106 protein-coding genes, 4 tRNA genes and 3 pseudogenes (2 of these 113 only partly in view) are annotated in these 114,324 nt (G+C 57.5%); 30 read left to right on the forward strand and 83 right to left on the reverse strand.

The features are described 5' to 3' along the window. The 7 genes from urtB to ettA form a co-directional block, all read left to right on the forward strand. Positions 1-1,243, forward strand: the 3' portion of a protein-coding gene (gene urtB, locus AB3U87_RS06270; protein WP_394148707.1) for an urea ABC transporter permease subunit UrtB. 320 nt of this gene lie to the left of the window's left edge; the window shows 1,243 of its 1,563 coding nt (coding positions 321-1,563); the start codon falls outside the window, past its left edge; its stop codon occupies positions 1,241-1,243. Continuing rightward, a complete protein-coding gene (gene urtC / locus AB3U87_RS06275; protein ID WP_253455415.1) occupies positions 1,243-2,319 on the forward strand; it encodes an urea ABC transporter permease subunit UrtC in 1,077 nt (358 codons plus the stop codon). The genes urtB and urtC overlap by 1 nt, the downstream gene beginning before the upstream one ends. Beyond that, positions 2,312-3,103 (forward strand): urea ABC transporter ATP-binding protein UrtD, encoded by a 792-nt coding sequence (gene urtD, locus AB3U87_RS06280; protein ID WP_301730190.1) that lies wholly within the window; start codon positions 2,312-2,314, stop codon positions 3,101-3,103. The genes urtC and urtD overlap by 8 nt, the downstream gene beginning before the upstream one ends. A gap of 1 nt (position 3,104) precedes the next feature. Continuing rightward, the gene (urtE, locus tag AB3U87_RS06285; RefSeq protein ID WP_394148791.1) at positions 3,105-3,803 is read left to right on the forward strand and encodes an urea ABC transporter ATP-binding subunit UrtE; all 699 of its coding nucleotides are present in this window, start codon (positions 3,105-3,107) and stop codon (positions 3,801-3,803) included. Between the two features lie 453 nt (positions 3,804-4,256). Beyond that, positions 4,257-8,195, forward strand: a complete 3,939-nt coding sequence (locus AB3U87_RS06290; RefSeq protein WP_394148708.1) for a non-ribosomal peptide synthetase — start codon at positions 4,257-4,259, stop codon at positions 8,193-8,195. 154 nt (positions 8,196-8,349) lie between these two features. Further along, positions 8,350-9,114: a DNA-binding transcriptional repressor DeoR gene (deoR, locus tag AB3U87_RS06295; protein WP_301252421.1), complete on the forward strand. Its 765-nt coding sequence runs from the start codon at positions 8,350-8,352 to the stop codon at positions 9,112-9,114. Between the two features lie 107 nt (positions 9,115-9,221). Then, on the forward strand, positions 9,222-10,889 hold the full coding sequence (gene ettA, locus AB3U87_RS06300) for an energy-dependent translational throttle protein EttA (RefSeq protein ID WP_125290490.1): 1,668 nt from the start codon (positions 9,222-9,224) through the stop codon (positions 10,887-10,889). 176 nt (positions 10,890-11,065) lie between these two features. Here ettA and AB3U87_RS06305 read toward each other — a convergent pair whose 3' ends face one another. After that, positions 11,066-11,962, reverse strand: a complete 897-nt coding sequence (locus AB3U87_RS06305; RefSeq protein ID WP_253461126.1) for a LysR family transcriptional regulator — start codon at positions 11,960-11,962, stop codon at positions 11,066-11,068. 97 nt (positions 11,963-12,059) lie between these two features. Between AB3U87_RS06305 and AB3U87_RS06310 the strand changes: the two genes are divergently transcribed. From AB3U87_RS06310 to AB3U87_RS06325, 4 genes are all read left to right on the forward strand, one after another. After that, a complete protein-coding gene (locus AB3U87_RS06310) occupies positions 12,060-13,061 on the forward strand; it encodes a zinc-binding alcohol dehydrogenase family protein (protein WP_253455423.1) in 1,002 nt (333 codons plus the stop codon). Between the two features lie 224 nt (positions 13,062-13,285). Continuing rightward, a complete protein-coding gene (locus tag AB3U87_RS06315; protein ID WP_253461128.1) occupies positions 13,286-13,444 on the forward strand; it encodes a type I toxin-antitoxin system Hok/Gef family toxin in 159 nt (52 codons plus the stop codon). A gap of 310 nt (positions 13,445-13,754) precedes the next feature. After that, a complete protein-coding gene (locus AB3U87_RS06320) occupies positions 13,755-14,906 on the forward strand; it encodes a mandelate racemase/muconate lactonizing enzyme family protein (protein ID WP_394148709.1) in 1,152 nt (383 codons plus the stop codon). After that, the gene (locus AB3U87_RS06325) at positions 14,899-16,176 is read left to right on the forward strand and encodes an MFS transporter (protein WP_253455427.1); all 1,278 of its coding nucleotides are present in this window, start codon (positions 14,899-14,901) and stop codon (positions 16,174-16,176) included. The genes AB3U87_RS06320 and AB3U87_RS06325 overlap by 8 nt, the downstream gene beginning before the upstream one ends. Before the next feature lie 43 nt (positions 16,177-16,219). Here AB3U87_RS06325 and nadR read toward each other — a convergent pair whose 3' ends face one another. The 3 genes from nadR to serB all read right to left on the reverse strand — a co-directional run bounded on the left by nadR (position 16,220) and on the right by serB (position 19,906). Beyond that, entirely contained in the window at positions 16,220-17,461 is a 1,242-nt protein-coding gene (gene nadR / locus AB3U87_RS06330) for a multifunctional transcriptional regulator/nicotinamide-nucleotide adenylyltransferase/ribosylnicotinamide kinase NadR (RefSeq protein ID WP_125290485.1), read from the reverse strand. Between the two features lie 75 nt (positions 17,462-17,536). Further along, positions 17,537-18,919 carry a DNA repair protein RadA gene (gene radA / locus AB3U87_RS06335; protein WP_369895258.1) on the reverse strand — a complete coding sequence of 461 codons (1,383 nt, stop codon included), beginning with the start codon at positions 18,917-18,919 and terminating at the stop codon, positions 17,537-17,539. A gap of 9 nt (positions 18,920-18,928) precedes the next feature. Further along, on the reverse strand, positions 18,929-19,906 hold the full coding sequence (gene serB, locus AB3U87_RS06340) for a phosphoserine phosphatase (protein WP_125290483.1): 978 nt from the start codon (positions 19,904-19,906) through the stop codon (positions 18,929-18,931). 108 nt (positions 19,907-20,014) lie between these two features. Here serB and AB3U87_RS06345 point away from each other — a divergent pair, with 108 nt between their 5' ends. Next, positions 20,015-20,668 (forward strand): YtjB family periplasmic protein, encoded by a 654-nt coding sequence (locus tag AB3U87_RS06345; protein WP_253455437.1) that lies wholly within the window; start codon positions 20,015-20,017, stop codon positions 20,666-20,668. 31 nt (positions 20,669-20,699) lie between these two features. Here AB3U87_RS06345 and AB3U87_RS06350 read toward each other — a convergent pair whose 3' ends face one another. The 11 genes from AB3U87_RS06350 to AB3U87_RS06400 form a co-directional block, all read right to left on the reverse strand. Then, positions 20,700-20,888, reverse strand: a complete 189-nt coding sequence (locus AB3U87_RS06350; protein ID WP_253455439.1) for a hypothetical protein — start codon at positions 20,886-20,888, stop codon at positions 20,700-20,702. A 212-nt stretch (positions 20,889-21,100) separates the two neighbouring features. After that, on the reverse strand, positions 21,101-21,820 hold the full coding sequence (gene deoD / locus AB3U87_RS06355) for a purine-nucleoside phosphorylase (protein WP_125290481.1): 720 nt from the start codon (positions 21,818-21,820) through the stop codon (positions 21,101-21,103). A 55-nt stretch (positions 21,821-21,875) separates the two neighbouring features. Then, positions 21,876-23,099, reverse strand: a complete 1,224-nt coding sequence (gene deoB / locus AB3U87_RS06360) for a phosphopentomutase (protein ID WP_301252413.1) — start codon at positions 23,097-23,099, stop codon at positions 21,876-21,878. A gap of 61 nt (positions 23,100-23,160) precedes the next feature. Further along, positions 23,161-24,483 (reverse strand): thymidine phosphorylase, encoded by a 1,323-nt coding sequence (deoA, locus tag AB3U87_RS06365; RefSeq protein WP_253455443.1) that lies wholly within the window; start codon positions 24,481-24,483, stop codon positions 23,161-23,163. Positions 24,484-24,586: 103 nt separating this feature from the next. Further along, positions 24,587-25,366 (reverse strand): deoxyribose-phosphate aldolase, encoded by a 780-nt coding sequence (deoC, locus tag AB3U87_RS06370; protein WP_394148710.1) that lies wholly within the window; start codon positions 25,364-25,366, stop codon positions 24,587-24,589. 327 nt (positions 25,367-25,693) lie between these two features. Beyond that, complete coding sequence (locus AB3U87_RS06375) at positions 25,694-26,464, reverse strand: TatD family hydrolase (protein WP_369895248.1); 771 nt, start codon at positions 26,462-26,464, stop codon at positions 25,694-25,696. Beyond that, the gene (locus AB3U87_RS06380) at positions 26,461-27,492 is read right to left on the reverse strand and encodes a patatin-like phospholipase family protein (protein WP_253455449.1); all 1,032 of its coding nucleotides are present in this window, start codon (positions 27,490-27,492) and stop codon (positions 26,461-26,463) included. Before AB3U87_RS06380 ends, AB3U87_RS06375 begins: the two co-directional genes overlap by 4 nt. A gap of 340 nt (positions 27,493-27,832) precedes the next feature. Continuing rightward, positions 27,833-27,994 carry a DUF1328 domain-containing protein gene (locus AB3U87_RS06385; protein WP_071995405.1) on the reverse strand — a complete coding sequence of 54 codons (162 nt, stop codon included), beginning with the start codon at positions 27,992-27,994 and terminating at the stop codon, positions 27,833-27,835. A 105-nt stretch (positions 27,995-28,099) separates the two neighbouring features. Next, positions 28,100-28,714: a molecular chaperone OsmY gene (osmY, locus tag AB3U87_RS06390; protein WP_125290474.1), complete on the reverse strand. Its 615-nt coding sequence runs from the start codon at positions 28,712-28,714 to the stop codon at positions 28,100-28,102. A 291-nt stretch (positions 28,715-29,005) separates the two neighbouring features. Next, positions 29,006-30,595 (reverse strand): peptide chain release factor 3, encoded by a 1,590-nt coding sequence (gene prfC, locus AB3U87_RS06395; protein ID WP_253455451.1) that lies wholly within the window; start codon positions 30,593-30,595, stop codon positions 29,006-29,008. Between the two features lie 280 nt (positions 30,596-30,875). Next, the gene (locus tag AB3U87_RS06400; RefSeq protein ID WP_253455454.1) at positions 30,876-31,559 is read right to left on the reverse strand and encodes a DNA-3-methyladenine glycosylase I; all 684 of its coding nucleotides are present in this window, start codon (positions 31,557-31,559) and stop codon (positions 30,876-30,878) included. A gap of 199 nt (positions 31,560-31,758) precedes the next feature. On the opposite strand from AB3U87_RS06400, the gene yghU reads away from it, so the two are divergent. After that, a complete protein-coding gene (gene yghU, locus AB3U87_RS06405) occupies positions 31,759-32,625 on the forward strand; it encodes a glutathione-dependent disulfide-bond oxidoreductase (protein ID WP_394148711.1) in 867 nt (288 codons plus the stop codon). Between the two features lie 438 nt (positions 32,626-33,063). Here yghU and AB3U87_RS06410 read toward each other — a convergent pair whose 3' ends face one another. The 24 genes and pseudogenes from AB3U87_RS06410 to AB3U87_RS06525 all read right to left on the reverse strand — a co-directional run bounded on the left by AB3U87_RS06410 (position 33,064) and on the right by AB3U87_RS06525 (position 63,336). Beyond that, complete coding sequence (locus AB3U87_RS06410) at positions 33,064-33,351, reverse strand: HigA family addiction module antitoxin (protein ID WP_253455458.1); 288 nt, start codon at positions 33,349-33,351, stop codon at positions 33,064-33,066. Positions 33,352-33,725: 374 nt separating this feature from the next. Further along, positions 33,726-33,911: pseudogene (locus AB3U87_RS06415) on the reverse strand (RHS repeat-associated core domain-containing protein); the annotation flags it as partial. Positions 33,912-34,216: 305 nt separating this feature from the next. Beyond that, complete coding sequence (locus AB3U87_RS06420) at positions 34,217-34,762, reverse strand: hypothetical protein (RefSeq protein WP_253455462.1); 546 nt, start codon at positions 34,760-34,762, stop codon at positions 34,217-34,219. A 4-nt stretch (positions 34,763-34,766) separates the two neighbouring features. Then, positions 34,767-39,392 carry an RHS repeat-associated core domain-containing protein gene (locus tag AB3U87_RS06425; protein WP_394148712.1) on the reverse strand — a complete coding sequence of 1,542 codons (4,626 nt, stop codon included), beginning with the start codon at positions 39,390-39,392 and terminating at the stop codon, positions 34,767-34,769. A gap of 3 nt (positions 39,393-39,395) precedes the next feature. Continuing rightward, entirely contained in the window at positions 39,396-39,818 is a 423-nt protein-coding gene (locus AB3U87_RS06430) for a DcrB-related protein (RefSeq protein ID WP_301253541.1), read from the reverse strand. Continuing rightward, positions 39,815-41,737, reverse strand: coding sequence for a type VI secretion system Vgr family protein (locus AB3U87_RS06435; protein ID WP_369895238.1), 1,923 nt, complete (start codon positions 41,735-41,737; stop codon positions 39,815-39,817). The genes AB3U87_RS06430 and AB3U87_RS06435 overlap by 4 nt, the downstream gene beginning before the upstream one ends. A gap of 121 nt (positions 41,738-41,858) precedes the next feature. After that, the gene (locus tag AB3U87_RS06440) at positions 41,859-42,926 is read right to left on the reverse strand and encodes a hypothetical protein (RefSeq protein ID WP_370734751.1); all 1,068 of its coding nucleotides are present in this window, start codon (positions 42,924-42,926) and stop codon (positions 41,859-41,861) included. Positions 42,927-42,939: 13 nt separating this feature from the next. After that, on the reverse strand, positions 42,940-43,377 hold the full coding sequence (locus tag AB3U87_RS06445) for a hypothetical protein (RefSeq protein WP_301253562.1): 438 nt from the start codon (positions 43,375-43,377) through the stop codon (positions 42,940-42,942). A 22-nt stretch (positions 43,378-43,399) separates the two neighbouring features. Beyond that, entirely contained in the window at positions 43,400-44,452 is a 1,053-nt protein-coding gene (locus AB3U87_RS06450) for a PAAR domain-containing protein (protein WP_370734752.1), read from the reverse strand. 19 nt (positions 44,453-44,471) lie between these two features. Continuing rightward, positions 44,472-46,406, reverse strand: coding sequence for a type VI secretion system Vgr family protein (locus AB3U87_RS06455; RefSeq protein ID WP_370734753.1), 1,935 nt, complete (start codon positions 46,404-46,406; stop codon positions 44,472-44,474). Between the two features lie 79 nt (positions 46,407-46,485). Next, positions 46,486-47,922, reverse strand: coding sequence for a serine/threonine protein kinase (locus AB3U87_RS06460; RefSeq protein ID WP_394148713.1), 1,437 nt, complete (start codon positions 47,920-47,922; stop codon positions 46,486-46,488). Positions 47,923-47,947: 25 nt separating this feature from the next. Then, positions 47,948-50,557, reverse strand: a complete 2,610-nt coding sequence (tssH, locus tag AB3U87_RS06465; RefSeq protein ID WP_394148714.1) for a type VI secretion system ATPase TssH — start codon at positions 50,555-50,557, stop codon at positions 47,948-47,950. A gap of 137 nt (positions 50,558-50,694) precedes the next feature. Continuing rightward, the gene (tssG, locus tag AB3U87_RS06470; protein WP_301253415.1) at positions 50,695-51,744 is read right to left on the reverse strand and encodes a type VI secretion system baseplate subunit TssG; all 1,050 of its coding nucleotides are present in this window, start codon (positions 51,742-51,744) and stop codon (positions 50,695-50,697) included. Next, positions 51,741-53,618: a type VI secretion system baseplate subunit TssF gene (gene tssF, locus AB3U87_RS06475; protein WP_394148715.1), complete on the reverse strand. Its 1,878-nt coding sequence runs from the start codon at positions 53,616-53,618 to the stop codon at positions 51,741-51,743. Before tssF ends, tssG begins: the two co-directional genes overlap by 4 nt. A gap of 2 nt (positions 53,619-53,620) precedes the next feature. Beyond that, complete coding sequence (gene tssE, locus AB3U87_RS06480) at positions 53,621-54,172, reverse strand: type VI secretion system baseplate subunit TssE (protein WP_125290453.1); 552 nt, start codon at positions 54,170-54,172, stop codon at positions 53,621-53,623. After that, positions 54,165-54,974, reverse strand: coding sequence for a type VI secretion system accessory protein TagJ (locus AB3U87_RS06485; RefSeq protein ID WP_253455488.1), 810 nt, complete (start codon positions 54,972-54,974; stop codon positions 54,165-54,167). The genes tssE and AB3U87_RS06485 overlap by 8 nt, the downstream gene beginning before the upstream one ends. A 21-nt stretch (positions 54,975-54,995) precedes the next feature. Then, entirely contained in the window at positions 54,996-56,012 is a 1,017-nt protein-coding gene (locus AB3U87_RS06490; protein WP_253455490.1) for a hypothetical protein, read from the reverse strand. A gap of 18 nt (positions 56,013-56,030) precedes the next feature. Beyond that, positions 56,031-56,822: a PP2C family protein-serine/threonine phosphatase gene (locus AB3U87_RS06495; RefSeq protein ID WP_253455491.1), complete on the reverse strand. Its 792-nt coding sequence runs from the start codon at positions 56,820-56,822 to the stop codon at positions 56,031-56,033. Then, positions 56,822-58,855, reverse strand: coding sequence for a type VI secretion system-associated FHA domain protein TagH (gene tagH, locus AB3U87_RS06500; protein WP_394148716.1), 2,034 nt, complete (start codon positions 58,853-58,855; stop codon positions 56,822-56,824). The genes AB3U87_RS06495 and tagH overlap by 1 nt, the downstream gene beginning before the upstream one ends. Before the next feature lie 124 nt (positions 58,856-58,979). Next, positions 58,980-59,831 carry a hypothetical protein gene (locus AB3U87_RS06505; RefSeq protein WP_394148717.1) on the reverse strand — a complete coding sequence of 284 codons (852 nt, stop codon included), beginning with the start codon at positions 59,829-59,831 and terminating at the stop codon, positions 58,980-58,982. A gap of 225 nt (positions 59,832-60,056) precedes the next feature. Next, entirely contained in the window at positions 60,057-60,401 is a 345-nt protein-coding gene (locus AB3U87_RS06510) for a hypothetical protein (protein WP_301253421.1), read from the reverse strand. Between the two features lie 1,061 nt (positions 60,402-61,462). Then, positions 61,463-61,864: a lysozyme inhibitor LprI family protein gene (locus AB3U87_RS06515; RefSeq protein WP_394148718.1), complete on the reverse strand. Its 402-nt coding sequence runs from the start codon at positions 61,862-61,864 to the stop codon at positions 61,463-61,465. A 12-nt stretch (positions 61,865-61,876) separates the two neighbouring features. Further along, complete coding sequence (locus AB3U87_RS06520) at positions 61,877-62,746, reverse strand: peptidoglycan-binding protein (RefSeq protein ID WP_394148719.1); 870 nt, start codon at positions 62,744-62,746, stop codon at positions 61,877-61,879. A 107-nt stretch (positions 62,747-62,853) separates the two neighbouring features. Further along, on the reverse strand, positions 62,854-63,336 hold the full coding sequence (locus tag AB3U87_RS06525) for an Hcp family type VI secretion system effector (protein ID WP_253455505.1): 483 nt from the start codon (positions 63,334-63,336) through the stop codon (positions 62,854-62,856). A gap of 257 nt (positions 63,337-63,593) precedes the next feature. Between AB3U87_RS06525 and AB3U87_RS06530 the strand changes: the two genes are divergently transcribed. Further along, a complete protein-coding gene (locus AB3U87_RS06530) occupies positions 63,594-63,806 on the forward strand; it encodes a hypothetical protein (protein WP_394148720.1) in 213 nt (70 codons plus the stop codon). An 84-nt stretch (positions 63,807-63,890) separates the two neighbouring features. On the opposite strand, the gene tssC is transcribed toward AB3U87_RS06530, so the two are convergent. The 12 genes from tssC to AB3U87_RS06590 all read right to left on the reverse strand — a co-directional run bounded on the left by tssC (position 63,891) and on the right by AB3U87_RS06590 (position 77,299). Then, positions 63,891-65,387 carry a type VI secretion system contractile sheath large subunit gene (gene tssC / locus AB3U87_RS06535; RefSeq protein WP_253455508.1) on the reverse strand — a complete coding sequence of 499 codons (1,497 nt, stop codon included), beginning with the start codon at positions 65,385-65,387 and terminating at the stop codon, positions 63,891-63,893. After that, entirely contained in the window at positions 65,387-65,923 is a 537-nt protein-coding gene (tssB, locus tag AB3U87_RS06540) for a type VI secretion system contractile sheath small subunit (RefSeq protein ID WP_253455511.1), read from the reverse strand. Before tssB ends, tssC begins: the two co-directional genes overlap by 1 nt. A 26-nt stretch (positions 65,924-65,949) precedes the next feature. Then, on the reverse strand, positions 65,950-66,957 hold the full coding sequence (gene tssA / locus AB3U87_RS06545; RefSeq protein ID WP_301253426.1) for a type VI secretion system protein TssA: 1,008 nt from the start codon (positions 66,955-66,957) through the stop codon (positions 65,950-65,952). Between the two features lie 9 nt (positions 66,958-66,966). Next, entirely contained in the window at positions 66,967-67,653 is a 687-nt protein-coding gene (tagF, locus tag AB3U87_RS06550) for a type VI secretion system-associated protein TagF (protein WP_394148721.1), read from the reverse strand. A 14-nt stretch (positions 67,654-67,667) separates the two neighbouring features. Then, positions 67,668-71,264 carry a type VI secretion system membrane subunit TssM gene (tssM, locus tag AB3U87_RS06555; RefSeq protein WP_394148722.1) on the reverse strand — a complete coding sequence of 1,199 codons (3,597 nt, stop codon included), beginning with the start codon at positions 71,262-71,264 and terminating at the stop codon, positions 67,668-67,670. 3 nt (positions 71,265-71,267) lie between these two features. Next, complete coding sequence (locus tag AB3U87_RS06560) at positions 71,268-72,500, reverse strand: DotU family type VI secretion system protein (RefSeq protein WP_253455519.1); 1,233 nt, start codon at positions 72,498-72,500, stop codon at positions 71,268-71,270. A 17-nt stretch (positions 72,501-72,517) separates the two neighbouring features. Next, positions 72,518-73,858, reverse strand: coding sequence for a type VI secretion system baseplate subunit TssK (gene tssK / locus AB3U87_RS06565; protein WP_253455521.1), 1,341 nt, complete (start codon positions 73,856-73,858; stop codon positions 72,518-72,520). 24 nt (positions 73,859-73,882) lie between these two features. Next, positions 73,883-74,374, reverse strand: a complete 492-nt coding sequence (gene tssJ / locus AB3U87_RS06570; protein WP_394148723.1) for a type VI secretion system lipoprotein TssJ — start codon at positions 74,372-74,374, stop codon at positions 73,883-73,885. A gap of 32 nt (positions 74,375-74,406) precedes the next feature. Next, on the reverse strand, positions 74,407-74,904 hold the full coding sequence (locus AB3U87_RS06575) for an SH3 domain-containing protein (RefSeq protein WP_253455525.1): 498 nt from the start codon (positions 74,902-74,904) through the stop codon (positions 74,407-74,409). An 882-nt stretch (positions 74,905-75,786) separates the two neighbouring features. Then, on the reverse strand, positions 75,787-76,467 hold the full coding sequence (gene yjjG, locus AB3U87_RS06580) for a pyrimidine 5'-nucleotidase (RefSeq protein ID WP_253455527.1): 681 nt from the start codon (positions 76,465-76,467) through the stop codon (positions 75,787-75,789). A 9-nt stretch (positions 76,468-76,476) separates the two neighbouring features. Further along, positions 76,477-76,917, reverse strand: coding sequence for a ribosomal protein S18-alanine N-acetyltransferase (gene rimI, locus AB3U87_RS06585; protein ID WP_394148724.1), 441 nt, complete (start codon positions 76,915-76,917; stop codon positions 76,477-76,479). After that, positions 76,880-77,299: a DNA polymerase III subunit psi gene (locus AB3U87_RS06590; RefSeq protein ID WP_394148725.1), complete on the reverse strand. Its 420-nt coding sequence runs from the start codon at positions 77,297-77,299 to the stop codon at positions 76,880-76,882. The genes rimI and AB3U87_RS06590 overlap by 38 nt, the downstream gene beginning before the upstream one ends. Before the next feature lie 106 nt (positions 77,300-77,405). Between AB3U87_RS06590 and rsmC the strand changes: the two genes are divergently transcribed. From rsmC to AB3U87_RS06610, 4 genes are all read left to right on the forward strand, one after another. After that, positions 77,406-78,440: a 16S rRNA (guanine(1207)-N(2))-methyltransferase RsmC gene (gene rsmC / locus AB3U87_RS06595; RefSeq protein ID WP_253455532.1), complete on the forward strand. Its 1,035-nt coding sequence runs from the start codon at positions 77,406-77,408 to the stop codon at positions 78,438-78,440. A gap of 326 nt (positions 78,441-78,766) precedes the next feature. After that, positions 78,767-78,853, forward strand: a tRNA-Leu gene (locus AB3U87_RS06600). Positions 78,854-78,886: 33 nt separating this feature from the next. After that, positions 78,887-78,973, forward strand: a tRNA-Leu gene (locus AB3U87_RS06605). Positions 78,974-79,006: 33 nt separating this feature from the next. Then, positions 79,007-79,093: transfer RNA gene (locus AB3U87_RS06610), tRNA-Leu, on the forward strand. Between the two features lie 401 nt (positions 79,094-79,494). Here the strand turns inward: AB3U87_RS06610 and AB3U87_RS06615 are convergent. Continuing rightward, a complete protein-coding gene (locus AB3U87_RS06615) occupies positions 79,495-79,785 on the reverse strand; it encodes a DUF1435 domain-containing protein (protein ID WP_253461132.1) in 291 nt (96 codons plus the stop codon). A 240-nt stretch (positions 79,786-80,025) separates the two neighbouring features. Between AB3U87_RS06615 and AB3U87_RS06620 the strand changes: the two genes are divergently transcribed. The 3 genes from AB3U87_RS06620 (at position 80,026) to AB3U87_RS06630 (ending at position 82,905) form a co-directional block, all read left to right on the forward strand. Then, complete coding sequence (locus AB3U87_RS06620; RefSeq protein ID WP_301253066.1) at positions 80,026-81,111, forward strand: GGDEF domain-containing protein; 1,086 nt, start codon at positions 80,026-80,028, stop codon at positions 81,109-81,111. 431 nt (positions 81,112-81,542) lie between these two features. Continuing rightward, entirely contained in the window at positions 81,543-82,337 is a 795-nt protein-coding gene (gene fhuF / locus AB3U87_RS06625) for a siderophore-iron reductase FhuF (protein ID WP_301253067.1), read from the forward strand. 100 nt (positions 82,338-82,437) lie between these two features. Further along, positions 82,438-82,905, forward strand: a complete 468-nt coding sequence (locus tag AB3U87_RS06630; RefSeq protein WP_253455539.1) for a YbaK/EbsC family protein — start codon at positions 82,438-82,440, stop codon at positions 82,903-82,905. A gap of 7 nt (positions 82,906-82,912) precedes the next feature. Here AB3U87_RS06630 and AB3U87_RS06635 read toward each other — a convergent pair whose 3' ends face one another. Next, positions 82,913-84,121: an MFS transporter gene (locus AB3U87_RS06635; RefSeq protein ID WP_253455542.1), complete on the reverse strand. Its 1,209-nt coding sequence runs from the start codon at positions 84,119-84,121 to the stop codon at positions 82,913-82,915. A 207-nt stretch (positions 84,122-84,328) separates the two neighbouring features. Between AB3U87_RS06635 and AB3U87_RS06640 the strand changes: the two genes are divergently transcribed. From AB3U87_RS06640 to AB3U87_RS06655, 4 genes are all read left to right on the forward strand, one after another. Then, positions 84,329-84,805, forward strand: a complete 477-nt coding sequence (locus AB3U87_RS06640) for a DUF2946 domain-containing protein (RefSeq protein WP_253455544.1) — start codon at positions 84,329-84,331, stop codon at positions 84,803-84,805. A 74-nt stretch (positions 84,806-84,879) separates the two neighbouring features. Continuing rightward, entirely contained in the window at positions 84,880-86,292 is a 1,413-nt protein-coding gene (locus AB3U87_RS06645; RefSeq protein ID WP_394148726.1) for a PepSY-associated TM helix domain-containing protein, read from the forward strand. A gap of 89 nt (positions 86,293-86,381) precedes the next feature. Next, complete coding sequence (locus AB3U87_RS06650) at positions 86,382-86,690, forward strand: type II toxin-antitoxin system RelE/ParE family toxin (RefSeq protein ID WP_253455550.1); 309 nt, start codon at positions 86,382-86,384, stop codon at positions 86,688-86,690. Positions 86,691-86,714: 24 nt separating this feature from the next. Further along, positions 86,715-87,041, forward strand: a complete 327-nt coding sequence (locus AB3U87_RS06655; protein ID WP_253455553.1) for a HigA family addiction module antitoxin — start codon at positions 86,715-86,717, stop codon at positions 87,039-87,041. Between the two features lie 6 nt (positions 87,042-87,047). On the opposite strand, the gene AB3U87_RS06660 is transcribed toward AB3U87_RS06655, so the two are convergent. The 3 genes from AB3U87_RS06660 to AB3U87_RS06670 are packed head-to-tail and all read right to left on the reverse strand — an operon-like array spanning position 87,048 to position 90,481. Beyond that, on the reverse strand, positions 87,048-88,025 hold the full coding sequence (locus AB3U87_RS06660) for a nucleoside hydrolase (RefSeq protein WP_301730226.1): 978 nt from the start codon (positions 88,023-88,025) through the stop codon (positions 87,048-87,050). After that, the gene (locus AB3U87_RS06665; RefSeq protein ID WP_253455559.1) at positions 88,025-89,056 is read right to left on the reverse strand and encodes a LacI family DNA-binding transcriptional regulator; all 1,032 of its coding nucleotides are present in this window, start codon (positions 89,054-89,056) and stop codon (positions 88,025-88,027) included. The genes AB3U87_RS06660 and AB3U87_RS06665 overlap by 1 nt, the downstream gene beginning before the upstream one ends. 48 nt (positions 89,057-89,104) lie before the next feature. Further along, complete coding sequence (locus AB3U87_RS06670) at positions 89,105-90,481, reverse strand: MFS transporter (protein WP_253455562.1); 1,377 nt, start codon at positions 90,479-90,481, stop codon at positions 89,105-89,107. 561 nt (positions 90,482-91,042) lie between these two features. Here AB3U87_RS06670 and AB3U87_RS06675 point away from each other — a divergent pair. Both AB3U87_RS06675 and AB3U87_RS06680 read left to right on the forward strand, forming a co-directional pair. After that, a complete protein-coding gene (locus AB3U87_RS06675) occupies positions 91,043-91,609 on the forward strand; it encodes a histidine phosphatase family protein (RefSeq protein ID WP_253455565.1) in 567 nt (188 codons plus the stop codon). Between the two features lie 118 nt (positions 91,610-91,727). Continuing rightward, positions 91,728-92,462 (forward strand): SDR family oxidoreductase, encoded by a 735-nt coding sequence (locus AB3U87_RS06680; protein ID WP_394148727.1) that lies wholly within the window; start codon positions 91,728-91,730, stop codon positions 92,460-92,462. Here AB3U87_RS06680 and AB3U87_RS06685 read toward each other — a convergent pair. Beyond that, complete coding sequence (locus AB3U87_RS06685; protein WP_253461134.1) at positions 92,456-93,355, reverse strand: AraC family transcriptional regulator; 900 nt, start codon at positions 93,353-93,355, stop codon at positions 92,456-92,458. The genes AB3U87_RS06680 and AB3U87_RS06685 overlap by 7 nt on opposite strands. 414 nt (positions 93,356-93,769) lie before the next feature. Between AB3U87_RS06685 and AB3U87_RS06690 the strand changes: the two genes are divergently transcribed. Next, positions 93,770-93,845, forward strand: a tRNA-Ile gene (locus AB3U87_RS06690). A 142-nt stretch (positions 93,846-93,987) separates the two neighbouring features. Here the strand turns inward: AB3U87_RS06690 and AB3U87_RS06695 are convergent. The 15 genes and pseudogenes from AB3U87_RS06695 to AB3U87_RS06765 all read right to left on the reverse strand — a co-directional run bounded on the left by AB3U87_RS06695 (position 93,988) and on the right by AB3U87_RS06765 (position 106,241). After that, positions 93,988-94,206, reverse strand: coding sequence for an ogr/Delta-like zinc finger family protein (locus AB3U87_RS06695; protein WP_124234400.1), 219 nt, complete (start codon positions 94,204-94,206; stop codon positions 93,988-93,990). Positions 94,207-94,272: 66 nt separating this feature from the next. Then, positions 94,273-95,442 carry a phage late control D family protein gene (locus tag AB3U87_RS06700; RefSeq protein ID WP_394148728.1) on the reverse strand — a complete coding sequence of 390 codons (1,170 nt, stop codon included), beginning with the start codon at positions 95,440-95,442 and terminating at the stop codon, positions 94,273-94,275. After that, positions 95,439-95,954, reverse strand: coding sequence for a phage tail protein (locus AB3U87_RS06705; protein ID WP_394148729.1), 516 nt, complete (start codon positions 95,952-95,954; stop codon positions 95,439-95,441). Before AB3U87_RS06705 ends, AB3U87_RS06700 begins: the two co-directional genes overlap by 4 nt. Position 95,955: 1 nt before the next feature. After that, positions 95,956-98,415, reverse strand: coding sequence for a phage tail tape measure protein (locus AB3U87_RS06710; protein WP_394148730.1), 2,460 nt, complete (start codon positions 98,413-98,415; stop codon positions 95,956-95,958). Then, positions 98,408-98,530, reverse strand: a complete 123-nt coding sequence (locus AB3U87_RS06715) for a GpE family phage tail protein (protein WP_301730236.1) — start codon at positions 98,528-98,530, stop codon at positions 98,408-98,410. Before AB3U87_RS06715 ends, AB3U87_RS06710 begins: the two co-directional genes overlap by 8 nt. Before the next feature lie 32 nt (positions 98,531-98,562). Then, complete coding sequence (locus tag AB3U87_RS06720) at positions 98,563-98,841, reverse strand: phage tail assembly protein (protein WP_394148731.1); 279 nt, start codon at positions 98,839-98,841, stop codon at positions 98,563-98,565. A gap of 55 nt (positions 98,842-98,896) precedes the next feature. After that, positions 98,897-99,406 (reverse strand): phage major tail tube protein, encoded by a 510-nt coding sequence (locus tag AB3U87_RS06725; protein WP_301730238.1) that lies wholly within the window; start codon positions 99,404-99,406, stop codon positions 98,897-98,899. 12 nt (positions 99,407-99,418) lie between these two features. Next, positions 99,419-100,588 (reverse strand): phage tail sheath protein, encoded by a 1,170-nt coding sequence (locus AB3U87_RS06730; RefSeq protein ID WP_394148732.1) that lies wholly within the window; start codon positions 100,586-100,588, stop codon positions 99,419-99,421. Between the two features lie 162 nt (positions 100,589-100,750). Further along, the gene (locus AB3U87_RS06735) at positions 100,751-101,911 is read right to left on the reverse strand and encodes a hypothetical protein (RefSeq protein WP_394148733.1); all 1,161 of its coding nucleotides are present in this window, start codon (positions 101,909-101,911) and stop codon (positions 100,751-100,753) included. Positions 101,912-102,093: 182 nt separating this feature from the next. Next, entirely contained in the window at positions 102,094-102,681 is a 588-nt protein-coding gene (locus tag AB3U87_RS06740) for a tail fiber assembly protein (RefSeq protein WP_394148734.1), read from the reverse strand. Continuing rightward, complete coding sequence (locus AB3U87_RS06745; RefSeq protein ID WP_394148735.1) at positions 102,681-103,796, reverse strand: phage tail-collar fiber domain-containing protein; 1,116 nt, start codon at positions 103,794-103,796, stop codon at positions 102,681-102,683. Before AB3U87_RS06745 ends, AB3U87_RS06740 begins: the two co-directional genes overlap by 1 nt. Continuing rightward, positions 103,793-104,401 (reverse strand): annotated as a pseudogene (locus AB3U87_RS06750) (phage tail protein I). Before AB3U87_RS06750 ends, AB3U87_RS06745 begins: the two are co-directional and overlap by 4 nt. Beyond that, the gene (locus AB3U87_RS06755; RefSeq protein ID WP_394148736.1) at positions 104,394-105,302 is read right to left on the reverse strand and encodes a baseplate J/gp47 family protein; all 909 of its coding nucleotides are present in this window, start codon (positions 105,300-105,302) and stop codon (positions 104,394-104,396) included. Before AB3U87_RS06755 ends, AB3U87_RS06750 begins: the two are co-directional and overlap by 8 nt. Position 105,303: 1 nt before the next feature. Continuing rightward, positions 105,304-105,651, reverse strand: a complete 348-nt coding sequence (locus tag AB3U87_RS06760) for a GPW/gp25 family protein (RefSeq protein ID WP_394148737.1) — start codon at positions 105,649-105,651, stop codon at positions 105,304-105,306. Beyond that, the gene (locus AB3U87_RS06765; RefSeq protein ID WP_394148738.1) at positions 105,651-106,241 is read right to left on the reverse strand and encodes a phage baseplate assembly protein V; all 591 of its coding nucleotides are present in this window, start codon (positions 106,239-106,241) and stop codon (positions 105,651-105,653) included. Before AB3U87_RS06765 ends, AB3U87_RS06760 begins: the two co-directional genes overlap by 1 nt. Positions 106,242-106,331: 90 nt before the next feature. On the opposite strand from AB3U87_RS06765, the gene AB3U87_RS06770 reads away from it, so the two are divergent. Then, the gene (locus tag AB3U87_RS06770; RefSeq protein ID WP_394148739.1) at positions 106,332-107,396 is read left to right on the forward strand and encodes a hypothetical protein; all 1,065 of its coding nucleotides are present in this window, start codon (positions 106,332-106,334) and stop codon (positions 107,394-107,396) included. A 5-nt stretch (positions 107,397-107,401) separates the two neighbouring features. Here AB3U87_RS06770 and AB3U87_RS06775 read toward each other — a convergent pair whose 3' ends face one another. The 11 genes and pseudogenes from AB3U87_RS06775 to AB3U87_RS06825 form a co-directional block, all read right to left on the reverse strand. Beyond that, entirely contained in the window at positions 107,402-107,845 is a 444-nt protein-coding gene (locus AB3U87_RS06775) for a phage virion morphogenesis protein (protein WP_394148792.1), read from the reverse strand. Further along, complete coding sequence (locus AB3U87_RS06780; RefSeq protein ID WP_394148740.1) at positions 107,842-108,309, reverse strand: phage tail protein; 468 nt, start codon at positions 108,307-108,309, stop codon at positions 107,842-107,844. Before AB3U87_RS06780 ends, AB3U87_RS06775 begins: the two co-directional genes overlap by 4 nt. Then, complete coding sequence (lysC, locus tag AB3U87_RS06785) at positions 108,242-108,562, reverse strand: Rz1-like lysis system protein LysC (protein WP_394148741.1); 321 nt, start codon at positions 108,560-108,562, stop codon at positions 108,242-108,244. Before lysC ends, AB3U87_RS06780 begins: the two co-directional genes overlap by 68 nt. Continuing rightward, a pseudogene (locus AB3U87_RS06790) lies at positions 108,483-108,833 on the reverse strand (Rz-like lysis system protein LysB); the annotation flags it as partial. The pseudogene AB3U87_RS06790 and the gene lysC, both read right to left, overlap by 80 nt. Next, complete coding sequence (locus AB3U87_RS06795) at positions 108,830-109,336, reverse strand: lysozyme (protein ID WP_394148742.1); 507 nt, start codon at positions 109,334-109,336, stop codon at positions 108,830-108,832. The gene AB3U87_RS06795 and the pseudogene AB3U87_RS06790, both read right to left, overlap by 4 nt. Then, positions 109,323-109,544 carry an HP1 family phage holin gene (locus AB3U87_RS06800; RefSeq protein WP_394148743.1) on the reverse strand — a complete coding sequence of 74 codons (222 nt, stop codon included), beginning with the start codon at positions 109,542-109,544 and terminating at the stop codon, positions 109,323-109,325. Before AB3U87_RS06800 ends, AB3U87_RS06795 begins: the two co-directional genes overlap by 14 nt. Positions 109,545-109,549: 5 nt before the next feature. Beyond that, a complete protein-coding gene (locus tag AB3U87_RS06805) occupies positions 109,550-109,753 on the reverse strand; it encodes a tail protein X (RefSeq protein WP_301730257.1) in 204 nt (67 codons plus the stop codon). Further along, positions 109,750-110,214 carry a head completion/stabilization protein gene (locus AB3U87_RS06810; RefSeq protein ID WP_394148744.1) on the reverse strand — a complete coding sequence of 155 codons (465 nt, stop codon included), beginning with the start codon at positions 110,212-110,214 and terminating at the stop codon, positions 109,750-109,752. Before AB3U87_RS06810 ends, AB3U87_RS06805 begins: the two co-directional genes overlap by 4 nt. Before the next feature lie 87 nt (positions 110,215-110,301). After that, positions 110,302-110,970: a phage terminase small subunit gene (locus tag AB3U87_RS06815; protein ID WP_394148745.1), complete on the reverse strand. Its 669-nt coding sequence runs from the start codon at positions 110,968-110,970 to the stop codon at positions 110,302-110,304. Positions 110,971-110,973: 3 nt separating this feature from the next. Then, positions 110,974-112,068, reverse strand: a complete 1,095-nt coding sequence (locus AB3U87_RS06820; RefSeq protein WP_394148746.1) for a phage major capsid protein, P2 family — start codon at positions 112,066-112,068, stop codon at positions 110,974-110,976. Between the two features lie 31 nt (positions 112,069-112,099). Further along, a complete protein-coding gene (locus tag AB3U87_RS06825) occupies positions 112,100-112,945 on the reverse strand; it encodes a GPO family capsid scaffolding protein (RefSeq protein ID WP_394148747.1) in 846 nt (281 codons plus the stop codon). 144 nt (positions 112,946-113,089) lie between these two features. On the opposite strand from AB3U87_RS06825, the gene AB3U87_RS06830 reads away from it, so the two are divergent. Beyond that, on the forward strand, positions 113,090-114,324 hold the 5' portion of the coding sequence (locus AB3U87_RS06830) for a terminase ATPase subunit family protein (RefSeq protein ID WP_394148748.1). It continues 523 nt past the right edge of the window; only the first 1,235 of its 1,758 coding nucleotides appear in the window; the start codon lies at positions 113,090-113,092; the stop codon falls past the right edge of the window.

Consider the following 114,324-nt stretch of genomic DNA (forward strand, 5'->3'; position numbering starts at 1 on the left):
GCTGGCCGCCCATCAGCTGGTCAGCGACAGCGCCGCCACGCGCCTGGCCGCCGCGCGCGAGCTGCAAAACGAAGCGCAGGCCGATCAGCTGCCGCTGCTGACCAGACGCCTGGCCGCAGAACAGGACGACGACGTACGCGCCGTGCTGGCTCAGGTCGTGGCCGGATTACAGCTTGCCGACGCCGATCCTCAGATACGCCTGAAGGCCGTAAAGCTGCTGGGCGAAACCAGCGATCCGCAAACCCAGGCCGCGCTGACGCGCCTGGCGCAAAACGAGCCGGATGCGCAGGTGCGCGCCGCCGCTGCCGACAGCCTGAAGCAGATCCAACAACGTCTGCGGCTGGGCGAGCTGCTCGGCCAGGCATTCTCCGGCCTGTCGCTGGGATCGGTGCTGCTGCTGGCGGCGCTGGGCCTGGCGATCACCTATGGCCTGCTGGGCGTTATCAATATGGCCCACGGCGAAATGCTGATGCTGGGCGCCTACGCCACCTGGCTGGTGCAGACGCTGTTTCAGCGCTACGCCCCGGAGTGGCTCGCTTTCTATCCGCTGCTGGCGCTGCCAGTGGCCTTTTTCGTCACCGCCGCCATCGGCATGGTGCTGGAGCGCACCATCGTGCGCCATCTTTACGGTCGTCCGCTGGAGACGCTGCTGGCGACCTGGGGCATCAGCCTGATGCTGATCCAGCTGGTGCGCGTGCTGTTCGGCACGCAAAACCTGGAGGTCGCTAACCCGCCGTGGCTGTCCGGCGGCTGGCAGGCTTTACCGGGGCTGGTGCTGCCTTACAACCGTATCGCGGTGATTTTGTTTGTGATCTTTGTGCTGATCCTGACCTGGCTGCTGCTGAACAAAACCCGTCTTGGGCTGAACGTGCGGGCGGTGACGCAGAACCGCGCCATGGCCGACTGCTGCGGCGTACCGACCGGACGCGTGGATATGCTGGCGTTCGGGCTGGGTTCCGGCATTGCGGGGCTGGGCGGCGTGGCGCTGTCGCAGCTGGGCAACGTCGGGCCGGAGCTGGGCCAGAGCTACATTATCGACTCTTTCCTGGTGGTGGTGACCGGCGGCGTCGGCCAGCTGGCGGGCACGGTGCTGGCCGCGTTCGGTTTAGGCATCCTCAACAAAATCCTGGAGCCGCAAATCGGCGCGGTGCTGGGGAAAATCCTGCTGCTGGCGCTGATCGTGCTGTTTATCCAGAAGCGGCCGCAGGGCCTGTTCGCCATCAAAGGAAGGGTGACTGACTGATGACGCAACCTATTACGCTGACTCTGACGCGAAAAGCGCCGCGCCTGAGCGTCGTCGCCGGTCTGCTGGTGACGGCGGCGCTGCTGATCCTGCCTTTTCTCGCGCTGCTGCCGGCGGACAATCCGCTGGCGATCTCTACCTGGACGCTGACGCTGATCGGCAAAATTCTTTGCTATGCGATCGTCGCCGTGGCGCTGGATCTGGTCTGGGGCTATGCCGGACTGCTGTCGCTCGGCCACGGGCTGTTTTTCGCGCTCGGCGGCTATGCAATGGGCATGTACCTGATGCGCCAGGCCTCGGGCGACAGCCTGCCCGCCTTTATGACCTTTCTCTCCTGGCAGAAAATGCCGTGGTTCTGGGCAGGTACGCAGCACTTTGCCTGGGCGCTCTGCCTGATCGTGCTGGTGCCGGGCCTGCTGGCGCTGATCTTCGGCTGGTTTACCTTTCGCTCGAAAATCAAAGGCGTCTACTTTTCGATTATGACCCAGGCGCTGACCTGGGCCGGGATGCTGCTGTTTTTCCGCAACGAAACCGGCTTTGGCGGCAACAACGGCTTTACCGGCTTCACTACCCTGCTCGGCTTTCCGGTCACGGCGACCGGTACCCGCATCGCCCTGTTTATCGTTACGGTGCTGCTGCTGCTGGCCACGCTCGCTATCGGCTTTGCGCTGGCGCGCAGCAAATTTGGCCGCGTGCTGACGGCGGTGCGCGATGCGGAAAACCGCCTGATATTTTGCGGCTACCATCCGCAGGGCTTTAAGCTGTTTGTCTGGACGCTTTCCGCCGTGCTGTGCGGGCTGGCAGGCGCGCTCTACGTGCCGCAGGTCGGCATTATCAATCCGGGTGAAATGTCGCCGACCAACTCTATCGAGGCGGCTATCTGGGTGGCGCTCGGCGGCCGGGGCACGCTGATCGGCCCGCTGCTCGGCGCGGGCATCGTCAACGGCGCTAAGAGCTGGTTTACCGTCGCCTTTCCCGAATACTGGCTCTTTTTTCTGGGGCTGATGTTTATCCTGGTCACGCTGTTTCTGCCGCACGGCGTGATTGGCCTGCTTCGCCGGAGGAAGCATGACTGAACCGCTTTTTACCCAGCCGCACCCTGCGGATCGCTATCGCGGACAAACCGACCCGGTCTTACAGCTGGAAAATATTACGGTGGCTTTCGACGGCTTTAAGGCGCTGACCGACCTGTCGCTACAGATTGGCGTGGGCGAGCTGCGCTGCATTATTGGCCCGAACGGCGCCGGAAAAACCACCCTGATGGACGTGATCACCGGCAAAACGCGCCCTACCAGCGGGCGAGTATTTTACGATCAGACCACCGACCTGACGATGCTGTCGCCGGTAGAGATTGCGCGGCAGGGCATTGGCCGTAAATTCCAGAAGCCCACGGTGTTTGCGGCGCTTTCCGTATTTGAAAATCTGGAAATCGCGCTTAAAGGCGACAAATCGGTGTGGGCCTGCCTGCGCGGCAAACTCAACGGCGAGCAGCAGGATCGTATTGACGATGTCCTGAAGCTGCTGCGGCTGGGCGCGGAGCGCGGGCGTCCGGCGGGCCTGCTCTCGCATGGGCAAAAGCAGTTTCTGGAGATTGGCATGCTGCTGGTGCAGGATCCGCATCTGCTGCTGCTGGACGAGCCCGCGGCGGGCATGACCGATGCGGAAACGGAGTACACCGCCGGGCTGTTTAAGGATCTGGCTGGCCGCCATTCGCTGATGGTGGTGGAGCACGATATGGGCTTTGTGGAAGCAATAGCCGACCGCGTAACGGTGCTGCATCAGGGTCAGGTGCTGGCGGAAGGCTCGCTGCGCGAGGTGCAGGCGAATGAGCAGGTTATCGACGTTTATCTGGGGCGCTGAGATGCTGAAAGTCACCGATCTGAATCAATATTATGGCGGCAGCCATATTTTACGCGGCCTCTCTTTTGAGGTCCGTCCGGGCGAAATCACCTGCCTGCTGGGGCGCAACGGCGTGGGGAAAACCACGCTGCTGAAGTGCCTGATGGGCCTGCTGCCAGCTAAGTCAGGCGTCATCAGCTGGCAAGAACAGCGCATCAACGGCCGCAGGCCGCATCAGCGCGTGCAGGCCGGGATGGCCTATGTGCCGCAGGGACGGGAGATTTTCCCGCGCCTGACGGTGGAAGAGAACCTGCTGATGGGGCTGTCGCGCTTTTCCGGCTCGCGGGCAAAACAGGTGCCGGAAGAGATTTATCAGCTTTTCCCGGTGCTGCGGGAAATGCGGCTGCGGCGCGGCGGCGATCTTTCCGGCGGGCAGCAGCAGCAGCTGGCCATTGGCCGCGCGCTGGCCGCCAGTCCGCAGCTGCTGATCCTGGACGAGCCGACGGAAGGCATCCAGCCTTCGGTTATTAAGGAGATTGGCGCAGTGATCCGCCAGCTGGCGCAGCGCGGCGATATGGCTATCCTGCTGGTGGAGCAGTTTTACGATTTTGCCGCCGAGCTTGCCGACAGCTATCTGGTGATGTCGCGCGGCAAAATTGTGCGGCGCGGCCGGGGTGAAACCATGGAAGCGGACGGCGTACGCGGGCTGGTGGCTATTTAATGGCGACGCCTGCGCTGAAAAAGGCCGCAGGCGTTGTTTATTTCCCGACAGGACTTAATATTTATCGATTAATATATTGCCATCTCAATTATATTTCTCGGAGCTTTCGCACAATTAACTTTAAACATTATTCGCAGCGATAAATATACACCCATCCCTAAAATACATTGCCATCCCAATAACCACATGCCTGTTCAATCCTGTAAAACCTTTTTTAAATAGCGCTGTACCACCGTCTCTAAAAAAGACCAATATCTCTATTTTTCCTTATTTAACTGTTTATCAAACAATAATTATTTTTATCCCATAAAAAATTAACGTCATATTAATTAAGGTTAATTTACTCATAACGTTTCCTCCAATTTTTCATATCTTCTTTTCGTAAACTTTATATACTTAACCACCTTGTTACTGATTTATTTTTTCCAATTATCCCTCATCGGAGGTATTTGCGTGGCTACTTTTCCTTTGACTACCGTACAGCAAGCCGTCTGGCTCGATCAGCTTCTTACCCCAGAAGCACCCTGCTATAACGTGGGCGCGCTGTGGCACATCGATACAACATTTACCGCAGATCTATTGCATGACGCTATCAGGAAAGTTATGGCGCAGCATGAGGCGTTAAATATCATTCTTGAAGAAGATGAACACGGCATTAATCAGACGACCGTCCATAAAAAAGAACCCGTCCTTGAATACCACGATGTCAGTCAGGCGTCTCTGTCGTTAAATGAAGCCAAAGCATTTATTCGCCGCCAGTTTATTAAACCTTTTAAATTACATGGCGAACTGCTCTGGCGCAGCATGACGGTTAAAGTTAATGATGTCACTACGCTCTGGCTGTTCAGCACGCATCATATCATTGCCGACGGCACCTCAGTTTCGCTGTTAAGTAAAATGATTATGGCCAGTTATAAATCATTACAGGCGCAGGCGCCCTGTGCGCCCGTTCTCTCTGCGGGCTATAGCGATTTTATTATCCGCGACCAGCAATATCTCTGCTCCGAGCGCTATCAGCACGATCGGGCATATTGGATTAACCATTTTGCCGAAGCGCCCGCTTCATTGCTGGAGCGCCGTCAGGGCTTTCAGGAAAATAAAGCCTGGCCCAGCGCGCACGCGGTGCGGCGTATTACGGCGGCACGCTATCAACAGCTGAAAAACTTTGCAGAGCAGCACGGCGGCTCTGCTATGCATTTTTTTAGCGCGCTCCTCGCCTGCTGGTTCGCTCGTCAGTGGCAGACCGATTCGCTTACCCTGGGCATGCCGGTGCATAACCGCAGCGGCGCACGCTATAAGCAAACGCCCGGCATGTTTTCATCGATGATCCCGGCCAGGCTGGCTATCGACGTTAGCCAGCCTTTTGCCCCCTTGATTAAACAGGTCGCTGACGAACTGCGCCGAAGCTACCGTCACCAGCGTTTTCCCATCGCCGAGCTGAATCGCCATCTGCGTCTTAGCCAGCAGGGCCGCCGCCAGCTGTTTGACCTGAGCTTTTCGCTGGAAACGTTTCCGACCGACATCGAGCTGAACGGCCTGCCGCTCAAGGTCGAGGCGATGCGCCATCACCATGAACAAATGCCGCTGGCCGTGTATTTACGGCACTACCATCCCGGCGACGACCCGCTGCTTGAGTGCAACGTCAATCTGGCCTGGTTTAGTGAAGAAGAAGCGCAGCGTATCGCCGATCGCCTGCTGCAAATGATGACGGCAATCCTGGACGGCCCTCAGGATCTGCCCGTGGCGCAGCTGCCTTTGCTGCTGCCCGACGAGCAGAAAAATATTTTTCATCGCTGGAACGCTACGGAGCAAGCCTGGTCTTTTCCCGAAGGTATCCACCGCTATTTTGAACAGCAGGCCGCCGACCGTCCCGACGCCATCGCGCTCTGTGGCTACAGCCAGCAAACCAGCTATCAATCGCTCAACCGCCAGGCTAATCAGCTGGCCTGGCATTTACGCAGGCAGGGCGTTAAGGCGGACGACCGCGTGGCGCTTTGCGTTGAGCGCAGTCGCGAGATGGTGGTAGCGCTGCTGGCGATACTGAAAGCCGGCGGTGCCTATGTGCCGCTTGACCCCGATTACCCGCAGGAGCGCCTGGAACATATGCTTGAAGACTGCGGCGCCGTCGCGCTGCTGGTTGACGATGCCGGGGAGAAAGCCCTGCGGGGGTTGGGCTCGGTTCCCCGCCTGCATCTGCTGAACGATAAAATGCACTGGCGGGAAGCGCCAACCGGCAACCTTTCCGCTGCCTGCGACCATCCACAGCGCTCGCTGGCCTATGTTATTTATACTTCAGGCTCGACCGGTAAGCCGAAAGGCGTAATGAATGAACACCTGGCCGTTATGAACAGGCTGAAATGGATGCAGCAGGCTTATCAGCTTCGGCCGGAAGAGACTGTGTTACAAAAAACACCGTTCAGTTTTGACGTCTCGGTCTGGGAGTTTTTCTGGCCGCTGATGACAGGCGCGCGGCTGGCGCTGGCGAAGCCTGGCGGTCATCGCGAGCCGGATTACCTCAGCGAGGTTATTCATCAGTACCAGGTTACCACGCTGCATTTTGTTCCTTCCATGCTGCAACTTTTTTTACGCCACGGCGACATGGCCCAGTGCGGCAGCCTTAAACGCATCGTTTGCAGCGGTGAGGCGTTGCCGCTGGCTACCGTGCAACGCTGCCACCAGCAGCTGCCCCAGGCGGCTTTGCACAATCTTTACGGCCCGACGGAAGCCGCCGTGGATGTTTCTGCCTGGCACTGCTCGCCTGCGGATCCGCGTCCGCTAATCCCTATCGGCAAACCCATTGCCAATACTCGCCTCTATATTCTTGACGCGCAGCTGCAACCCGTTCCGCCTGGCGTCAGCGGCGAGCTGCATATTGGCGGCATTCAGGTCGCAAGAGGCTATCTCAACCGTCCTGAACTGAGCAGGGAACGGTTTATCGCCGATCCTTTCAGCGCCTGCGGTGAAGGCCGGCTCTACAAAACCGGCGACCTGGCCCGCTGGCTGGACGACGGCAGCATCGACTATCTGGGGCGCAATGATTTTCAGGTAAAAATTCACGGTTTGCGTATCGAACTGGGCGAAATTGAGCAGCAGCTTGGCCACTGCGCTGGCGTAGAAGGTGCGCTGGTGCAGGCCTGCGATGACGATCGGGGCGATAAGCGGCTGGTCGCCTGGGTAGTGGCTAAACCGGAAGCCCGGCTTGAGCAGCGGCTTCGCGAACAGCTGAAGGAAACGCTGCCCGATTATATGATCCCGTTCGCTATTGTGCGGCTGGATGCCTTCCCGCTCTCGCCCAACGGCAAGCTGGATCGTAAAACGCTGCCGCAGCCCGTTTTACAGGCACGGGAAGAGAAAACCTTTCTGCCGCCGATCGATAACGAGGAGCGTCTGCTGGCCGCGTGCTGGAGCGATCTTCTGGGCGTTTCCCGGATCGGCCGCGACGATGATTTTTTCGAGCTTGGCGGTCATTCAATTCATGCCATCCAGCTGATGATGAAGTTGAAAAACCAGGGGATCGCAATAGAGATGAAGACGCTGCTCTCGCACGCTACGCTGCGTCAACAGGCCAACGCTATTCGCAGCGGTTACCATGCCGAAACCCCGGCCGCCTCGCCGCCGCCGCTGCAAAAACTGCTTCAGCATATGAACAGGTCGCAGACAGAGTTTCGTCTGCTTCAGCCTTTGAATGTTCATACGGCCAGCCGAGAAATGTGGATGGTGCATCCCGCCATTGTCGGCTGCGAGATCTATCAGGATCTGGCGCTAAGCCTGGAAGGCAAAATGAACGTCATCGGGATTAATAACTATAACCTTTTTAATCAGCCTGCCGTGTCTGCCCTGCCCGCGCTGGCTGCTTACTATTTGCAGCATATGCTACAGCGCGGCCTGCCGCAGGATCGGCCGGTTTATCTGCTCGGCTGGTCGTTGGGCGGCATTATTGCGCTGGAAATCGCCGCGCAGCTGGAACGCGCCGGTTATCGGCATATCCACGTTTTTGTGCTGGACAGCCTTTACCAGACGGCCGTTCAGCAGCGCGTTACCCCAGGCATGCTGGGATCGCTGCTGGCGGCTATTGGCTTAGAAGGCGAAGCGGCCCGGCGCGTTATTCGCATTGAAGACACGGAGTTAAAGCTAAACGATCAGCCGCTGAGTTCAGCGCTTCGCCATACCAGGGTGACGCTGTTCAAGGCCACAAAATTTGTGAACCTGATTAATATCGATCGAAACGATGGGCGCGAAATACTGGCGATGACCGATAATGGATTAGGTCAAATTTGTCAGCATCTTAAAATCGTGCCGCTGGCAGCGGATCATCACTCTATTATCTCTTGCCATCAGGACATTATCGCGGCGCTAACCGACAACCACGCGACGAAAAGCTCTACCGCATAACCGCTGCTTTCAGAGCCGTAAACACTGGCGTTTGCGGCGCTTTACCGATGCGGGTAAGATAATCCCTCTGCCTGCATCTTTCCCTGCAACTTATTAAAATCAGAGCGATTTATACGGAAAAGCAGCGCCCGTCCCCGAACAGGAACAACCGTTTATGGAAAGCCGTAGCAGCGAGCGAGTAAAAAAACTGGCCCACGCGCTGAAGCGTACCGACAAGATCCATCTGAAAGAAGCGGCGCTGCTGCTGGGCGTTTCCGAAATGACCATTCGACGCGATCTTGGCGAGCAGCCCTCTTCCGTGGTGCTGCTTGGCGGCTATATCGTCAGCGATCCTAAAGCTACCCAGCGCCACTACTTCGTTTCCGATCAGCAGGCGCACAACGTGGAAAAGAAGCGGCGGCTGGGCCAGCTGGCGGCCACGCTAATTCAGCCCGGCGAAACGGTGTTTTTTGACTGCGGCACCACCATGCCGTGGATTATCGACGCCATTGATAACGAGCTGGAGTTTATCGCCATCTGCTGCGCGGTAAACACCTTCCTGGCGCTGAAAGAAAAACCCCGCTGTAAGGTGATCCTCAACGGCGGCGAGTTTCACGCCGACAACGCCATTTTCACGCCGCTGGGCCAGGGCTCGGTTATCGATAATCTTTGTCCCGGCAAAGCCTTTATCTCTGCGGCGGGCATTGATGCGCATCAGGGCGTGACCTGCTTCAACCTCAACGAACTGCCGATGAAGCATCAGGCCCTACAGCGCGCCAGCCAGAATATCCTGGTGGCGGACAGCAGCAAATTCGGCAAGGTGCTGCCCGCGCGCATCGGCGAGCTCTCGCTGTTCGATACCCTAATCAGCGATAAAGCGGCGCCGGAAGCGCTGGCCCGGCGGCTGGAACAGGCGGGCGTGACGCAGTACTCAGGATAATCTGCCGCCTGCGTCTGTGATTGCCGGGTGAAACCAGCTAAACTTCGCTATCTGAGTGGGCAGCGACTGCCCCGATTATTACACAGACACCAAGAGGCTCATCCTACGTGGCTCAATTCGTCTATAGCATGCATCGCGTCGGCAAAGTGGTTCCGCCGAAGCGTCATATCCTGAAAAATATTTCCCTGAGCTTTTTCCCCGGCGCAAAAATCGGCGTGCTGGGCTTAAACGGCGCGGGTAAATCTACGCTGCTGCGCATTATGGCCGGCATTGATAAAGATATCGAAGGGGAAGCTCGCCCGCAGCCCGGCATCAAGATCGGCTATCTGCCGCAGGAGCCGCAGCTCAACCTGGAGCATACCGTTCGTGAATCGGTAGAAGAGGCGCTGGCCGACGTCGTGGGCGCGCTGAAGCGTCTGGACGAAGTTTACGCGCTGTACGCGGAAGAAGACGCGGACTTCGATAAGCTGGCCGCCGAGCAGGGTCGTCTGGAAGAGATTATCCAGGCGCACGACGGCCACAATCTGAATACCCAGCTGGAACGCGCCGCCGACGCGCTGCGCCTGCCGGACTGGGATGCGAAAGTCGCTAATCTTTCCGGTGGTGAGCGTCGCCGCGTCGCGCTGTGCCGTCTGCTGCTGGAAAAGCCGGACATGCTGCTGCTGGACGAACCGACCAACCACCTGGATGCCGAATCCGTGGCCTGGCTGGAGCGCTTCCTGCATGACTTCGAAGGCACCGTGGTGGCGATTACCCACGACCGTTACTTCCTGGACAACGTCGCGGGCTGGATCCTGGAGCTGGACCGTGGCGAAGGTATTCCGTGGGAAGGCAACTACTCCTCCTGGCTGGAGCAGAAAGATGCCCGCCTGGCGCAGGAAGCCTCCAGCGAAGCGGCCCGCCGTAAATCGATCGAGAAAGAGCTGGAGTGGGTGCGTGCCGGTACCAAAGGCCGTCAGTCGAAAGGCAAAGCGCGTCTGGCCCGCTTTGAAGAGCTGAACAGCACCGACTACCAGAAGCGTAACGAAACCAACGAACTCTTTATTCCACCTGGCGCGCGCCTGGGCGATAAAGTGCTGGAAGTCAGCAACCTGCGCAAATCCTATGGCGACCGCCTGCTGATTGACGACCTGTCGTTCTCCGTGCCGAAAGGCGCTATTGTCGGCATCATCGGCCCGAACGGCGCGGGTAAATCAACGCTGTTCCGCATGATGTCCGGTCAGGAACAGCCGGATTCCGGCAGCATCGTGCTGGGCGATACCGTCAAGCTGGCCTCGGTCGATCAGTTCCGCGACAGCATGGATAACTCGAAAACCGTCTGGGAAGAAGTATCCGGCGGCCAGGACATCATGCGCATCGGCAATACCGAAATGCCAAGCCGCGCCTATGTCGGCCGCTTTAACTTTAAGGGCGTCGATCAGGGCAAACGCGTAGGCGAACTGTCCGGCGGCGAGCGCGGTCGTCTGCACCTGGCCAAGCTGTTGCAGGTCGGCGGCAATATGCTGCTGCTCGATGAGCCAACCAACGACCTGGACATCGAAACCCTGCGCGCGCTGGAAAACGCCCTGCTGGAGTTCCCTGGCTGCGCAATGGTTATCTCGCATGACCGCTGGTTCCTGGACCGTATTGCCACTCACATCCTGGACTATCAGGATGAAGGCAAGATCGAGTTCTTTGAGGGTAACTTTACCGAATACGAAGAGTACAAGAAGCGTACGCTGGGTGCGGAAGCACTGGAGCCGAAACGCATCAAGTACAAGCGTATGGCGAAGTAATCTCGCTACGCCGTGCCCGGCTGTCTGCCGGCACGGCGTGTCACCTTTTTCTGCCGTTGAAATCCCCGTAGTTCGCCTGAACGCACCACGCTCTGACGATAAAATTCCCGTAGTTCGCCTGAGCGCGCCAGGTCCTGACGATAAAATCCCCGCAGTTCGCCTGAGCACACCGAGCCCTAACGATAAAACTCCCGGAAAATCTCCGACTCCAGCGCGAAATCGACAAAGCGCACCAGCGCGGGCGAGTTCAGCTTACGGCTGGGATAAACCAGCCACAGCTCGCTGCCCAACGCTTTCCAGTCCTGGAGCACCTCTACCAGCTTTCCTTCAGCCAGCATGTCTTTAGCCAGCATTTCCGGCAGCAGCGTAATACCCGCATCGGCCAGGGCGCATTCTCGCGCGTACAGCAGATTATTGGCGGTATGCACCGGCGGCAGCTGCCAGCGATAATACTCATCCTCTTTTCTTAACGGCCACTCGTTCCATACCTGATGGGCAATGCAGCGGTGATCCGCCAGCTGCTGAGGATGGGTAAGCGCTTCGTAGCGCGCCAGATAGGCAGGTGAAGCGACCAGTAAGCGCCTGGTGTAGCCAACCCGCCTGCCGATAAGCGAAGAATCCTGCGGCTGGCCGGTACGTAGCGCAATGTCATAGCCTTCCTGCACGATATCGTGCATCCGATCCGATACCGACACCTCCAGCATGACATCCGGCCAGGCCTGCTGAAAAGCGGCGTTAAACCGCGCCAGCAGCGTGGCTCCGATGCCGGCCGGCGACGTGATACGTAAGCGTCCGCTTGGATTGTCCCGCAGGCGATCGATGGTCATGCTGGCCCTTTCGCTGGCCTGTAGCATCTCGCGGCAGTGCACCAGATAACGCTCGCCGGCAAAAGTCAGATTAAGCTGGCGGGTCGTACGGTTAATCAGGCGCAATCCCAGCGCCTGTTCAAGTTGACTGATACGTTGGCTGACGCTGGATTTCGGCAACCCTGCGCGCTTTGCTGCCCCGGTAAAACTGCCGCACTCGGCTACCATTGCAAAGAGAGCCATATCCTGCAGCTGTTTAAACATTATTGTTCACCTGAAACGAACGCTGAGTTAGTGATTGTGCGACTTATCATTAGTCTGCTTAGCTTCTACACTCAATAGCATAAATCAAAGGAGAGGTGTTATGACAATCAGAGCTATTGCCGTTAATCCAGAAAAACCGGATCAATTTATTGAAATACAAACAGATAAGCGTGGCCCTGAGGGTTACGACCTGCTGGTCGAAGTGAAAGCCGCCTCGGTGAATCCGGTGGATACCAAAGTCCATAAGGGCGCGCAGAAAAACGGCCTTAAGGAGCCGCGCATTCTGGGCTGGGACGCCAGCGGCGTGGTGCTGGAAGTCGGCAGCAAGGTCAGCAATTTTAAAGTCGGCGACGAAGTCTATTATGCGGGCGATCTCACCCGTCCGGGCAGCAACGCCACGCAGCAGCTGATCGATTCCCGCATCGTCGGCCACAAGCCCACCTCGCTGAACTGGGCCGAAGCCGCCGCGATCCCGCTGACCGCCCTGACCGCCTGGGAAGGTCTCTTTGACCGCCTGCTGATTGATAAGGCTGAAGAAGGCAAAACGCTGCTGATTGTTGGCGGCGCAGGCGGCGTAGGCTCGCTGGCTATTCCTTTCGCTAAGCTGCACAGCAAGGTCACCATCATCGCCACCGCTTCTCGTCCTGACTCGGCGCAGTGGTGTAAAGATCGCGGCGCGGATCTGGTTATCGATTATAAAGATATGCCTGCGGAACTGGAAAAACATGGCCTGAAGCAGGTCGACTATATTTTCTGCCTGAACGATACCGACGGCCACTGGGAGACGCTGGCACAGCTGATCGCGCCGCAGGGGCAAATCTGTACCATCGTGGAAAACGAAAAGCCGCTCAATATGGATCAGCTCAAGCTGAAAAGCGCCGCGCTGCACTGGGAGTTTATGTATACCCGCAGCATGTATAACACGCCGGATATCGCTCGCCAGGGTGAAATTCTGGACGCCACGGCGAAACTGCTGGACGACGGAAAAGTCACCACGTCGCTGAGCAAAACGCTGCAGGGACTGAGCGTGGAAACGCTGACGGAAGCGCACCGTCTGGTGCTGGAAGGCCATATGCGCGGTAAAGTGGTGATGGTTTATTAATCGAACTCCCGAGACGGCTCGCAATCCTTCGAGGGTAGAAACGATATAATGGCGTCGGCGCTTGAGGCTTTTTGCCTCATGTCGTTGGCAGCGATGCTGATGGAGAGTGTGGCAGAAAGAAGAAAGCCCCGAAGGTCATTTTTCAATTAACCAACGAGGCGTTCTGCATGACCAACAGCATCAGAATAGCCTCTTGCCCGCCGCAAGGCAAGGAGAAGGCAGCCATGAAAATACCGCATAACACGCTTATCCTGTGCATATTAATAGTGTGTCTCACGCTGTTACTATTCACCGGTCTGGTAAGGAAATCGCTCTGCGAGATCCGCTACAGGGACGGTAACAGGGAGGTGGCGGCGCTCATGGCTTACGAATCCGGCAAGTAGCTGCCTGAAGGCAGGGGAAACCCTGCCTTTTTGGAGATGATGAAAGCTGGCGTGCCGCAAGCGCCTTTTACAGGGCCGTCGGGTAACGCTGACGGCCCTTTCCGATCTTTTTATCCGCCGCTTCTGTGAGCTGTCCCGCAGCCGCTTAGCCAGATGCCAAAATTTCCCTCGCCTTGCCCCGCCATCCTTGTGCGGCTGTACGATGCCGCCGCCTGGACGCTTTTTTATACTGAAACGGCAACAGGCAGCCGGCGCTCATAAATCTGATTACAAGCCGCTGTCTCCCTCACTACCCGATGAGGTTTATGGCATGAAAATCAGTCACATTGAGGCTATCCGCCTCGCTATTCCTTTTGAAAGCGATCGCAGTACGCCAGAGGAGCAGACAACGGCCTGGAACGCCGCTTCGCCTGCGTTAAAGAAAATGGAAACGCTGCTGGTGCGCATTACCACGGACGATGGCCGCCAGGGCTGGGGTGAAGGCTTCGGCCATTTATGCAATCCGGTGACGCTTCAGGCGCTGGAATCGCTGGTCATCCCGCTTTTTCTGGGAAAAACGGCGCCCGAAAGCCGCGAGGCGCTGACGGCGCTGGTTAGCGAGGCGGAGCAGGCGCTGCACGCTTTTGGCCGCAGCGGGCCGGTACGCTATGCGCTGTCGGCTATCGATATCGCGCTATGGGATCTGCTGGGTCAGCACCTTGGCCAGCCTTTATGGCAGCTGCTGGGCGCGACGCGCAGCGAGATCGGCCTCTACGCCAGCCTGGTCAGCTACAACAACCAGCCGGAAGAGGTCGCTCGTCAGGTACGGCGCGCCTGGCAGGCGGGCTTTCACACGATGAAGCTGCATGAAACCGATTACGCCGCCATTGCCGCCGCCAGAGCCGCGCTGCCGCAGGAAGCGACCCTGATGGTGGACGTAAACTGCCCGTGGACGGTAGCGGAAGCCACCGCCCGCGCTCGCCAGCTGGCAGAATTAAAGCTGGGCTGGCTGGAAGAGCCGATCTGGCCGCCGGATGATATTGCAGGCCTGGCGGCGGTACGTCGCGCGGGCACGCCGATAGCCGCCGGGGAAAATGTTTGCGGTGACTGGGGATTCGAGCCGTTTTACTCTGCGGCGGCGGTGGACGTGCTGCAGCCCAGCGTGGCAAAAGTAGGCGGCATCACGGCCATGCTGCGCGTGATGGCCCAGGCGGCCGGGCACGGCATTAAAGTGGTGCCGCACTGTTTCTACTACGGCGCAGGTTTGCTGGCGACGGCGCACCTGGTGGCCGCCTTGCCGCAGGATATCCTGCTGGAAGTGCCCTGGATCCGCTTCACGCCGCAGCTCTATCCACAGCTCGATTTTTCCCCGACGCTTACCCTCTCCACTACGCCAGGCCTGGGTTTCTCGCCCGATCTGGCCGTGCTGAAAGCTCATACCGTCAGCCATATCACCTTAAGCGCGGAGGCCAGTCATGTTTAAAAACTATCGCAGCGTTGTGGCGCTGCTGCTGTTTTTCGCGGGCGTGCTCAACTATCTGGATCGCGCTGCGCTGTCGGTGATGGCGCCGCTGGTGAAAAAGGATTTGCAGATTGACGACGCGCAGATGGGCATCCTGTTCAGCTGCTTTTTTATCGGCTACTGCCTGTTCTGCTTTTTGGGCGGCTGGGGCGCCGATCGCTACGGCCCGCGCAAGGTATTTGGCTGGGCGGCGGCCGTCTGGTCGCTGTTCTGCGGCGCGACGGCGCTGGCGGGCAGCTTTACGCACCTGCTGATCGTCCGCGTGCTGTTTGGCATCGGCGAAGGGCCAATGGGCACCACCACCAATAAATCGATCTCCAACTGGTTCCCGCGCAAGGAAGTCGGCCGCGCCGTCGGCTTCACCAATGCCGGTCAGCCGCTGGGCGCCGCTATCGCCGCGCCCGTGGTAGGATTAGTCGGGCTGCACTTCGGCTGGCGCGTTTCTTTTATCGTGATTGCCGCGCTGGGCTTTGTCTGGCTGGCTTTCTGGCTGTGGCTGTTTCGCGACAGGCCGGAACACCATCCGCGCGTCAGCGAGCCGGAAAGACAGATGATCGCCGCTCAGCGCCCCGCCACTCGCGTTACCCCGACGGGCCAGGCTAAGACGCCGCTCTGGCACTACGTGCTGTCGCTGCCGGTACTGGGCGTCGCGGCAGCCTTCTTTTGCTTTAACTACATCCAGTTTTTCTTTCTGTCATGGCTGCCCAGCTACCTGACCGACTTTCAGCATCTGGATATTAAAAGCATGAGCCTGATCGGCATTCTGCCGTGGCTGGGCGCGACCATCGGCTTTATCGGCGGCGGCATGATTTCCGATGCGCTGTTCCGCCGTACCGGCAATTTTTTGCTGTCGCGCAAGCTGGTGATCTTCTCTGGGCTGGCGGTGGCCGCCGTCTGCGTGATGCTGACGGCCTGGGCCAGCAGCGTCACGCTGGCGGTTTCGCTGATTACGCTGGCCAGCGTGTTCGCCTATATGACGCCGCAGGCGTGCTGGTCGCTGCTGCAGGATATCGTGCCCGCCGAGCGCATCGGCACCGCCGGCGGATTTGTGCATCTGCTGGCGAACCTGGCGGGTATCCTGTCGCCGGGCATCACCGGGTTTCTGATCCAGTATGGCGGCGGCTATTCGTCGGCCTTTTTACTGGCCAGCGTACTGGCGCTGACCGGAATGGCGCTGCTGGGTATCTTTGTGCGTGAGCGCAGCGTCAACGCGCTGCGGGCGCTGGCTTAACGAACAAAAAGGGAGCGTGCTTCGCTCCCTTTATTTTATTCGCTCAGCCGCCGGTTGAACGCGCGCCCAGCATCTCCTGTACCAGCTCCACGCAGCGCAGAAAGCGCTCGTCGTAGCTATCCTGCTCGACGTGCACAAAATCGATATTGTTCGCCTCCAGCATGGAAACCAGCAGCGCCTGGAACTCTTTGCGATCCACCGAGCTGCCGAGGCTACGCAGCCCGTCCGCTACCCAGGGGACGTTGTTCTCGACCAGGATCACCAAATCAAAGCGGTACTCATCAATCAGCGCCTGCACAAAAGGATGCTCGCGCCCCTCATACTTCTTACAGAAGGCCTGGGTCGTCACAAAGTCGGTATCGATAAAGGCGACCTTGTTCGCATATTTCACCGCAAAATCGATGTACTGTGCCTGGCCCAGCGCGATCTTATCGTAGTCAGAATATTGCAGCGCCATCTCGTCGCCGCCCAGGTGCGAGAACACGTAGTCGCGGCCAAATTCCCAGGCGCTGGTAGTGTTAAAAATATTTGCCAGCTTGTTAACCAGCGTCGATTTACCGCTCGACTCGCCGCCCAGGATAGCCACCGTGCGCACAAAGAACGGTTTTACTTCCGTCGGAATATATTCCCAGTAGCGGAAAGGATCCTGGCGGATCTGCGCGCCGCTGATGTTCATAAAGGATCGTTTAGGATCGATCAGCACCGCCTCAATGCCCAAATGCTGCTGATACTGCGGCGCATCCGGCTCTTCGCTGGTATAAACCCGATTGGGGACAATACCGTGGTTTTCCATAAAGTCATTGATGCCCCGGCTCCAGACGTCCCAGCCGTGCGGATAAGGCTCCATGCCCTCTTCGTTAAACGAATGGATACGGATATTTTTCTGGTACTTAAAAGTTTGCAGCAGCCAGCGCAGGCGATCGCTGACGGTCGGCTGCTGCGACATGGCGCTGGCCTCGAACAGCTCGCGGTCGCGCGACTCGTCGTAGCCCATAATGATATGCAGCTCGTCAACCTGACTACAGGCGCGCTGGATCAGATAGATGTGGCCGGTATGCAGCGGATAGAATTTGCCGAACACCACGCCGATGGTTTTTTCACGGCGCGGAAACTCCAGGCCAAGATAGCGGTGCAGCGCCTCCAGCTTTTGCGCGCTGGGGCTTTTGATCTTGGCGTTGAGCAGCTGGCTGAGGTAGCCCTTGGTCATGCCGCTGGCTTCCGCCACCTGCTGCAACGTACAGCCCTGCTGGCGAATAGCCGTTTTCAGATAATCAAATGACGACACCGGGTGCCTCCTGCATAACGGGCGTACGTTCCGCCGCTTTGAAATGCGGAGCGCGCAACACGCTCCGCTTTTAAGTTAAAGCTCGTCGAGGATCGCCAGCGCGTCGGCCAGCTTTTTCACGCCGTACACCTTCATGTTCTCCGGCGTTTTCTTCGGCACGTTGGCAATGGGCACAATGGCGCGACGGAAGCCGTGCTTGGCCGCTTCGGAAATACGCTCCTGGCCGCTCGGCACCGGACGGATTTCTCCGGCCAGCCCGACCTCGCCAAACACCACCAGATCCTGCGGCAAAGGGCGATCGCGCAGGCTGGAGACCATCGACAGCATTAACGCTAAGTCGGCGCTGGTTTCCGTGACCTTCACGCCGCCGACCACGTTGACGAAAACGTCCTGATCGGCCATTTGCAGACCGCCGTGACGATGCAGCACCGCCAGCAGGATCGCCAGACGGTTCTGCTCCAGGCCGACCGCCACGCGTCGTGGATTCCCCAGCATCGAGTGATCCACCAGCGCCTGGATCTCAACCAGCAGCGGCCGCGTGCCTTCCCACAGCACCATTACCGAACTGCCGGAGGTGACCTCGTCGCCGCGGCTGAGGAAGATGGCGGAAGGATTGCTGACTTCCCGCAGCCCCTGTTCGGTCATGGCGAACACGCCCAGCTCGTTCACCGCGCCGAAGCGGTTTTTATGGCTGCGCAGGGTGCGAAAACGCGAATCCGCATCGCCATCCAGCAGCACCGAGCAGTCGATGCAGTGTTCCAGAACCTTTGGCCCCGCCAGCGAGCCGTCTTTCGTAACGTGGCCGACCATCACGATCGCCACGCCGCGTGTTTTCGCAAAGCGGGTCAGGTAGGCGGCGGTTTCCCTGACCTGCGCCACGCTGCCGGGCGAGGACTGGATATCCGCCATATGCATCACCTGAATGGAGTCGATCACCATCAGCTTCGGCTCTTCCTGCTCGGCGATCTGGCAGATCTGCTCAATGCTGGTTTCCGAAAGCATATTCAGATTGGCGGTCGGCAAACCCAGCCGGTGCGCGCGCATCGCCACCTGCTGCAGCGACTCCTCGCCGGTGACGTAGAGCGTTTTCATGTTCTCGGAAAGCTTGCAGAGCGTTTGCAGCAGCAGCGTACTTTTCCCCGCGCCGGGGCTGCCGCCGATCAGGATGGCGCTGCCCGGCACCACGCCGCCGCCCAGCACGCGGTCGAACTCCTTAAAGCCGGTGCTGAAGCGCGGCAGCGCCTCCAGGCTGATGTCCGACAGTTTTTGCACGCGGCTTGGGCCGGCGCTGCCCGCATAGCCGGTCAGACGTTCGTTACGCGCCACCGTTGGCGACGCCGCCAGGCGCACCTCGGTGATGGTGTTCCAGGCCTGGCAGGCGCTGCATTGCCCCTGCCAGCGTGGATAATCTGCGCCGCATTCATTACAAACAAAGGCGCGCTTTACCGCTTTGGCCAAATCTACCCCTTAGCGTTCTTCATGGATCAGGCTGCCGGTCAGGATGCAGAGCACGCCTAACAGGTCAGCATGACGGATGGTAACTTCTGTTTTTTCGTTAACTTTCGGCTTGGCGTGATAGGCAATGCCCAGCGCGGACGCCTGGATCATCAGCAGATCGTTGGCGCCGTCGCCAATTGCCACGGTTTGTTCCGGCGCGATCTCAAAGCGCTTCGCCAGCTTTCGCAGCGTCTCGGCTTTGTATTTCGCATCGACGATATCGCCCAGCACTTCGCCGGTCAGCTTGCCGTCGCGGATTTCCAGCTGGTTCGCCACAATCGCGGAAAGGCGCAGCTTATCGCGCAGGTATTCCGCAAAATAGGTAAAGCCGCCGGAAGCGATCGCCACCTGCCAGCCCAGCGCCTGGAGCTTGTGCACCAGCGAACTGAGACCCGGCATCAGCGGCATTTCCGCCCTGACCTGTGCCAGAATATTGGCGTCGGCGCCTTTAAGTGTAGCCACGCGCTGGCGCAGGCTGGCGGTAAAATCGAGTTCGCCGCGCATCGCGCGTTCGGTCACTTCCGCCACCAGCTCGCCGCTGCCCGCCAGTTTGGCGATCTCGTCGATACATTCAATCTGGATAGCGGTGGAATCCATATCCATTACCAGCAGACCCGGCGTTTTCAGGTGCGGAATACGGCCCAGCGGCGCCACGTCCAGCCCGGCTTCGTGCGCCAGTTTGGCCGCGCGCGGCGTCAGCGAGCCCGCCAGCCGGATAACCTGATAGTCCTCCACCGCCCAGGCGCTGACGATAACCATCGCCGCCCCCAGCCTGTGCTGTAGCGCCGTCAGGCGATCTTTATTCAGGCCGCGCCCATACAGAAGCCAGCCGGTGCGGCCAGCGCGATAATCCAGCGGCATCACTTCATCGCCGCTGAGGGAAAGAGGTAAACCCGGCCAGAGAGAGACATCCGAAGGCAGGTCGCACCAGGTCAGACTATTTGGCATTACAGCTCCTGTAGGGGACAGTTTAATCACGCAAGAGGCTACCCTGTCTCGCCCGCTTCTGGCAACATAAATGCGGTTCCGTTTCCGGACAATAGGTGAAGGGCAAAAATGGCAAAAGCCAAACTAACATTTCGGCTGCACCGCACGGTAATCGTCCTGATCTGCCTGGCGCTGCTGGTCGTGCTGATGCAGGGCGCATCATGGTTCAGCATGGGCCATCAGATGGCCCGCTCGGAGCAGGTGGAGGAGCTGGCGCGCACGCTGACTCGCCAGGTCGCCTTTAGCCTGTCGCCGCTGATGGAAAACAGCGATGACAACCATCAGAAGATTATCGATGTTCTCGCACAGCTGACCAAAGAGAGCCGCATTCTGGACGCATCAGTCTATGACGACAGCGGCACGCTGCTGGCGCGCAGCGGCGAAACCATTAACGTGCGCGACCGGCTGGCGCTGGACGGACAACGGGCCGGCAGCTACTTCAACCATCAGCTGGTGGAGCCGCTGGCCAGCGCTGACGGGCCGCGCGGTTTTCTGCGCGTCACGCTGGATACCCACGTGCTGGTGACGGATTCGCGGCAGGTCGATAACACCACCAATATCCTGCGCCTGATGATGCTGCTGGCGCTGGCTATCGGCATTATCCTTACCCGTACGCTGCTGCGGGATCGCCGCACGCGCTGGCAGCAGTCGCCCTTTCTGCTTACCGCTAACCGTCCGGTAAAAGAAGATAACGGCGACGACGCGCCTGCGGATAAAAGCTAGCGGTCGCTTTTTTCCGGGCGGCCTTCACCTCTTACGCCATTCGCTCAATCTGCGGCGGCAGCGCGTTCAGCGTCTGCTGCATAGCCGCCGCAATCCGGCAAAACTCATTACTCCATTCAGCGCCTGCGGCAATCATCTGCCAGTAGCGCTGCGCCATTGCTAATGCCCGAAACCACACCTCGCGCGGCACGGCGGGATCGAGGGCAATCTGCGGCGGCATCAAGCGGGCCGTGCAGCAAAAGTGACGTTATTGCAGACATAATGACCCACCATGAATAGATTCATGAATAGATACTTATCACTTAATTGTCTGAGGATAAAGGACAATAGCAAAAAACGAGCGGGAAAGATGAATAGATACTTTTACGGGAAAACCGGTCGATTCTCCGACCGGTTTTAGCCAACGGCCGCTGAGGGCAGCGGCCACTTAAATCAGGCTTTGTCGCCCAGCAGAACGGATTCCAGCGCGATCTCAACCATGTCGTTAAACGTGGTCTGACGCTCGGCCGCCGAGGTCTGCTCATGGGTGCGGATATGGTCGGAAACGGTACAGATAGCCAGCGCTTTCGCGCCGAACTCCGCCGCCACGCCATAGATGCCCGCTGCTTCCATTTCCACGCCCAGGATGCCGTACTTTTCCATCACGTCGAACATCTGCGGATCCGGCGTATAGAACAGATCGGCGGAGAAGATGTTGCCGACGCGTGCTTCCACGCCCAGGTTTTTCGCCGCGTCTACCGCGTCGCGCACCATATCGAAATCGGCGATGGCCGCGAAATCGTGATCCTTGAAGCGCATGCGGTTCACTTTGGAATCGGTGCTGGCACCCATACCGATCACGATATCGCGCAGCTTCACGTCTTCACGAACCGCGCCGCAGGAGCCTACGCGAATAATCTTCTTCACGCCGAATTCGGTGATCAGCTCTTTGGCGTAGATTGAGCAGGAAGGAATGCCCATGCCGTGGCCCATCACGGAGATTTTGCGGCCCTTGTAAGTGCCGGTATAGCCCAGCATCCCACGCACGTTATTGACTTCCACGGCATCCTGCAAAAAGGTTTCCGCAATGTGCTTTGCGCGCAGCGGATCGCCCGGCATCAGCACCACGTCAGCGAAATCACCCATTTCTGCGTTAATATGAGGGGTAGCCATCTTTTATCCTTATTTACTTTTTGCCGGCTTGCACCGGCGTGTTACGTTGCGCTGATTACAGCATGCTTTTGCCATATTCCATTGCGGACAGGCCAAAATACGTTGCGACAGTCTGACCGATATCCGCAAAAGTGTCACGGTATCCCAGCGAGCCTGGCTTAACGTTCGGGCCGTAAATCAAAATTGGGATGTGCTCGCGGGTATGTTCCGTGCCCTGCCAGGTTGGATCGCAGCCGTGGTCGGCGGTGAGGATCAAAATATCGCCCTCTTGTACCAGCGCCATCAGCTCCGGCAGACGACGGTCAAACAGCTCCAGGCCGCCCGCGTAGCCAGCCACGTCGCGACGGTGGCCCCAGGTGGAGTCGAAATCCACAAAGTTGGTAAAGACGATGCTGTTGTCCGGCGCCGTTTTCATCTCCTGCACGGTCGCGTCAAACAGCGCGTCCAGCCCGGTCGCCTTCACTTTTTTGGTGATGCCGACGTGCGCATAGATATCGGCGATTTTGCCCACGGAGACCACTTCGCCGCCTTTTTCCTCCACCAGCTTTTTCAGGATGGTGGGCGAAGGCGGTTCAACGGCCAGATCGTGACGGTTGCCGGTACGTTCGAAATGCCCCGCTTTGTCGCCCACAAACGGACGTGCGATCACGCGGCCAATGTTATAGCCGCCTTCGGTCAGCGCTTCGCGGGCGATTTCACAGAGATCGTACAGGCGCTGTAAGCCAAAGGTTTCTTCATGACAGGCGATCTGGAACACCGAGTCGGCAGAGGTATAGAAAATCGGCTTGCCGGTTTTCATATGCTCTTCGCCCAGCTGGTCAAGGATCACCGTGCCGGAAGAGTGGCAGTTGCCCAGATAGCCAGGCAGGCCCGCTTTTTCTACCAGCTCGTCCAGCAGCGCCTGCGGGAAGCTGTTCTCTTTTTCCGTGAAGTAGCCCCAGTCAAACAGCACCGGCACGCCGGCGATTTCCCAGTGGCCGGAAGGCGTATCTTTGCCCGACGACAGCTCGCTGGCATAGGCGTAGGCGCCGATAATTTCAGCGTCTTTATCCAGCCCCAATGGGAACTTACCGGTAGAGGCCTCCGCCGCTTTGCCTAAGCCCAGCGCGGTAAGATTGGGCAGATGCAGCGGCCCTTTGCGGCCGATATTCGCTTCGCCTTTAAAGCAGGCTTCGGCAATATGCCCCAGCGTATCGGAACCTTCATCGCCAAACTTATGAGCGTCTTTGCTTGACCCAATGCCGAAAGAGTCGAGCACCATAATAAATGCACGTTTCATCGTGGTCTCCTGCGTTGTTAACGCGATGAGCTAAATTTTATCGATCGGAACAGTATGCCGTTTATTGCGTCACTCTGCGATAAATAACTGGCGTCGGCTGCGGTGATTTTTCTGCCAGGGTTATCGCCTGTTTCACTGCGGCGGCGGCCTCCTGCCAGCTCGCTTCGCTGGCAGCGTGGATCACCGCCAGCGGCCGCTGGCCGTCCACGCTGTCGCCCAGCTGCGCCATCTCGCTCAGCCCTACGCTGTAGTCGATACTGTCGCTGGCGCGACGACGACCGCCGCCCATCGCCACTACGGCCAGCCCCAGCGCACGGGTATCCATTGCGCTGACGATGCCGGGCCGGTCGGCGTACACCGCTTTGCTGAGCATCGGCGCGGGCAGGTAGCTGTCCAGCCTGTCGATAAAGTCGGTTGGGCCTTTTTGCGCGGCCACCATGCGCGCAAACACTTCCGCCGCGCGGCCGTTATCCAGCACCGCCTGAAGCTTACGCATGGCTTCATCGCGATCGGCCGCCAGCCCGCCTGACAGCAGCATTTCGGCGCTGAGCGCCATCGTCACTTCCAGCAGGCGCGGATTGCGGTATTCGCCGGTCAGGAAGCGCACCGCCTCGCGCACTTCCAGCGCGTTGCCCGCGCTGGAGGCCAGTACCTGATTCATATCGGTCAGCAGCGCGGTAGTTTTGCAGCCTGCACCGTTGGCCACGCCGACAATCGCCTGTGCCAGGCTTTCAGACTGCTCAAAAGTCGGCATAAAAGCGCCTGAACCGACTTTAACGTCCATCACCAGCGCATCCAGCCCTTCGGCGAGCTTTTTCGCCAGGATCGAGGCGGTGATCAGCGGAATGGAATCAACGGTCGCCGTGATATCGCGCGTGGCGTAGAAGCGCTTGTCGGCCGGCGCCAGCGAGTTGGTCTGGCCGATAATCGCCACGCCAACCTCTTTGATAATATTACGGAAGGTGTGATCTTCCGGGAAGATATCGAAGCCGGGGATCGCCTCCAGCTTATCCAGCGTGCCGCCGGTGTGACCAAGGCCGCGCCCGGAGATCATCGGCACATAGCCGCCGCAGGCCGCCACCATCGGGCCAAGCATCAGCGAGGTGACATCGCCCACGCCGCCGGTTGAGTGCTTATCCACTACCGGCCCGTTCAGCCCCAGGCTCTGCCAGTTCAGCACCGAGCCGGAATCGCGCATTGCCATCGTCAGCGCCACGCGCTCCGGCAGCGTCATATCATGGAACCAGATGGTCATCGCCAGCGCGGCAATTTGTCCTTCCGATACCGCATTATCGCGTACACCGTTAATAAAGAAGCGAATTTCTTCCTCGCTCAGCGCCTGACCATCTCTTTTTTTACGAATAATTTCCTGTGGCAGAAACACGTTACCCCCTGGTGAGGTTTGATGGCCCGGCCGTCGCGTCCGGGCTGGGTTGACGGGCGCCCGCTTATTTCGGCAGGCGGGCTGACCCGTTTATGAAGGTGGATTAGTAAGCGGAATCGCTTTTTACGCCAGCATGACCGGCCGCGTTCAGCAGGCTGGCCAGCAGGCTGGAGGCGCCAAAGCGGAAATGCCGCGCGTCGGCCCACTCTTCGCCCAGGATATCGTCCGCCAGCTTCAGATAGATAGCCGCGTCTTCAGCGGTTTTCACGCCGCCCGCCGGCTTAAAGCCAACCTGGTGCTTTACGCCTTTTTCGGCGATAACCCGCAGCATGATTTCCGCCACTTCCGGCGTGGCGTTAACCGCGACTTTGCCGGTAGAGGTTTTAATAAAGTCTGCACCGGCATCGATAGCGATTTCAGACGCTTTACGGATCAGCTCTTCTGTTTTCAGCTCGCCGGTTTCGATAATGACCTTCAGCAGCACGCCCGCGTCGGTGCAGGCTTCTTTGCAGGCGTAAACCATGTCGTAGCCGGCCTCTTCGTTACCGGCAATCAGCGCGCGGTAAGGGAAAACTACGTCCACTTCATCAGCGCCGTAGGCGATAGCGGCATGCGTTTCCGCCAGTGCGATTTCGATGTCGTCGTTGCCGTGCGGGAAGTTAGTCACGGTAGCGATACGAATATCCGGCGTGCCCTGCTCGCGCAGCGTTTTACGCGCAATCGGAATAAAACGGGGATAGATGCAGATGGCCGCCGTCTCGCCAACAGGCGTTTTGGCCTGATGACACAGCGCAACCACTTTGGCGTCCGTATCGTCGTCGTTCAGGGTGGTCAGATCCATCAGCTTCAGCGCGCGAACGGCGGCGGTGGTTAAATCAGTCATGGTTTTCTCCGAAAAGGCGGTTGGCGTGGGCGCAGCACAGGGACAATGTTAGGATAGTAACATTCGTTCCGGGCTTCGTCTGTGATAGCTTTCACATTGAGGCCGCTGCTGTAAGGATAATTATAGCGCACCCCAGCACGGGATAACACCATCATCCTGAAGCCCGGCACGTGAGCCGCTCCACGAGATATCATAAAATGTTATGATAGTAACATTACAGCAGCCGAAAACGGTGAGGGATGCAGTACCGGCTATTTCTTTATAGTATCGTTCAGGTATGCCAGCCCGCAGGCGCAGCGGCTTTATTCTCTGTAGAAGCAGGCAGCTTCAGATCCGAAACAGTCGGCGGGTATTTTCGCGAAGGGTGTCGGCAATCTCCTGCGGCGATTCATCGCGGATCTCGCACAGGCTCTGCCAGACGTGCTTGATTCTTTCGGGACGGTTTGGCTGGCCCTGAAAACCCTGCACCGGCATATCGGGCGAATCGGTTTCTAACAGCAGCGAGGTCAGCGGCAAACGTGCAATAGCGTTGCGGGTTTTGCTGGCCCGCTCGTAGGTGATAGTGCCGCCGACGCCAATGGCAAAGCCTTCGCGGATAAAGGCTAACGCCTGCTGCTCGCTACCGGCAAAGCCGTGCACCACGCCGCGCGCGGGCAAATCGAGCTTGCGCAGCTGCATCGCCAGCTTGTCGTGCGTGCGCCTTGAATGCAGGATCACCGGCAAATCATAGCGTCTTGCCAGCCGCAGCTGCGCCTCCAGCACCGCCTGCTGCTTGTCGAACTGCGGGTTTTCAATATAAAGATCCAGCCCGATCTCGCCGATCGCTATCAGCTTCGACGAACCCTGCCGTAGATGGTCTTCCAGCTGTTGCAGATGCGCTTCCTGATGGCCGGCAATCGCCATCGGATGCGTACCCAGCGCCGCGTATAAAGGCGCATACTTTTCCGCCAACGCCAGCACCCCGGCAAAACGATCCGCCGAAACGCCCACCGCAATGATCTTTTCCACCCCGGCTTCCGCCGCCAGCCGCAGGCTTTCCGCCTCGTTGCCGCAGAAGGGCGGAAAATCAAAGTGACAGTGCGTATCGACAAAAGTCATGCCAGCGATCCTTCAGGAAAATCATCATCATTGCTCGCCGGTGGTACGATCGCCGGTTCATTGGCGGGCGGCACGTCCGGCACCACTGGCGCAGTAGCCTGTGCTTCACCCTGCAACCACTGCCCTATTGTAGCCAAAAAATAACGGCCGCAGCGACGGCCCAGGTGATAGTCCTGATTGAGCGAGGCGATGCGGCTGCCCAGCGCCATGCTTGCCAGCGCGCGCGGCGGGAAGATTTCAATGATATTCAGATCGCCAGGCGGCTCGTTAATGAACTGCTGGGTCTGGCGGTAGCTCTCTTCATGCAGGTGCATGATATTAACCAGCGGCTGTAGCGCGCCTTTGTCCAGCCAGCGCTCGACGCGCTTCAGCCACTGCGGCGTATAGGTCATCTGCGACGGCACGGTTCGGATGACGACTATGGTGTCGGCACCGCGCCGCGCCGCTTCGCGTACCGGCACCGCATCGCTGATTCCGCCGTCCAGGTAGCTGATGCCTTCCAGATCGACGCCGGGTCGATACATGCCGGGAATGGCGCTGGAGGCTTTGATGATGTTCAGCCAGTTCGCTGCGGTGGGGGCAAAGTAGCCGGGCGAATAGTCGTCGCTGCGGCAGGCGCACATGTAAAACTCGCGCCCCCGGGAAAACGCCTCTTCGCCCGCCGTCATCGCCAGCGGAAACTCTTTGGCGGTAATATCCACCAGCCAGTCCAGATCGATCAGATGGCCGCCGCGCACAAAGCGCAGCGGATCGAAGAAAAGTTTGCTGGTGGTATAGCGCGTGATCACCCGCCGGGCATAGCCAGGCTGACCGCAGATAAATGCAGAGAGGTTCTGCGCGCCTGCGGAAGTACCAATCATCAGGTCAAAAGGATTAAAACCAACCCGCTGAAACTCGTCCAGTACGCCTGCGGTAAAAATCCCGCGCTGTCCGCCGCCTTCACAGACCAGAGCGAGCTTGCCCGGATGAAAAGGTGCCAGCGCCAACGGCGTAATATTGCCGAGCGTAATCGGAATGCGTCTGCCCACCTTTCTCCCTCCCTCTGATAGCTAATGCGGTGAGGATACGCTCACGTAGTGGCGGCGGTTTGGCGCTTATTGCTATGAGTGTTAATGCGGGGAGTGAAAAGCGTGACGAAGTGTAGCGAGAAATGAACGCGGGGCAAAAAGGTAATGAAATGCAGCGTGAAATGAACGCAGGTAAAAAGTGACGAAATGCAGCGTGACATGAACGTGGAAAAAAATGCAGCGTGACATGAACGTGGGAAAAAAATGCAGCGAGAAGTAAACGGGGAAAAGAGAGGAAGTGCAGACGGGCGAGACGTTTCTTCCCACGGCAGCGCTGACGCTGCCGTGGAGAGCGTTAAAGCTATAACTTCTTGCGGCCGGTAAACAGGCTGATCAGGAAGATAATGATACCGACAACGAAGACAATTTTCGCTGCCCATGCTGCCGTACCTGCCAGACCACCGAAACCTAATGCAGCGGCGATCAGTGCGATAACCAGAAAGATAATACCCCAACGAAACATAAGCTTCTCCTTACCCTATATTAAAATCGAACATCATCTGTTATTGATTTCTGCCTGACGACGGCGCCGTCACGGGCTGGCCGTAATAGCCAGCCCGCGCCGGTATTACGATTTCACCGCCAGATCGTTTTTCACGCTCTTGACGCCTTCAATCGCTTTGGCAATGCCTTCAGCACGATCTGACTGTGCCTGGGTTTTTACCGAACCGGAAAGCTGAACCACACCGTTGGTGGTTTCAACTTTCACGTTGCGGGACGGTACGATGTCATCCGCTAACAGTTTAGCTTTAATTTCGCTGGTTGTTGCTGCATCACCGGCATAGCCGCTGACGCTGCTTTTTGCGCTGTCTTTAACGTGTAGTTTATCGCTGACGGATTTTACGCCCTCAATTTTTTTCGCTTCGGAAACGGCCAGTTCAGCCTGATCCTGAGAAGCGACAAAACCACTCAGCGTCACGACGCCTTCATGAGTTTTGACTGAGATATCCGTACTTTTAATAGCGTCGTTATCAACCAGGGCAGCTTTCACCTTGGCGGTCACGCCGCTGTCATCCATGTATCCACCGACTTTTTTCATAGAGCTATCGATTTTAGAACCCGCGCTGTCGGTCGTGGACTGTACTTTTGGCGTAGTGGTGTCTTCTGCCATCGCAGCGCCACTAACCAGTGCAGAACCTACCAGAGCAGCCATCAGAGTTTTAGCAATCTTAGTCTTGTTCATCGATCTCTTCCTTCTTAGGTTGATGCACCCACAACTGTGAGCTTTCAGTCACAAACGGCGTGACTGCAGTAGTCAGGCTTTGTAGCAACCGCGCCACATATTTTGCGTCCTGTTGAAATAAATATAGACGCTGATCTGAATTCTGCTGCCCTTTGTGGTTGATATGGCGGATAAATGGGCAAAAGCGGATTTTTTTAAGATGAGTCTGTAAGGTGGGATCTGAACAACAGCGGGCAAAAAAAAGCGGCGCCGAAGCGCCGCCTGTCAGGGTAACCGTATGTAGGCTGCCTGTTAGTGTTCGCGCGTTTTGCGGAACACCACGTCAGGATAGCGTTCCTGGGTAATATTCAGGTTGACCATGGTCGGCGCGATATAAGTCAGGTTATCGCCGCCGTCCAGCGCCAGGTTTACCTCGTTTTTACGCTGGAACTCGTCGAACTTCTTCGCATCGCTGCATTCCACCCAGCGGGCGGTAGAGACGTTGACCGACTCATAGATCGCTTCGACGTTGTATTCGCTTTTCAGTCGCGCCACCACCACGTCAAACTGCAGCACGCCGACCGCGCCTACAATCAGATCGTTATTGTGCACGGGACGGAACACCTGTACCGCGCCCTCTTCCGACAGCTGCACCAGCCCTTTCAGCAGCTGCTTTTGCTTGAGCGGGTCGCGCAGGCGAATACGACGGAACAGTTCCGGCGCGAAGTTCGGAATACCGGTGAACTTCATGTTCTCGCCCTGGGTAAAGGTATCGCCGATCTGAATGGTGCCGTGGTTATGCAGGCCGATGATATCGCCCGGATACGCCTCTTCAACATGCGAGCGATCGCCCGCCATAAAGGTGAGCGCGTCGGCAATCACCACGTCTTTGCCCAGACGAACCTGACGCAGCTTCATGCCCTTTTCATACTTGCCGGAAACCACGCGCAGGAAGGCCACGCGGTCACGGTGTTTCGGATCCATATTCGCCTGGATCTTAAACACGAAGCCGGTGAATTTCTCGTCTGCGGCGGTAACGGTACGGGTATCGGTGGCGCGCGGCATAGGCGACGGCGCCCACTCCACCAGGCCATCCAGCATATGATCCACGCCGAAGTTGCCCAGCGCGGTACCAAAGAACACCGGCGTCAGCTGGCCGTTCAGGAACGCTTCTTTCTCAAACTCGTGCGACGCGCCCTGGACCAGCTCCAGCTCTTCGCGCAGCTGTGCCGCCAGCTCTTCGCCAATGGCGGCGTCCAGCTCCGGGTTATCCAGCCCTTTCACCACACGGACTTCCTGAATGGTGTGGCCTTTACCGGACTGATAAAGATAGGTTTCGTTTTTATAGAGGTGATAAACGCCCTTGAACAGCTTGCCGCAGCCGATTGGCCAGGTGATCGGCGCGCAGGCAATCTTCAGCTCGCTTTCCACCTCGTCCAGCACTTCCATCGGATCGCGGATATCACGGTCCAGCTTGTTCATAAAGGTCAGGATCGGCGTATCGCGCAGGCGGGTGACTTCCATCAGCTTGCGGGTACGATCCTCAACGCCTTTAGCGGCATCGATAACCATCAGGCAGCAGTCGACCGCCGTCAGCGTGCGGTAGGTATCTTCCGAGAAGTCTTCGTGTCCCGGCGTATCCAGCAGGTTGACCAGGCTGTCGCGATAGGGAAACTGCATCACGGAGGTGGTGATCGAAATACCACGCTGCTTTTCCATCTCCATCCAGTCGGATTTCGCGTGCTGGCTGGAGCCGCGTCCCTTTACCGTACCGGCGGTCTGGATCGCCTGTCCGAACAGCAGCACCTTTTCGGTGATGGTGGTTTTACCGGCATCCGGGTGCGAGATAATGGCAAAAGTGCGGCGACGAGCCACCTCTTGCATAAAAGGTGCATTTGACATGAAAAAACTCTGTTTGGTGCTGTGCCGCCGCTGCGCGGTTTGCGCAGGAAGACACAGGCGATTAATCATCAATGGCCGGCATTTTCGCCGATTCGGACGCTATACACAATCCACAACGGCGAATGCCTGGCGTAAATGGAAGAAAGGCCGCAAAGCGCGGCGTAAAAGTGCGCCCGTCAGCGGAAGCCAGCGGCGCTAAAGGACGAAGTCTCTTTTTACGTCTAGCGGCGATGGCGGCTTACCAGACAATTTTCTCACTCTCCTGATCGGTCCGTACCTTTTATTCTTTTTCAGAGTACGATGTTAACTCGTGCTGGTTAGCACAAGGCAAGCAGGCCTTTTCCCTTGCCGCCTCTACCGCCCTACGGCATTCACAACCTGTCAGATGGTCGTTCACCAGGCCCAGCGCCTGCATTAGCGAATAGGCGGTTACCGGCCCGACCCATGTCCAGCCGCGCTTTTTTAACGCTTTTGACATCTTTGTCGCTTCCGGCGACGTTTTGGTTTGCTGCCAGTACGCCAGATCGATAATTTCCGGTCGGGCATCAGGCCCGGGCGCAAACTGCCAGAACCACTCCGCCAACGATCCCGCCTCGTTAAGCAGCTCAATAGCCCGCTGCGCGTTGTTAATAGTGGAAAGAATTTTCGCCCGATTGCGCACAATGCTTTTATCCGCCATCAGCCGGGCGACGTCGTCTTTCGTGAACGTCGCCACCTGATGAAAATCGAAGTCGGCAAAGGCCCGACGAAAATTTTCCCGTTTGTTATAGATGAGCTGCCACGACATCCCCGAGTGAAAGCCTTCAAGGCAGACTTTTTCAAAAAGACGACGATCGTCCACAACCGGCCTGCCCCATTCATTATCGTGATAGTCCGGCATTGACGGTTGCCAGTAACAGCACACGCGACCATCCTCGGACAGCGTCAGCCCCGCCTGTTTTAATGCGGCTTTGTCGTGCTTCATTCTCTCTCCTTACGGAAGTATCTGAATTACCGTAGCGATCGCTCTTTCCAGATAAACGTCTGCGCGGTAGCGGTGCTATATCTGACATCAGCTGTAACAACCGCTTTTGGTGCAGTGCGGCAATCGACGCTATTTTTAGACCATTAACAGCGAGAAGTCAGTCCCGCTACGCCATCCAACCGTGAAAAGGGAAAATTTTATGAGCAGCAACGATTATCAGCCGGCTAAAGTCTGGTCGGAGAACAAAAATGCAGGCGGCACCTGGGGCAGCATTAACCGCCCGACCGCCGGTTCGCGCCACGAAGCTATTCTGCCAATCGGCAAACACCCTTTGCAGCTCTATTCTATGGGTACGCCTAACGGCCAGAAGGTTACTATCCTGCTGGAAGAGCTGCTGGCGCTGAACGTTAACGATGCCGAATACGATGCGCATCTGATCCGCATTGGCGACAGCGATCAGTTCTCTTCCGGCTTTGTAGAAGTGAACCCGAACTCTAAAATCCCGGCGCTGCTGAATGTCTCTACCACGCCACCGACCCGCGTGTTTGAATCCGGCGCCATCCTGCTTTATCTGGCAGAGAAATATGGCCACTTTTTACCAAAAGATCCGGCAGGCCGTACCGAAACGCTGAACTGGCTGTTCTGGCTACAGGGCTCTGCACCTTACCTGGGCGGTGGCTTTGGTCATTTTTATAACTACGCGCCGGTAAAAATCGAATACGCCATCGACCGCTTTACCATGGAAGCCAAACGTCAGCTCGATCTGCTGGATCGCCAGCTGGCGGAGAACCGCTATATTGCGGGTGAAAATTACACCATCGCTGATATCGCCATCTGGCCATGGTATGGCGCGCTGGTTCGGGGCGATCTGTACAACGCAGCCGAGTTCCTGGATGTAGGATCGTATAAGAACCTGCAACGCTGGGCCGATGAAATTGCACAGCGCCCTGCCGTTCAGCGTGGCCGCATCGTCAACCGCACCTGGGGCGAGCCAGCCGAACAGCTGCACGAGCGCCACGATGCCTCTGATTTTGAATTGCGTACCGAAGACAAGCTGGCGAAGTAACAGGCCAGGCCCGTAGCGCGCAGATTATTACAGCGCTACGGGTCGCTTTGCAGCCAATGACCAGTCAGCGCGTTATTTTAATATGCAAGCATCTTTTCGTGGCTATAATTTAGCAGTTGGCAACCTGAAAAATATTTTTACTAATTTATCTTATCAGGAACGCTACGCTATAAGGTATACGGCGCAAATACACTTAAATATTAACCTGCTACAAATAATAAAAAAATACAAGAAATAATAAGGATAAACCATCTATAACGGAGCAGTCACTTAGCAATCAGCCCTGTAATTACCCCTTAACCACCCTTTAATTACCCTTCAATTACCCTTTAATTACCCTTTAATTACCCTTTAATTACACCTTTAATTACCCTTTAATTACCCTTTAATTACCCCTTAAATCCCCCGGCTTTATTCAATTATTAAAATTCGGCAATCCTAATGACACTGCACGGGTTTTATCAGGGGCTTAATATAGGGCCGGCGCTGCTGAGACGCTATCAGCAAATCATATCCAGCCTGCATCGCTAACCACATAACGGGGCTGGTTCCCAACGCGACCTCCAGCCTCAGCGCCATATCGGCGTTAATACCTGACCGCCCGCTTAGCAGGCTGGAAAGCGTCTCGCAGGTGATATCCAGCGCGGCGGCGGCTTCAGAAACCGTTATCTCGCCCAGATATTCCCGCAGGATAATCCCCGGATGAACGGCTGTGATTACTTTCATATTGTTCCCTCAATGCTTGCTATTCCTGAGGGCTATATTACTGCCGCTGAATTAAATAAAAATAGTTGATGCTCTTTCTTGCGAGACGGCTCGCAAATTAAATAAGCAGGCGCCGATAGATAGTGGCTGCGCCTGAACAGTAGAAGCGGGAGGTTGCTCGGGTCAGGCGGCAGGCGCTGTTGGCTCAGATGAGCTAATTCGCAAACCCATAATTGTTGGCAGCCGCCATTGTGCGTTGTATCGTAAATATATTTTTCTGCACACTTATAATGACATCTTTAATATGAACAAATGTCTGTTTATAATGCTTATGCATTAGTACAAGCTGAATGTCATGAGTTATACCGTCACCTTCACGAACACTACAGCCTTCCCCCCAACGGATCTACAAATGTTATAGGATCCGTTACATAGGCATAAGTATTAATCCCGCCAGCCAAACCTATTGGGTCGGGCTGGGTAAATCGTCCGCTGACCGGGTCATAATATCGGAAAAGACTGTAGTACAGCCCGCTTTCACGATCCAGGTACTGTCCCTGGAATCTGAGGTTCTGCTGTACCGCCTGGAAGCCGGTCAAGAGCGGCGCTGGAGAACATTATGGGTAATCGGCTGGCAGAGGAGGAATTTGCGCCAGATCGGAGGCAGTCTGAAAGTAGTGGGAGACCGTTTGATGTCGATCCTCCAACAGCCACGAGTTCTTGGTTAATAACACTCAAGTCATTAATTTTATCGACATTGATATAGAAAACCCTATGGCCATGCCTTAGTTCAGCTATTGAGCAGTTAATATAATATTCATTGTCTTTTGCGCTTTAGCGATATGCCACAATTAAAAATATGGCATATCTGAATTTTCCTTAATAATCACTTTATGTCAATTGGATTAAATATAACAAAAATATTTTTATCTTTATTTAAGTTACAAGGTAAACATCCGTGCCTTAAGATTTTGTAAATTTCCTCCAACATAGATCCTTCCTGCTCTCCATAAATATATCGCTGAGTAGCCACCATATTCAACATATAAATAGCCTCATCACTTACATCATTCAAAAAATTATCATAGGTTTCATTTCCAGCAAGCCCATTTTTTTTTCTGAGCAAATATGCTTTCCTTTTTCTTATATTTTCTTTGATTGTATCTTTTTTCAATAACTTTGATGCTTCTAATATATCTTTCTGTGCTGGTTTGTAATTTTTATCAAGAACAATATCCGATATTAAATCAGAAAAAAAGTCGCCCCAGTAGACATAAGGATCAGGCAACTCTTGCTCAAAGAGCATTTTCTTAGCCTCTTCAGGATCACTAATTAAATCAAATTGACTCAGCGGCTCTCTCGTTCCTGCTAAAAATTTTGCATCATTGATAAATAAAATTGGTTCCATATAAAAATCTTTCTGATTCATCATATTATCACCCTAATATATCTGTCCACAAACTATATACTCGCTGCCTGCCAATCTGCGTTATATCTCGGCCAAAGATGTCAGCATTATACATATCCTTGGATCTTATTGGAACACCACTCATCATTCCGCGGCTGGCTTTGTTCTGGATTATGGTGACTTGCCTGGATACCTCATCAACTGATTGATTTAAATCAACCCTATCCAATGCATCCCTAACTGCATCAGTATAACCATGATGGTTACCTTGATGTCTTGACATTGCACTTGTTACATCATCAGCCTTCCGCAAGAATATTCCATTGGATGCACTATCAATATAATAATTAATTTTTTGGAGTGCCTGATGGTTGGCTAATTCCTTTGGTATAATATGATGTGCCTGATATCCTTTCCATTTTCTTGAACGCGATAGCCCCATAGATTCCATCATATTTTTGCCTAGGGTAGTGGAGCATCCGTTTAAACCCAGCGGATCAACCCAAACCAGCGGATCGCCCACATACCCATAAGTATTAATCCCACCCGCCAGCCCTATCGGGTCAACCTGGGTAAACCGCCCACCCACCGGATCGTAATAGCGGAATAAATTGTAATGAAGGCCCGTCTCCCTGTCCAGGTACTGCCCCTGAAACCGGAGGTTCTGCTGTACCGCCTGGAAGCCGGTGACGCTTTCGCGCTCCGTTTCGCCCCAGGTGGAGAAACGGCCGCGCCATACCACCTCGCCGTGTTCGTCGGTCATCCGTTCCGGCAGGCCGTTCAGTTCGGTGTGATACCAGAAAATGTCCGACTGTTCGCCGATGCTGTCTACGCGCGCCAGCGGTTCCCAGCTGTTTTCGCCGTAGATGTACTGCGTGTTGCGCGCAGGCTGAAGGCTGCTGCTTTCGCCCACCATCCGCATGCCGCTCCACAGAAACGAAATAACTTCCTTTTCCCTTCCGTGGCGATGCAGAATTTTTTGCGTACGGCGACCCAGCGCGTCGTAGCGATATTCCGCACGGCTGAACTCCCTGTGCCCGTCGAAACGTACTTCGCTGACGCGGTGCTCGTCGTCATAGCTGAAGTGCTGCTCCACGGCATCGGCAGACGATTTCCGCCACGTCATGCGACCAAAGCCGTCGTAGCGCCAGCGCGCACCCTTCAGCCTGAGCAGCAGGTTGCGCCAGACGGTTTCGCCCGGGCTGTCGGTCTGGTTTCCGGCAGCGTCCCAGCTGAAATGCTCTTCCTTATAGGTGCGGACTTCACGCGTGACCTGCCCCGTTGCATCATAGCCAAAGCGCTGCTGCTGGTTTGCCCACTCGTTCTGCCGCGTTGCGCTGTCCGACACCAGCTGCTGCATCACCTGATCCAGACGATCCCAGCGATAGCGGCGCTCCAGCACCACGCCTGAACGATCGATAAAGCCGCTGCGGCGCATCACGATCCGCCCGACAGGATCGTAGCGCGTCTCCTGATGCAGCGCGCCCTGGGTGCGATCGATCTCACGATGCAGCTTATCGCGCTGATAGCCCGCGATTTCGCTCTGCTTACCGTGCATTTTCAGGTTCATCTGCAGCAGATGACCGGTGCCGTAGCGCAGGCAGTTCAGCTCGCGCCCGTCCGGCAGCGTGCTGCCGGTCAGGTTGCCCAGCGCGTCATACTGATGCGTGAACAGCCCGCCGCTGTTCTCTTCGCTGAGCAGGTTGCCCAGCGCGTCGCTGGTTAAGGTCAGTACTTCGGCTTCTGCCTCACGGCCTTCAGCTCGTGCCTTCTCCCATTCCGTCAGCGCTATCTTTCTGACTTCCACGCAGTCCGGGCCGTAGTGATATTCGGTACGGTGCTGCTGCGTAGTTTTCACCGTCAGGCGACTGACTTCATCATATTCAAACTGCGTGCGGTGAGGCGGCAGGTTTTCGCCTTCAACAGACAACGGATGCTGTACGACTTCCGTAACCTGGCCCAGCTCGTCATAACCATAGCTTTTGCGACGCCCCGCGTAGTCAATCTGCGCCAGCAGGCGCTGGCTGTTGTCATACTCGAACTGCCAGCGATCGCCGTTTGGATTGATTAACGCCGTCATCCGTCCAAAGCGATCGTACTGATAGCGGGTAATATGCCCTGCTGGATCGGTCTGGCTGACGATCTGCCCGCGCACGTTACGGGCCACGTGCCGCTCTGAAAAGCTGTCGACGTTCTCGCCAACCAGCATGCCGGCGCGATCGTATTCATATTCCGTTTCACGTCCGTCAGGACGCGTCAGGCACTGCAGACGACCCGCAGCGCTCCAGCGATAACGCGTAGTGTTGCCTTCCGCGTCCGTGCTGCTCAGCAACCTTCCCGCATCATCATACAGACGATAACTTTGGTTGCCGGAGCAGTCCTCGTCGCGCCGGAGCTGCCCGCGCTCGTTCCACCAGAAGCGATGCATGTTGTCCAGCGCGTCGGTGCGCGTGATTAAATCGCCCTGCTCGTTCCAGGTAAAACGGCTGGTACCGCCGAGCGGATCGGTTACGGCTACAACATCTCCGGCGTCGTTGTACTCGTATTGCCACACGGCACCGTCGGGCTGCACCTCTTTTAACGGAAACGCATAGGATGGATGCCAGAGGGTCGTAGTGGTCTGACCCAGCGGATCGCGCACCATCGACAGATTGGCGCGTTCATCGTAGTCATAGGTCCAGACCCGATCGCCCGGCGCAAGGGTAGCCATTAGCAGGTCGCCCTGCTCCGCCCAGCGGTATCGCCAGTGCGCGCCATAGCTGTCGATATAGTCGGTAATACGACAAAGCTCGTCCCAGCGATGCTGCGTGGTGCCGCCAGAAAAACAGGTCACGTTTGCGCTGCGATCTTCTTCGTCTGCATCGATCAGCCAGCGCTCCAGGCAATGCTGATGTTCGTCCAGCACCTGATACTCATATACGCGCCAGTAACGTGGATCGCGGGCTGGCTGCCACTGGTAGGCCACGGTCAGGCCGGTGGCGTAACTGTGCGAGGCCATCAGATCGCTGGCGCGATCCCAGCTGAAGCGGCGGGTTTCAACCCCATCAGCATCCTGCACCGCAATCAGCTGTCCCTGCGGGTTATAGCGATAATTCACCAGAGGACATAATTCCCCGGCGACCACCTGATGCAGCGCCGTCAGTCGGCCATATTGCGGTTCATAGCTCAGCCGCACGTCCAGCGCTTCGTTATCGCCAGCAATGGCGGTCAGCTGTCCGGCTTCGTTCCAGCTAAAATGCTGGCAGTTTTCATGACGGTCATAAATGCGGCCGATTCGCCATTCACCCTCACGCTGCGGATCCGGCTCGTAAAGATGAAACTCGCCTTGGGCGGTCTGCATGACGATAACGCCCTGCAGCGAGCAGAACAGCGTAAAGCCCTCTTCATCAAAACGCACCACGTCGCCTGGCGCAATCTCGCCCAGTCCCAGCTCCTGACCCGTTATGTCGCGCCAGGCAAACTGGAAAGTCCCGTCCGGATGACGAAAGCGGAGCAGACGCGTTTCAAACGGCAGCATCCAGCCCGTGCCCAGCAGACCGGTCGTCAGGTTGCGGCTGTGATAGATGCGTTGCCAGTAAAGCGGGATACGATCCTCCAGCACAAAATCCAGATCGTCCTGACCGGCAAGGATCTTGGCCCCGGTAGCATAGTTAACCGGGTGAAAACTCTGCATCGCCACGGAGGAGATGGCGCCTGCGGCAACCGTTCCTCCGGCTTCAGAAACGATCGTACAGGTGATTTGCCGCAGCGCGCGCCGGGCGGCGATGCGGGTAAAAAGCTGTTCCAGCAGTTTTGCCCCTTCTTTACCGATACCGCCGCTCAGCAGGCCGCCGATAAAATAGGCCAGCATGTTTTTGCCGCTGCGAATATCGCGCACCACCACGCTGTCCCCGCCGATACGCACGCGCGGGTTATCGCTGACCTGAACAGTAGCTTCACAGGTGCTGCGATGCCCGTTGCGCACTGCAGGATGGCCGTTGATCATCACCTTTTTCGAGCCTTCCGCCAGAAAATTGGCATTCTCGGCCAGATGCCCTTTGGTACAGGCGACGGTATCTTTATTGGCTGGCGTGGCATAAGGACTGGCACTGGCAACGGTCGGCTGAATCAAATCATCCCAAAGATTGCTAAACCAGTTGCCTACCGATTCAGCGTTAAGATGGCTGACCTTATCCAGCGCGGCGCTCACGGCATCGCCCGGATGACGGATAGTGGAAGCGATCCCGCCCGCCACAGCCATGGCAATATCTTTCAGCCCCGGCGCTTCTTCGCTGCCGACAGACGGCGAAGCCAGCCAGGCACGGCTTACGGTTCCTGCCGCGCGTGCAGCCGGTTTGCCCATGATCTTAACGTTATCAGAACCGCTGGTTATAACCGCATCCGGCGGCCCGCGCATGCCCAGCGTATCCAGCAGGCCGTCAACGGCGTCGCTGGCTTTGTTGCCCAATTTTTCAGGATAGCCGGATGCCATCGCACCCAGCATGGCTGCCGCGCCAACCGCGACGCCGGCTACCGGGTTGACGGCAAACAGCAGGCCAGCGCCGGCTAAAATGCCGGTATAGATAGCTCCTTCAACTAATCCGCTGACAAGATCCGCCAGTGCGGAGCTGTGCACTAAAGGATCGTCTAAACGGGCTGCGATCGAATCGGACATCACTCAAGCCTCCGATCCTGCGGCAGGAATAAATCCTTTTTTAATATCTTGCCAGACGGCCAGGGAAGCCGCATCGAAAGATCCTGCCCGGCTGAAGGTCAACGTCATCAGATGCGTAGCGGTTCTGGCGACCAGCAGCTTTTGCACGACCGCCACACCCTGGTTTTCAAAACGCATCGCCACTTCCTGCGCAGGCAGGCCGCCGAAAAGCGCCTCCTGCACTTTTTCAGCCGCGAATTTTTTCATATCGCGTTTCACTTTTTCCAACTGCTGTTGCAGATAGCGCGCTTCTTCGCCTTCCTGCACATCCCACGCTCGGGTCACGACCAGCGTGGCGCGTGCTTTGGGCAGTTTCAGTAAGGTGATGCTTTGTTCCTGGACCGCTTCAGGTAACGTCAGCGTGCCTTCGGATAAAATGTAATTCATGAATTGCTTCCTTTTTTATCGAAGGCCTGAAGAACCTCATAGCCGATAGTCATCGGTGTTGGATCGGGCGTGATGCCCGGCGTTGGCGTGCTGATATTCAGATCCAGCGTGCCGCCGGTATTGATTTGTCCGTTGCCGGTGGCGTTGATTTGGAACTGAATGCATTGCAACGAAATGGTGCCGTTGGGATCGAGCGTCAGCACGCTCTCCCCCGAAACAAAGCTGATGCCTTGTCCGGCGGCAATTTGCAAGCCATCCTGCGCCCAAAGCTCGTAATCTCCTCCCACCAGTTCATTACGTGATTTCTGTGTTTTCTGCACGTAAGCGCCGCTTACCGTGCTGGTAAAATCTTTATTAACGGATACCGTCTGATTACCGCCTACCGTGTGGGTTTCATCGTTTTTGATATTGGTATCCATATTCTTCTGCGCCTGGATCCACACCTGTTCCTCGCCCGCCTTGTCTTCAAAGCGCAGCGCGTTGGCGTTGTCCGGCGTGCCGTCCTTCGAGCGGCTTAAAAAGCCCATCTGCGTTGCCGCGCCGGGCAGCGCCCACGGCGGCATGCTCGCCTCGTTGTACACGCGGCCCGTCACGATCGGCCTGTCCGGATCGCCGTTGATAAAGTCGATCACCACCTCGTCGTTGACGCGCGGGATCTGCACGCCGCCGAATCCCTGGCCCGCCCAGGCGCTCGACACGCGCACCCAGCACGAGCTGGTGTCGTCCCCCTTCGCCAGACGGTCCCAGTGGAACTTCACCTTGATGCGCCCGTACTTATCCGTCCAGATGGATTCGCCCTTCGGCCCCACCACCTTCGCCGTCTGCGGCCCGTGCGTGCGCGGCCACGGCGTTTCCGGCGCCGCACGGAACGTCACCGCCGACGGGATAACCCCGATGGCGATATTGTGCTTCGTGCCGCCCTCGCCCCCGCTGGCGTAGCGGTTCTCCTCGAAGTCGTAGTACGCGCTTACCGTCAGGTACTCGCCGTTGTCGCTGAAGAACGGCGCGTTCAGCAGCGTGAAGGTGTTCCCCGGCGCCAGCCCCAGCGCCGTGCCCACCGCGCTTATCTGCTGGTGCTCCACCTGCCACACCTCCTGGCGGATTTTCGCGTAGTGCTCCCCGTGGTCGTGGTCCACGAAGTGCCCCGGCCAGTCGTACACGTCTATCTGCCCCGGCGCCGGCGACGCCGGGTTCTGCCGCGCCTGCAGCATCCACGCGTTCGGCTTGCGGAAGTCGTAGTCGTCTATGCTGTAGATGCCCGGCGTCACGCTGTCCTCCATCTCCCACACGCTGATGCCCTCGGCGGAGGTGCTGCCGCCCGACGGCGTCGCGTGGTACGGAATAACCCCGTAGCCCGGAAAAGGCTGGTGCTGCCGCGCGCTGTCCGCCAGCACCAGCGTGTGCCTGTCCGCCTCGTGGCGGAAGAAGTAGTAAATCCCCTCCAGCTCCATCAGCCGGCTGATAAAGTCAAAGCTGCTCTCCTGGTACTGCACGCAGTACTCCCACACCCGGTAGCTGCCCGTCAGCCGGTCCTCCACCGTCACGCCGTACTCGTCCAGCAGCGTTTTGATTATCTGCACCACCGTCTGCCCCTGGAAGATGCGCAGGTTGCGGTCGCGCTTCATCGGCCACAGGTCCGGCTCCATGCTCAGGCGGTACACCGCGTAGCGCGTGCCGTTCAGCTCCTGGCTGTAGACCCCGGCGCGGGTGATTTTGCCGTTCAGGTAGCGCGTGCCCATGCCCTGCGTGGGGATGCACACGGTAACCGGCTGGCCCAGCAGCGTTTTGCGGTCGAGGCGCGCGTCGGGGCTCAGCAGCTCCACGGTGAACTCAAAGGCGTCGGCGAGCTTCTCCCGGCCGCTGAGCTTCCAGAACAGCAGGCCCTCAACCGGCAGGATGACGGTGATACGATCAAACATAGTAATTTCCCGGACTGGCAGGCCCGGCGGGACGCCGGGCGGATAAGATTTAGTAGGGTCAGACGGAGTGTGTTTTTAAGAGCAGGGTTATCGTATTGGTGTCTAAAAGACAGACATCAACTTAATGAGCCGAGATCTGCATGGTAGAGAAAATAATTTCCAGGCATCGCTTATTTTCTTCAAAATGATAGTCTTTTACGTTACGATGCCTGCCAACTAATTCTATATATGCCCATACGTTATTTTTATTGAAAACGTATGCCTGATAAAAAGCGCGCATATGGTCATCTCTGCTGGTGATCTCACCCGTGCACGTGAATAAATCAATATTCAGATTGCTGTTAAAATCATTTTGGATGGGCTCCAGCTCGTTTGCTACCAGTGTTATTCCATTATCCTGTTGATGAAAACGCTCGGCACATTTATCAAAAATTTCTTCTGCCGAGTGAACCACAGTGTCAGGATAAAAGTATAAATTTATCGCACCATAATTAATATTTTCGATAGTATGCTCTATGAGCATTCTGTTTTCTGAAATAACTTTAGCTTTCCAGGATAACGGTACTTTAAACGAACTTCCTGCTCCCAGATTAACGGTAGTTAATAATTCAGCCAGCGCCAGATTGCTACGATTTAAGAGATCCCAGTTAACCACGACAAAAAAGATATCATCAGCCAGCGCAGCATAATCTCGTGAAGCGCAGGAAGCTTTCAAAAGGAAGTAATTCCCGCCGCCTTCCGCAGGATTGTAATCTTTTTGTATGGTATAGCGCGAGATGACTTCATCACCAGAGGCATGAACTTTGACTGTTAACACATCTGCAAACTTGCCGCTACCGTTGGGATTATTAATTATACGCTGGTGCAGGATCTTTTCACCCATAATGGACAGCTTTTTGAACAGCCAGTCAGATGCGTTCATTTCCCACTCGCATCGCTCATAAGCTGCCCAAACCTCAAGATAAGGCGTATCATCGGATGTAATATAACGACCAATATTCACCAACCCTACTTCCGGGAAGTCCACCGGTTTGATTTCAGCAGGTTTCAGGCTTTGCGGTAAAGCTACCCAATAGTGCAGCATCTTCTCACTGGAAGAGGTGTAAAGACACTTCCAGTAACGCTGCTGCATTTCCTCTTTAGTAAAAGGAGAGGCAAGCGGAAAGTCGTAGCTGATGTAATTGCTCATAACCCCCTCCTTTTTATCTACCTAACCAAATCCCATAAAGCATCAATGCAGATGCTGCGGAAACTAAACACTTTACGAAAAGAAGAAGTGACGGAGAAACACTTTTCGAAAAAGATGATAATTTTTCATAGTTCTGTGTATTATATTCCTTATGAAACCCCATGATATTTGAAAAGATGGAACAAAGTGCTACTATCAAGAATTTACTGCCAAGTACCGCGATACATGCTCCGCCTAAAGAGGCAGTGAGTTTTTTTGCGTCAGACATGGGCATAAAGTGCCATGAAGTTATCATGTTATACATTAGCCTGCCAAACAGAGCAGTTCCAATTAATACACCAATTACTTTAGCTGCAAACAAAAACCAATCTTTTTTAGAAAAACTGTCTTTTCCATTCCACACATACCATAGAGAAATAGCTAAAAATATAAGAAAACCTAACCAAGACATACTTAACCCACCGATTTAAAAGTCAATCACCTATTAGCACTGTATTACAACCAGTACTAATTACCCCATCGCCATTTTTCTCCGGTATATTTTTCTCATCGCCTTCTTTAAAGCCCCAACTTATTATCTTTTTAAAAGAAAGTTTAAAATCCACATCAACTTTCACGCCCACAGTTAAAGCTAATTCACCTGAAGCTTTAACATTCACCGAATAGTCTGTCTCATCCCAATATCCGGTTACTCCAGCAGAGGCACCAACGGCCCCTGCACTCCCACCAACTTTACCACCCGTTACCAAAATACCATATAAATCAACATTCCCTGTCAGCTCTCCTTTTACTGCTGCAGCCTCGGCGCCCACCTCACCAGAAAAACCATAACGTCCTTTATCACCCGTATAAAATTCGCTGATGGCCTTGGCCTCGGCAGTGCCTAATGTGACATCCCCCGTAGCACCTAAATATAGCGTTCCCTGATTTCCTAACGCGCCTGTTGCACCATACTGCGCGCCAGTCGCCGTCGCTACCGTATTAAACCCTGATAAATCAGTCGAATATCCGTAATCCGTGCTATTGACGTTTACCACGCCTATTTTATTTCTCAACTCTCCTTTCAGAACATCCGTGCTCTGCATATTGCCAAGCGTTAAATCTTCTAATGCCACGCCCATTGAAGCCGTGTCATAGTGTCCATCTTCCGTTTTATCTTCTTCGTTATTCCAGATGCTTAATATACGACCATCATAATGATCGCCATGTATTTTACCGTCTTCACCGGCCTTTTTAGCCAGCGAGCCGCCCCAGTATTGCGGAGCCGCAGGTTTAGGTTTTGCAGGAGCTGATGCGCCGCCAGCGTTACACTGGGTTTTATCGCCCTGGCGGGCGAGCGATACGCCGTTAACCAGCACGCTGCCGGAACCACCGACAATAATGCCGCTGCCGTGCTGCGTACAGGAAAACGAATCACCTTTACGGGCAGCAGGAAATCCTCCAATGATAACGTCAGGACTCCCGCACTGAATTGGGCCATCGTGAGCGGCTTTATCGATGGATGCTCTGGCCGCAGGCATACCCATACTTATTTTTCCTCAGCCATTAACTGTTAATTTTAACCATCGCGCCTTTGATATCAGCCACGTTCGTTCCGGTAATACTTACCGTGTCGTTCGCTTTCATCTCGGTATTTTTACCGTCGCCTACCGTGGTCAGTTCGTTGCCTTTAAACAGCGCCTGTAATTCGCTTTCGGCGTGAAGATCCCCTGATTTTACCTGAATTTCAATGGTGTCGGGCGAAATCAATATATAGTTGTCTTTCACCTTTAATTTAATGCTGGTATTGGCCTCAAGCAGCGCATTACCCTCTTTGTCCATGGTCAGCACAGTTTCATCCTTGCCGACATTAACGACGTGTTTTTCACCCGTTTCCGTCAGATGATTGCGCTTTATCGTGACTTTTTCGTCACGGCCAATCGCTTTCAGACGATCGACGCCCACGTGGTGCGTTTCACAGCTCTCGACTTCCGTATCCATGTTTTTTTCCGCATGGATCCAAATCTGTTCGTGACCGGCTTTGTCCTCAAAGCGCAGCGCGTTGGCGGTATCTTTATGTCCATCCTTACTACGGCTATAAAATCCCATCTGGGTTGCGGCCGCCGGTAATCCCCATGGTGGCATGTTCCCTTCGTTATAGACGCGGCCCGTTACCATTGGTCGATCGGGATCGCCGTTGATGAAGTCGATCACCACTTCATCACCTACGCGAGGTATCTGGATACTTCCATACCCCTGGCCCGCCCAGGCGCTCGACACGCGCACCCAGCACGAGCTGGTGTCGTCCCCCTTCGCCAGACGGTCCCAGTGGAACTTCACCTTGATGCGCCCGTACTTATCCGTCCAGATGGATTCGCCCTTCGGCCCCACCACCTTCGCCGTCTGCGGCCCGTGCGTGCGCGGCCACGGCGTTTCCGGCGCCGCACGGAACGTCACCGCCGACGGGATAACCCCGATGGCGATATTGTGCTTCGTGCCGCCCTCGCCCCCGCTGGCGTAGCGGTTCTCCTCGAAGTCGTAGTACGCGCTTACCGTCAGGTACTCGCCGTTGTCGCTGAAGAACGGCGCGTTCAGCAGCGTGAAGGTGTTCCCCGGCGCCAGCCCCAGCGCCGTGCCCACCGCGCTTATCTGCTGGTGCTCCACCTGCCACACCTCCTGGCGGATTTTCGCGTAGTGCTCCCCGTGGTCGTGGTCCACGAAGTGCCCCGGCCAGTCGTACACGTCTATCTGCCCCGGCGCCGGCGACGCCGGGTTCTGCCGCGCCTGCAGCATCCACGCGTTCGGCTTGCGGAAGTCGTAGTCGTCTATGCTGTAGATGCCCGGCGTCACGCTGTCCTCCATCTCCCACACGCTGATGCCCTCGGCGGAGGTGCTGCCGCCCGACGGCGTCGCGTGGTACGGAATAACCCCGTAGCCCGGAAAAGGCTGGTGCTGCCGCGCGCTGTCCGCCAGCACCAGCGTGTGCCTGTCCGCCTCGTGGCGGAAGAAGTAGTAAATCCCCTCCAGCTCCATCAGCCGGCTGATAAAGTCAAAGCTGCTCTCCTGGTACTGCACGCAGTACTCCCACACCCGGTAGCTGCCCGTCAGCCGGTCCTCCACCGTCACGCCGTACTCGTCCAGCAGCGTTTTGATTATCTGCACCACCGTCTGCCCCTGGAAGATGCGCAGGTTGCGGTCGCGCTTCATCGGCCACAGGTCCGGCTCCATGCTCAGGCGGTACACCGCGTAGCGCGTGCCGTTCAGCTCCTGGCTGTAGACCCCGGCGCGGGTGATTTTGCCGTTCAGGTAGCGCGTGCCCATGCCCTGCGTGGGGATGCACACGGTAACCGGCTGGCCCAGCAGCGTTTTGCGGTCGAGGCGCGCGTCGGGGCTCAGCAGCTCTACGGTGAACTCAAAGGCGTCGGCGAGCTTCTCCCGGCCGCTGAGCTTCCAGAACAGCAGGCCCTCGACCGGCAGGATGACGGTGATACGATCAAACATAGTAATTTCCCGGACTGGCAGGCCCGGCTGGACGCCGGGCGGATAAGGAATGGACAGGAACTGAGCGGCGCGCGCGGCCTCAGCTTTGCGGGTTCAGCAGCCATACGCCTTCGCGATCGACGGTAATGCGCTGATCGCGGGTCTGGCCGCTGTTGCTGATGCTGAAGCGGTAATCGCCCGGCGGCAGCTGCAGCATAGCGAAGCCGTTCGGCGACGGCACCAGCGCCTGCGGATTGCCGTTCATCGCTACTTTATCGCCCGGCAGCAGCTTGATATAGACCTGGGCGACAGGCTCCGGCGGTGGCGCAGGTTCGGCGGCCTTCGCCGTTTCCGCTGGCGGCTGAGAGGCCGTTGGCGTTACTGCTGGCACAGAAGTCACCTCAGGCGCAGAAGTTGCCGCTGGCGCATTCGTGGCGGCCGTCTGCGGCGCATCGTCGCTGCCGCCGCCCGCCATCAGCGCGCCCACGCCAATCCCCACCAGCACGCCTGCGGCAATCAGGCCAGGCACCATAAAGCGCTTCAGCCCGGCGGCTTTTGGCGCAGCCTGCTCTTCTTCTACCGGCACCAGCATGGTGCCAGGCCCGCTGACCTTCACCTCAACGATTTCACTGATATCGCTGGCGGAAAGCGCCATCAGCGCCGCCAGCTCGTCTATGGTCTGCGGCCGATCTTCCGGTTGCAGCGCCAGCGCGCGGTCAATCGCGTGCAGCAGCGGCAGCGAGTAGCCGGCGGGCTTCTGCTGCACCAGCGGCTTATAGTTATCCTCGATGCTGCGCACCACGCTGACCGGCGGCGGCGAGCCAACAATCAGCGTATGCAGCACTGCGCCTAGCGCATAGATATCGGTCCAGGTGCCCTGCTCGCTCTCGTTGTCGTCGCTGTACTGCTCAATCGGCGCAAAGCCCGGCTTGAGCATGGTTTCGGTTTCATCAGAAAGGTTGCCGATAGCCTTGCGGGCGGAACCGAAGTCCAGCAGCACCGGCACGCCGTTTTCCTGGATCTGGATATTATCCAGCGAGATATCGCGATGCAGATAGCCTTCGCGGTGGATAGTATTGATAGCGCCGAACAGCGGCGGCAGCAGGCAGCGGATCCAGGCTTCGCTAATCATCTCCGGGCGGCGGCTGTGCAGCTGCGACAGCGTGGTGCCGGTATAGAACGCCGTGCCCATATAGGCGGTATCGTTCTGCACCCAAAAGCGCAGCACGTGCAGCAAATTCGGATGATTAAAGCGGGCCAGCAGGCGCGCCTCCTGAATAAAGCTGTTCAGCCCGGCGTGAAACGTTTTGCTGAAGCGCTCGCTGCGCAGTACCAACGTCAGATCGTCGCTGCGCACCGCCAGCGAGGCGGGCATAAACTCTTTGATGGCGATGGTGCGTTCAAGCTGATGATCCCAGGCGCGATAGACGATACCGAAGCCGCCGCCGCCGATGACCTCTTTAATTTCAAACTCGTTAAAGCGGTAGCCCACCGGCAGAGCGCCAGGAATGGCTCGCGGAATATCTTGTTCTGACATATTGGACAACTCTCTTAATTGCGGCTTACGCCTCAAACTGACACTGGAACTCGCCGTCGTGCAGGGTTACCCGCAGGCGCTGGTACTGCTCTTCACGCCGGTGTGCGTCCAGCAGCAGCTGGCTCATCTGCGGCAGCAGCGTGTTGGTAAGGATGGCATCGACCATACGGCCGCCGGATTCTACCTCGGTGCAGCGCTGAACGATGCGTGCAATCACGCTGTCATCCACCTCGGAGACGATGCCGTGGTTCTGCGCCAGACGCTGCTGGATGCGCTTTAGCTGTAGCCGCACAATGCTGGCGAGCATGTCGTCGCTCAGCGGATAATAAGGCACCACCAGCAGACGGCCCAGCAAAGCCGGCGGGAAAACCTCCAGCAGCGGCCCGCGCAGCGCGCCCGCCAGCGCGTCCGGTTCCGGCATCAGTTCCGGATCGGCGCACATGGCGCTGATAAGCTGCGTGCCGACGTTGGAAGTCAGAATAATCAGCGTGTTGCGGAAGTCGATATGACGCCCTTCGCCATCTTCCATCCAGCCTTTATCAAAGACCTGGAAGAAAATTTCATGCACGTCGGGATGCGCCTTCTCGATTTCGTCCAGCAGCACCACGCTGTAAGGACGACGGCGCACGGCCTCGGTCAGCACGCCGCCTTCGCCATAGCCGACATAGCCCGGCGGCGCGCCTTTCAGCGTAGAAACGGTGTGCGCTTCCTGAAACTCGCTCATATTGATGGTGATAATGTTCTGCTCGCCGCCGTAGAGCGTTTCGGCCAGCGCCAGCGCGGTTTCGGTTTTGCCGACGCCGGACGGGCCGCAAAGCATAAAGACGCCGACCGGCTTATTCGGGTCGTCCAGCCGCGCGCGGGAGGTGCGCACGCGTTTGGCGATCAGATCCAGGCCATGGCGCTGACCAATCACGCGCTCGTTCAGCGTGTCGGCCAGCTTCAGCACCGCGTCGATTTCGTTTTTCATCATGCGGCCCAGCGGGATGCCGGTCCAGTCGGCAACTACAGCGGCGACCACGTTGGCATCGACGGCGGCAAACAACAGCGGCGCTTCGCCCTGTAGCGTTTTCAGCTGCTGCTGCTGCTCTGCGAGCTGCTGCTGAAGGGCGGTGACATCTTCCGCATCATCCTTATGCAGCCGCTCGCGCAGCGCGATAATGGCGTCCACCAGCCCGCGTTCGCTCTGCCAGCGTGCCGTCAGTTCATCGCGCTGGCGGCCTAGCGCAGCCAGCTGCTCGCTGATTTTTGCCGCCCGGGACGCATCGCCAATCGCCACTTTCGCCTCGCGCTCCGCTATCTCTTTTTCAATCGAAAGCGCGTGGATGCGGTGCAGGCAGTCTTCCAGCTGCGGCGGCTGCGCGCTCTGGCTGACGGCGACGCGGGCGCAGGCGGTATCCAGCAGCGCCACGGCTTTGTCGGGCAGCTGGCGTGCCGGAATATAGCGATGCGAAAGCTTCACCGCCGCCGCCACGGCCTCATCCAGCAGCAGGACGCGATGGTGCTTCTCCAGCGTGGTGACGGTGCTGCGCAGCATCAGCAGCGCTTTCTCTTCGTCCGGCTCCTGCACCTGCACGGTCTGGAAACGCCGGGTCAGCGCCGGATCTTTCTCGATATATTTTTTGTATTCCGCCCAGGTGGTCGCGCCGATAGTGCGCAGCTGGCCGCGAGCCAGCGCGGGTTTTAACAGGTTGGCGGCATCGCCCGTGCCCTGCTGGCCGCCCGCGCCGATCAGCGTGTGGATCTCGTCGATAAACAGGATGATCGGCGTCGGGCTGGACTGCACTTCATTGATCAGCGCCTGAAGCCGCGCCTCAAATTCGCCTTTCATGCCCGCGCCGGCCTGCAACATACCGATATCCAGCAGCCACAGCTGCACGTTGCGTAGCGGCTCCGGCACGTCGTCTGCCGCCATGCGCAGCGCCAGGCCTTCCACCACCGCCGTTTTGCCGACGCCCGCTTCGCCGGTCAGCAGCGGGTTGTTCTGGCGGCGACGCATCAGGATATCCACCATCTGGCGGATCTCTTCATCGCGTCCGGCGATCGGATCGATCTTGCCTTCGCGCGCGCGCGCCGTCAGATCCTGCGCGTACTGTGCCAGCGTGCTTTTTTGCTGCGGCACGGCACCCTCCTGGACGGGCGCGGCGGTGATGCTGCTCTCCTTGCTGTTGGCGAACACGCTGTCGAACTGCTCCAGCAGCGTATCGGCGCTGATACGGCCAAACTGCGGCGAAATGCTTTTCAGCACGTTGGCCAGATTGAACGTTTTCAGCAGGCCAATCAGCAGATGGCCGCCACGGATCTGCTGCACGCCGAACTTCAGCGAGCCGTACACCCAGGCGCGCTCAACCGCGCTGTCGATATGTTCGGACAGATCCGACACCGCGCTGGCGCCGCGAGGCAGACGATCCAGCGCCCCGACGATATCGCGCGTCAGCGCCTCTTCATCCAGTGAAAAATAGCGGATCGCCTGTTGCAGATCGCCTTCCTGCTGCTGCATCAGCTGATGCAGCCAGTGCACCAGCTCCACATAGGGATTGCCGCGCAGCTTGCAGAAGGCGGTGGCGCTTTCCAGCGAGGTAAATAACAGCGTGTCCAGTTTGCCGAACAGTACGGCGCGGCTGATTTCTGACATGGTTGTTCTCGGTAAGTAGATGACGGTTAAAACAGGGAGCCGTAAAGAACAAGCCCGATAAGCGAGCGGCCCGGTTCGGCAAGGCGGCCGGAAAAAGTGACTTTCTCTGTCGAGGTCGTGCGGGTTTTAACAAAACGTTATCTGGCAGCGACCTGCTCCGCCGGTTCCGGGCTGAAGGTCAGATCGCGCAGCGGCTCGCCGCTTTTTAAATGGCCGAGCCAGCTGTTAAAGCCGAGCCGGGTTGCGTCGCCGGGCCGGATCCCTTTGGCCTCTTCCGCCGCCAGGATCAGCTTCAGCTCCCAGATATATTCAATGCCCAGGTATTGCCGTACCCAGTCGCGCAGCGCAAGAGTCCAGGCCTCGCCCGGCAGAAAGCGGTTATAGGTTTCCAGCGGCATCGGCCCCAGCTCGATGCGGAACTTATGCTGCACGTCACGCACCGCCACGCCCAGAAACATCGATTCGCCCAGCTTCGGCGCGTGGCGGCCCGCGCCCAGCTTCGCCCGCTCGCGGCTGTCGATCGGCAGCCAGTGCGGCACGTTTCCCACCAGCCTGACCGGCACCTTAAAATAGTGGCTGAGGATCTTTTGCAGGCCTTCGACGTCGCGCGCGTGGCGGGTTAAATGCCCGGCCACCGCAAAGCGCGCGTGATCGCTCAGGCTGCCTTTTGCCAGCTGGCCCGGCTGGCCCATGCCGATCAGGCTCGCCAGATAACGATCGAAGCGCTGATTGTCTTCCCGATCCAGCGATACCGTTGGCTGCGCGTCGGCCCAGGCGCGGTAAAACAGCAGCGTCAGCCGATGGTGAAACAGGTCGGCAAAGGCCGACATACTGCGATCCTGATGATGAATAATGCGCTCGCGGGCGTACTCCGTCAGGTGCGTCGGCAGCGGGCCGTTCGGGCCAAACAGGCCGAAGCTTAAAATTGAGATGTCGTGCAGCGAGCTGTTGTCGCGCGGGCCGGCCTTTGACAGCGTGGCGGGCGCGAAGGCCAGCGACGGCTCCTGACCGATGCGCAACGGCTCATGGCGCGGCAGCGGCGCGCGGCCCAGCGGATAGCGCTCGCCGCCCTGTGCGTCCAGCCTGCGCAGCAGCTGAAACAGGTCGTAGCGCCACGGTGCCTGCGTCACGCCCGACCAGAACGCCTCCGGCAGCCGCTGCGTTTTGCGAATGCGCAGCACGTTCATATCAGCGCCCTTTTGCCCATGCGCGCGGGCCAGTAGCCGACCTCGCCGCGCTGCTGGCTGGTCAGCGTCAGCTCGGTAAAGCTGTTGATGGCGACCAGCCTGGCGAAGACCTGCTCCAGCACGCTGCCCAGCAGCCACGGGCTGGCGCCGGAAAACGCCTGCTCGTCGACGCTCAGCTCAATGCCGATGCCGCGCGCGAACACGATCGGGCCGGGTTCCGGCACCCGACGGCTGACCGGTTTGAGCCGACAGTGGCGAATGCCTTCAATCTGCCGGGCCACCGGCGCTTCCGCCAGATTGGCATACAGCCCCAGCAGCTGGCGCAGCGCCGTGGCGCCCTGGCCGTCGTCGCTGTCCATCAGGCTTAAATAATTCAGCTGCAAATGGCTGATCAGCCGCCAGGTCGCCATGCCTTCCGCCAGCGCCGGACGCGGCGGCGTTGGGCCTTTGCGCAGCGTCAGCTGGCTGACCGGCACCGAGTCCGCCATCATAAAGTTGCCCTGATCCTGCGCCAGCAGCATCAGCGGCAGATCGCGACTGGTGCACAAAACTTCTGCCGTCAGATGGGTCAGATCGTCGCGCCACGGCGACTGGCGCTCATCCACCAGCGAAAGAAAGACTTCGGATCCGATATAGCCGGTGCGCGTACCGTAACGCTGCGCGCGTTCAGACAGCGTGCGCTGCTCGCGGCGCAGCGAAAAATAAGCGCCGTAGTCGCCTTCGTCACGGCTGAAGGTGCTCCAGAAAGGCCGGAACACCTGCTCGCCCTGCTGCCTGTCGCCCGTGGCGTACAGCTTCTGCACCGAGTAAATCTCGTAGTCGAGCGGGCGAATGTTATCGACCACCAGATGATATTCATGCACGCCTTCGCTGATTTTCTGCCGCTCCGCCGCTTTCGGGAACAGGTTGATAACCGGCGTACAGTGCAGCGCCAGATGGCTTTTGTCGATCGTCCGCTCCAGCGCCGCGTCAGCCTTGTCCAGCAGCAGGACGATCTCAAAGGCTTTTACCTCTGGCCCACAGCGTGAAGGCAGCTCGCCCAGGCCGCTGATGCTGACAAACTGGAAGCGCGCAGGGAAAGCGAAATATTCCTGAAGCAGCCTGTAACCGTCAAAGTTGCGCAGATCTTCCGGCAGCAGCGCCTGGTTAGCCGCAAAGCCCTCCTGCTTCAGCGCGTCGTCGCCCAGCACGACCCGCTGCGGCTGCGGCTCCACCGTCTGGCAAAAGCTGCCGACCGTGTGCTGCATCATCAGCTCCAGCAGCTGCTGCGCCTGAATGTCCGGGCCGCTGAGAAAAAACATCAGATCTTTCAGGGTCAGATGGCTCAGCGCCACTTCGCTAAAGCACTCCAGGCGGATACGCAGCGCGCTGACCGCACCGCGCTGGCTCAGCCCCATGCTGCCAAGCGGGATATCCGCCGGCACGCCGCCCAGCTCCACGTGAGCGATGCGCAGCGGTTGCAGCATCACGTCGTGCGCCGTGGCGTAGCTACAGGTGACGCCGCTTTTTTTCAGCATCTGGCTGTCCATCATGGTGCCGCGCGGCACCATGAAACCGCCGCTGATATCCCCTTTTTTACCGTCGGGATGCAGTTCAGCAATCGCCATTGAAGGCACGGGCGAAAGATAGTTGGGCGCGATCATCTCCAGCATCCGCTGCGAAAAGCGCGGGAACTCGGCGTCCATTTTCAGCTGCACGCGCGAGGTCAGAAAGGCGAAGCCCTCCATCAACCGCTCGACATAGGGATCGGCCACGTCAATGCCGCTCATGCCCAGCCGTCCGGCGACTTTGGGATAGCGTTCGGCGAACTCCGCCCCCATTTCGCGCAGGTACGCCAGTTCACGGTTGTAATAATCGAGCAGTTTGCTGTCCATAATTACCCTACGTCTTTCAGTTCAAAATGGCCGTTTTCTAAATCCAGATCGGTGCGGAACAGAAACTCCAGCGGATAAGGCACGCACCAGAGCCGCCCTTTGATTTCAATCGACAGCATGTTGTGCAGGCTGAGCGAGCTGGTGTCTGATATGCAGCGCACCTGAAGCCCCGCCGGCAGAATGCGCGGCTCAAAGTACAAAATAGAGTTGGTGATTTTGCGCTGGATGTCGGCCAGTTCGATATCGGACATACGCTGTCCGGCCAGCGGCGCAACGCCAAAGTTATAAGCGGAGCGCTGCACGTGCGGAAACGGCGAAAGATCCTGCTGCGCTTCGTTGTTGATGCTGTTGAACAGCCACTGCAAATCACGCAGAACGTTGCGCTTCAGCGTGGCGTGCGAAATCACGCGGCTGCCGGGGGCTTCCTGCGGCTTATCCGGCGCGTTGTCGGTCAGCCTGTCCAGCAGCGACGGCTGCATTTTATCGCGCGCCGTCATCGTCTCCCTGCCGCGCTGGCGAAAACCGCCGTGCAGCAAATCGCGACCGTCACTCATCGTCGGCTTCCGCTGCAAAGACAATATGCGCCAGGCTCAGCAGCGGAAAATCCTGCTCTTCGCTCAGCCAGGTTTTCTGACCGTGGCCGATAAACTGCTGGTCGTCCAGCGGCGTCCACTCGGTGACGGCGGCCAGCCGCAGGTTGTCTTCGGCCGTATCGGCAAACGGATAGCGCACCGGCAGCTGGCAAACCTGTTCGCTGCCGTCGATTAGCGTGACGGCCGTGTGCCGCCAGACCAGATCGGTGACGCTCGCCGGCGGCTGAAAACGCATTTCGCGCACGGCGGCGAACGGCAGCCAGGTGTAATGGCCGTTAACGATCAGCTCACAAATCGGGCCGAGACGCCCGTCGCCGTCGATCAGCCATGCCACGGTCTGCGTCTGCTCGTCCTGCATGGTGACACGGGCCGGGTTGGCCTGCGCCGCCGCAAAAGCCGCCGCGCGTAACTCATCGGCCTCTTCGGCATGCTCTTTACGCAGCGCCTTCAGTAACGCTTCCGCCCAGGCGAACGCCTCGCCGGGCATTCTCGGCATCGCCAGGCCTTCAAAGACCGCCGCTCGCTGGATTTCTGCCGTAATGGCCTGCTCCAGCAGCGTAACCGTGGGCTTTGCCTGCGGCTTTAAAGCCAGCCAGGATTTCAGCTGGGTTTTGGCGCGCGGCCAGTGGCCCGCCAGACAGAGCAGCTGTACGAAGGCGGCGCGCAGGTCGGCATCTGCCGGGCGGCTTTTGATATCGCTTTCGACGCGCGCCAGGGTTTCCAACAGCGTGGCGCCGGACATCAGTTGAGTCAGAGATTTCATAGCTTTCCTCGGGCACAGGGGTCAGTTAAGCGTCCGGTAAGCACCGGCGGCCGGATCTTTCAGCTGCGGATGGATTTCATCCACCAGCTTGACGATCACCGCGCCGTCGGCCAGATAGGGCGACCAGACCTTACGGACTTCGTCCAGGCGCGCCTTCAGGATACTTGCATCGCTGGCTTCCTGCTGGCTTATCGCCACCACCACGGTGCCGTCAGCCTGCCAGCCGTTCAGCGCGGGCGCGTAAGGCACGATCATCCAGCTCTGCGGCGAACGCTCGTCGCTCAGCACCATACGCTCGTTGTTGACGGTGGTGATCTGCGTATCGCGACCAATCGCTTTGCCGTTCAGCCCGGAAACCGGGAAACCCTGCACGAAGCTGACCTGACGGCTTTTGGCGCCGCCTTTGCCCAGCTGCGTTAGCTGGCTGTCGCCGCTGAGCCAGCCGTCGCTGCCGCAGGTCACGCCGCCTTTCGCAGGCACAAACAGCGCGCTGGCCTGGCTGGCGTTATTCCACCAGGTGCGGAAGTGGCAGCCGTCCAGCAGACTGAACTGGATCCACGGCGTGGTATCCGCCGGCGGCGATAGATCTTCTGCCTTAACCGGCGCGGCGGCTGGCGCGGTTTCTGTCGGTGCGGCCTGAACCGGCACGGTGGGTGTTGCCGCCTGTACCGGCGTGGCCGCTGGCGTTTGTGCCTCCATTTTGCTTTGCCAGCCCTGCGCTTTAGCGGCGCTGCCGTGCGCCAGCGCTTTGCCGTTGCTGTCGGTCAGCTGCCATTGAAACGTGGCTATTTTCGCGCAGCTGTGCGACATCAGGCCCGCGACCTGCGGCAGCAGCTCGTTTACCTTCGCCGGATCTTTATCACCGTTGGCCACGATGCGCAGCGCAACATCGCGCTTGCACCAGCTGGCAGGCTTCTGATCTTTAACGTTATCGAGCCAGACATCCATTTGCAGCGATTTAGCGGTGACGACGCGGTAATCCTGTGCCCAGGCACCGGATGCAATCAGCAGGGTGACACCCGTTAGCCAATATTTCATGTGGGTTAAAGCCTTATTTTAATCACGAAGAGGGAAAAACTGCGCTGCGGCTTCCAGCGAATGCAGCAGCGTGGTGTCCTGCGGATCGCCGACCCAGACGGCGACGGCGCTGTAATTGTCCTGGCTGGCGGCGGCCTGCCGCTCGTTTTTGCGGATAACCTGCTGCATCAGCGTCAGCCATTCGTCCGGCGTATTCACCATATGCAGCGACTCCTGCATGTTTTCCTGCGAAAGCCCGTGCCAGAACCCGTCGGTGCAAAGCAGGAAGGCGTCGCCGTCTTCGATCTCGACCACGTCGCTGTAGCTGGCGTCGCGCTCCTCATCGCCCATGCCGAGCGCAAAATAGAGCAGATTGCCGTTGATGCCTTCGGTCTGGTGACCGGCGTCCTTCATCTGCTGCACCAGGCTGTGATCGGTGGTGACGTGATAAAGGTAGCCGCGTCGGAACAGATAAAGGCGGCTGTCGCCCGCGTGCGCCCAGTAGGCCAGGTCGAAATCGCGATCGATAAACAAGCTCACCAGGGTGGTGCCCATGCGCTTATGGTCGCCGATCGCCTGCTGCTGGCGAATTGCGTGGTTGGCGTCGTTAACGTAGCGGCGAATACTTTGTGCGTCCAGGTGTCGCTCGCCGTTAAAGCGCTGGAGAATGGTATCGCGCGCCAGCGCCGCCGCGACGTCGCCGCCGGGCAGCCCCGCCACCCCGTCGCAGACCACGAAGCAGGCCGAGCGTTCGCCGATGCGCTCGCCGGTCTGATCCTGGTTGCTTTCGCGAGCGCCCTGGTGCGACATAGAGGCAATGGTGATATTCATCATTCTTCCGATCTGATTTGAGAATCTTTGTACTGGTTCACTTCCATGTCGTAGGCGTGCAGGAAGGCTTCGCCAAACAGCGTATGGAAGTCATCCTCAATTTCGCCCGCCGTTTCACCGTAGCGTTTGGCGAAGTGCTCCCACAGCGCGGCTTTACGGCTGTTGGGCAGCGACAGGCGAGAGATGGCGCCCTCTTCGCGCGCTTCTTCTTCCAGCTGCTGCGGGTTAAAGGATTGCAGCATCGAAGCGATAATCGCGCGGATCCCGGCGATCATGCCCAGCTGATGCGCCTGTAAATCGACCAGCGCATCGCGCACCGACTGCTTAGGCGGCATAAAACCCGGCATCCGGCTGCCGAACATCTGCATCAGCACCGATTTACCGGAAGGCAGCAGCTTAAACGGGTTGTTGGCCTCGTCGAGGATCACCGTCATTTCCGCTTTTACGCCGCGCTTGAGGATCGAGCGGGAGGAGAGCAGCGCCACCGTTCCCTGCGAGAACATGCTGAGCATTTGGCCCAGCTCCTGCATCGCGTCGCGGTCAAAGCGCGGCGTCGGCTGTAGATCGTTCAGCCCCATGCCGCCGATCAGCGCCTCCAGCAGCTCGCCGTCCAGCCGCTGACCGTCGCCGGAAGCGCTGTGCTGTTGCGAAGCCGTATTGGCGACCGGATCGATGCGCAGACGGCCTTTTGGCGGCGGCGTAGTGCTGCGCGCAACGGCCTGCGGCGTCGGCAGCGTGATGCCGCCGTACTCCTGCTGCGGCGGCCGCGCGGCGGCAGTGGGCTCGCTGAAATCGGCGTCGCTCGCCGGGTTTTCAGCAAAATGCGGAGGCTGGCCGCGATCCGTATCGCTTTGCGGCAGTTCAGCAAACAGCGGCGACTTGCTGAGATCGTCAGCGGCCTGCGGGTTTGTATCAAACAACGGTGACTTGCTGAGATCGTCAGCGGCCTGCGGGTTTTCGCCAAACAGCGGTGACTTGCTGAGATCGTCAGCGGCCTGCGGGTTTTCGCCAAACAGCGGCGACTTGCTGAGATCGTCAGCAGCCTGCGGGTTTGTATCAAACAGCGGTGATTTACTGAGATCGTCAGCGGCCTGCGGGTTTGTATCAAACAACGGTGACTTGCTGAGATCGTCAGCCGTCTGCGGATTGCTTGTTGGCCTGCTGGTCGTCTGCGGCTGGCTGTCCAGCGCCTTTGGTGCCGGCGGCACAAACGCAGTCTGTGGCCGCTTCTGCTGCGGTTCATCCACCGGCGTCAGCGGGACGGCGTTGCCCATCATCAGCCCCAGCGGATCGTCGCCGTCGGCGGGTGTGCTGTTGCCGCTACCGAACAGCGCCATCGGATCCAGCTGCTGCTTTTTGTCCTGCTGCGGCTGCGTCAGCGTACCCGGCGTGCTGTCGTCAAAAATGCTTTGCCGATCGAACAGCGACTCGCTGCTGAACAGAGAGTCAGACGTGCGATCCCGACGATCCAGCTGCGGCGCTGGCTTATCGGCAAACTGCGCCAGCGGATCGACCGGGTTACGATCCTGCGCTTTTTCCGTCAGAGGATCCGATCCGGCTGGCGCCGGCCTGCTGCGGCTGGACAGGTTGTCGCTGATAGAAAACTCCTGCGCCAGGCTGTCCCAGATTTCACTGGGAATGGCGGCAGGCGCGCTTTCCTGCGGCGGCGCGGCCGGTCGGGCAACCGGCGCGGGTCTTGCCACGGGCTGCGCCGCCACGTTGAGTTCGCTGACCTGTAAACGGTACTCATCAATGCTAAGGATGTCGCCATCCTGCAAATCCACCTGCCGACCCCGCTCCAGCGGAATATCGTTCAGGTGCACCAGCGTCACGTTGCCGCGGTTGGTAATGCGGCATTCGCCGTCGGCCGTGATATGCACAATGGCCTGCAGACGGGAAATGGTGCGGTCATCGTCCGGCAGCACCAGGTTGTTGTCGGCGCCACGGCCGATAGTGCCGCCCGGCGGCAGAAAGTCGCAGCTGCTCTGCGGCGGCTGCTGGCCAGCTTTGGTCGCTATTATCGTAAATCGCATCACGTTTTCCTGCGTTGGATTTCGGCGTTCGGGCCGCGCCGGTAGGCCCGGCGGGCGTTGAAACTGATTGCTGCCCGGCATGGATTGCGCTATCCCGACAGCTTTAAACAGGGCGACGGCTTCGTCAGCGCATCGTGCCTTCGACGCTGTCTGTCACCTGGTCGCCCTTGCTGATATTCATTGTCCAGCGTTCAAAGTCATTGGTGATAAAGGTGTATGTGTAATCAGCGTTTTCAAAAGCGTATCCGCGAAAATCGCAAACGTCCGGGCAGTGCACATTAACGGTTTTGCCCTGCAGCAATATGCCTTTCCCATTGAGCTTGCTTCTGGAGTCCAGCGTGACGTCATTGCAGTCAACATTGCCTTCTTCGCACCAGGCCGTAATACGGGCCAGATATTTTTTGCTGTCAAAGGTGGCCGTATTGGCAGGATGCGCCGCATAAAAGCGACGAATTTTCGGCACGCTGTCTATTGACGCATTATTCACTCTTTGCGACAGCGCATTATCGACCAGCAGCGAGCGGGACTGGGGATCGTACGCCAGCACCACCGCAACCAGCGAGGTTTCTACCAGCGTGGTGGCGGTATAAATCACAGCGATTTTTACCTCACGGTCGCCAGGCGAGGAAATCACGCCCACGCCTTTCACGTCTTCGCACGCTTCGCCGTCAAAACGATTGAAGCCAATGGTCGGCACCAGGTTTGTCAGGCTTTCACCATCACGCGACCAGCCAATAAAGCAGGCGTTCATATCGGCCCGCAGCAGACCTTTGCCCGGCACCATCACGCCCAGTAAATGGCCGCTATCCCGTACGGCAAAGGTCTGCTGGCCGAACGGCTCTGCGCCAGCGATATCCAGCGACAGGGCTTTTTGCGCCAGTTCAGGCACAAACGTATCCGCATCTGCCGTGGCCAGATGCGGGCTGGCGACGGCGATGTTGGTTAATAAGGCAAGAGAGAGTAAAAGGCGTTTCATGCTGAGTTCCGGTAAAAAATTAAGGCATAGCGATATATAAATTATTGCTTTGATGTATTAAATACATGACCAGTCAGGCGATTACGCTAAACAGATAGTTATCACCTTAATCTAATTTTTAGCGCAGTATCTTTCTGCTCAGGCAACCTACGTAAGAAAACCACATGTGGCTTAAATTTATATTTTTATAGCGGATCAAGGTGAAGAGAGAACATTCACCGACATTTATTCGGCAGGTGGTAAAAAGGTGAAATCGCCCTCTGCCGGATCGTCTTTATCGCTGATCATCTGCCTGGTTTTCTGATCGACATAAACGCTGAATAATCTGTGCTGCGTCTCGGGATCGCCCGGACAATCGCCGCCGTGCTTTTCCACTACGTCGATCAGATCCAGACCAGGTTCAGCGTCTGCCGTTAGCAGGTAGTTAACGCAGTTGGCGTCCGTCACCAGCTTGTTTTTCTCAACGGTATTTTCAACCTGTATAACTGCTGACTCCGCTGTGCTGGTGGCCGTGGCGTAAAAACTTATCCCTGGAAAGAGAACAAAAAGAGTTAGTTTTAAGATTTTCATTATTTTTAATATTCTATCCTGCTGCTTCTGGTCGTAGTCTGTCAGACAGCATGTTTTGCCTTAAAAACGATAGTCTTATAACCTGAAAGCTGAGAATGAAATTCATACTCACTATAATAGCTATCAACTTTTTCAGGTATTCAGAGCGTTAATTATTAAACCTTGCAATAAATGCATGATTTGAAATGCTGGCGGGCGTTTATAGTGCCAACTAAAAACCCATTTTTCTGGTAATAAAAACACAAACCAGGAAAGAAATTGTTATTAAAATTTGAACCTTAAATATATTATAAAATAAACTAATCCAGCGCAGATCATTATCAGCGTTTTTAACAAGATACGTTCTGGCCTGATAATCAAGATAGCGTCCATCCTTAACCTTAACGCGCTTTCCCTTTAATAACATATTTAAAATAGAAATTTTAAATCCAAACCCCCAAAACCCTAAAGAATCATAAAAAGCATAATCCTCATTAGTGAGGTGACCTTTATTTATCAACAACTGGAATGAACTTTCTAATTTATTTGAATTTCTCTTATAAAAAAATAAAGATAAAAAAGAGAACTAACGAGAAAGATAAAAAGCGTAACTTCCATGCATATTAGAAAATAAAGCCAGTCCATTTTATTCCCCTTTATAAAGGAGGTAGTTAATGCCATCACCCATAGTGCCAGCTGCTTTATCACCAATATAGCCACCGGCCATACCACCAGCGGTCGCCGCTACAATACCGCAAACCAGCCCGCCAACACCCGCTGTAGCAGCACCTGTCGCAAGACAAGCTGGTGCCGCTGCAACTGTAGCGCCACAGCCACCAGCGATTCCGCCTACCGTACTTACCGAAAATTTACTGTAGTTTTTTACGCTTGACCTTCCATTTTTTCGATTAGTCAGACAGGCAATCTTCTCAAAGAGGAGATTGCAATACCATTAAGATTATTTACTCTCTTTGATATTCCAGCCAGCGCCTTTACCGCCGAAAGCTGCCTGCCTGCGGTAACGTCATTATCTACACCAGCGTATTGATGGGGAATGGTCGTAGCGGGATCAATACGACAAATTAATCATAAGGTATTTCTTTGAGTTCTTTGCTTCTTTGCTCATCAAGCTTTGCAATGCAATTATTAGTAAATACCGCATAAGGATTACTATTTTCTGCGGCGACATGTGCAAACATTTTACACTGATTGTCACGATATTTTAGCCAGCCACGCTGAGCGTCCAGAAACACAGGAAGATAATTTTTCTTTACTTCTGGCTCGTCAGAAAAAGTTGCCTCAATACGTTTTTTTGCTTCTGAATATTCTTTGTTTAAGCTCTTTTCAGCTACGGCGCGGTTATTTTCAGCACAGGTAAAAACTTCAGGATCGCTGGTCTTTTTTGAACAGTCGTCCATTGCAAGGGCAGAACCACTCAATGCCAGCAAGCCAATCGCTGCAACAGCTAACGCTTTCTTTTTCATATCATTTCCTAATTATCTGTTTTTTCTCAGGTAGTTAGCCCTTTGACGGCCACCCTCATAACTTTGCACCTGAGCGTTGGTTTCAATAAAATTAATCAACGTGTCGTAGTCATTGGACATGCAGGCTTTCATTGTCCTTTCAAAACCCAAACCCTGATAGACAAAATCCACTGCAATTTCTCTGATTGGGTTTTTTAACGCTTCCCAACTGGTTCGTTCAGGAAAATTAGCGGTTTTGCTCAGGTAAACAGCTTTTGCCCTGGACACATAATTTGGATATATCAACTCAAACAAGCGAGCCTGCGCTTCTCGTGAAATGATGCCACATTCGTTCCGATGGTTCTTAACGAAGCGTTCAGCCGTTACGCCAGTTAACTTTCTTCCCTGCGACATTAGCTCTGCCTGATCGGCGGGTACGCCCGCCCGGGTCAAATCAAGGAAAATCGTCTCTTGAGTACGACCGCCCATATCGTAGCCCCGGCCAATAGTTACACCAGAAACGCCTTTAGGCCAATGCAGATGACGGCTGAAGTAGCTGCTATGGGGATTATCATTTCCTTCAGCGTTAAATGTCACCTGGCCAGCACTGACGGTCAAACGACCAGAATTCAAATGTCGGTTTTCCTGCGGATCCCCGGATGGTGACCCTTGTGAGTTTCCGGCTAACAATTTCCTGAAAGTTCTGCCGTTTGCATCGACTACGCCATCAGGGTGTTTAAGAAACTTTGCCTGATAGCTTTTGATTGCATCAAGCGTTTTTGGCCCAAACACACCATCGGCCCGCAGGTTATTAAATCCATTTTTTTGCAATAGCTGTTGGATCAGTTTTACATCATTGGGGTTATTTTTTGCCCCCTGACCAACAGAAAAAGAGATACCCATCAAAATCTCCTTATTTAATTTTGATATTATCAAGGCACCCTATGAGGTAATTGAATGATATCAAGTGATAAAAGCAATTTCCCCGCAAGGAAATTGCTTCAATAGCATTAAGCTTCTTTATTTTCTTTGATATTCCAGCCAGCGCTGCTTTCTGCGCCTTTACCGCCGGAAGAACTCTGCTCCCAGTACTGCTGCTTCACTTTGGAAGCCTGGAAGGAGTAGCTCATGCCTACGGTGTCGCCGTTATCAGCACCAACGTACTGCACGTTAGTCACCAGCACGTCTTCCAGCGTAATGCGGGTGTATTCAACCTGAGTGCCGCCAGCTTTACATACGGACAGCTCAACTTTGGCGATGTGCTTGCCGCTTGCGCAGTTCTTCAGCAGCGCGGTGGTGGACTTGTCGATCAGCGCTTCAACGTGCAGGTCGTTAAAGTTAACTTTACCGGCACCGCCGCCGCCGCCAACAGACATATTGCCCGGCTGAGAGGCGCCCCAGGAGAAAGAAGTGATATCGGTCCAGCCTTTATGGTTAGAGTCTTTCGACTCGCCGGTTACACCGTCTACCTTCATAAACATATCAATAGCCATTATTTTCTACTCTTTTTTGATGGACAATTTTGCTTTTGACAAAGCAGCGACAGACAAAAAGGCATGCTTTTTGTCTTTTTTCCGACGATCTTGCAGCCGACCGTACAGAAATCTTTTAACCCGTCGCCAGGACGTAAATTTATTTTTTCCGGGAAGAGGAAATCACAGCGGAATAAATTAAATTTACAGATAGCATTGGCAGATATAAATTAGAGACTTATCACATGGCGCTTCACTTAAAAGGTCAGCGTTAAATAATGAAAAAAACTTTTTTGTCATTACTCAGCGTTATTTTTTTAGCGCTGTCCATCTATGCTCTGTTCACGCTTGCCAGCGGCATCTGGCTGGTAGCCCGCTATGAAAATTTTGATATAAACGCCTCAGGCTTTCTTTCGGGGGAAATGCTGTTCACCGCGCTCTGCCTGGGCTTCTGTTTTTTGATAAGGAAAGCGGCCAAAAAAGCACGTTGACCGCTTTAGCTTTAATTAATCAGCTTATAAAGGGAGCCGCCTTACCTTCCGCCAGCATCCAGCGGTAAGCTCTCCCTTCAGCCTTTAAGCATCATCGCTTTTCAGCGAAGGCAGCTTAGAGACCAGACGCAGCGACACGGTCAGGCCTTCCAGCTGGTAGTGCGGACGCAGGAAGAATTTTGCGGCGTAATAGCCCGGATTATCTTCCAGCTCTTCCACCAGCACCTCGGCGGAAGCCAGCGGCTTGCGGGATTTGGTTTCCTGCGAGGAGTTGGCCGGATCGCCATCCACGTAGTTCATCACCCAGTCGTTCAGCCAGCGCTCCATCTCTTCACGCTCGCGGAAGGAACCGATCTTGTCGCGCACGATGCACTTCAGATAATGCGCAAAGCGGCAGCAGGCGAACAGGTACGGCAGGCGCGCGGCCAGACGTGCGTTGGCGGTGGCGTCCGGATCGTGATACTCGGTCGGCTTCTGCAACGACTGCGCGCCGATAAAGGCGGCGAAATCGGAGTTTTTGCGGTGTACCAGCGGCATAAAGCCATTTTTCGCCAGCTCGGCCTCGCGACGGTCGCTGATGGCGATTTCGGTCGGGCACTTCATGTCCACGCCGCCGTCGTCGCTCGGGAAAGTGTGGCAAGGCAGATTTTCCACCGCGCCGCCGGATTCCACGCCACGGATCGCCGTACACCAGCCAAACTCTTTGAAAGAGCGGTTGATGTTGGCCGCCATTGCGTAAGCGGCGTTCGCCCAGGTGTAGTTGCCGTGGTTCGCGCCCTCGGTTTCTTCCTCAAAGTCGAAGCTGTCGACCGGGTTGCTGCGGATGCCGTAAGGCAGACGCGACAGGAAGCGCGGCATCACCAGGCCCAGGTAGCGCGCATCTTCCGATTCACGCAGGCTGCGCCAGGCAGCATACTCGCTGTTCTGGAAGATTTTGGTCAGGTCGCGCGGGTTCGCCAGCTCCTGCCAGGACTCCATCTGCATCACTTCCGGCGCGGTGCCGGTGATAAACGGACAGTGCGAAGCCGCGCCGATACGCGCCATCTCGCCCAGCAGCTCCACGTCCTGCGGGCTGTGATCGAAGTAGTAGTCGCCTACCAGGCAGCCGAACGGCTCGCCGCCGAACTGACCATACTCTTCTTCGTAGATTTTCTTGAAGATCGGGCTTTGATCCCAGCCAACGCCTTTGTAGCGCTTCAGCGTGCGGCCCAGCTCTTTCTTCGAGATGCTCATAAAGCGGATTTTCAGCATCTCGTCGGTTTCGGTGTTATTCACCAGATGGCTCAGGCCGCGCCAGGCGCCTTCCAGCTGCTGGAAATCTTCGTGATGAATAATCTGGTTGACCTGCTTAGACAGCTTCTCGTCAATCTCGGCAATCAGCGCCTGAATGGTACGGTAAGCGTCGTCAGAAGCGGTAACGGTGTTTTCCAGCGCCTGCTGCGCCAGGGTTTTCACCGCGCTTTCCACCGCCGTGCGCGCAGAGTCGGTTTTCGGGCGGAACTCTTTGTTCAGCAGCGAGCTGAATTCATCCTGGCTCCAGGCCTGCTGGCCCTGCTGCTCAAGCTGGGAAGGATTGGTCATTACTGCTCTCCTTCTTTAGCCGCGTCATCCTGCTTTGGCAGGTGGCTGAGAGATTGCAGCAGCGTCGGATCCTTGAGGATTTTGGCAATCAGCTCTTCCGCGCCGTTTTTGCCGTCCATATAGGTCAGCAGGTTGGAAAGCTGGGTACGCGCATCCAGCAGCTTGTTCAGCGGCTCGACGTTGCGTGCCACCGCGTCCGGCGAAAAATCTTCCATGCTGTTGAAGGTCAGATCGATGTTCAGATTGCCTTCGCCGGTCAGCGTGTTTTGCGCCTGGAAAGCCACGCGCGGCTTCAGCGCCTTCATGCGCTCGTCAAAGTTATCGACGTCGATATCCATAAATTTGCGTTCGTCGACCGACGGCAGGTTATCGACCGGCTTGCCGACCAGATCGGCCATCACGCCCATCACAAAAGGCAGTTCGATTTTGCGTTCTGCGCCGTAGATCTCCACGTCATACTCGATCTGTACGCGCGGCGCGCGGTTACGGGCGATAAATTTCTGCCCGCTGGATTTACTAGCCATAATGTTCTCCATTGGTATGCGCGATTAGTCAGGACGCCTCAGTCGTGACGCCCGAAAATGTTTTCCAGCTGATGCACGCCGTCCGGCGCCAGGTCGCGGATAATGCTCATAAAGTCCATCTCGATCATGCGCTGTACGCGGTCGATCATCAGCGGCGCCGGATGGCTGGGTTCGTGCTGCACAAAATACTGTTTCACCTTTTCCAGCATCAGCTGCGCATCGGCGCGCGATGCGGGCTGCACGCTGCGCCAGTCGGTCTGCGTCGTCCTGGCCGGTTGCTGCGTCGGGGCGCTTTCCGCCTCTTCGCTGGCGGCCTGCGGGAGCAGAGCGCTGACGTCGGTCATTTCACAGGCCTGCGCGACGGTATTGACCGTTTTCAACAGCTGCGCCATTTCCGGCACGCCGCTTTCGCCCAGGTGCTCCATCAGCGTTTCACGAATGGTTTGTAACCGCTCACTTATGCTGCGAATAGCGACAATGCCCGGTTGTTCGCTCCGGGCCAGCTCGTCCAGCAGCCTTGCGCGACCGCCGGGAAACTCGTCGCACTCGCTTTTGCTGCCGTCCAGCAGCGCACAGGCGTCGCGCAGAGAAAGCTGATCGGCGGCGTTACGCAGCAGCAGCGACTGGCGCAAAGCCGTAGTAAGCGCTGACTTATCACCTAAAGCCGCCAGCGCGTTGATGCGGTAAAAGGGATCGTAGTCGCCGTCTTCGGTCAGTACCGGCCACAGTGGCTCCCAGTAGAGCAGCAGCGACTGCTTGATCAGCTGTAAGCCGTCGGCGTAGCCGCTTAAGCCTCGCAGCTGGGTCCAGGCCTGGGTCAGCGCCAGCATCACGCGCAGATCTTTGCTGCGCGTCAGCAGGCTGCCCGCCAGCTTCGCCACCTTGTTCCAGTCCGCCGGTTCAGCGGGAATGATGGTGTCGCCAAACTGCTGCTCGGCTTTGCCCGCGCTGGCCTGCTCCATCGCCATATAGTCGGCGTCATATTCCAGGTTTTCCCCGCACGGCCGATCGCTGCTGATGGGGGCTAGTAGCTCGTCAAGATTCATGGCAGTTCCTTACTCGAACATCGGCGGATAAAGACCGTGGCGGCCAGGCTTTGCGCCAGCGGCCGGATCGAACAGCATCGAAAACAGCTGGCCGGTGAAGTTGCCGCTGTGCACGTGGGTATAAAGCGGCTTGCCGTCGGCCTGATTCGTCCACCAGAAGCTGGTGTAGTGCTGCGGATCGAAACAGTCGGAAGCGCGTCGCCAGCTCAGCGTCGCCCGCTGTTCCTGATAGCCGATAGCGTCAAGAATGGCCGACTGCTGCGGCTGCGGCAGGTTCAGCGCCAGCAGCGCGCCGTCGAGCTGTGCCGACGACCAACCTTCACGTACGGCGTTCAGCAGGATGCGGCCCAGCTGCTGATACCAGTCGCCCGCCAGCGCCAGCTGCGCCTGCGTCCAGCTCTGCGGCGAAAAGGTTATCAGCGCGCAAAGCGGATAAAGCCGGCCAACGCTGTCGCGCGAGGGCACCAGGCAGCCCATCTGGATCTGCTGGCTGCCCAGCATCGGCGGCACCACAAAGTTCCAGACCGGCGCGTCGGCAAACTGCCGTTCGCCCTCGGTGTTTTCCTGGCGATGCAGCAGCCCGACCTGAAACCAGTGCGACCACTGCGCCAGCAGCGCGTCCGGGAAACGACGCTTTAAAAAATCGCCGCCGCTCGGCAGCTTTCCATACCAGCAGAGTGCGGGCGTCTGACTCATGTTGTTCTCCCGGCTCATGGGCAGGCGAAACCGGGCAGCTGGAACGGGTTACGAATGCTGTTCGGCGTAAATTCCAGCGTCACGTGGTGGCCGCTGACGTTAAAAGAGGCCTGACGGCTAAGGCTGCTGCCGCCTGCGGAGAGCTGCGCGCGGTCGAAGAACCGGTTCAGCGCCCAGGCGCCGTTGGTGACCAGCGTTGCCGTGGTGCCGTTGGCGAGGCCAAGCTGCATGCGCACCTGGCTGGTGCCGCCGGGGCCGGGCCAGCTCATCAGCTGTACCGCCTGCGGGCCGTGGCTGTATTGCAGCAGCTGCCCGTCCACATCCAGCGTCATGGTCAGAATATCGTTATCCATCTGGCCGGTGCGCACCGTCACGCGGTAAGCAGGCGTGGTCGCGCCGTTGGCGAAAAAGGCGTCGCGAATGCTCTGCGCCTGCTGAAAAGGCCGCAGCACGCTTTCACCGCCCGGCAGCGTTTTGCCGTCGATGCCGGGCATAAAGCGCCAGCTGGCCTGGGTGGTATCAACCTTGTTTGCCAGGTTGTCGCGGAAAAAGCTGTCCATCAGCCCGCTGCCCGGCGCGAACATGCGCGCCAGATCGTCCGGCGTCACTTCCGCCCGTGCCGAATGCGACAGCGGATAGCGTCCGGCAATCGCCTGGCGACAGAAGCTGCCGACCTCAACGTTGATGCGCTTGCGGATATTGTCTAAATCGCGGCGCTGCGTATCGCTGCTGGCGCCCACCGCCATGCTGGTAAACATGGTCTGCAACGAGCCGGGTAACCGCCCTGCGCTGGCCTGCAAACGGCTGATGGCTTCGCCGGTCGGCGGCGGCATTCCGCTGTTGGCCGCGTCCTGCACGGCGGTGAGGTAACGATAGAGATCGTCAATCTGATGCAGGAAATCGTCAAAGGCGATGGTTTTACCACCCTTCTCCAGCGGCTGCGCCAGCTCGGTAACAGGAGCAAAGTGAGCGGTTACTGACTGCTCCGGCGTCTGCTGCTGCTGGCTGGCTGCCGTGGCCGCCTGACGCGCGTGGAACAGCGCATCCAGCGTGCTGCTGGCGCCCTCCTTGCTCGCCTCTTCCTTGCCTGCTTCCGGCGCGGCCTTATCCAGTACCAGATAGTGACTGAGATTAATCACCAGCTTGCGCAGCGGCGAGTTATTGCCGGAAAGCAGACGTGCCGCGTTAATGCGCTGCGACAGATCCGCGCTGTTGTTCAGCTGGATATCCTGCAACAGCCCGTCCCACTGGCGCATATAGTCGCTCATATAGCGCTGGCGCACGGCGTAATCGATCTGCTGCTGCGTTTCGCTCTGCACCGTCTCGCTCAGCACCCAGCGATCGTCGTCGTGCAGCGATTTGGTGACGGCAGCGATATTTTTATCAAAGCTGTTCCAGTAGCCCTCTGGCGTAAACAGGCCCGGAATGCCTTCGCTAATCGCCTTGCCGCTTTTGCGGGAAAAGACCAGCTCGCTCTGCGGGCCGCCCATCAGCGCCAGGGAAACCGGCTTGAGGCTGTCGTCCCGCTCCAGCAGACGCTTCAGTCGACCGTAGACGCGCTGCGACAGCGGCATCTGATTGATGAGCGCCTGCTCGCGCTTTACCAGGGCGTCATCCTTTGCGTAAGGCGACGCCTGGATCTGCGTCTCCAGCAGCTGCGCCAGATGCCAGTCGAGCTGTTTGATCTGCGCTTGGGTGACGTTCTGCGGCTGGCTGCGCGCGATATTCAGCATTACCCAGGCATGCAGGAACTTGCCGTCGTAGTGCTTCGGCTGATAGAGCATCTGATAAGCCTTCAGCGCTTCATAGCTGTAGTCCGCGTCGCTGCCGTTATCCGCGCGCAGCCAGCTGGTAATAAGCTGCGCTACCTGCGGCATCACCAGCTGCTTCAGCGCTTTCTGGTAAAGCGCCTGGGTGGCGTCGCTGACCTCTTCGCCACGGTACAGCCCCATGCGGCGCGTAATCGGCGGATCGTTAAGGTCAAAATCGGCGCTGTCCGGCAGATGCAGCACGCCGTTCAGGTAAGGCAGCAGCGACCAGAGATCGGCCGTCTGCAAATTCTGGCCCAGCGCGTTGATTTCCGGCACCTTCGCCTGCACTTCCGCCAGCCAGGCCTTGTTGTTGCGGTAGCTTGTGCTCCACAGCAGCGTGGCGACGATCAGCGCACCCAGCAGCAGCACGTAGCCAGACCAGAGCACCGCGCGGTTACGCAGCTCCCACCAGCGGTTGCTGCCCGCCAGGCCCGCTTCCTGAAAGATCACGTTCTGCAGCAGATCCTTTAAGAAGAAGCTCTGACCTTTGTTGCCGGGAATAGGCGCGGCCTTATCCACCTTATCCCAGGCGCCGCTGTTGCCGCTGTCGGACTCTGGCAGCTGAAGCGTGCGGCTCAGCTCGCCCATTACCCGGTCAAACGGCAGGCCTTCCTGGGTGCCGCTGGCGAAGTAGATGCCGCGCGGCGAAAACTGCGTTTCGAAGTTGGAACGGCTGAATACCGTCTCCAGATAGTCGTTAAGCAGCGGACGCAGCGCCGCGAACTCCTGCGGGAACAGATAGCTTTCCGCACGGGTTTGGGCATCGCTTTCCTGGATCAGCGTATCCGGCAGGCCCGCGTCCAGCCGCTGTTGCAGCAGCGCGTATTCCTGCGTGAAAGCGCCGGGCAGATCGAAATCGGCCTGTTTCGCACGCTCCCACGGAAAGGTGAAGCCCCAGACCTGATCGCGCTGCGCCTTATCGAACTTGCTGAAATAGGCGTTAAAGCCTTTCAGCAGATCGGTTTTGGTTACCAGCACGTAAACCGGAAAGCGAATGCCCAGCTGTTCGTGCAGCTCCATCAAGCGCTGGCGCAGCGACAGCGCCTGCTGACGCGAGGCTTCCGCAGACTGGGTCATCAGATCAGAGACGCTGACGGTGACGATCACGCCGTTGACCGGCTGGCGCCCGCGATACTTGCGCAGCAGATCGATAAATTTGCTCCACTCGCTGGCGTCCTGCTGCCGCTCGCTCTCCTGCGTGGTGTAGCGGCCCGCCGTATCCAGCAGCACCGCCTCGTTGGTAAACCACCAGTCGCAGTTGCGCGTGCCGCCGATACCGCGCAGCGCGGCTTTGCCGAAGCGGTCGGCCAGCGGAAATTGCAGGCCGGAATTCGCCAGCGCGGTGGTTTTCCCCGCGCCGGGCGCGCCGATAATCACATACCACGGCAGCTGGTAAAGATACTGACGGCTGAAGCGCTGCGTCCAGCGACGGTTGCCCGCGCGGCTGAAATGCGCTTTTTTCAACAGCTCGGCGGCTTCGGTAAAGCGCTCCGCCAGCACGCGATCTTCGCTGGTCAAACGCTTGACGTTCGGATCGTCCTCCTCCGTGGCCGGATTCAAACTGCCCATCAGCTTGCGGTTCAGCCAGGCGTTGTAAAGACGCGGCACCACGTTGCTCAGGCCCCAGGCGATATAAAGCAGCGCGATACTGATCTGGCGATTGACTTCCGGCTCCAGCGGCCGCGAGTCGACGATAGAGAAAACCGGCCCGATCACCCAGATAATGAATGACAGCGCGGTAATGCCGAGAAAGCCCCACATCAGCCGGTTGGTCATAATGGCAAACAGAATATTCATCATCCGTTAATTTCCTTGCTGCGACGTCAGTTCCGCGCGGGTGTTGTCAGGGGAAACCAGCAGCGTGATATCCACACGGCGATTGCGCGCCCGGTTGGCAGCGGTGGTGTTCGGTACCAGCGGATTGGTTTCACCGCGCCCTTCCGCCTTCACGCGCGCGGGCTGGCTCAGCGTCTGCTGTAGCCGTTCCTGCACCGATTTCGCTCTTGCCAGCGACAGCTCGTAATTAGAGGCGAAGCGGGCGCTGCGGATCGGCACGTTGTCGCTGTAGCCAATCACCAGAATGCGGCCGCTGACGTTGTTCATCGCCTGAGCAATGCGATCCAGCACCTCTTCATAGCGGCCGCGCACGGTTGTGGAGCCGGAGGTAAACAGGCCATCGCCTTTCAGCGTCACCACGCTTTGATCCGCTTCGTCTTTCACCGACACCAGCCCCTCGTCGATTTCCGGCTTCAGGAAGGCTTTCAGGTTCAGCGCGGCGGGCGCGGGCGGCGCGGGATTGTGTATGGTTACTTCCGGCAGCGAAGTCTGATAGACCGAGGCCAGCACCGGACTGGTCGCATCGCTCAGCCGCCAGTTCAGCAGGATGTAGAGCAGACAGGCCAGCAGGCCCACCAGCGCGGCGCAGGCCCACAGCGGCACAACCGGACGCCACAGCCTGCGCGTGACCGGATGATCTTCCGGATGTGGCGACAGCGGCGGCGGATAGCCGCCACGCACCGAACGGATCATTTGCAGCAGGCGGCTTTTGATCGTCTCCAGCTGCGAACGGCCGTTATCCAGCACGCGATAGCGCCCTTCAAATCCCAGCTGCAGGCAGTAGTTAATCAGCTCCAGCAGCGCAATCTGTTCGCGCGGATTCTGCGACAGCTTGGCCAGCAGCTGGAAAAACTTCTCGCCGCCCCAGGTTTCATTATGAAAGGTCACCAGCAGGCCCTGCCCCGGCCAGGCGGCGCTGCCCCACGGCGTCAGCGCCGCCGCTTCGTCGATAGCGGTGCACAGGCAGTAGCGCGCGCCAATAATCACCTCGTAAGGCAGCCCGGCGCGCTGGCAGTGCATTTCAAACTGGCGGATTTCATCGATCAGACGCTGGCGCAGACCGCCAGGATCGGCGTGCGTCACCGAGTGGCGGATCTGCGGGATTGCATTCAGTAGGGGATTTGCCGCCGCAACCAGCGGGTTAACGCTGCTCGCGCCCGAAAAAATGTCGCCCTGTGCGGCGGCCTGTCGTTGCTGCATGTCTCTTGCTCCTGACGTCAGGCGGAATGACTACGAATGGCCCAGAATTCCATGGCGAGGCCGGGAAAATCACCGGCAAGATGAAGCGCGAAGGTGCCGGATTTTTCCATTTCCTGCCAAAGCTCGCTGCCCTTATCCAGTTCGAAATAGCTGTAGCCGGCGTGCCACGGGATCTGCGGCGGCGCGACCGACATCGGGCGCAGGATCATGCCCGGCAGCTGTAGCTGCACCAGATCGCGGATTTTTGTCACCGGCGCGACTTTCATCTGCGCGGGGAAGTGGGTCAGTAGCGTATCGGCGGGCACGCTGGCGCGCACCGCCAGCACAAAGCCGAACTCGCGCACCATCGAGCTGGTCGGCACCGTCGCCACGTTCAGGCCGTGCGAGCGTTCGGTCAACGGCAGCTGCACGGCATTTTCTTCCAGCACCTGCGACAGCCCCTGACGCAGCATCAGCATCAGCCTGCCAAAGCAGCGAGCCAAATCGTCATGGTCGTAAACCGGCAGCGAAGCGTCCGGGAAACGCTGCGGCGTGTAGGTCGCCAGCTCGCAGGCAAACGCCAGCCAGCTGGCGAACAGCGTTTCCGGGTGCAGCAGCGGCAGGTTTTTCAGGTGGCTGACGTGGCCCAGATGGTGGTTAACCAGCGCCAGCAGCATAAAGTCGACCATATCCGCAGTATTGAAACGCCCCGGCTGCTGGAGCCGCTGGCCGATCTGCTGGCTGCGCTGCTGCAACAGGCCCGGCATATCGTTGAGGTAGTCGCCAAGCTGCGGGCTGGCGCCGCAGTTCAGCATCGGTGGTATATAGCCGCTTTCCAGCCGCACCTGATTGCTGCGCTTCTCCAACACTTTTATCACGGCCATCGCCGTCCATTCGGCGCTCAGCTCGCTTTCCAGCATCAGGCGCAGGCGCAGCTTGCCAAACTGCACGGCGGCCGGGCTGACCGATAGCGCGTTGCAGTCGTCCACCTCTTGCTCAAACGTGATATAGCGCGCCAGCGAGTCGGCGGTTTCGCTGAAAATTACCTCGTCGCGGCCGTTGCGACGCGCGGGCAGCGCCAGCAGCACTTTTTCGCTGCCCTGACCGTCCGGTATCGCCAGCGGCGGCGGGCCGTTTTTGCCGTCACGAAACGAGAAGAAGGTGCCGTCGGGCAGCAGGCCGCTGGCCGAACTGAGGGCGACTTTGCCCTGGCGCAGCAGCGCCTCGTCAATTTCGTAGTCGAGAAAGCCCCACATATAGGGCCGCTGCGCCTGGCCCCACTGATTCAGCAGGCTTTGCTGATAGCTTTCCGCCTGCTGAAAATGATGCGGGCGCAGGAACATGCCTTCGGTCCAGACCACTTTTTCTGCTTTGTTCATAAGGCTTCCGTTTTCAGGCTGGCGTCAGTGACTGACGGCAAGGAGTCCGCTGTCGTTAGCGACGAGGGTGGCCTGCAGCAGGCTGTCCGTCTGCTGCCAGATCGTGCTGGCGTCCGCGCCGGACGGCAAAGGCAGCGCAAGGCGCCACTTTTTGCCGTCGAGCGACTGGTATTCTGCAAGCACGCCTATATAGCGAGCCTCGGCCGGCAACGGCCCGCTCAGGGTGTCGGCGCTTTTTCCGGGCATCAGGAAGAGTTGTTCGCTGTTCAGCAACGCGCCGCCCAGCAGGGCGCCCGTTTTGTTTTGCAGCGAATAAAAATCGGCGGACAGGAAATCGGCGTCGGACCGCAGCAGCAATACGCGCACCTTAAGCGGCGCGCCGTGATTAATCTGCGAAGGGTGCCTGAACGCCAGGCTGTAGTGAGAAGGTACGCTGTGCGAAGTGCAGCCTGTCAGCACGCTGAATGCCATCAGGAAAAGCGCCTGAAAGCTCAGGCGCAAAACGTTTCTGTTCATGATTATTAGCTACTGGATTATTAGCTACCGGATTAGTCGATTACCCAGGTTCCGCTGTTGCTGTTCTGGCAGGCTTTGCTGTCGCCATCCACCGCAACGCAGGTCTTTTTCGTCGGCGCGCGAACGCGTTTGCGGCGGGCATCGGCTTTTACGGTTTTATCGTAAAGGTCGCTTTTCACCACGGCGCGCAGCGGCACGTAACCAATCAGCTGCTCTTCTCCGCTTTCGGCGATGGCGAACCAGTTGTTCTCCACCGAGCCAAGCACGGTATAGGGCTTGCCGTTTTCCAGATGGCTGACCAGCTTGCCGCCGAAGTCAGGACGCGTCATCACCGAAGCGGCGTAAAGCGCCCGATACTCCTCGTTCACCGGGGTGAAGGAGAGCGGCGGCTGCACCGCATGACGATAGGTCAGCTTCACGCCGTCAACGGTGCTGGAAACGATCGTATCGTCGGTCATTGGCGGCGGCGGCGCCTTACATCCCGCCACAGTCAGAACAAAAAGCAGGCTTAGTGCAATTCGAATTTTCACCCGGGTCCTCATGATTTCTGTTTAAAAAGGCGTGCGCGAAAGCGCGACGGGAAGCGGCCCGGACAGGCCTGAAGCAAAAGTCTGCTATTGGCTGGCCGCACCACGTGGAAAAACAGCCCCCGCCGCGCCCGATTAGTACAATGGTTAACACAACCGAAGCGTTTCTGTTTACCCGCCAGCGGGAGAACAACGTCTGGTTAGCGGATTAATTATTAAGCAAGCCGACGATTAAAACAGGCGCTGGCCGTGTTATAGCACCATTTAAAGCTGGACATTCAGCAATTTTTTACGGCCTGCCGCGCTCAATCCGGCTGGAAGTTAACCGTTCAGATAACCGTTTTTTCAGATTTTCTTTATTGATTATCCGCAGCAATTATGCGGACAAAAAAGGCAATAACGTCAGATAAATGAATGGATTAGTCCATTATTCTGCGCCACCATAGCTACCGCACGGGCCAGTGCTGAAGCAGGCTGCCCGTATAAAACCCAGGGATTAATACCCCCTTTTTTCGGCAAGTTTACAGAGTCTTTCCAATTATTCAACGTTACGCCCCGCCCCGGCAAAGCTTTAGCCTTGCTAATGTAAAAAAAATAAACAAAATTTGACCGTTCTGGCGCACATTTTCCCGAAAGCGCCCCTCTTTGATGATGTTTTCTTCATCTTCCAATTGCATTTAGCTACTAAAAAACAGGATTTAAATAACCAAATATTATATAGACACAGTCCGCACTGGCACTGAACTTTAATACAGGGGAGGAAGGTAATTTCGGGGAGAAAATAAAAAAGATAAAGTATCGGATGAGACGATTATTTCCGTCCCACCCAGTTACTTACGCTGACTAAAGAAAAATTGAGAGGTTTTTACTGCGCACAGGGCAAACTTAAGCAATCAGAATCTCTTCGAGTTCCTGTAGCGTGGCGACCTGCCAGGTGGGCGCTATGCCGTCGGGCAAAGGGCGGTTATCGGCGTTCAGCCAGCAGGTCGCCAGCCCGGCGCGCATTCCGCCCAGAATGTCGGAATCGGGGTTGTCGCCTACCATCATCACCCGCTCGCGCGAAGGATTGCCCATCTTTTCCAGCGCGTGATTGAAGATAGCCGGATGCGGCTTGGCGTGGCCGACCTGTTCGGAGATCACCAGCAGGTCGAAATAGTCCAGAAATCCGGTGCGCTCCAGGCGGGTTTGTTGCAGGGCGGTAAAGCCGTTGGTGATGATGCCCATCTTTACTTTACCCTTCAGGCGGTTGAGCAAATTCACCGCACCGGTCAGCGGCAGGCAAAGCTCGGCCATCGCGCTCAGAAAACCGTTGTTGAGATCGAGCGGCGTGACGTTCAGCCTGTCGGCCCAGCCCTGGAAACGCTGGTGCTGTAGCTGAAGCGCAGTGATAGCGCCGTTCTGATACTCCACCCACAGCGGCTTGTTAACCGACTGGTATTGCTGATAATCATCCGGTGAGAACACCACGTCATACTGCTGAAACAGACGCTGCAATCCGGCGTACGCATCAAAGTGAAACAGCGTGTCGTCAGCGTCAAACAATATCCAGTCCCACTCTTTAAGCATTGGTTACCCTTAGATAGTTAGCGCCATGATAATGGCATCTTCTTTCCCCTCGGCGGTGGGGTAATAGTTGCGGCGTACCGATACCTCATTGAAATCGAGCTGCTGATAAAGCGCGATGGCAGCCCGATTCGAGGCGCGAACTTCCAGCCACAGCGTCAGCACGCCGCGCTGTTCCAGTTCGCCGATCAGATGTTGCAGCAGCGTCCGGCCAAGGCCGCGACGCTGGAAAGCCGGATCGACCGCGAGGTTGAACAGCGTGGCCTCATCCAGCACGATTTGCGTAATAGCGAAGGCCGCCATTTCCGTGCCGACATCCAGCCGGTAATTCATATAGCGTTCGCCCTGGTTGCTGGCAAAGGTTTTTTCACTCCAGGGAAAAGCGTGGCTGCGCTGCTCAATGGCGAAAGCGCGGTCAAGATCTTGCGGCGTCAGTAAAGAAATCGGATTCATAGTGGGTGATCTGCTGCCAGAGCGCGCGTTTGGCGTCGGCATTATGGTAAAGCTCCGCCAGTACGGGCGAAGCGAGTTGAGCGCCGTCGATCGCGACCGGCTCGGCCAGGCCCAGGCACCAGCTGGGGCAGCGCGTGTCGTCAGGCAGCATAGCCAGCTGCTCCGGCGTCAGCGCCATCACCTCATGCTCGCGCATCAGCAGCGCGGCCAGCACGTCGCGGATCAGCGGATCGGTTAACGGCGGCGGCGTTTCCGCCACGATGATCAGCCGGATCTGTTCCGGCAGCGAAATAGAGACTTCGCCGTGCAGGGCGCGCGGACGCCGCAGCGTATACTGCGTAATACCCATCTGCTGTAATAACCAGTCACGTCTGGAAGACATCATTTTTCCCGTCTGGTCGCCCAATTGCGACGCTATGCTAGCAAACCCATCGAATCTGCGCCAACAAACCACTATAATCGCCGCTCTGATTTGTAAGGAGCCACCGATGTCCGCATTTACCCCGGCCAGTGAAGTGATACTGCGCCACAGTGATGAATTTACTCAACGCCGCGTGCTGTTTGCTGGCGATCTGCAGGATGACCTGCCCGCCCAACTGGATACCGCGCTGAGCCGGGTACATACCCAGCAATATCATCACTGGCAGATCCTCAGCCGCATGATGGGTGAAAATGCCTTTTATGGTCTGGTGGCGACGCCGGAAATGGTCGCCGACTGCGACACGCTGGTCTACTTCTGGCCAAAAAACAAGCCGGAAGCGCTGTTCCAGCTGGAAAACCTGCTCGCTTTACTGCCGGTCGGCAGCGAGCTGTTTATCGTCGGCGAAAACCGCAGCGGCGTGCGCAGCGCCACGGATATCGTGGAAGGCTGGGCCACCCTGAACAAGATCGACAGCGCGCGCCGCTGCGGACTTTATCACGGGCGGCTGGATGCGCAGCCAGAATTTGACGCTAAGGCGTACTGGAACGATTACGAGCTGGGCGATCTGACCATCAAAACGCTGCCGGGCGTGTTCAGCCGCGACGGCCTGGATGCGGGCAGCAACCTGCTGCTGTCCACGCTGACGCCGCATATGAAAGGCAAAGTGCTGGATATCGGCTGCGGCGCGGGCGTGCTTTCCGCTATGCTGGCGCGCTTCTCGCCGAAGGTTCGCCTGACGCTGACCGACGTTAATGCAGCAGCGGTAGAAGCGAGTAAAGCCACGCTGGCCGCCAACGAGCTGGAAGGCGAGGTCTTTGCCAGCAACGTCTATTCCGACGTGCAGGGGCGTTTCGATCTGATTATTTCCAATCCACCGTTCCATGACGGCATGCAGACCAGCCTGGATGCGGCGCAGACGCTGATCCGTGGTGCGGCTAAGCATCTGAATATGGGCGGGGAGCTGCGTATTGTCGCTAACGCCTTCCTGCCTTATGCGCCGGTGCTGGATGAAACCTTCGGCAGCCACGAAGTGCTGGCGCAGACGGGCCGCTTTAAAGTCTATCGCGCCGTCTGGTCACGCGCGGCCAAAGCGAAGCGCTAATCCACTCCGTCCCGCACCTTTTTCGGTGCGGGACGCGGCCCTTTCTCCTTTTTGCGCGCTGCCTGCCATCTTCCTCTCTGCCAGATGCCGCTTTTTGCTCGCTCCCTGCCGTCTTCCTCTCTGCCAGATGCCGCTTTTTGCGCACTGGTTGCAATGCTCACCAGCCAGATACCGCTTTTTGCGCACTGATTGCGCTGCCCGCCGCAACCCGATGACGCTTTTTGCAGCGATCGCCGCAGCCGCGTTAAATAACTGTTGACGTGTCGGGGAAAATCTCTAGAATGCGCCTCCGTGGTTGCAATATAACGTTGTTATGTTGACGGTACGCGAAGGTGGCGGAATTGGTAGACGCGCTAGCTTCAGGTGTTAGTGTCCTTACGGACGTGAGGGTTCAAGTCCCTCTCTTCGCACCAAAAACCACGTTATTCATATTACGCAGCATCTGCGCGAAGGTGGCGGAATTGGTAGACGCGCTAGCTTCAGGTGTTAGTGTTCTTACGGACGTGAGGGTTCAAGTCCCTCTCTTCGCACCAATGCGGTGATATGAGTAAAAAGTTCAACACGATGCGAAGGTGGCGGAATTGGTAGACGCGCTAGCTTCAGGTGTTAGTGTTCTTACGGACGTGAGGGTTCAAGTCCCTCTCTTCGCACCACGTTGAACGCTCTTTTCTGCGCTTTTATCCTCTCGCATTACCCCTTTTCTGTTTTTACCTTCTCTGCTTTCAATATCTGTTTTTGCTTCTGATGCCGATACCTGCTTTGCCGTTATGCTTCCGTACGCGCTGACTATGCGGTAATTTGCCGTCTATAACATCGCCATGCTGCTGCACGGCTTGATCTTCCAGGGGATCGCCAGGTCACTGCATGGGATTTGTCGTCTACGGCATCGCCAGACTGCGGCATAACGCTTTATCGTTCACGAGATCGCCTCGCCGCTGCATAACGCTTTGCCGCAGCGGATTGCTATGCTCCCGCCGCTATGGTTCCCCGTCGTGCTGGCTAGCCGCGTCGGCAGGCGTATGACTGATTCCGCTGCTGGCTTTATCGCAGGCCGCTATTTTATCAGCGCGCCGAAATTAACCGAGATCGCTATCATCCCGCCCGCCAGCGCCAGGCAAGAAGGCAGCAGCAGATAGTGGCGCAGCCGTTTGTGATAAAGCATGACTACCGTCGCCAGTAGCGCGGCCACCATTACCAGCCGCCACTGGTTGAAAGAGAGATTCAGTAACGTAATCAGCGGCATAATCGCGCAAGGAAGCAGCGCTCCCCAGGCACTTTCCAGTTTGTTTCCTGCCATCCAGCCTGTTCCCCCTGTGCCGCAAGCGGCTTTTACGGCGGTCTGCATCGCTTTGCTCGCGCCACTAATGATAATGATTCCCAATAGCATATAAGAACTCCTATCATTTTGCAGCAAGATTTCTTGACGTGTCTTTACGCCCGATGATGACACCAGAGTTATTAAGTGTTAAATTGTCGGCGCCTTACTATTATTAAATCCATATAATAACAACAGCAGACTCTTCCCGGCATGGTCCTTTTTTCAGGCCAGGCCGTGCGCTATTCAGGCAGTCATGAGTAGAAAAGAATGAAATTACAAAGCTATAATGAATTGCTTCACAGCAAATATCGGTTTTCGCTGATGCTATTTCTCTTTTTAAACACAGCAGCGTCTTTATTTTATATTTACAGCAGAAAAGAAAAAACCGGCGCGCCCACGCTGATTATTGCTTTGCTCAGCGGGCTGTTATTGTTATGGACATTTTTGCGTCCCAGAGGGAAATTTCCGCTATTAAATATCGCGGCGGTAACCACCGGTCTGCTCTGGGCCTGGCAAATTGTCCTGACATTTGAATTAATTTTCTATTTTGATAACAGTTTTTTGCTGCTCAGCCTGTTCTGCGCCTTTTTTATCGCGGCCATTGCGTTGAACGATAATCTGCTGGCATTTTGTCTGCATACCGCGCCGCCTTCGGCGGCGGTGGTCGTGCTGGATCGCGGCCAGAATACGGCGATTATCGCCTTCACTATCCTGCTGCCGCTGGTGGGCTTTACGCTGAACCATATCCTGCAAAGACGGCGGGATCGCTTTACCCGACGCCTGGTCAGCCAGCTCTACGAAGAGAAAGAAGCCTGGAGCGATCTGAGCATGCTCGACCCGTTAACCGGCCTGTATAACCGGCGGGGCTTGATGAACCGGCTGAAAAATATATTTGATAATCATGCAGGTAACCATTTTGTTCTGCTGCTGGATATCGATCATTTTAAAGCCTACAACGATAACTATGGGCACGCGATGGGCGACCAGGCGCTGGCACGCGTTTCAATCGCCATCCGCGACGCCGTGCGTTCCCGCGATATCGTGGCGCGCTACGGCGGCGAGGAGTTCCTGGTGCTGCTGACCAACGTTAACGACGCCATCGCGATGAAGCTGTCGGAGCGTATTCGTCAGTACGTGCACGAGCTGGAGATCCCGCATCTGTTTAACGAGCGCGTCGCCACACACGTTACCCTCAGCGCGGGCTTTGCCCCAATAATCGATGAGGATTTTGACAGCGCGGTCGCCAATGCCGATCGCGCGCTCTATCTGGCGAAAAATCGGGGACGGAATACTATTCTTTCCTGGGAAGCGCTTAGTCAACACGATCTGAACAAACCTGCTAACACGCTTTAATGCTTTCACCGGCCTGAACAATTCGGGTCGGTGAAATAAATTTGCCTTAATATCCCCTCCCCTGCACCAGTCTTATTTGATTTATATTCATTAAAAAGAGCCAACCTGCCGGAAACGTTTTTTTTCAGAATTCCTTTATGCGTCTTTAAGGTAAATTCCGCTACGAGTTTTTAGTATTCATATACTGAGTAATTATTTTCTGTATCCGGCCAGCCTAAAATCAAATTAATGGCCGGACAAAACTTGCGGAATCGTTACCGCACGATTTCTTCCCGCCTGCGACATTAATACAAATTACTTTATTCAGAAAATACCGTGCTTTTTGGCGTCCGGGCGACGGAAAAAATGGCGCTTGTTTGTCCGCCAGGCCTCAGATACAATCAAGAACGATTATCATTTGTTTTCCCACTTAGATTGATGCCGGATAACCCATGAGCACACTTCGTCGTCAGGCCCCAGATTCAGCGGTTTCTCCGCTTATCTTTCTCCAGAGCCATCGCCCGCTGGCCGGCTCGCTACGTGCGCTGTTCAGCGAGCATCGCGCTTACTTTCTGGAGACAATCAGGCTGAACGAAGCGGCGCCTGCCGGCTGTTTGACGCTGGAGCAGTGGTCGCAGCCGGAGGCGTTCGCCCGGCTCAACGCGCGCTACGGCGATTTTATTTATCGCGCTCACGGCGACCAGGAAAGGGAAAACAAACCGCTGCAATCGCTCTGGGCGCAGTGGTATCTGGGTCTGCTCCTGCCGCCGCTGATGATGGCGCTGCTGCTGGAAAACCGCGCGCTGGACTGCTCGCCGGAACATATTCACGTTGAGTTTCATGAAACCGGCCGCCCCGCCGCCTTCTGGATCGACGTGCAGGAAGATGAAGAGGCGCGCTACCTCAGCCCGCGTCGCCGGATGGATCGCCTGATCCAGCGCTGCCTGATCCCGATCGTAAACGGAATTGAACGGCACGGCGATATCAACGGCAAGCTGATCTGGAGCAATACCGGCTTCGCGGTGCACTGGTTCCTGGGCGAGCTGGCGCCATTGCTGGGCGAGAGCCTGCGCGCCGAGCTGGAGCACGCATTTTTCTTCTCGCGCTCGCTCGCCGATGGCGCCGACAATCCTTTTTACCGCACCATGCTGCCGCGAGACGGCGAGATGCAGCGCCGCACCTGCTGCCAGCGCTATCGTTTGCCTGACGTAGAGCGCTGCGGCAACTGCACGCTCAAGCCCGTCTGACCGCCCTTCCCGCCCCGAAAGGTCTCAATTTTTTCCTGCCCGTTTACAGCCGGGCCGCTCTGTGGCAGCTTTATCGCCCCGAACGTTAAGGAGCTGGAGCATGAGCCTGGAGTCTGTACGGCAGTTCTTTGCCGAGCGCGCGCCCGATATCGGCATTATTGAGCTGGCGGAGAGTACCGCCACGGTGGCGCAGGCGGCGCGTGCCCACTACGTCAAGCCGGGGCAGATAGCCAAAACGCTGTCGCTGAAGGTAAAAGACAGGGTAATATTGATCGTGACCTGTGGTGATTTAAGACTGGATAACCGCAAGCTGAAAGCGGTGCTGGGCGCGAAGGCGCGGATGCTCAGCACCGATGAGGTGGTGAGCTGGACGGGCCATCCCGTCGGCGGCGTCTGCCCTTTCGGCCTGGAAACGCCGCTGCAGGTGCTGTGCGATGTGTCGCTGCGGCAGTATGACGAAGTGCTGCCCGCGGCAGGCTCCATCTACAGCGCGGTGCGTATTTCTCCCCAGCTGCTGGCGGAGCTGACCGACGCCACCTGGGTAGACGTCTGCCAGCCGCCGGGCTGAAGCCGTTTTAGTTTTCCTGGCGGGTGATGACTTTGCCCTGCGTTTCCCTGCCAAAGGCGACGATAACCGCAATCAATACCGCCACCGTTCCGGCCACTATCGCCATCGCCAGGCCGTAATTATTGCCGTGCGCTTCGGCAATGCCGGACTGGAGCGTGGCATTGACCGACGCTATCAGATTCCCCAGCTGGTAAACGAAGCCCGGCAGTATCGCTCGCGTATTGGCCGGCACCAGTTCAGTCAGCCAGGTCGGCACCACGCCCCACGCGCCCTGTACCATAAACTGCATCAGAAACGCGCCCAGCCCGATGGTGAACGATCCGCTGGAAAAAGCCCACAGCGGCAACACCGGCAGCGCCAGCAGCGCGGCGATAATGATCGCCTTCTTGCGGCCGATTTTCTCCGACAGCGAGCCGAAAAAGACGCCGCCCATCATCGCGGCAATATTGTAGGCAATGGCGATCAGGCTGACGGTATGCGGGTCGAAGCCGTGCTGCACCTTCAGGAAGGTTGGATAGAGATCCTGCGTGCCGTGGCTGAAAAAGTTAAAGCAGGCCATCAGCCCGACCAGATAGAGGCACAGCTTCCAGTGCTTACGCACCACCGGCAGCAGCGCCACGCTCTCTTTCTGCGCTCTGGCGGCCAGCCAGACCGGCGATTCCGGCACCTTAAACCAGATAAACGGCAGCAGCAGCACCGGCATCGCGCCAATCAGGAACATGCCGCGCCAGCCGACAGACGCATAGCAAAGCCCAAAAATAATCGAGGCCAGCAGATAGCCTGCCGGATAGCCCGCCTGAAAAATGCCGGACATCAGCCCTCGGGAGCGATCGGGAATGGTTTCCATCGCCAGCGACGAGGCTACGCCCCAGACGCCGCCCATCGCAATGCCGTAAATCACGCGCAAAATCAGGAAGGTGGTAAGCGTAGGCGACCAGGCGGAGAGCAGCTCAAACAGCGAGAAAAGCAGGATATTGCTCATCAGGATCGGGCGGCGGCCATAGGTTTCTGCCAGACGGCCAAACAGCAGCGCGCCGATCGGCCGCACCGCCAGCGTCAGCATGATCGCCAGCGACACTTCCGCCACCCCAACGTGAAAATTCGCCGCGATATCGCTCAGCACGAAAACCAGAATAAAAAAGTCAAACGCATCCAGCATCCAGCTGGCAAAACTGGCGAAGGCCACGTTGCGCTGGGTAGAAGTCCAGTCAAGCATATGAAGTTCCTGTCTTGCAGACGGCAAAATCCGCCAGGGAAGGCGGCGCAAATGTTAACTATTTGTTTATAGCATGTAAGAAGTTGCTAAAGGCCGAAGCAGTTGTCAGCCTTTAATTCAGGTTGTAAGCAACCTTTTCACAACAGAGGTGAGTGAATTTGCTACACTGGCCACCGTTTATTCGCTGGCGCCGTTGCCGTTGAGGATATGCCAAACCTTTCGCTGATTAAAATGCGGCGTAGTTGCCTTGCCGCCTGGCTTGGCCTGCTTGCCGTCATGCTGCTGTTTATCGCGCCGGTGATTTCTAAATCGCTGGTGGCGTCGCCTGCGTGGCACAGCATGATGATGCCGGGCATGGCGATGGATGAGGCGATGATGGCCGATGCCGCCATGATCGGCCACGCCGGGATGGCACACGACGACGCGTCCGCGATGCCTGGCGAGAGCGCCACAGTAGCGGAAGATAACGGTCGCGCCAAAGGCGGACCTCCCCTTTCTGTAATGGACGACAGCGCCTGCGGTTACTGCGTGTTGCTGGCCCATCTGCCGCTCGATCTTACCCGGCTGCCGCCGCTCTGGTCGTCGCTGCAGGCTGCCAGACTGCCCGCGCTGCCGCTGTTCAGGCCCGTTGTCGCCCGCTTCGTTCCCCACTTTTTCCATCCCCGCGCGCCGCCGCGCCGCTAAGCCGTCCCGCTAAAAAAGCGTCGCTTTTGCGACAGTCACCGGCTTATGCCTGGATTCAGGCGGATGGAATTCCTATGTCAGAAAAAAGCCTGGCGCAGCCTTTGCGCGCCACCACCACTCACGGCGCGCTGCTGCCGCTGCTGCGTCGCCTGCATTTTTATATCGGGCTGTTTATCGCGCCTTTTATTTTTATCGCCGCCCTGACCGGCACGATCTATGTGCTGACGCCGCAGCTGGAAAATGCGCTCTATAGCCACCAGCTGTTTACCGATAACGCGGAACCGGCCAGGCCACTCGCCGACCAGGTGCGCGTGGCGCAGGATTTTGTCGGTGCCGATCTGCCGATCGCCGCCGTGCGTCCCGCGCCTGCGCCGGGCGAGACCACGCGCGTGATGTTCACCACACCGACTTCCGGCCCTTCTGAAAGCACGGCCGTTTTTGTCGATCCCGCCACGCTGGAGATCCGCGGCATGCTGCCAGTTTACGGCACCAGCGGCGTGCTGCCGCTGCGCACCTGGCTGGACTATCTGCATCGTAATCTGCTGCTGGGCGACCTCGGCAGAAACTACAGCGAGCTGGCCGCCAGCTGGCTGTGGGTCGCTGCGCTTGGCGGCGTGCTGCTTTGGGCTGCCGGTCGACCAAAGCAGCACGCCAAAGGACGCGGTCAGCCGATCCTGCGTCAGCGCTACTGGCACAGCACGCTGGGCGTGATCCTGCTGCTCGGTCTGCTGTTCTTCTCCGCCACCGGCCTGACCTGGTCGCGCTGGGCGGGCGATAATATTTCCGCCCTGCGCGCCCATTTCGGCTGGATGACGCCTGCCGTCAATACCTCGCTGCTGCCCGATAAACCCAGCCCGATGGACGAACACGCCGGACACCATATGACCTCATCCGCGCATCACGACATGCCGGGCATGGCCATGCCGAAAGCGGCCGCCGTGGCGATGACGCCAGCGCAGTTTGACGGCGTGGTGCAGGCCGCGCGCGCTGCGGGGATCCGGGCAGAGAAAATAGAAATCCGGCCGACCACGAAAGCCGACAAGGCCTGGATCGTCAGCGAGATCGACCGCCGCTGGCCGACGAAGGTGGACAGCGTCGCGGTGGATCCGGCCAGCTTTCGCGTGATGGACAAAGTGACCTTTGCGCAATTCGGCCTGCTGGCAAAGCTGACCCGCTGGGGCGTGGATGCACATATGGGCGTACTGTTTGGCCTGCCGAACCAGCTGCTCCTGGCAGCGTTTGGGCTGGGACTCTGCATAATGATTGTGCTCGGCTATCATCTGTGGTGGCTGCGGCGCCCTGCCGCTGCCCGGGGCTGCTATCCGGCGGAAACGCTGATCTATCACTGGCGGCGACTCGGCCTGAGCGCGCGTTTTTTGCTGCTGGTCTGCATCGCGACGCTGGCGTTCAGCCTGCCGGTGATGGGCGTCAGCCTGCTGCTGCTGCTGCTGATTGACGCGCTACGCTGGCAGCGGGCAAAAAGCTAGCGCGCCGTTTGCGTCAGGCACACCTGCACTTGCGCACAGTGCAGTTGTGCAATAAAGTATTGGCCAGGCGTCACACGGAGGTGGCAAAAATGCTGAGAAATATCGACAGTTTTCGGGACAAATGGTTGGAGGATTTTTTCCTGTATAACAAGTCGCACCGTCTTATCCCGGCTGATATTCAGTCAGCCCTGGCGCGCAAACTGGATATGATTAATGCGGCCGTCACCTGTAAAGACTTACGATCGCCGCCGGGCAACAGATATGAAGAATTGAGGCCGCCGCTAAAAGGCTACTCTTCGCTGCGGGTTAACGAACGGTACAGACTTATATTTAAGTGGCTCGATGGCAAAGCGGTCGATCTGTATCTGGATCCACATCGTTATAAAACATACCGTTAGCGCAACGTTGATTTGGAGAAACTAATGAAACAGGCTACACGCAAACCCACCAGCGTCGGAGATATTTTGCTGTACGAGTACCTGGAGCCTTTAGATCTGAAAATCAATGATTTAGCAGAGATGCTCAACGTACATCGCAATTCAGTTAGCGCGCTGGTGAATAACAACCGTAAGCTGACGCCCGATATGGCGTTCAGGCTTGCCGCCGTCTTTGATACCAGTATCGCGTTCTGGTTAAACATTCAGAACAGCCTTGATATCTGGGAGATAGAGAATGATGCCCGCACCCAGGAAGAACTGAGCCGCGTGGTTTCCGTGGCCGATTTCCTGGCGCACAGAGGGGCGGCCTGAACGCCCCTACCCTGCCAACGCCTGCTCCAGCATCGCCAGCAGCCTGGCGTTATCCACCGTTTGCAGCACGTGCGCCAGCCCGCCGGTCAGCTCGCCCACGGCCGTATCGACCCGTAGCGGCAGACGATAGCGCCAGGATTTTCCACGCGTCATGCCCGGCCGCAGCTCTACATCGACATAATAATCCGCCGCCGTGGCGACGCGCTGATCGATCAGCCATGCCATCACCAGCGCATCATGGATCCAGCAGCCCGGCAGCCTGCGGGTTTGCATGGAATAGTCGAGCCAGGGCCGCAGCGTTTCACCAACGAATCTCGCCAGCGGCGTATCAGGCGCGGTTATCCGTTGCAGATCGGCATGGGTCAGCATCGTGCGGGTAGTGACGTCCATCGGCACCAGCGTAATACAGGCGCCGCAGGTCAGCACCCGTCGCGCCGCTTCAGGATCCAGACCAAAATTGGTGTCTTTGATAAAGTCGTCCAGCGCAAACACGCCACCCATAATGGCGATTTCCTGCACGGCTTCCGCCATTTGCGGATAGCGCTCCAGCGCCAGCGCGACGTTGGTCAGCGGCCCAATCGCCACCAGCGTGATTTTGCCAGGATTAGCGCAAATCAGCCGTCCCATCGCATCGGCGGCCTCTTCCTCCGGCGCCTGATAAGCGCGGGGCGGACGAACATTCTGCCAAAAGTGCGCCAGCTGCGTATGCCAGACGCGGTTATCCAGCGCCTCGCGCCAGGGTTGCGGTGGCTCCGCTAACGCCCTGTCGGCGCCTTTATAGACCGGCACGTCCAGCTCAAGCCTGGCTAACAGCGCCTTTGCCACGTTAAAACCCGTCTGGCTCGGCGTATTGCCCGCCACGATAGTGATCATCTCCAGCGAGATGCCGGGCGAGCCGATCGCCAAAGCCAGCGCCAGGCCATCGTCCACGTTCGCGCCGACCACGCCGTTGCCCGGATCGCAGTCGATTATTACTCTTTTCATTAGTTCTGCACCGCAGCGGAAACAGGGCCACAGCCGCAGGATTCTCCAATCTGCAGCTGGTGTGAAAACTCGCTTAGCTGCACCTCGCTTTGCGGCGCGGCCAGCATCGCCAGCGCTTTTTTCGCCATCGCATCCACCGGCTGGCGTACCGTCGTCAGGGAAGGCACATGAAAAGCCGACTGCTCCGTCCCGTTAAAACAGACCAGCGCCATATCCTGCGGCACGCGGAGTCGCTGCTCTGCCAGCGCCCGCACGCAGCCGATAGCCTGTAGCTCGTTAGAGGCAAACAGCGCACGGGGAAGCGCGCCGCCGCGCAGCATTTTCTTTGTTGCCAGGTAGCCGCCCTCGCGCGTGTAGGCTGCCGGGAAAATCCACTCGGGCCGTGCCGGGATGCCGAAATCCGCCAGCGCCTGTCGCCAGCCTGCCAGACGATCCTGCGCGTTATACATCTCCGGCGGGCCGCTGATTATGCCAACCTGCTGGTAGCCGTGGCTGAGCAAATGCGTGGTGACCTGATGTGCCGCCTCGCGCTCGTCCACGCGGAGAATATTGACGTTCAGCGCCGGATCGACGCGATCGAGCATCACCAGCGGCGTACCGCTGGCCTGGATAATATCGATATAGGGATGACGATCGACGCTGTTGTAAAACAGGCCGTCAACCTGCTGGCTGAGCAGATTGTTGATCAGCTCCAGCTCGCGCTGGCGGCTGTTGCCCGCGTCGCCCAGCAGCATCACCATGCCGTTGCTCAACGCTTCCTGTTGCAGGGCGTGCGCGAAAGAGGCGATAAACGCGTTGCCGATATCCGGCACCACCAGCCCGTAGGTTTTGGTCGTGCCCAGCGCCAGCGCTCTGGCCAGGCTGTTAGGGCGATAGCCGGTTTTCCGCACCGCCTCCAGCACGCGCAGCCGGGTCGCTTCCGCCACCGGCCTCGGCCCGTTATTGATCACATAGCTGACCACCGCGACGGAGGTACCGGCTTCTCTGGCTACATCGGCACGCGTCGCCCTCTCAGAACTTTGTCTCGCCAACGTGGCACCTCTTTTTCCTGACGGGCGGCGCAACCCGCCCGCGTTATATCAGATGGCATCTTCCGGCGCGTTAAGATCACGACCCCGGGTTTCCGGCGCCACAAAGGTGGTCAGAAATCCGATAGCCGCCATCACGGCAAAATAGCTGGCGATCGCCCACCAGTGGCCGGTCCAGGATAGCAGCGCCGCCGCAACCAGCGGTGCCGTGCCGCCGGAGAGGATAGACCCCAGCTCTTTGGCGGTCGCCATTTTAGTGTAGCGGTGTTTTACGCCAAACAGCTCTACACCCCAGGCTGCCTGCACGCCGTAAATCCCCAGCGAGGCTAATCCCATGCCCGTGACGATCACCGCCATCACGACAGCCGGTTCGCGGGAGTCCAGCAGCATAAAAGCCGGAAAAGCGTAGAGGATCAGCAGCAGGCAAAACCAGCGGTAGACGATACGGCGACCAAACCGGTCAGAGAGCCAGCCCGCAAAAGGAATAATCAGGAATCCCAGCAGCGAGGCGATAAATACCGCCGAGGTCGCCACCGATTTATCCACCGCCAGCACCTTCACCACGTAGCCGATCATAAAGCCCTGCGCCAGATAGGAGGGGCCGTTTTCGCCGATGCGCAGGCCCAGCATCACCAGAAACGAGCGGCTGCGCTGCCAGAAACTGCGGTCGGCGGCGGGCTGATACATCACCAGCTTGCCTTCGCGTGCCGCCTGCATCTCTGCGTTTTTACGCTCGAACACCGGCGTTTCTTTCAGGTGACGACGGATCCACAGCGCCAGCAGCGCAATCAGCGAGCTGCACAGAAAGGGAATGCGCCAGCCCCACGCCTGCAGCTGCGCCTGATCCATCTGCACCACGGCCAGCCAGACCAGCGAAGCGATCAGCGTACCGCTGTTCGATCCCAGCGCGATAATCGAGGAGACCAGACCACGCTTTTTGGCTGGCGCATATTCTCCCAGCATCACCGTGCCGCCGGAGAGTTCCGCCCCGGCGCCAAACCCCTGGGTAAAGCGTAAAATCACCAGACAGACCGGCGCCCAGAAGCCGATAGTGGCATAGCCGGGAATAAGACCAATAAGGGTGGTAGAGAGGCCCATCAGGATGATGGTGGTGACCATCACTATCTTGCGGCCTTTGCGATCGCCCAGCCAGCCAAAAAAGAGCGCGCCGATGGGACGGGCAATAAAGCCGACTGACCAGGTGGCAAAGCTCGACAGCAGCGCCATGGTGGGCGTAGCGTTGGGGAAGAATACGTCGCCGAAAATGATGCCGGCCGCCAGGCCGTAAAGCGCGAAGTCCGCATATTCCATCGCGGTACCGAGCCAGCAGGAGAAGGTCGCCCGCCAGAAATCCTTACGCCCTTCCGGCGTGGTCAGACGCGCATCCGCTGCGGAAACAGCGTCCTGCCGGGTGCTTTGTGTCAACATGAAAAATTCCCTGATATGAGGAGGTCTGTATCGCCTTCCCTGGCTACCTGCTACGTGGGCGATCCGCCAGTGAGGACGTGCTTTTGCTGAGCCATGATTAAAGGTCAGTAACGGGTTCCCTGGTGTTGGACTTCGTTTTGTTTACTTTGCGTCCGCTGATTTAAGGTATCAGTCGTTTAAAACGTAAAGTAAATTTGACCTTCACTGGACAAACAAGCCTCGTCACCGTGAATTTTCAACGCGCCACCATTGTATCTACGCGCGTAGATAAATCAAGCTACCTGACGAAACAAATTAGCCTTTCTTCACATTCATCAAAAAAACAGATGATATAATTTGTTTTAAATCATAAAGTTAATTTACGTTAAAATTTACGCATGCGGCTTTTTGCCAAAAAACCATGCAAAGCGTTTACTTAAGTACAATTATTGCGCTTTTTCGCGCTGGCATCAGCGGCTGCACTCTATCGCTGGCAGATTGCAGTCGGATGACAGGTTAACGATCGGCAGGCCCGGGTTTTTCAGCGCGCTGCCGTTCTTAACGTTACCTTTGAGGAAACCGATGACTATTATCCTGATGCGCCATGGTAAACCCGATCATCCTCAGGGCGGTCGTCTGCCCGCGCTGGCTATGGCAGCGTGGTGCGAGGCGTACGATATGTCGCAGGTAGAGGATATGCCGCCGGACAGATGCCGCCAGGTTGCCGCCACGGCGGACTATATTGTAGCCAGCCCGCTGCCCCGCGCACGCTCCTCGCTGGAGAAGCTGGGGCTGGAAGCGGCTGACGTCGATCCGTTGTTCAGCGAGGTTTCCCTGCCCGTGATGCGGCTGGGCTATCCCCATCTTCCTCCGGGCTTCTGGCTGTTGGCATTGCGCCTGATGTGGCTGGGTGGCTATGCCGGAACGGTGGAGTCTTATCAGCAGGCGGAACAGCGGGCGCAGCAGGCAGCCGCAAAGCTGATTGCGCTGTCGGCACGCGGCAACGTGCTGCTGGCCGGGCACGGCATTATGAATAAACTGATCGCCCGACAGCTGCGTAAACAGGGCTGGCTGGCCGAGAAGCATGCCAGCAGCCGCCACTGGAGCACCGCCATTTACCATCCGCCTTTTATTCCGGCGGACGCGTAGTTTCAGAGGATTGGGCAAGCTTTAAAGAGCCACGGCTATTTTTCCTGCGCGGCAACCCGCTTACGCTGATGACTGCTGACGAAGATGCCGTTCAGCCGTTCTCTTATTGGAGGTTTCCGTGTCTGAACTGAAAAATAAAATCGTTGCTATTACTGGTGCCAGCAGCGGTATTGGCGAAGCAACCGCTCGCTTGCTGGCTGCCAGAGGCGCTCGCGTCATGCTGGGCGCCCGACGTGTGGATCGCCTGACAGCGCTGGTCGAGGAGATCCGCGAGGCAGGCGGCGAAGCGCATTCAATGGCGCTGGACGTTACCCGCCCGGAACAAGTTGAAGCTTTTGTCGCTGCGGCGCAGCAGCATTTTGGCGGGCTGGACGTCATGATTAATAACGCTGGCGTGATGCCGCTTTCGCCCCTGTCGGCGCGCAAGGTGGATGAGTGGAATCAGATGATCGACGTGAATATCCGTGGCGTCCTGCACGGCATCGCCGCGGCCCAACCGATAATGGAACAGCAGCAGCACGGCCATATTATCAATATTTCTTCCATTGGCGGTTTGAGCGTTTCCCCTACCGCTGCGGTTTATTGCGCGACGAAATTCGCCGTACGGGCGATCTCCGACGGGCTGCGGCAGGAAACGGATAAATTACGGGTGACGGTTGTTTCCCCTGGCGTGGTGACGTCTGAACTGGCGGAGACGATCAGTGACGCATCCGCTCGTGAGGCGATGAAAGCGTTTCGGCGCGTGGCGCTTGATGCCGACGCTGTCGCCCGTGCTATCGCCTGGGTTATTGCTCAGCCTAATGAAGTGGATGTCAGCGAGCTGGTGATCCGCCCTACCGCCAGTCCTTACTGATATGACCCGGCCAGGCTGCAAGCCGGCTCCAGCCGTAATATTTCCTGCATATACTGCGCCTCCTGCTGCGGGCTTCGGCCAAAAAAGCGCTTAAACTCCCGGCTGAACTGCGACGGGCTTTCATAGCCCGTCTCTGCCGAAGCCGCGACGGCAGAAAATCCCTGTCGCACCATCAACAGCCTGGCCTGATGCAGGCGCAAAGACTTGAGATACTGCATTGGCGAACTTTGCGTGACGGCCTTAAATCGCGCATGGAAATTCGCGCTGCTCATTCCCACTTCACGTGCCAGGTCGGCTACTTCCATATGCTGCTGATAGCGGGTTTGCATTATCTGTAACGCGCGCGCGATTTGCGCAAAGTATCCCTGATTCGTTAATGCGGCCCGCAGCGCAGCGCCCTGCTCGCTGACCAGTACGCGATAGTAAATTTCACGCAGCAGCCCTGGCGCAAGAACCTGAGTCTCCTGCGGCGACTGCAACGCTTCAAGCAGGCGTAACACGCTGTCTCCCAGACGCTCATCAAGCGGCGTGGACAGCATACTTACCGGCTCCACCTCCGCCGCAAACGGCAGTTGCAGCGTAACCAGCAAATCCGCGAGCACCTGTAAATCCAGGCGCAGCGCCACGGCCAGCATCGGTTCTTCCTTTGAGGCCTCTGTCTGGCTGATAAAAGGCAACGGCACGGCCACCACCAGAAACTGCTGAGCATCGTAGATATAAACGTTGTCGCCCAGGAAACCCCGCTTGCGTCCCTGGCAGACGATAACGATGGAAGGCTCATACAGCACCGGCGTTCTCTCCAGCGGCACATCAGAACGCAGCAGCCGCACTTCTTCCAAAGCCGATTGGGTGTAACCATTGCCTGGCGCCAGCCGGGTTATTAAGGCCGCCATTTTTAGCCGACGGCGTTCAGATGAGGAAAGATTATCGGCCACGGTCAGTCTCTGTAAGGGATGAACATAACGGCCGGCGCTTTTGTTGACGGCTTGCCGGACAGGATAAAGAACAGATTAGCCAGGTTGCTGAACCAAAAACAACCCGATTCAGAGAAGAGAATGGAATAGCCAGGCGCAGGATGCTGGTGAAAGGTGGCAGGTGGCAGGTGGCAGGTGGCAGGTGGCTGGTGGCTGGTGGCTGGTGGCTGGTGGCTGGTGGCTGGTGGCTGGTGGCTGGTGGCTGGTGGCTGGTGGCAGGATAATAGTTTGTTATTCAATCATTTCTACATTTAACCTGATGCCTAAAAAACAGACAAACAGTGGTGGATAGCTGGATTGCATCCGCAAGTTACTTTATAATCCCGCGCCACAGGCCCCTTAGCTCAGTGGTTAGAGCAGGCGACTCATAATCGCTTGGTCGCTGGTTCAAGTCCAGCAGGGGCCACCAGATTTAATGATGTAAATCATGCAGTTAAGCCACTTCGCAAGGAGTGGCTTTTTTGTTTCTTGGGGTCAGTGTCGCAAAAGTGTCGCATGACTTTTTTGCTCTCCTGAATTCAGTTACAAAAAAACCCGCTTTCGCGGGCCTGTTAGTGAAGCAATGATGGCTGTCTGTCGTTGTGCGTAAAAATAGGCACCTTATTAGTCTGGCCGGGCGAGACGATCATCCCCGCTATGCTTTCATGCGTTTTGAAGGTACAGCTGCAATTAATGTTCTGGCACTGGTGATAACGTTCTTTTGTCTCGCGTGAGATATAGCGGCTGCTTTTGGCATGAGCAGCGGTCTGGCAAAGCGGGCAATGCATCATGGTAGCGTTCTCCTTGTGTACCCCGCCTTAATAACCCAAACCTACAGAAATAACAATGAAATTCACTCAAAGTGAATCATCATTTTCTGATTCTGCCTCATACTCAACGTCCGACAGCAACACCTCAAAATCCAGCGCCGTCGTATACCCGCTGCCGCTCAGGCTGTGCGTTACCTTGCTGATTAGCCACGGCTGCGCGTCGATCACCGCCTTAAACCCGCTGACCTTTACCGGCGTTTCCGGGAAGAGATCTGCCCGGCCCATTGCCAGCGTCAGCGAGAACTCAGCAACGCCACGCTGCAGCTTGTCCCATTTGGCCTTTGCGGCCCGCATCGCGGCGGCTTTGGTCGCGTAAACCGTAGTCAGCGCAAACACGTTATCTTCCGTTCCGGCCAGATAGTCGCCTTCCTTTGCCTCTGGCGTTTTGGCAGTTGTGGCCTTTTTCTTTTTGGCCGCCGGATGCTCCAGCGCGCGCAGGTGCTGCTCTTTCGCCTTGCGTTTTACCTTTACCTTTTTCGGCTTCGGGTCTTTGGTATGCAGCCAGCTTGCGGACACGCCGGTATACGCGCCCCGGTCGGCAATACTGAAGCTGTGCCGGTCGCCGTCCTGCCGGGTAATGGTCAGTTGCGGGATCGGTTTGCCGCTGGCCGTCACGCCGCTGCCCGGTCGCAGGAACAGCAGCTTTCCGGCCTTCACGGCGGCCACTGCACCGTACAGCGTGGCAAGGCGCGTCAGGAAAGCCGCATCGGTTTCCTGCGTCTGGTCGATATGGCTCACCGCCTGCGCGGCGAATCCGTCGGCCAGCACGGGGCTTAGCTTGTTACGCCCCGCTATCTGCTTCACGACCTCGCCCAGGGTGGTATCGTGATAAGACACCTCACGCCGCGAGTTAAGCGTCCCGCGAAAGTCCGCGCTACGCGCCCGGATTGTCATGGTGTCCGGTGCGCCGTGATGCTCCACCTCGTCCACGGTAAACTCGCCCTTACCGACCAGAGCCTGCCCTTTCCAGCCGAGAAACAGCTTAATCACCGCGCCGCGTACCGGCATCGCCAGCAGCCCGTCGGCGTCGTCCAGCTCAAGGTCGAGCTGGTCGGCCTCAAAGCCGCGGTTATCGGTCAGCGTCAGCGAGATAAGCCGGTTGCGGATATTGGCCGTTATGTCTTTGGAATTTACCGACAGCATAAAGTCCGGGGCCATCTGCGCGCCCGCCTGTATTGCCATATTGCTGATGTTCATGACAGCAGCCCGCCCACGGTTGCGGCGGCGGTTTTCGCCTGGCTGATAACGGACGTGACCTGGCCCGGCAGGCTGCCCGCGCCGCTTATCAGCCCGTCGGCCTGTTTCTGCAGATCGCCGTACATTGACGTTAACGACTCGTCAACGCGCTTCAGGCTCAGCGTGAAAGTAATTTTCTGTGCGCTGCCGTTGCTTAAAAACTCGCTGTGCGAGGCGGAAAAGCTCTCCGTGACGTACATTCCGTAAATGGTGCCGTTACCGCCAATCAGCGGCCACGCCCGGCCCTCGTCGGCCAGCAGCTTAAAGCTCAGCAGCGAGACAGCGCCGCCCGTCACTTCCGGGCGCAGCTCGCCGGTCAGGGTAATTTTTTCATCGCCCACGCCGAGGAACTGCGCCGACGCCCGCAGCCCGACGCGGCTGTTTGTGGGCCAGCGGTAGTCGATATTCTGCTGCATATCCGAATAGGGCAGCGTCTGGCGCATAAACGGCAGCAGCCCGTAAATCATCATCATGTTATTCCCATCCCATTTTGCTGCGCTGCTGCGCCTGGCGTTTGCGTAGCTCGCGGGCCTGATGCTCCGCCATCAGTGCCAGCGCGTCGTCTTTGGTCATGCCCGGATGCATGTGGATATCGTACTGATAGCTGTTCTGGCTCTGGTCGCTGTAGCCGCCCGCCGCCGGTGACGTTACCGGCTTATACGGTGTGCCGGTATCGGCCAGGCTCCACGGCAGGCCGTTCGGCGCGATAGGGTCATGCTTATCCTTTGGATTGCTCGGATCGCCTCCCGGCACCTTGTCTTTAAGGTCGTCGGATTTTGAGTCGATAAGGTGCAGCTTTTCCAGCATCCAGCTGATGCCGCTTGTAAGCTGGTTGAGCGCCTTGCCGGGTATCTTCAGCCCCTCGGCCAGCGCATTGCCGAACTTTTTACCCATATCCCCGGCGCTTTTCAGCTCCGCCTGCGTGGATTTCACCGGCTCCAGTAGCTTTTTAAACCAGTTCCATGCGGCCTTAATTTTTTCCATCAGCCAGTCAAAGACGGGCTTTAGCGGCGCAAAGGCGTCGCTTATTGGCCCTGCTGCAGCCTTAAAGCCCTCGGCCACGCCGCCTATAAATGCCTTGATGGGCTGCCAGTATTTACGGATAAGCAGCGCCCCGGCCACGATGGCGGCGACCACAAGCACGACCGGCAGCGTGATAGCGCCAAGCGCGGTGGTAATCGCGCCGCCTACCACGCTAAATACGGTGCCCAGCAGGCCCACGCCCGCAATAATGGCGTTTACCCCGGCCATGACCGGCCAGGCAATCAGGCCGATAGCGCCCAGCGCGCCCACAAAAATCAGGCCCGCCGTCGCGGCTTTCGCAATACCTCCGGCCAGCACCGGGTTTTTCTGGATCCAGCCGTCCACGTTCAGCAAAAATTTCGTGGTTTCTTTGGTCAGCGAACGCAGGGTTTTATCGAGGCCGTCAAAGAGATCGGTGCCAATAGCCTCTTTCGCCGACTGCAGCTCCTTTAAGTCGCCGCCGAGGTTATCCTGCTGCACGTTAACCAGCTTTGCCGTGCTGCCGTCCGATCCCTGAAAGGTTTTTGTCAGCTCGTCAAGCTGGCCGCTGGCGGCGGACTTCATCAGCGTGACCGCCGAAGACGCGGCTTCCTCGCCGAAAATGGTCTTCAGGTATTCCGCCTGCTGCGCCGTGCCGAGCTTGTTCTTTTCAAAGGATTTTTGCATCTCCTTCAGGATGGTGAAGAACGGCCGCATATTGCCCTTGCTGTCGGCGGTATTTACGCCCAGCTCTTTTATCGCCTTTCCCGCTTCGCCGGTTGGCGCCTGCACGCGCAGCAGCATGGCGCGCACGCCCGTCCCGGCCATGCTGCCGGTGGTGCCTTCTTTCGCCAGTGCGCCGATCATTGCCGTGGTCTGCTCCACGCTGACGCCCGCATTTTTGGCAACTGGCGCGATGTAGGTTAACGCGTCGTTCAGCCCGTCAAAATCCGCCGCCGTTTTGTTGAGCGTGTTGGAAATCACGTCGCCCAAGTGCGCGACCTGACTGTTAGCCAGTCCGAAGGCATTCTTCGTGCTCATTAAGAGCTTTGCGCTTTCCTCCATCGTGCGGTTGTTCGCCAGCGGCATATTCAGCGTTACCGGCGTGGCCGCCCTGATGTCGTCAACGCTTCCGCCCGATTTAGCGATAACGATCTGCGCCTGCGCGGCGTCGTTGGCCGAGGCCGCCGTGTTGTCGCCGATGCTGCGCGCCTGGGTGCGCAGCGACTGAAAGTCGGCGGAGTTTTTATCAAGGCCGAGCGTCGCCTGCAGCGTGGAATTGGCCAGCGCAAAGTCGTAGCCCGGACGCAGAACGGAAGAGGCCGCGACCGCGCCAACCGTGGCGGCACCAACACCGGCCGCGCCAACGTTGCGCATCTTCGCCGACATTTCCTGGCCCTTACGGTAGCGCTCGCCGGTCTGGTTCAGCCGCTCCTGCTGCTGACTCAGGCGCTGCAGCTCCATTTTCTGACGGCTCAGGGTGACGGTCGCCTGTGCGGCGGCGGTTTTCAGCCGCTGCTGCTCGCTGCCGAGGCTTTTGGTGGAGATCCCGGCGGCGTTCAGCGCCTCGCGCTGCTGCTGCACCGACAGGCGCAGGCTGTTGCTTTTGGTCTGCAGCGCGCTGGCCGCCTGCCGGGCTTTTTCCAGCGCGCGGGCCTGCGCCGTGGTGGGCTTTTCGGTATTTTTAAAGGCCACGGCCAGCGCGGCCGCTTCGGCTTTGGCATCCTTCAGGCTCTGCTGCGTGACCGCAAGCTGACCGCTCGCCTTGCGAAAGCCGTCAATCTTTGCCGCCTGTGCGTTCAGCTCCTTCAGGCTGCTTTGCGTGTCGCGGATGCCGCCCGCCAGCGCTTTTGTCTGGTTCTGAATGGCTTTAAACGGGCGCGACGCCTGGTCTACCGCCTTCAGCAGCACCTGCAACTTGAGGTTATTCATCGGTCTTTACTCCGCTGCGCACGACAGCCTTGTGCCGCCAGTCGATAAGCTCGCCCAGCGGCATGTCGTACATTTCAGACGGCGGCCAGTGAAATACGGTGGCTATGTCCGCCATCAGCTCGTTAACGGTCAGCGCTTTGGGCCAGCTTACTCGTCCGACTTCGGCGACAAAAAACCGATCACCTTACCGGCCAGCGCAATTAAATCCACCGGATCGAGGTTCAGGCACTCCGCTTTTGTCAGCGCGGGCAGCGTGATGCGCGGCAGCACGGTAATCAGCGCATCCACGTCCGAGCCTGCAATATCCGCAAGGCGGGTGCCGCGCAGCGCGCCGGAAGTGGGTTTAATCACCTCAACGGTGTGGATTGTCTGCTCGCCACGCATAACCGGCGTTTCCAGGGTAACGATGCTTTCTTTGTTTTCCATGAATGTTCTCTCTGCAAAAGGGGGTTAAGGCCAGCACCGGGCGCTGGCTCAGGGGTTAAACGAGGCCGATATTCTTGCGGCGCTGCTCCAGGCGATCGGTGCCGTTGACCTTTTCCACCATGTTGATGGTGTCGATTTCAATCAGCTCCTTGCCGTTAAAGGTCATTTTGTAATAGGTGCATTTGGTGGTGATTTTGGTTTCGGTATCCTCGCCCTGTTTGGCCTCGCCAAAATCAAACGCCTGGTGCTTGCCGCGCACCTCAATCTCTACCGGGATTTCCTCGCCGGTGTCGTCGCGCTGGTACGAGCCGGTAAAGCGCAGCGGTACGGACGTCGCGCCCCACTGCGTCAGCACCAGCTCGTCAATCCCGCCGATGCTCCATTCGATATCCAGCGCGTCGTCGTCCAGGCCCATATCGATATGCGCCGCGCCGCTCATGCCGCCGCCCCGGAACGGGTCAAGCTTGCGGCTCAGCTTCGGCAGCGTGACGCTGGTAACAACGCCCTGATAGCTGTTTGAGTCGTTAAAGAGGTTCATCCCCTTGAGTTTTCGTGGCAGTGCCATTTATCCGGCTCCTCAGCTGTTTACGGATGCGGCGAAGTTCGCCAGATATTTGTCGGTGATGCGCTGGCGCAGGGTTAAATCTTCCAGCGGCGGCACCGGCGTGTAGTCGTAGTCAATCGACAGCTTGCCCGCCTTCAGCGTGTCCTTGTCGTTGGCCGCCTCGTCGTACCAGCACGATGCGCCCAGCAGATAACCGGCGTTGACCAGCTCGCGGAATTTGGCGTTGATGCCCGCGATAATCTCGCGCACCAGTACCGGCGTCAGCGGCCTGTCGTTGGCCCACATATGCGCCTCGGCCATCGTGTCGGCCAGCACCTGCGCGGTGCGGGTGTAGTTCTCAAAGGCAAACAGCGGATCGTCGCTGCAGGTGCGGTTTCCCCAGAAGCGAAAGCCGTCCTTGCGGATAAGCGTGGTCACGCAGGCCTCATTCAGCAGATCGGCGTCGGTGCCGGTCTGCTGCAAGTCCCAGAAGACGCCCGCAGAAATCCCGGTGACGCCGTTCACGCCAACGTTGGAAAGCGTTTTGTGCCAGCCGGTGTCGTTGTCGATTCTGGCGCGCAGGCCCAGCGCACGCGCCGTGGCGTACGCGGTTTCAGACGCGTTGGCCGTGGTGTTCCAGGCAATGAAATCCGGCCAGATAACCATGATTTCGCGCTGGCTGAAGTTTTCGCGGTACTTCCTCGCGTCAGAGACGGTTTTGCAGTTCCACGCCGAGACGTAGCAGAAGGCGCGCAGCTGCTGCGCAATGCTGGCAAGCGCGGTCGCCACCTCCGGCGAGTCGAGGCCCGGCACGCCGAGAATGCGCGGCCTGACGTCGAGCTGGGTCTGCGCGCTTAACAGCGCCTTCATGCCGGTGTACTGGCCGTTTTCGTCGGTGGTGCCGATGATATTGGAAATGGTTTCCGCTTCGGTCGCGCCTTCGGCCACGCGCACCACGACGGTAACGGGCTTTGACTGGTCGGCAATCGCCTGCAGGGACGCGGCCAGCGTGCCTTTTTTACCGGCTTTGGCGATACCGGCCTGTACGTTGGTTAACAGTACCGGCGTATTCAGCGGGAACGCGGTCGCGTCGGCGTCGTCGGCGGTACAGACCAGCCCGACAATTGCCGTGGAGACGGTGGAAATGGTGCGCGTGCCGTCGTTGATTTCGACGACGCGCACACCGTGATGATAATCAGACATCTGATGCACTCCGTGTTATGGGTGCGCTCAGATTGTCAGGTCAGGCGGGGCGGTGCATCATGTTGCATCTTGTTGAGACATGAGCGTGCAGAACTATGAAAATCACTGACTCATGCACTCTTAATCAAACTAAAACATATTGGCTAAAATTCTGACCTGATTTTATCCTTTAGCTTTTAAAACTTTCCCGACCAAATCAGCCAAAACATCAGTGCCGTCCATCACTGAAGGGATTTTATCTTCATTAGGCTGTATAGGGCTAAATATCAATGCTTCAAAGGACTTCCATGATTCATCAACCTTTTCAGAATGAGATGTTTTATCTTTAGTCTCGACATAATCATAGATAAATTCACAAAGATTAAGCCTGAGATCTATTTGAACTAATTGACTTTTGAGGGACTTCACCTCAACGTAAAAAAGCCGCATGAAATAGAAAAACAACAACTCCAGACTTACTAAAGGTATGTAATGCAAAGAGCTAGACCAATTTAACGGTATATCTTTAAAAAAGAAGTAAGAAAATAAAGATATTGGTAGCAATATAAGCAGCACTATAAATGACCAAGCCCTAAACTGTGCATAAATTACTTCTTTCTTTTTTTCCTTTCTAATTGTAGAAAAAGCTTTTGCCAGAAGCTTGAAGTTACCTTCTCTTTTAATGTCAGTTAACCTGGCGCCTAAATCGTCAGCCTCTTTACGCACAGCATCAAGATACTCAACACTACTGGTTGCTTTTTCTATTATGTCATTAACGCTATCTTTAAGTCTTTCTCTTTCAAATTCTATGTTATCCGTTAGCTTTTTTGCTTCCTTAAGGTTATTACTATTCAAAAAATCCTTGTAGACCTCAAACGGTAGATTGTTTTTGATCCAGGAGAAAGAAAAAGAGTGGTTGTTTGAATCCCCTCCCCACACCTCTGGCCTTACATTATCTAATTTTTCTAAAAAATTCCCCTGCAAACAAAAATGATCAAGATTAAATAGGTTAGAACTTAAGCATAAATTATACTCCCATGCAAATCTTAATAACACATGTAAATAAAACCTAGGTTCTGACTGTAGAAAGATTCTGTTAGTTAAGTGTTTACCTGCAGTATCCCTGCAATAAGCAGTCCTTTTTTCGAAAATCTCTGGATATTTTAGATTTTCGGCCAGGTGTCGCCATGCAGATATATAAATAACAGCAACCAGCTCATGTTCATTCCAGCTGGCAGGATCTCTGTTTTTTGCTTTATCGTAAATATCCGTGTATCTTTTTTCTATCACTTTACCACAGAAGTTAATCTCTTCCCGAACGTCATCATTTAAAAAAGAAAACACAAGGCAACCTCACCATCTGAGAAATATTTCGCCAACGCTTTTAAACACCATATCATTTTTTACAAATGCGGTGGGTTATGAGCATTTTATTCAATAAAGGAAGTATAAACATACTCTAACCCATAGCTAAAAAAAACATTATTTATTGAGACTAAAGTCTTACTCTAATGAAAACCTTCTATTCAATTAGGTTTTTCTGGCCAGTCAATATCCGGCGCGGCGGTATCAACGGCCTGCACGGCCTGCACGTACTTCATCCACGCGGTAAGTGATGCCTTATCCGCATCGGTGATAATGTCGAGCCGCAGCTGCGTCTGCCACGCCTGGGTCATGCTGTTGGCCTCGCTGATGCGCGCGACCTTTTCCACTTCGGCCTCGCTCACCGCTGCAGCCTGCTGTGCGTCGCCGTCCGTTACCCATTTTTCGCCGTCCCATTTATCAAACGCGGTTGCCGGTGCCTGCGTGGTGGTGCCTGCCGGGTAATCGCCCGGCGCGGTGATTTCTGTCGCCGTACCGTCCGCCGTGGAATAAACCGTTTCGCCCTGGTGATCGGCGACGGTCTGCCAGCCGCCGTCCTGATAAACCGCCACAAAGCCGGGTTCAGCGGTCGGCGGCGCGCTGCTGCAGGCGCATGCCGGGACGCCCACGCCCTGCGGTAAATATTCATCCGTTGCGCCGGTAAACTCGCCGGTCAGGCTGTCAAAGTTGTAAACCGTCAGCGTGCCGGCCGATTTCGCCAGGCCGTTTTTATCCAGGGTAATCTTTGCCATTATGCGGCCCTCACGATGTAGTTAAAGGCGACGTTGCGCGGGCGTACTGAAATCCAGACGCTGCCGGGCGTCACGCCTGCCGTGTTCTGCGCACACGACATGGTGTTATCCGTCAGCGTTGCGCCCAGCGCGCCATTGCCCGGCGACCTTGCGCCGGACGGCTGGCTGTTGGTGATGCCTTCAGCCTGGCTGAAGGCCGTACCCACGGTGGCCGAGGACATGGTGTCGTCAGTGCCGTAGTAGTCCAGCGCCGCCGTGCGGATACTGGTTGCGCCCTGCGCGGTGCCTATGCCGCGCCCGGTATCCACGCCGCGCCCGTCGTCCCAGCCGCGAATAAACTCGCCGCGCAGGTCAGGCAGTTTCAGCGACGGATACACCTTCGCCAGCAGCGGGTAAGCGGTGGCGCTGAACGATGCGCCGTTGCACTTCAGCCAGCCGTCCGGCGCGGTTGCCGCCGGATAAGGCAGCGGCACGCCGACCGGCACCGCCGACCCGTCGCCCAGGCCCAGCGCGGCCAGCGCTTTCGCAACCAGCCCGGCGTCCTTAATTTCCGCCAGCGCGTTAGCCGTTTGCAGATACTGCTTATGGGGATTGGCGGCGGCAACGTGCGCGGCCAGCGCCCTGTCGGCGTAAGCCTTCACCTCGATCACCGCGCTGTCCACGTACTGCCGCGTTGCCAGCACCACGGACGGGTCGATTTTCAGCGTGACCGCGCTCGTGCTGTTGACGATTAAAATCATGCGCACGGTCTGCGTGCGGCCGCTGCCCTCGGCGAGCTGCGGCTTGTAGGTTTCCGCGCAGTTGGCCACGGCAATCAGCACGCCGTCGGCGTCAAACAGGCCGATTTCGCGTATCCAGAATCCGCCCTCGCTTTCGGGGATAATCTGCTCGGCGATGATCTGGCTGCTGTTGGCCGCGTCAATCGTCAGGGCGTTAAGCGAGGCCCGGCGCTTTTCGCCGATAAGTCTCGTCTGCGCCGCGTCTGGCACCGGCAGCGTGCCGCCGCCGTCGCCCACGGCCATTTCGGTAATCTGCAGCTTTATGCCGAGCGCCGCAGCGTTCGCTAGCCTGGCCGCGCCCTGGCTGGTCAGCAGGGCAAAATATTTCGTGGTCATGTGCTCACTTCCGTCAGGTCAATAAGATGCACCGCCGCGCCGGAATAAACCGGCCCGCCGACGCTGATAAGTTCAGGTGTCCAGGGGTAAACCGTCAGCTCGTCGCCGCTGTAGCAGGCGGCACCAACCGGCAGCGCGCCGCTGGCGTCGAGGTTAACCGACAGCCCGATAAGGTGGCGGCTGCACGGCTTCGCGTCGGCGATCAGGCGCTCCAGCTCGTTATACATTTCTTCTGTAATGCCGGTATCCAGCACGCCCACATCCAGGCGAAACGTGCCCGGCTCGCCGCCAGTCTTCCACCATTCAACGATGCGGATAAGGTAGCCGAGCGGCTCGACCACGCGCCGAATCGAGCCGAGCGTGCCCTTGTGCTTGTGCACGTACTGCGAGGCCGACACCACGGCGCGCTTTGTGGACTCGCTCCAGCCGGTATCCCAGCGGTCAACCGACCACGCCTAGGCGAGGTATGGCAGCAGCTCCACCGGGCAGGTTTGCGGGTTCCATAACTGGCGCAGCGGTGCCGGGATGGTTTCAATCGTGGCGCAGGCTTCGGCGGCGGCCACCTCCAGCGCCGACGAGCCGGACGGCAGCAGGCGATCACTCATCCGAACCCCCGACCGTAAGCGCCCATCCGGTGCAGTACGCGGCCTGCGTTTTATCCAGCACCACGTCGGCGGCGGGCTGCGCCAGCTCCACGCGCTGCACGCCCTCAACGTGCAGCGCGGCGTACAGGGCCGATTTGCGGATATCCCGGCCGAGGCGGGCCTGCGCGCTGACAAAAGCGGCAAGCTTTGCCCCGGCGGCGGCCCGTATCGGCTCGGCTTCCGGCCCCGGATAGAGGTACAAAACGGCCTCCACGGCGTAATCCACGATTGCCGCTGACTGCACCGTGACCCTGTCGGCCACCGGACGCACGTCCTCGTCGTTCAGCGCCTTGTCCACCACGGCCAGCAGGTCGGCGGCCGCCTCGCCGTTGCCCTCGCGCGACAGCACGGTGATGGTCACGCAGGCGGGCGACGGGCTGACCGCTGACGCATCGGCCACGCGTCCGTCGGCGCTTTTCGCGTGGTACTCATAGGCGCCGGACGGCCCGGCCACGCTCAGCCCCTCAAAGGCGGCGGCGATGCGCACACGGTAATCGTCGTCGCTTTCCATCACGGCGGCGGTCGGCGGGGTCGTGGTGTCGTCGGCGGCCGTTCGCGTCAGGCGGGTAACGCCGTTGTTTGCGCCGAGCTGGTCTAAATCATCCGCCAGGGCATACGCCACCATGACGGCCTTTGCCGCCTCGTTGACACGCTGGCGCAGGATAACCTCGCGGTACGCGTTTTCCTCCAGCAGCTTCACCACCGGCTCGGACTCCAGCGACAGCGTGCGCGCGATGGCGTCCTGCTGCTCTGCCGGGTACAGCGATACCAGCGTGGCCTTGCGCTCGGCAAGAAGGGTTTCATAGTCCAGCGTTTCCACCACGTCGGGCGCGGGTAGCTGGCTCAGGTCGATAGTTGCCATATCAGCTCACGGGAACGGTTAGGGAAAAATCCTGCGCGGTGTCGGTGCGGCTGCCGGTGATTTCAACCACCATGCCGCCGTCGAACGCGGATTCGTAGGAAATGCCGGTCAGCTTTATCCGTGGCTCCCACTGCAAAATCGCCATATAGCAGGCCGACATAATCTGCAGGCGCAGCGCCTCGTTTTGTGGCTGGTCAATCAGCGCGGATAAAAGCGAGCCGTAGCTGCGGCGCATCACGCGGGAACCAACCGGCGTTAACAGAATGTCGCGCACGGACTGGCGAATGTGGTCAAGGTCGGTCAGCGCCTTGCCGGTGTCGCGGCTCATGCCGGAATATTTCACGGTCATTACTGCGGCCCTCCGGACGTGTCGCCGCCGGACTTCACGCCGCTATGTTTATGGGAATCAACGACCACGCCATTAGAGCTGAAGCTACCGCCGCTGTGCTGAACGTCGCCTTTCATCGTGCCGCCCTGGGTCACTTCCAGCGTGGCGGTTTTCAGCAGCGCCGAGCATTCCACCTCGGGCGAGTCCAGCATGATTTTGACGGCGGTCTGGATGGTCGCGGTCTGAATGCCGGTTGCCTTCAGCGCGCCGTTTTCCGGCTCGTATTCAATCACCGCGCCGTCGGGAAACGACCAGTGCAATGCATCAGCCGACGCCGACGGGGCGGGATGCTCGTCAGAGAACACGCCCGGCAGCACAAAGCCGGTATCCAGCTCGCCGCCCAGGCACAAAACAAGCACCTGCTCGCCGACCGATGGCGCATTCCATGAACGGGTACGACCGGCACGGGCGGTCAGCCAGTGCAGCCAGTTGGTTGTGTTGCTGCCGGTATCCACGCGACACAGCCCGTCGTCGAGGTTGACGGCGGACACGGTGCCAATGCGGATCAGGTTGCGCAGCAGGCGCAGTATTTCTGGGATTTGTGAGTTCATGAAGGCATACTGAAGCAGTAAGTAATACGTAACAATAAATCGCTGTTTACCTATCCATGAACAAACCACAGTTATCGGGATGAAATGAAGATGGCAATTTTTTTTGCAAGCGACAAGGTGAGAAATGAGCTTGAAAGTCTTGAAAGAAGAATTAATGAAAAAAATTATCCTACAGGATTCATTAAAGAAAGAAATGATAAAATTTGCTCCATATTAAGATTGATGATTTCAAACCCTGAACATTGGGATAAAAGGACACCCTTTAACATTGAACACATTGCAAATGCCTTTATGGACTTTGTTGGCGACGAAGGGGTTGTTGAAGATGGACTAAATATGATATTTGCAGTCCTGTTACGATTTTGCATTGAAGAGCACTCAAATAACCCCTCTGAGCTATCAAATGATTATCAATTTCTTAAAGCCTTTGCAATAGATAATATTAATAAATTTGAAGAGGCATCCAGAAGCCAAGTGAATTATGCATTACATAGTATGCATTTAGCTATCTTCAGAAAATTAATTCATAGCGGTAATTTTAAAGCTCTGCAGGATTTCACAGCAGCACAAAGAAGTGCTGAACAATTAAAAAATGATTGGGATATTATTATAAATGAAAAGCAGAAAGAAATTAATCAGCTACAAAAAACCCTGACTAATCAGAAAGATGCTTTCAACTTTGTTGGGCTTTATTCTGGCTTTGAATCACTAGGTCGAGTGAAAAATGAACAGTTAATTTGGGCAAGAAGGTTCTTGCTAGGTTTGGGTATCGCGGTTCCAGTAATGATCATAATTAGCTCAATATATTTCATTTTTTTTGGAAAGGGCATAAACAGTTTAAAGGATTTAATGCCTATGATTCCCTCACTGTCACTTTCTATAATATTAATCTATTACTTTAGGGTTGCTCTGGGTAATTATAATAATATTCGTGCACAAATAGTGCAAATAGATCTGAGGAAAAGCCTTTGTCAGTTCATACAAAACTACGCTGAATATAGCAGCAAAATAAAAACAAAAGACAGCAACCTCTTAGATAAATTCGAAGATATAATATTCTCTAACATTATGCCTTCAGAAGATAAAATCCCATCTTCGTTTGATGGTTTGGCGCAAATTGCTTCATTAATAAGTGCTGTAAAAAACAAGGCGTGATTGTGTTAGTTAAGAATGGATATAATAATCTGCTCGATTATCTCCATATCATTGTTATTTATGCCTAATAACCGCCTTGCCTCATACTGCACTTCTTTCCCTCCACGGGCAGGACGGTCGCGCAGCCCAAAGTGATGTACACGGGCCATGCGCTGCACGTTGCCGGCAAACTCCACCACGGCGTCGTCGTTGGTGCCTTTCGCCTTCATGTATTTTGCCGTGCGCAGCTTTGCAAACATCTCGCGCTTTATCCGTCCTTTCTTTTTGCGTGCCGGTACCTTGCGTGGTTTGAACGCCGTGCCGTCCGGCGCCTGCTGGCGTTTAATGTTCTGCTGCTGACCGGCGCGCAGGCGCTTTGCAATGGTGCGCGCCATCTCCTTGCGCGCCGCCGGTGACAGATTGCCGATCAGCGCGTTTAGCCTGGCGTCGAACGCCTCCAGCCCGTTCACGGCTGCCACTCGCTGACCAGCTCGCCGCCCGCATAAAGCTGCGCTGGCCGGGTTACGTTATCCGGCAGCGGATTCTCGCCCGCGTGCGTGACGTGCAGCGCGTCGCCTTCCTGCTTCACAATCACGCGCTCCGTCAGCTGCAAATCAATGCTGATATCGCACAGGGTGTCGCTCAGCACGTCAGCCTTAAAGGTAAAGCCGGTACGCCGCTTTTCTTCGGTCGCCATAATGTCGGGCTGGTTCTCGCGCAGCCACGCCAGCAGCGGCACAATCAGCAGGTCGATATCGTCGCCGTAATCGGTAATCACCAGATTAAGCTGATACTGGTATTCAAACGACAGCGAGCTGGCGAGCGTCGAGGCGATGCGCCCGCCGTCGATAAACATATTCAGCCCGTCAGGGTTTCTTTGCAGCAGCGGCACGCTGTCGGTCAGCGCCCGGCGTAGCTGTTTCGGTTTCTCCATCGTGTTGCTCCTGGCATTCTTTGATGATTTCAACCTGCAGGCCGCACGACGCAAGCGCAGCCTCTAACTGGCGGTTATCCGCCGCTAAGTCGCCCTGGGTCTGCAGGCTGTTGCCCGGCAGCGGGCAGCTTGTCACGCGCGGACAGCCAGTCCAGATAATCTCGGGCGTTGTTGAATGCGGGTCGCGACTGCAGCCGGATAACGTCAGCAGGCAGAGCAGCAGCAGACCAGCTGCGTAAAGTCGGGTTGGCATCGGTTTCCCTCTGTATGGTCAGTTCACGGTTAAGGGCGGCGGCACCGGCGCGGCCCTGCAGCAGGCGCAGCGCGGCCTCGCGTTTCTGGCCCGCTTTTGCCTCGTCGTTCAGGCGGGTAATCGCCTTATCGCGGCTTTCAATTCCGGCGGACAGCGTGCCGATAATGCGCTGCGCGTTGGTAAGGTGGCCGTTTGCCGCATTCAGCCGCCAGCCGGTCAGGCCCAGCGCCACGAGCGCCACGGCCAGCAGCGCCGCTAACAAACGGATCATGCCGCCCCCTTTAAACACCAGGCCTTTTCCCGCTGGCGGCGGTTTTCCAGCCCGGCATTTCTGACGCCGTTCACGTATACCCAGCGGTCGAGCTGGCCGCACGCCTGCCGCCACTGCTGGCGCTTCAGATAACCGGCCAGCATTGACCCACAGGCCGCGCCGGTGCCGACGTTAAACGAGAAGCTCACCAGTGCGTCATACACCGGCTGCGGCATATCAACCGGCACGCAGACGGCAAGCTCACGCTCAACGCGCATCACGTCATACACCAGATTAACGGCGGCCTGCCGCTCGCTGACCTGACTTTGCGGCGTAACGCCTTCAGTGTGCCCAATGCCGTTGGTCCAGACTCCGGCGCTGCACCGGTACGGCGAGGTGCGGCAGCCTTCGGCATCGGCAATCAGCCGCAGACCGCCTTCGGAAATCTTCAGCGTGTTGAACTGCGGCAGCAGCGCGGCAATCGCCAGCACGGCCAGCACGGCGCAGTGTTTAGCGGCCTTCATTGCTCACCCCCTGTACGTTCTGCCGCTGTAGCTCATACATCTTGCGGCGGTAATGCCAGTTGATAAAAAACGTCGCCACGTTAATCACTAACGTCACCACGGCGACGCCGGAACCCACCATAAAGGCGATGTCCTGCGGCGTGTGGCGGCCGAACCACATCAGCACCAGGCCGATCAGATAGTTAACCAGCGAATTGATCTTCTCCATCGTTTTCAGTCCCACAGGTTGATGGTTTCATCCGCAGCGGCGTCGGGCAGATCCGGCAGCGTCACCTCGCAGCCGTGCATCAGCACCGGCCCGCTTTCGGCAAGGCCCGGATTGGCGGCATAGACCAGTTCAACGGCCTGCGCCGTACGCCCGTAGTAACGCCAGCAAATTTGGTCTACGGTGTCGCCCTGCTGCGCGTAAATAATCACAGCAGGCTCACGATGCAGCCGGAACGCCCGGCGATGCGGCTGATACTGAAACGCGCGTCGCGCCAGTACTCGTCCGCGCTTGCCTCCACCTCAACACCTTTTTTGCCGCTGGCGTCATAGCCCCGGTAGCGCTCAACAATCACGGCACCGGTCAGGGCGCTGACGGCGGCAAAATAGTGCGTGACCTTTTCGCTTTCGCCGTCAAAGCTTTCCGCCGGGACGTCAGACAGCGTTTTAAAGCCTGCTGCCATCTGTTCGGCGCGCCAGTCGTACAGCTCGGCGTTGACTTCGGAAATCGCCGTTTTCACCGCAAGGCGCAGGCGCTGCGCGGTCACGGTGCCTTCATAGCGCAGCGTGTCGCGCAGCTGCTGCAAATCAACGTCGGGCCAGAAAAAGGTGTTCTTCACCGGCGGCTCGGCAGCGTCTGCCGGTCGCGGGGCGGGGATAACAACGGTGCTCATAGTTGGCCTCTGAATAGGTGGGCGGTGGAGAACGGCGCAGACATTAATTGCATTACCATTCTGCCGCCCGGCGCGGGGCGCGTTCGGTTAGCGGCGGGCAATGGCCTGCTTTTTCAGCTCGGTTGCCAGCCGCTCAATGTCTTTTTTGACGCCGCAGCCCTCGTGCAGCTGTAGCGCCCTCGTTAAATGCTCCATCGCATCCAAAGCCCTGCCCGCATCGCGCAGCACGTACCCGGTGATTTTGTGCAGCTTGGCGCGCACCTGGTCGGGCATGTCTGCGGATTTCGTCATCTCAAGCGTTGCCAGCAGCGGGTCGATATCAACCGCCCCGCCCAGCGTGCGGGCGCGGGTCGCCGCGTCGGCCACCTCTTCGGCCAGCAGGTAGCCGGTGGCGTCGCGCTTAAAGCCGGACGGTGGCACCAGACCATACGCCAGCGCGTACCGTGCAATCTCCAGCGCGCCCGGCACGTCGCCCGCATCCAGCCGCCAGATCATGACGGTCGTCAGTACGGCGTCCTGTGCGCCGTTTCCTTTTGCTAACACGCCCGCCACCCACGGCAGATACTCAGGCAACATCTGCCGCTTGAGTTCGGCCTTGCGCTCCTGCGAGCGCACTTTCTTCAGGCGGCGTTTGTCGTCGTTAAGCTTCAGCAGCATCAGCTCGTAGCCGTTCGCGTGGCGCAGCGGGTTGCTGGCCTGCTGTGAGGCGGCTTCCGCCTCAAGGCGCATAAGGTGACGTCGGGCAGGACTTAACATGCGTTATTCCTTCGACGCATCTGCTGCGGGTACGGTCGTATCGGCGTCTGCTTTTTTCTCATCCGGCAAATCAGACAGGACGATCCCCTCAATCAGGCAACCGGCGGCGTAATCTTCCACCACGTAATCCTCGTTGATGGACTCGTAGTTTTCGATGCGGTCGCGCTTCGCCACCTCGTCGATCATGCGGCGGTGCGTGCCTTCCTGAAAATAAATCGACAGGTTGTCCAGGCGGGTGATCAGCATCGCGTCCGCCGGGAAGTACGGCACGCGCACGGCGGGCAGGTTGCCGATACGCTTCTGGCTGACAATCAGATCGCCCGCCAGCGCCTCGGTGTTGGCCTGCGCCTGGTTAACCAGCGGGAAATACTTGTCGGCCAGCAGCTGACGACCGCAGACAACAACCAGCTCCGGGTCTTCCTGATACCACGGCTCAATCAGGGTGTTGGTCGCATCCATCACCACGGCGTCAAGGTTGGCGTAGGTGCGGCCTTTACCGATCAGCACGCTGTCGGTCACGGTGCCGTCTTCCGCCGTGGTTTTGTTCATCACGCGCTCCGGCGCGTCGTTGCGGTACTTCTGCAGCCAGCCAACCGCCACGTCCTGCAGCATCGGGTATTTAGCGCGGTTGGAGGTTTTGGCGCGCGACACGCCGTTAAAGCCGATCATGATGCGGTCAAGGCTCTGGCGCTTGATGATGGCGTCACGCAGGCGGGCCTGAAAATCCTCATAGCGCGCCCACAGGTCAAGCGTGTTGTAGCGGATATGGAAATCGTAGTTAACCTGCACGCACTCATAGCCGGTGCTGTCCAGCGCGGAGAAGTCGGCGGTTTCGCGCTCGTCGCCGCCCGCGGTATCGGTGGTGCTGGCAATCGAGCCGGACACGCCGATCCCGATTTTCTCGCCCTTCATTTCGGACACCGGCACGATGTTAATGCGGGTTAAAAAGTCCGACGACTCCTGCACGCGGTTCATCAGCGTTTGCGTCACCGCTGGCTCAACGGTGAATTTCTTGTTCATGTCGCCGGTTTCGACGTTGTTCAGCTCGGCCAGGCGGGACATAAAAGCGTTAAATTTAAAGCGGGTGTTCTGGCGCATTTGCGCTCCTGTATTTGGTTAAATTTTTAAATCAACAGTCGGTCTGCACGCTGGCGGTGTTGTCGCCGCCGGTCGAGGCCGGGCGACGGGAAAAGCCGCCGTCTGTTTTCGCAAGCTGTGCATGCAGCGCGGTAAACGCGGCGCGGTCTTCCCCGGCCTGCAGCTCCAGCGCGTCGAGCCGTTCGGTTAAGGCCGTTTCCAGCGCCGACAGGTTTTGCGCCTGCGCCTCGCCGTTCTGCTGCACCTGCTCGGCCACGGCGGTCACGGCCGCGCTGACGTCCGCAAACTGCAAATCGGCGCTTTTCTTCTTCGCAGAGAACATCGCGGTAATACGCTCGAGCAGCGACGGTGCCGGATCGGCCTCTTCGGTAAATTCAATCAGCGTTTCTTCAGCGGCGGTAAACAGGTTGTCCTTGTGCTGCTTGCGGGACGACAGCGGATTGGCTGACGCCGTGGCGCTGAAACTCAGGATTTCGGTGCCGAGGCTCGCCGGGTCGTCGGTCACGGCCAGGCCAATCAGGTACGCCTCGCCGGTGTCGGCAAACTTCGGGTTGACCTCAATGGAGGTGTATATTTTCTGACGGGCTTTGGTCAGTTCGACCAGCTCCGGCGTGGGGTTGATTTCACCGTACAGCGCCAGCCTGCCTTTCAGCGGGCCGTCCGCGATTTCTTCGGCGCTCAGGGCGGTGACGTCGCCATAGCGGCGGAACGGGCTGTCTGGGGTGTAGCCCTTGATGTGCTCCATGTTGATGCGCGCGCCGTACATCGCCGGGTCATAGTTCGCCGCCATCTGTGCGATCCAGTCGCGGGAAATCTCGCGGCCGTCGGTGGTTGCGCCTTCAACTGCGATACGAAAACGCTTTGCTTTAGTTGCCATTAATCAGGCTCCGGTTGTGGGTTCGTTCAGGTCGGGGCCAGTTTCACCGCCACGGGCCATCCGCTCAACGAAAGCCAGCCCGCTCAGCCATCAGCAAACAGGCACAGCGGGCGCGCCTTTTTGCGTCCCGGTAGCCTTGTCGGCATGAACATACAAACCACCATCAGCGATCCGCGCCGTCAGGCTGCGCTGCTTTACTGGCAGGGATATTCCGTGCGCCAGATTGCGGAGACGCTCGGCCAGAAAACACCGACCGTACAGAGCTGGAAGCTGCGCGACGCATGGGAAGATATCGCCCCCATCAGTCGCGTCGAGGCCAGCATGGAGGCGCGGTTAATTCAACTCATCATGAAAGAGGTAAAGGGCAACGGGGATTACAAGGAGATAGACGCGCTGGGCCGCCAGATAGAACGCCTGGCCCGCGTGGAGCGCTACCGCAGTTCGGGCAACGAGGCCGACCTTAATCCCAACGTGCGCAACCGCAACAAAGGCGAGCGCCAGCCGGTGATTAAAAACGTCTTCAGCGACGAGCAGACCAGCAAGCTTACCGGCCTGTTTATGGATAACTGCTTTGAATACCAGCTCAACTGGCATAAGGCAGGTCTGGCGCACCGCATCCGCAATATTCTGAAGTCCCGCCAGATTGGCGCGACGTTCTACTTTGCCCGCGAGGCGCTGATTGATGCGCTGACCACCGGGCGCAACCAGATATTTTTATCCGCCAGCAAGGCGCAGGCGCACGTTTTCAAAAACTACATTATCGACTTTGCCCGGCAGGTTGACGTTGACCTGAAGGGCGATCCGATTGTGCTGCCGAACGGTGCAAGGCTGATTTTCCTGGGTACGAACGTGCGCACCGCGCAGAGCTACACCGGCAACCTGTACCTCGATGAGTATTTCTGGATCCCGAAATTCCAGGAGCTGCGCAAGGTCGCCAGCGGCATGTCGCTGCACAAAAAGTGGCGCACCACGTACTTTTCCACGCCGTCGAGCCTGTCGCACAGCGCGTACCCGTTCTGGTCGGGCGAATTATTCAATAAGGGACGCCGCAGCAAGGACGACCGCATCGAACTGGACTTGTCACACTCGCATCTGGCAAAAGGCGCGCTGTGCGGTGACGGGCAGTGGCGGCAGATTGTCACCGTTGAGGACGCGCTGACCGGCGGCTGCAACCTGTTTGACCTGGACCAGCTGTCGCTGGAATACAGCCCCTCGGAATATCAAAACCTGCTGATGTGTGAGTTTGTCGACGATGAGGCGAGCGTGTTCCCGTTCGCAGAGTTGCAGACCTGCATGATCGACAGCCTGGAAGAATGGACCGACTTTAACCCTTACCTGCCGCGCCCGTTTGACTACCGGCCGGTATGGATTGGCTATGA

It is taken from the genome of Erwinia plantamica, from assembly GCF_043420595.1.
Taxonomy (GTDB): Bacteria; Pseudomonadota; Gammaproteobacteria; order Enterobacterales; family Enterobacteriaceae; genus Erwinia; species Erwinia aeris.

Coding starts and splice junctions, on each gene's coding strand:
- tssG (WP_301253415.1), bottom strand. CDS start 51,744: ATGAACGTGCTGCGCATTCGCAAAACGCAGCGGCTGCCGGAGGCGTTC.
- AB3U87_RS06635 (WP_253455542.1), bottom strand. CDS start 84,121: ATGCTTGACTGGACTTCTACCCAGCGCAACGTGGCCTTCGCCAGTTTT.
- deoD (WP_125290481.1), bottom strand. CDS start 21,820: ATGGCTACCCCTCATATTAACGCAGAAATGGGTGATTTCGCTGACGTG.
- AB3U87_RS06400 (WP_253455454.1), bottom strand. CDS start 31,559: ATGAAGCACGACAAAGCCGCATTAAAACAGGCGGGGCTGACGCTGTCC.
- lysC (WP_394148741.1), bottom strand. CDS start 108,562: ATGCCAACCCGACTTTACGCAGCTGGTCTGCTGCTGCTCTGCCTGCTG.
- AB3U87_RS06315 (WP_253461128.1), top strand. CDS start 13,286: ATGAAAATACCGCATAACACGCTTATCCTGTGCATATTAATAGTGTGT.
- AB3U87_RS06450 (WP_370734752.1), bottom strand. CDS start 44,452: ATGGGTATGCCTGCGGCCAGAGCATCCATCGATAAAGCCGCTCACGAT.
- AB3U87_RS06770 (WP_394148739.1), top strand. CDS start 106,332: ATGGCAATTTTTTTTGCAAGCGACAAGGTGAGAAATGAGCTTGAAAGT.
- AB3U87_RS06460 (WP_394148713.1), bottom strand. CDS start 47,922: ATGTCAGAACAAGATATTCCGCGAGCCATTCCTGGCGCTCTGCCGGTG.
- AB3U87_RS06410 (WP_253455458.1), bottom strand. CDS start 33,351: ATGAAAGTAATCACAGCCGTTCATCCGGGGATTATCCTGCGGGAATAT.
- AB3U87_RS06655 (WP_253455553.1), top strand. CDS start 86,715: ATGAAACAGGCTACACGCAAACCCACCAGCGTCGGAGATATTTTGCTG.
- AB3U87_RS06720 (WP_394148731.1), bottom strand. CDS start 98,841: ATGGAAAACAAAGAAAGCATCGTTACCCTGGAAACGCCGGTTATGCGT.
- AB3U87_RS06375 (WP_369895248.1), bottom strand. CDS start 26,464: ATGACTTTTGTCGATACGCACTGTCACTTTGATTTTCCGCCCTTCTGC.
- AB3U87_RS06825 (WP_394148747.1), bottom strand. CDS start 112,945: ATGGCAACTAAAGCAAAGCGTTTTCGTATCGCAGTTGAAGGCGCAACC.
- AB3U87_RS06695 (WP_124234400.1), bottom strand. CDS start 94,206: ATGATGCATTGCCCGCTTTGCCAGACCGCTGCTCATGCCAAAAGCAGC.
- AB3U87_RS06670 (WP_253455562.1), bottom strand. CDS start 90,481: ATGTTGACACAAAGCACCCGGCAGGACGCTGTTTCCGCAGCGGATGCG.
- rimI (WP_394148724.1), bottom strand. CDS start 76,917: ATGAATCCGATTTCTTTACTGACGCCGCAAGATCTTGACCGCGCTTTC.
- deoR (WP_301252421.1), top strand. CDS start 8,350: ATGGAAAGCCGTAGCAGCGAGCGAGTAAAAAAACTGGCCCACGCGCTG.
- AB3U87_RS06435 (WP_369895238.1), bottom strand. CDS start 41,737: ATGTTTGATCGTATCACCGTCATCCTGCCGGTTGAGGGCCTGCTGTTC.
- AB3U87_RS06515 (WP_394148718.1), bottom strand. CDS start 61,864: ATGAAAAAGAAAGCGTTAGCTGTTGCAGCGATTGGCTTGCTGGCATTG.
- AB3U87_RS06530 (WP_394148720.1), top strand. CDS start 63,594: ATGAAAAAAACTTTTTTGTCATTACTCAGCGTTATTTTTTTAGCGCTG.
- tssH (WP_394148714.1), bottom strand. CDS start 50,557: ATGTCAGAAATCAGCCGCGCCGTACTGTTCGGCAAACTGGACACGCTG.
- AB3U87_RS06725 (WP_301730238.1), bottom strand. CDS start 99,406: ATGGCACTGCCACGAAAACTCAAGGGGATGAACCTCTTTAACGACTCA.
- AB3U87_RS06510 (WP_301253421.1), bottom strand. CDS start 60,401: ATGAAAATCTTAAAACTAACTCTTTTTGTTCTCTTTCCAGGGATAAGT.
- AB3U87_RS06320 (WP_394148709.1), top strand. CDS start 13,755: ATGAAAATCAGTCACATTGAGGCTATCCGCCTCGCTATTCCTTTTGAA.
- AB3U87_RS06700 (WP_394148728.1), bottom strand. CDS start 95,442: ATGAACATCAGCAATATGGCAATACAGGCGGGCGCGCAGATGGCCCCG.
- AB3U87_RS06630 (WP_253455539.1), top strand. CDS start 82,438: ATGAGCCTGGAGTCTGTACGGCAGTTCTTTGCCGAGCGCGCGCCCGAT.
- AB3U87_RS06640 (WP_253455544.1), top strand. CDS start 84,329: ATGCCAAACCTTTCGCTGATTAAAATGCGGCGTAGTTGCCTTGCCGCC.
- AB3U87_RS06755 (WP_394148736.1), bottom strand. CDS start 105,302: ATGGCAACTATCGACCTGAGCCAGCTACCCGCGCCCGACGTGGTGGAA.
- AB3U87_RS06685 (WP_253461134.1), bottom strand. CDS start 93,355: ATGGCGGCCTTAATAACCCGGCTGGCGCCAGGCAATGGTTACACCCAA.
- AB3U87_RS06765 (WP_394148738.1), bottom strand. CDS start 106,241: ATGAACTCACAAATCCCAGAAATACTGCGCCTGCTGCGCAACCTGATC.
- prfC (WP_253455451.1), bottom strand. CDS start 30,595: ATGTCAAATGCACCTTTTATGCAAGAGGTGGCTCGTCGCCGCACTTTT.
- AB3U87_RS06795 (WP_394148742.1), bottom strand. CDS start 109,336: ATGAAGGCCGCTAAACACTGCGCCGTGCTGGCCGTGCTGGCGATTGCC.
- tssA (WP_301253426.1), bottom strand. CDS start 66,957: ATGAATCTTGACGAGCTACTAGCCCCCATCAGCAGCGATCGGCCGTGC.
- AB3U87_RS06505 (WP_394148717.1), bottom strand. CDS start 59,831: ATGAAACGCCTTTTACTCTCTCTTGCCTTATTAACCAACATCGCCGTC.
- AB3U87_RS06495 (WP_253455491.1), bottom strand. CDS start 56,822: ATGAATATCACCATTGCCTCTATGTCGCACCAGGGCGCTCGCGAAAGC.
- AB3U87_RS06490 (WP_253455490.1), bottom strand. CDS start 56,012: ATGAAATATTGGCTAACGGGTGTCACCCTGCTGATTGCATCCGGTGCC.
- AB3U87_RS06485 (WP_253455488.1), bottom strand. CDS start 54,974: ATGAAATCTCTGACTCAACTGATGTCCGGCGCCACGCTGTTGGAAACC.
- fhuF (WP_301253067.1), top strand. CDS start 81,543: ATGAGCACACTTCGTCGTCAGGCCCCAGATTCAGCGGTTTCTCCGCTT.
- tssE (WP_125290453.1), bottom strand. CDS start 54,172: ATGAGTGACGGTCGCGATTTGCTGCACGGCGGTTTTCGCCAGCGCGGC.
- AB3U87_RS06620 (WP_301253066.1), top strand. CDS start 80,026: ATGAAATTACAAAGCTATAATGAATTGCTTCACAGCAAATATCGGTTT.
- AB3U87_RS06325 (WP_253455427.1), top strand. CDS start 14,899: ATGTTTAAAAACTATCGCAGCGTTGTGGCGCTGCTGCTGTTTTTCGCG.
- AB3U87_RS06615 (WP_253461132.1), bottom strand. CDS start 79,785: ATGCAGACCGCCGTAAAAGCCGCTTGCGGCACAGGGGGAACAGGCTGG.
- tagH (WP_394148716.1), bottom strand. CDS start 58,855: ATGCGATTTACGATAATAGCGACCAAAGCTGGCCAGCAGCCGCCGCAG.
- AB3U87_RS06440 (WP_370734751.1), bottom strand. CDS start 42,926: ATGAGCAATTACATCAGCTACGACTTTCCGCTTGCCTCTCCTTTTACT.
- AB3U87_RS06810 (WP_394148744.1), bottom strand. CDS start 110,214: ATGAGCACCGTTGTTATCCCCGCCCCGCGACCGGCAGACGCTGCCGAG.
- AB3U87_RS06520 (WP_394148719.1), bottom strand. CDS start 62,746: ATGGGTATCTCTTTTTCTGTTGGTCAGGGGGCAAAAAATAACCCCAAT.
- AB3U87_RS06745 (WP_394148735.1), bottom strand. CDS start 103,796: ATGACCACGAAATATTTTGCCCTGCTGACCAGCCAGGGCGCGGCCAGG.
- tssM (WP_394148722.1), bottom strand. CDS start 71,264: ATGATGAATATTCTGTTTGCCATTATGACCAACCGGCTGATGTGGGGC.
- AB3U87_RS06350 (WP_253455439.1), bottom strand. CDS start 20,888: ATGCCGCCGCAGATTGCCCTCGATCCCGCCGTGCCGCGCGAGGTGTGG.
- tssJ (WP_394148723.1), bottom strand. CDS start 74,374: ATGAACAGAAACGTTTTGCGCCTGAGCTTTCAGGCGCTTTTCCTGATG.
- osmY (WP_125290474.1), bottom strand. CDS start 28,714: ATGAACAAGACTAAGATTGCTAAAACTCTGATGGCTGCTCTGGTAGGT.
- rsmC (WP_253455532.1), top strand. CDS start 77,406: ATGTCCGCATTTACCCCGGCCAGTGAAGTGATACTGCGCCACAGTGAT.
- AB3U87_RS06660 (WP_301730226.1), bottom strand. CDS start 88,025: ATGAAAAGAGTAATAATCGACTGCGATCCGGGCAACGGCGTGGTCGGC.
- AB3U87_RS06800 (WP_394148743.1), bottom strand. CDS start 109,544: ATGGAGAAGATCAATTCGCTGGTTAACTATCTGATCGGCCTGGTGCTG.
- urtD (WP_301730190.1), top strand. CDS start 2,312: ATGACTGAACCGCTTTTTACCCAGCCGCACCCTGCGGATCGCTATCGC.
- deoB (WP_301252413.1), bottom strand. CDS start 23,099: ATGAAACGTGCATTTATTATGGTGCTCGACTCTTTCGGCATTGGGTCA.
- tssF (WP_394148715.1), bottom strand. CDS start 53,618: ATGGACAGCAAACTGCTCGATTATTACAACCGTGAACTGGCGTACCTG.
- AB3U87_RS06740 (WP_394148734.1), bottom strand. CDS start 102,681: ATGGCAAAGATTACCCTGGATAAAAACGGCCTGGCGAAATCGGCCGGC.
- AB3U87_RS06590 (WP_394148725.1), bottom strand. CDS start 77,299: ATGTCTTCCAGACGTGACTGGTTATTACAGCAGATGGGTATTACGCAG.
- AB3U87_RS06525 (WP_253455505.1), bottom strand. CDS start 63,336: ATGGCTATTGATATGTTTATGAAGGTAGACGGTGTAACCGGCGAGTCG.
- AB3U87_RS06675 (WP_253455565.1), top strand. CDS start 91,043: ATGACTATTATCCTGATGCGCCATGGTAAACCCGATCATCCTCAGGGC.
- AB3U87_RS06705 (WP_394148729.1), bottom strand. CDS start 95,954: ATGATGATGATTTACGGGCTGCTGCCGTTTATGCGCCAGACGCTGCCC.
- tssB (WP_253455511.1), bottom strand. CDS start 65,923: ATGGAGAACATTATGGCTAGTAAATCCAGCGGGCAGAAATTTATCGCC.
- urtC (WP_253455415.1), top strand. CDS start 1,243: ATGACGCAACCTATTACGCTGACTCTGACGCGAAAAGCGCCGCGCCTG.
- AB3U87_RS06445 (WP_301253562.1), bottom strand. CDS start 43,377: ATGTCTTGGTTAGGTTTTCTTATATTTTTAGCTATTTCTCTATGGTAT.
- AB3U87_RS06345 (WP_253455437.1), top strand. CDS start 20,015: ATGGCAAAAGCCAAACTAACATTTCGGCTGCACCGCACGGTAATCGTC.
- tagF (WP_394148721.1), bottom strand. CDS start 67,653: ATGAGTCAGACGCCCGCACTCTGCTGGTATGGAAAGCTGCCGAGCGGC.
- AB3U87_RS06815 (WP_394148745.1), bottom strand. CDS start 110,970: ATGTTAAGTCCTGCCCGACGTCACCTTATGCGCCTTGAGGCGGAAGCC.
- yghU (WP_394148711.1), top strand. CDS start 31,759: ATGAGCAGCAACGATTATCAGCCGGCTAAAGTCTGGTCGGAGAACAAA.
- AB3U87_RS06430 (WP_301253541.1), bottom strand. CDS start 39,818: ATGAATTACATTTTATCCGAAGGCACGCTGACGTTACCTGAAGCGGTC.
- AB3U87_RS06710 (WP_394148730.1), bottom strand. CDS start 98,415: ATGAATAACCTCAAGTTGCAGGTGCTGCTGAAGGCGGTAGACCAGGCG.
- AB3U87_RS06780 (WP_394148740.1), bottom strand. CDS start 108,309: ATGGAGAAACCGAAACAGCTACGCCGGGCGCTGACCGACAGCGTGCCG.
- AB3U87_RS06310 (WP_253455423.1), top strand. CDS start 12,060: ATGACAATCAGAGCTATTGCCGTTAATCCAGAAAAACCGGATCAATTT.
- deoC (WP_394148710.1), bottom strand. CDS start 25,366: ATGACTGATTTAACCACCGCCGCCGTTCGCGCGCTGAAGCTGATGGAT.
- AB3U87_RS06455 (WP_370734753.1), bottom strand. CDS start 46,406: ATGTTTGATCGTATCACCGTCATCCTGCCGGTCGAGGGCCTGCTGTTC.
- AB3U87_RS06385 (WP_071995405.1), bottom strand. CDS start 27,994: ATGTTTCGTTGGGGTATTATCTTTCTGGTTATCGCACTGATCGCCGCT.
- AB3U87_RS06760 (WP_394148737.1), bottom strand. CDS start 105,651: ATGACCGTGAAATATTCCGGCATGAGCCGCGACACCGGCAAGGCGCTG.
- AB3U87_RS06730 (WP_394148732.1), bottom strand. CDS start 100,588: ATGTCTGATTATCATCACGGTGTGCGCGTCGTCGAAATCAACGACGGC.
- yjjG (WP_253455527.1), bottom strand. CDS start 76,467: ATGCTTAAAGAGTGGGACTGGATATTGTTTGACGCTGACGACACGCTG.
- urtE (WP_394148791.1), top strand. CDS start 3,105: ATGCTGAAAGTCACCGATCTGAATCAATATTATGGCGGCAGCCATATT.
- AB3U87_RS06820 (WP_394148746.1), bottom strand. CDS start 112,068: ATGCGCCAGAACACCCGCTTTAAATTTAACGCTTTTATGTCCCGCCTG.
- AB3U87_RS06420 (WP_253455462.1), bottom strand. CDS start 34,762: ATGATGAATCAGAAAGATTTTTATATGGAACCAATTTTATTTATCAAT.
- tssC (WP_253455508.1), bottom strand. CDS start 65,387: ATGACCAATCCTTCCCAGCTTGAGCAGCAGGGCCAGCAGGCCTGGAGC.
- AB3U87_RS06425 (WP_394148712.1), bottom strand. CDS start 39,392: ATGTCCGATTCGATCGCAGCCCGTTTAGACGATCCTTTAGTGCACAGC.
- AB3U87_RS06650 (WP_253455550.1), top strand. CDS start 86,382: ATGCTGAGAAATATCGACAGTTTTCGGGACAAATGGTTGGAGGATTTT.
- serB (WP_125290483.1), bottom strand. CDS start 19,906: ATGCCAAATAGTCTGACCTGGTGCGACCTGCCTTCGGATGTCTCTCTC.
- AB3U87_RS06645 (WP_394148726.1), top strand. CDS start 84,880: ATGTCAGAAAAAAGCCTGGCGCAGCCTTTGCGCGCCACCACCACTCAC.
- AB3U87_RS06560 (WP_253455519.1), bottom strand. CDS start 72,500: ATGCAGCAACGACAGGCCGCCGCACAGGGCGACATTTTTTCGGGCGCG.
- tssK (WP_253455521.1), bottom strand. CDS start 73,858: ATGAACAAAGCAGAAAAAGTGGTCTGGACCGAAGGCATGTTCCTGCGC.
- AB3U87_RS06715 (WP_301730236.1), bottom strand. CDS start 98,530: ATGGCGGACATAGCCACCGTATTTCACTGGCCGCCGTCTGAAATGTAC.